A 115,343-nucleotide genomic window follows, 5' to 3' on the forward strand; every position below is an offset into this window, starting at 1 on the left:
ACCGAACCCGGAAGCTAAGCCTTTCAGCGCCGATGGTACTGCAGGGGGGACCCTGTGGGAGAGTAGGACGCCGCCGAACAAATTTTGAAAGTGGCTCGATCCCCAAGCATCGCTTGGGGATCGAGCCACTTTTTTTGTTTTTTCCTCAGGATCGGACGCCGGCCGCTCGCGCCAGTTCCAGGTCGAGTGCCTCCCGGCGGATCCGCTGGTCCACATAGAGCAGTGTGGTGACCCCGGCCGTGATCGGAAGGGTCAGCGTCATGCTGAGGGTCCCGCCGATCCCGATGACGACGAGGAAGGGCCAGCCGACGGCGCTGGACTCGCCGGCGAGCCATTCCATGGCGCTGTCCCCGCCGAGCGTCATACCGACGGCGCTGGCCGGGATCTCGATGACCGCGTTGACGACGAAGACGAACGCGAGCGCCAGCAGTTGGATGCCGAAGACCCGCCACCAGGCGCCCCGTACCAGCTTGGTGGAACGCCGTAACGCGCTCCGCACGCTCTGCTTCTCCAGCACCAGAGCGGGAGCGGCGAGGCTGAACCGTACCCAGAGCCAGATCGCGGCGCAGGAGCCCGGCAGGGCGCCCAGCAGGGCCAGGGTCGCCCCCGGCCGGGAGGCTCCGACGGCCACGACCAGCAGGCCCGGCGCCACCCATGCGGCGAAGGCCCCGACGACGAGCAGGGGCACCAGGACGACCAGCCCGCAGAGCCGGGGCAGCCGCCCCCGGGCGGCGCGCCAGGTCTCCCGGGTGGACGTGGGCCGCCCCAGCACCGCCGCGCTGACCACGGGGGCCAGTAGCACGGCGCCAGCGAGGGTGCCGAGCATGCCGATGACCATGGTGGCCCCCGTGGTGCCCAGGGAGCCGCCGAGCGCGTCCAGGGTCTCCGCGGCCGTCGGCTCCGGGTCGTTCTCCAGGGCTTCCAGACCGGAGGTGTCCTGCAGCCACAGCCCGGTGACGGTGGTGATCAGAAACTGGCTGACGAGGGCGACGGCGAGCGAGACGGTGAGCGCGGTCCGCCAGTGCAGACGCAGCGTCGCCAGCGCACCGTCGATGATCTCGCCGACGCGGAGCGGCCGCAGCGGCACGGTGCCCGGCTTGGCCGCGGGCGGCGGCTGCGCCCATCCGGCGCCCCAACCCCCGGACCCGGCGGGGCCGGCGGAGCCGTTCCGGCCCGATGGACCGGACGGGTGATCCGGAGTCCCCCAGGGCGCGGGCCACTGTCCCCGGGGCGGCTGTCGCTCCGCCCATCTGGCGCCCGGCGCCGATCCGGGACCGGCCCCCGCGGACGGCCGGTCCGGGGGCCGGGAGCCATCGGGAGGTTCGGCGGCCTCCGCGCCCTCCGGGGCGTCGCCCTCGCCGGAAGGGCCCTGTTCCGGCTGGTCGGCCGGGGAGGAACCGGGTGGTTCCCGACCCGGGGAGTCGTTCATCGTCACTCCTTCCCGATGCCCCGTCGCTGAAGGTGACGGTGGCCGGTCGGCAGCATCGTGTCACGGTGTGCCGGTCCTCGCGCCGTGATCGCCGCCGAGGGCGGCCTTCAATAATGGGCACCCTTCCGGGCAGACTGGGCGGATGGCTGTTGAGCACGCAGTCTCTCCGGGCGGCGAAACCCCGCCCATCGCCCGTGCGCTGCGCTGGGAGGAACCACCCGAGGGGCCCGTCCTGGTGCTCCTCGACCAGACGCGGCTCCCCGCCCAAGAGGTCGAGCTGGTCTGCACGGACGTACCGGCGCTGGTTGCCGCGATACGTACGCTCGCGGTGCGCGGCGCGCCGCTGTTGGGGGTCGCCGGCGCGTACGGCGTGGCCCTGGCGGCGGCGCGCGGCTTCGACGTGGAGGAGGCCGCCGATCGGCTGGTCTTCGCCCGCCCCCCGGCCGTCAGCCTGGCGCGCGGGGTGCGCCGTGCCCTGACGGCCTATCGGAAGGCGGTGGAGCGCGGTGATGACGCCGCGCAGGCCGCCGCCGCGTCGCTCGCCGCGGCCCGCGCGGTGCACCGGGAGGACGTGCGGGCCGGCACGATGCTGGCCGCGCGGGGGCTGGTCCTGCTGCGGGAACTGCTGCCGGGCGGCGGCTACCGCATCCTCACCCATGCCCACACCGGCGCGCTGGCCTCGGTGGGCGAGGGCACCGCGTTCGCCGTCATCGCGGCGGCGCACCGCGCGGGGCGGCTGCGGCGGCTGTGGGTGGACGAGAGCCGGCCGTCCTTCCAGGGGGCGCGGCTGACCGCGCACGAGGCGGCCCGCGCGGGGATGGCGTGCACGCTGTTGCCGGACAGCGCGGCGGGCTCGCTGTTCGCTGCGGGCAAGGTCGACGCCGTACTGATCGGTGCCGACCGGATAGCGGCGGACGGGTCGGCGGCGGCCACCGTGGGCGGCTATCCGCTCGCCGTGCTGGCCCGCTACCACGATGTGCCGTTCATCGTCGTGGCCCCGGCCGGCACGGTGGATTCCCGCGCCGTCGACGCGGCGGCCATGGAGATAGAGCACCGGCCCGGACACGAGGTCACGGATCTGACCATTCCGTACGGACCGACCGCCGGCGTCGAGGCGGGAACCGGTGTGCCGGTGGCCCCCTTAGGCACCCAGGCATATAATCCGGCCTTCGATGTCACGCCACCCGGGTTGCTGACCGCTATCGTCACGGAACACGGGGTGATTTCCCCGGTTTCCGCCGCCGGAATTCGTGATCTGTGCGCCAGTTCACGATCGGGCGAGGGGAAGTCGCCGGGCTGACGTCATGATGTGTGACCACGACCCGCGCCGCCCTTGCGACACCTGGGCGGGAGGGGCGTGACCGGCCTGCCGGAAATCAAGATCCAAATACCGTTACGGGTGCCTACGGGCATAAACACTCGTTGCCCCGTAGCGGTGAGCTGGGTCACCCTCGTCTATTGACCGGATGCGAAAATGGGATGATGTCGATATGAAGGGACGCGTCCTCGTCGTCGACGACGACACCGCACTGGCAGAGATGCTCGGCATCGTGCTGCGCGGAGAAGGCTTTGAACCGTCGTTCGTGTCGGACGGCGACAAGGCTCTCGCCGCCTTCCGCGATGCCAAACCCGACCTGGTGCTGCTCGACCTCATGCTCCCCGGACGGGACGGCATCGAGGTATGTCGGCTCATCCGGGCCGAGTCCGGGGTTCCGATCGTCATGCTGACCGCCAAGAGCGACACGGTCGACGTGGTCGTGGGCCTGGAATCCGGCGCCGACGACTACATCGTCAAGCCGTTCAAGCCCAAGGAACTGGTCGCCCGTATCCGGGCGCGGCTGCGTCGCTCCGAGGAGCCGGCGCCCGAGCAGCTCACCATCGGCGACCTCGTCATCGACGTGGCCGGCCACTCCGTCAAGCGCGACGGCCAGTCGATAGCGCTGACCCCGCTGGAGTTCGACCTGCTGGTCGCGCTGGCCCGTAAGCCCTGGCAGGTCTTCACCCGCGAGGTGCTCCTCGAGCAGGTGTGGGGCTACCGGCACGCCGCCGACACCCGCCTGGTCAACGTGCACGTGCAGCGGCTGCGCTCCAAGGTCGAGAGGGACCCGGAGCGGCCGGAGATCGTCGTGACCGTGCGCGGCGTCGGCTACAAGGCCGGGCCGAGCTGAGCATGTCGACCGGCGCTGCCCCGCAGCCCCGCGGGCCGGAGGGCGGCGCCCAGGACACCACCCGGGCCGGCCGCCCCGTCGACCCCGCGGGCGACATCCCGCTGTTCCGGCGGCTGTGGAGCGGCGGCCACCTGCTGCCCGACGGCGCCCGCAACGGGCCGGCGCACCCCCTGATCAGGCTCTTCGGCCGGTGGGTGCGCCGCCCCCTGCTGCCCGCGCTGCGCCTGTGGCGACGCAACATCCAGCTCCGCGTCGTGGCCACCACGCTGCTGATGTCCCTCGGCGTGGTGCTGCTTCTCGGCCTGGTCGTCATCGGCCAGGTCCGCAACGGCCTGCTCGACGCCAAGCGACACGCCGCGCAGGGCCAGGCCGCCGGCGGCTTCGACGTCGCCGAGCAGCTGGCCGACGCCCGCGGCGACACCCGCGGCGAACAGGACGGCACCCCCGGCAACCGCGGCGCCCAGGACCCCGGCACCTGGCTGACGGCCCTCGTCAACCAGCTCGCCAGCGGCGGCAAGGGCTCCTACTTCGTGGTGGCGCTCAGCTCCGAGGCCGCCACCGCCGTCGAGGAGCCGCCGGTCACCAGTCGCGGCCCGCGCGCCTCCGGGGACATCAACCCCACCCAGAGCGTCCCCGCCGAGCTGCGCCACAAGGTCGACCAGGGCGACGCCGTCTACGAGCAGTACACCAGGATCCGCCACCAGGGATCCGGCTCCGAGGAGCCCGGCCTGGTCATCGGCAAGCAGCTCATGGGCATCGACGACAAGCCCTACCAGCTGTACTACGTCTTCCCCTTCACCCAGGAGGAGAAGTCGCTGAGCCTGGTCAAGGGCACCCTGGCCACCGCCGGCGTGTTCGTCGTGGTCCTCCTCGGCGCCATCGCCTGGGTCGTGGTGCGCCAGGTCGTCACCCCCGTACGGATGGCCGCCGGCATCTCCGAGCGGCTGGCCGCCGGCCGCCTCCAGGAGCGGATGAAGGTCACCGGCGAGGACGACATCGCCCGCCTCGGCGAGGCGTTCAACAAGATGGCGCAGAACCTCCAGGTCAAGATCCAGCAGCTGGAAGACCTCTCCCGGATGCAGCGCCGCTTCGTCTCCGACGTCTCCCACGAGCTGCGCACCCCGCTCACCACCGTGCGCATGGCCGCCGACGTCATCCACGACGCCCGCGAGGACTTCGACCCGGTCACCGCCCGCTCCGCCGAACTGCTCATCGGCCAGCTCGACCGCTTCGAGTCGCTCCTCGCCGACCTCCTGGAGATCAGCCGCTTCGACGCCGGCGCGGCCGCCCTGGAGGCCGACGCGATCGACCTGCGCGACGTGGTCCACCGCGTCGTCGACGGCGCCGAGCCGCTCGCCGAGCGCAAGGGCACCAGGATCATCGTCCGCGGCGACGAACGCCCCGTGATCGCCGAGGCCGACGCCCGACGCGTGGAGCGGGTGCTGCGCAACCTCGTGGTCAACGCCGTCGAACACGGCGAGGGCCGGGACGTGGTGGTGCGGCTCGCCGGCTCCCAAAGCGCCGTCGCCGTCGCCGTCCGCGACTACGGCATCGGACTCAAGCCCGGCGAGGCCACCCGCGTCTTCAACCGCTTCTGGCGGGCCGACCCGGCCCGCGCCCGCACCACCGGCGGCACCGGCCTCGGCCTCTCCATCGCGGAGGAGGACGCCCGGCTGCACGGCGGCTGGCTCCAGGCATGGGGCGAGCCCGGCGGCGGCTCCCAGTTCCGGCTGACGCTGCCGCGCGCCGCCGGCGACGCGCTGCGCACCTCGCCGATCCCGCTGGAGCCCGAGGACTCACGTCGCAACCGCGGCCTGGGCGGAGGCAAGGGCACCGGCGGCGCCGCCGGCCGTGCCGGCGCACACGTGCCCGCCCAGCTGCGCGCCGCCCCCCGGCGGCCGGCGCTGCCCGCGCCCGCGGGCCCGCCGCCGGTCGTGGACCCCGCCGCCCTGCCGGGCGACGGCAACCGCGTGGTGCCGCGCGACAGCGCCGCCACGCGCCCCGACCCCACCACCGCCACGCGACCGTCAGCCCCGACCACGCCCACGGTGCCGGCCCCGGCGAGGCCGACGACCGCCCCCGCGGCGGCGCCGGCGACCGTCTCCCCGCGCCGGGAACCGGCCGAGGCGGCGGGATCCGTACGACCCGGGCCCACCCCCGCACCGCCGCCCTCCGCCGCCGTACCGCAGGACCCCGCCGGGGAGCCGGCCTCCGTCCGGCCGGGGCCCGCGGCAGCGGCGCGGGACGCCGCCGCGACACCGACGTCCACACAGCCGACCCAGAGCGAACCGGAGGGCCGACCCCGTGGGCGCTGACCGCCGCCACCGCCCCAGCGAACCCGACGAACCCGGCGACCCCCGAAGAGCGCACGCCCCGAGCGCCCGACGCCGCACCCCGCTCGCGGCGTCGGCGCTCCTCGTCTGCGGCGCGGTCGTGCTGACGGGCTGTGCCTCCATGCCCGACAGCGGAGACGTCAGCAAGGTCGACTCCTCGCCGCGCGCAGAGATCGACTCGCAGGTGCGGGTCTACGGGGTGCCGCCGGGCAACGGCGAACAGCCCCCGGAGCTGGTCTCCGGCTTCCTGGAGGCCATCACCAGCGACGAACCCGACTTCGACACCGCCAAGCAGTACCTCGCCGACGAGGCCCAGGGCGCCTGGGACCCGTTCGCCTCGATCACCGTGCTCGCGCAGGCCCCCAAGGTCTCGGTCGACCCCACCGCCGGCAAGGACGGAAACGGCATCACCATCCTGCTGACCGGCACTCAGCTCGCCACGGTCGACGACCGACACGCGTACGAGCCGCGGGAGCGGAAGTACGAGGAGCGCATCCACCTCGCCAAGACCGGCGGCGAATGGCGGATCGACAGCCTGCCGCCGGGACTGGTCATGGGCCAGCCCGACTTCCAGCGCATCTACCGCTCCGTCAACAAGTACTACTTCGCCGAACTGGGCCCGGACGCCGGCGCGTCACCCGTCGTCGGCGAGGACGTCCTCGTCGCGGACCCCGTCTACCTGCGCAAGCGCGTCGACTCCGTCACCGCGACGGTCAACGCCCTGCTGGACGGCCCGACCAACTGGCTCGACCCGGTCGTCAGCACCGCCTTCCCCACCGGCACCACCCTCGCGGCGGGCGAGAAGAAGCTCACCCTCGACGACTCGCACACGTTGAGCGTCCGGCTCAACGACCGCGCGGCGCGCATCGACGAGGTGCGCTGCCACCGGATGGCGGCTCAGGTCTTCTTCACCGTCCAGGACCAGACCTCCACCGAGCTGAGCAGCGTACGACTGGAGCGCGCCAACGGCTCCGAACTGTGCAGCCTCTCCAGCGAATCCTCGCGCGGCTACGCACCCGACCGACTCAACGGCCGCATGGACCGCAAGTACCGGCAGTACTTCGTCGACGACAAGCACCGGGTGGTGAGCCTCTCCGACGAGGAGGACGTCGCCAGCCCGGTCGCCGGAGCGTTCGGCCTGGAAGGCGCCCAACTGGGCTCCGTCGCGATCGCCCGCGACGAGCGGTTCGCCGCCGGCGTCTCCCGCGACGGCCGCCTCCTCTACACGAGCGTGCTGGAACCCGGCGCCCAGCGCGGCGTGGCCCGGCTCACCAGCCGCGCCGCCGACCCCGACAACGGGCTCACCACGCCCAGTTGGGACGCGCTCGGCGGGCTCTGGGTCGCCGACCGCGACCCCCGCCACCCCCGACTGCTGCGCCTTCAGAACGGCACCGGAACGCCCGAGGAGGTCCGCGTCCCCGGTCTCGGCGGCGGCCGGATCACCTCGCTGCGCATCTCCTCGGACGGCATGCGGCTCGCCCTGCTCGTCGAGCGCGACGGCCATACGACGCTGCAGCTCGGCCGCGTCGAGCGCCGCGGCACCGCCAAGGCCCCGGAGCTCTCCGTCGAGGGGCTGCGCTCCATCGGGCTCAAGCTGGAGGACGTCGACGCCGCCGCCTGGGCCGGCGACAGCCGTTTGGTGGTCGCCGGCCATGAGAGCCGCGGTGTGCAGAAGTTGCTGATGTACGTGGAGACCGACGGTTCTCCCGCCGACATCCGCACCATTCCCGCCCCCGGCGGTATACAGACCCTCGCCGCCACCGAGGGCCAGAACCGTCCCCTCCTCGCCGGCGCCAAGGAGGACGGCATCGTCCGACTCACCACCAACGGCGACTGGGAGAGCGTGGCCAAGGCGGGAGTGGGGCCGGTCTATCCGGGCTGACTGTCGGGCGTCTGATGGGCGCCTGCCGGGCATCTGGCACCTGATGTGCATCTGTTGGGCAACTGACGGGCGTCACCGCCGGGGGCGGGCGGGCACGGGAAGCTGTCCCGCCACGATCGCGGCGAGTGCGAGCCCGAAACCCACGAGCTGGAGGGGCCCGAGCGTCTGGCCGAGCACGACGGCGCCGAGAACCGCGGCGACCAGGGGAGAGAGCAGCACGAGGACCGCGACCGAGGTGACGGGCAGCCTGGTGAGTCCGCGGAACCACAGGACGAAGGCGAGCAGACCGCCGAACAGGCCCAACCAGAGGTAGCCGAGGACGGCGGGAAGGTCGACCGTGGGAGGCGCCCCCTCGACCAGGACGGTGAGAGGCAACAGGAACAGCCCCCCTGCCGTGAGTTGCCACCCGGCGAAAGCGGTGGCACCGGCCTCGGCCGGACGTCCCCAGCGTTTGGTGAGCGTCAGCCCGAGCGCCATGGACGCCGCGCTGCCGAGGCCCGCCGCGACCCCGACGCCGTCGAGTGCCGCCTTCGGCCCGATCACCACCAGGCCGACGCCGACCACGCCGACCAGCCCCCAGGCGAGGCGCCAGACCGACAGGCGCTCACGGAGGACCGCCACGGCCAGGACGGCGACGACGAGCGGTTGGGCCGCCGCCAGGGTGGCGGCGACGCCTCCCGGCAGGCGTTCGGCCGCGATGGCCAGGAGCGGGAAGAGCAGCCCGATGTTCAGCACGCCGAGCACCGCGGCCTTCCCCCACCACGTTCCGCGCGGCATCGTCCGGGAGATCGCCAGCGCGACCAGACCGGCGGGCAACGCCCGGAGGAGCGCCGCGAACAGGGGGTGCCCCGGCGGGAGCAGCTCGGTGGTGACGACATAGAACGTGCCCCACACCAGGGGAGCGAGCGCCGTCACGGCGGCACGGGGCAGGCCCCGTGGGGGAACCCCACCGGCGGTTCCACCGGCAGCCCTCAGCGCTGTTGGACTTGTCATGCCCGCAGTCTCAGACGGGTGCGATCAATGAGTCCAACACATGTTTTGTCACTCGATTGATCTCGATTCTCGATGGATCGACGATGGGTCCATGGAGCTTCAGCAGATGCGCTACGTCGTCGCCGTCGCCGAGACCAACAGCTTCACCCGGGCGGCCGAACGATGTCTCGTCGTCCAGTCGGCCCTCAGCCACCAAATCGCGCGCCTGGAAAAGGAACTGGGCGCCCGGCTCTTCGAGCGCACGAGCCGCCGGGTGCGGCTGACGCCGGCCGGCGCGGCGTTCCTCCCGGCGGCCCGTCAGTGTCTGGACGCCGCCGAGCGGGCGGCCGCCGAGGTCGCCGCGGCTGTCGGGGAGGTGCGCGGACGGCTCGCCGTGGGCCTGATCCCCAGCGTCGCCGCGGTGGACATCCCCGGCGCCCTCCGTGACTTCCACCGGCAGTACCCCGACGTGCGCATCAGCCTGCGCGTGGGCGCGAGCGAGGAGCTCGTCGAACAGGTCAGGGAAGGGGCCATCGACGTGGCCTTCCTCGGGCTGCCGACCACAGCGCGGCCCCAGGGTGTCAACGCCCGTGAACTCGCCCGGGATCGGCTCGTCGCCGTGGTCGCGCCAGACCACCCCCTCGCCGAGGAACCGGCTGTCGACCTGCGCAGGCTCTCCTCCGAGGTGTTCGTGGACCTGCCGGCCAAGACAGCCGGACGAGTCCAGTCCGACCTGGCCTTCTCGGCCGCCGGTATCAGCCGTGACGTCGCCTTCGAGGTGACCAACGCCGACTATCTGGCTCGACTGGTCGGGCAGGGCCTCGGCGTCGCCATGCTTCCCTCCGCCTACGTGCGTCAGCTCACCGGCGTGACCACCGTCGAGGTCACCGACGCTCCGGCCCGCGTGGAATACGCCATCTGGAGCCGCGTCAGCCGCACGCCGGCGGCGACCGCCTTCCTCGCCGTTCTCGACATCCCCGCCACGCCCGACTCGGAAGAAGACCCGGTTATCCACGGCGGTGGCGGCCGCCGCCCCCGCCGGTCACAGTAGAGCCATGCGGGGGTGGTGGCCGGAGATCGTCGGCCTGGTGCTGCCGACCGGGTGCGCGGGCTGCGGCCGGCCACGTACCGGGTTGTGCGAACGGTGCCGCGCGCTGCTGTACGAGGCGCGGGCCCGGCGCGTCCGACCCCACCCCGTGCCTGCCGGCCTGCCCGCCGTCCATGCGGCGGTGCCGTACGAGGACGAGGCGCGGGCGGTCCTGCTCGCCCACAAGGAGCGCGGGGCCCGCTGGCTGGCCCGACCGCTGGGGGCTGCCCTGGCAGGGGCCGTGCGAGCCGCCCAGGAGGCATCGCGGGGGGTGGGAGGGGTGGGGGTGGGGGGAGGCCCCCGCAATGGCGTAGGGACCCTTCTCCTCGTCCCCGTCCCCTCGACCCCTCGCGCCGTGGCCGCCCGGGGGCACGATCCGGTGCGGCGGATCGCGCTGGCGGCGGCGGGGGCGCTGCGGCGGGAGGGGGTGGCCGCGCGGGTGCTGTCGGTGCTGCGGCAGCGGCGGCCGGTCACGGACCAGTCGGGGCTGGGGGCCGACGAGCGGCGGTGGAATCTGGCGGGGGCACTGGGGGTGCCGCCGGGCGCCGGGCGGCTGCTCACGGCCGGCCGGGTGGTGCTGGTGGACGACCTGATGACGACGGGGGCCTCGCTGGCCGAGGCGGCGCGCGCGGTCACGGCGGCCGTCGCGGCGGGAGACGCGGGGGGAGACGACGGGGCGGGGGCCGGGGCGGCCGGGACCGGGAAGACGAGGGTCGGCGCAGCCGTGTCGGCGGCCGGCGACGGGGGGACGAGGGCCGCCGACGCCGTGTCGGGGGCCGGGGCGGCGGCGGGGTCGGGCGGGGCCGAACGGGTGGTGCTGGGGGCCGCGGTGATCGCCGCACCAGCGGTTGCGTTCGAAATCAACCGGAACTGAAATGGAACGTAGATCGTTGCAGGTAGTGAAGGAGGCCCAGCAGCCGACCGGAGGTACGGGCCGGTAAGGGGTGCCGACTTCGGCTCAAGAGAGCTATGTTCGGTTGTGAGGAATGGCAGGCGCTATGCCTCTTATCTCCGCTTGGCGTGCTTTGTGATCTTTTTGCGAACCGCGAAAAGGTGGGGTTGGGATCTTGGTCATGGGGGAGGAGGAGGTGAAAGCCGCCAAGCTGGTGGCTCCGGAAATCTCCGGGGCCTAGTGCAGCAAGGGACGCGCTCCGCCGTTCCGACGTCGGAGCCACCCGGGAACGGAGTTCTGCGTGGACATCGTCGTCAAGGGCCGCAAGACAGAGGTGCCCGAGCGGTTCCGGAAGCACGTGGCCGAGAAGCTGAAGCTGGACAAGATCCAGAAGCTCGACGGCAAGGTGATCAGCCTGGACGTCGAGGTGTCCAAGGAACACAACCCCCGGCAGGCCGACCGCTCCGACCGAGTGGAGATCACCCTGCGCTCCCGTGGACCGGTGATCCGGGCGGAGGCTGCGGCCGCCGATCCGTACGTAGCGCTGGACCTGGCGGCGAGCAAGCTGGAGGCGCGCATGCGAAAGCAGCACGACAAGCGCCATACACGACGTGGAAACGGCCGGATTCCGGCGAGCGACGTGGCCGCCGCGGTTCCGGAAGCGGCCCGCATCAACGGCACCGGCGAGCTTGCCGCCGTCGCCGAGCAGGCCGTGCCGACCACCAGGATGGGCCCCCTTGAGGTCAAGGGCGAAGGCCCCCTGGTCGTGCGGGAGAAGACGCACGCGGCGTCCCCGATGCCGCTCGACCAGGCTCTGTACGAGATGGAGTTGGTCGGGCACGACTTCTATCTCTTCGTCGACTCCGACACCAAGCAGCCCAGCGTCGTCTACCGGCGCCACGCCTACGACTACGGCGTGATTCACCTGGAAACCGAGGCGTTCGTCGGTGAGGAGGCCGGCGGAGCGGGCGGTTCGCTCGGCGGCTGACCGAAGGTGACCGGTGCGGCCGGACCGGTGATCCGGTCCGGCCTCGCCGTCCGCCGGTCGCACCGGCCGTCGAGCCGATGCACGAGGGTGGTGCCCCGGGGTGCGTGCGCGCCCCCGGGGCACCACTGCGCGCCGACGGAAGCACCACCCCGCGGCCCGGGCATGAAATCATGGCTGACGGTGGCAACCCGCGTACGGACCGGAAGGGTTGACACCGCACGGCACGGTGCACAGCGCATCGTGCGGACCGCAGGGCCATGGCCTTCAGGGGGAGGAACGATGGCGGACAGCTTCGGGCCCGTGTCCCGTGACGACGGCGATCGCGGCGTCGGCACGGGAACGGACGGGGGCGCGTCGCGCAAGGAGCCGATCCGGGTGCTCGTGGTCGACGACCACGCGCTCTTCCGGCGTGGGCTGGAGATCGTCCTCGCCCAGGAGGAGGACATCCAGGTCGTCGGTGAGGCGGGAGACGGCGCGGAGGCGGTCGACAAGGCCGCCGATCTGCTGCCCGACATCGTGCTGATGGACGTCCGGATGCCCAAGCGCGGCGGCATCGAGGCATGCACCTCCATCAAGGAGGTGGCACCCAGCGCGAAGATCATCATGCTGACGATCAGCGATGAGGAGGCCGACCTCTACGACGCGATCAAGGCCGGGGCGACGGGCTATCTGCTCAAGGAGATCTCCACCGACGAGGTCTCCACCGCGATCCGCGCGGTCGCCGACGGACAGTCGCAGATCAGCCCCTCCATGGCGTCCAAGCTCCTCACCGAGTTCAAGTCCATGATCCAGCGCACCGACGAGCGGCGGCTGGTCCCGGCGCCCCGGCTCACCGACCGTGAGCTGGAGGTCCTCAAGCTGGTGGCCACCGGCATGAACAACCGGGACATCGCCAAGGAGCTCTTCATCTCCGAGAACACGGTGAAGAACCACGTCCGCAACATCCTGGAGAAGCTCCAGCTGCACTCCCGGATGGAGGCCGTGGTGTACGCGATGCGGGAGAAGATCCTCGAGATCCGCTGAGCCCGCGTCCGTCGTCGGGCGCCCGCCGGACGGAGCACCGCGGCGGCGCGGTCCCGGAGTGCCCCTGCCGGAGTGCCCCTGTCCGAGCGACTCGCCGAGCCCGGGGGTACGGCCGTCAGTTGAGCTCCGCCACGGCCGCGAGGAGGGCCGGCGCCAGTCGGGTCTGGTCGACGCGCTCGATCCGCACGGCGTCACAGCCCACCCATTCGGCCGCCTCCCGCAGCGCCCGAGCCATGGGGCGTACGGCTTTCGCGGTCTCCAACGACACCTGACGAGCCACCAGCGTCCTGCCCTCGCGGGCCGGGTCGACCCGGCCCAGCAGTCGCCCGCCGGACAGCAGCGGCATCGCGAAGTACCCGTAGACCCGCTTGGGCTTGGGCACATACGCCTCCAGCCGATGGCTGAAGCCGAAGATCCGCTCCGTGCGGGCCCGGTCCCATATGAGGGAGTCGAACGGCGACAGCAGCGTGGTGCGGTGCCTGCCGCCCGGCTTGGCCGACTCCGCCTCCAGCGCCTCCGGGTCCGCCCAGGCCGGTTTTCCCCACCCCTCGACCTCTACCGGGACCAGCCCGGTGGCCGGGAGCACCGCGTCCACCTGCTCGCCCTTGAGCCGGTGGTAGTCGGCCAGGTCCGCGCGAGTGGCCACACCGAGCGACTGCCCGGCCAGCCGCACCAGCCGCCGCAGGCACTCGGCGTCGTCGAGGTCGTCGTGCAGCAGCGCCTCCGGCACCGCGCGTTCGGCCAGGTCGTAGACGCGCTTCCAGCCGCGCCGCTCGACGCACACCACCTCGCCGTACATCAGGGCCCGTTCGACGGCGACCTTCGCCGCCGACCAGTCCCACCACGGGCCCCCGTTCTTCGCGCCGCCCAGCTCCGTCGCGGTCAGCGGCCCCTCCGCGTGGAGCTGCTTGATCACCGACTCGTACGCCCCGTCCGGCAGGTCGTGGCCCCACTGCGGGTGGTCGCGGTAGGCGCGGCGGCGGAAGGCGAAGTGCGGCCACTCCTCGATGGGCAGCACACACGCCGCGTGCGACCAGTACTCGAAGCTGTGTGCCCCGGTCCAGTAGGCCGACTCCACGGCCCCGCGGCCGACCGCGCCCAGTCGCGCGTACGGCACCAGCTCGTGCGAGCGTGCCAGTACGGAGATCGTGTCGAGCTGGACCGCGCCGAGGTGCCGCAGCAGCCCGCGCACCCCGGCCCTGCGGTCGGGGGCGCCCAGCATGCCCTGGGAGCGCAGCGCGATGCGACGTGCCTCATCGGCCGAGAGAGTGACGACAACGGAGGCGCCGGCGGCAGTACTCGTCATGGAGCACACCGTAGAGCCCACCACTGACAACACCCGGACGGTCGGTGATCGGGGCAGGTCAGCGGCAGTGGGCGGCGCGGAGTGGCGGCTGCTGGGAGGGTGGCGGGGCTGGAGTCTCGGCGGGTCGGCGGGTCGGTGCGTCGGCGGCCCGGCGGGGCGTGTGCGGCGGGTCGGCGTCTCGACGGGGCGACCGGGGCGGCGCGCCGGCGTGCGTCAGGGCGCCGGCAGGTACGGGGTCGCGGACGGCCGGCCCCAGTCGGATGGCAGCAGGGAGCCGATCCAGGAGTCCCGCCGGGTGCCCTGGTACGGGATGCGGGCGCGCAGTGTCCCCTCCATCTGGAATCCGAGCTTCCGTGCGACGGCCAGGGAGCCCTCGTTGCCGACCTCGGCGAGCCACTCCAGCCGCTCCACACCCAGCTCGGCGAAGGCCCAGTCCACCATGGTCCGAGCGGCCTCGACGGTGTAGCCGCGACCGCGGTGCTCCTTGGCGGTCCAGTAGCCCAGCTCCGCCCGTCGCTCCTCGGTGCCCGGCCCCGACAGCTGGAGCAGCCCCATCGCCCCGACCAGCGAGCCGGTGTCCTTGGTGACCACGGCCAGGTTGTAGCCGGAGTCCTCACGCCAGCCCTCCGGGCAGGTCTCTCCGATGAACTTCTCCGCGTGAGCGGGCGTGTACGGAGAGGGGACCGCCGTCCAGCGGGGGATCTCCGGGTCCTGGCAGGCCGCGGTGAGCGCGTCCGCGTCGGAGGGGGCGAAGGGGCGCAGTATCAGCCGTTCGGTGGTGAGGGTGACAGGCTCCATGGGTCGAGTCTGGTCGCTCGCCGCGCGGGAAGCGAGCGCTTTTCCGTGGGAGGCGGGCCGGCCCCGGCCGGGGGCCTGGGGGGCGACCGAGGGCGAGGCGGCCCCCGCGCGGCCGTCGGAGAGGAGGGTCGGGGCGCCTTGGCGGGGCACCTTATCCGTGCCTCACGCGTTGTCCTGGACGGGTGACACTCGACCTTCGTCCTGGCGGACCTCCCGGCGTGGCGGGGTCCTGTCTTACGATGGCCGTTGCGGCGGGGCCAGCGCCGCCTGATAATGCCGCGCCAGCGCACCCGACCGTGCCACGCCCGACCGGCAAGGAGCCAGCCTAAGTGTCCGTCCTCAACAAGCTCATGCGTGCAGGCGAAGGAAAGATCCTGCGCAAGCTGCACCGCATCGCGGACCAGGTCAATTCCATCGAAGAGGACTTCCTGAACCTCTCCGACGCCGAGCTGCGCGCCCTCACCGAGGAGTACAAGGAGCGGTACGCCGCGGGTGAGAGCCTCGACGACCTGATGCCCGAGGCCTTCGCGACCGTCCGCGAGGCCGCCAAGCGCGTGCTGGGCCAGCGCCACTACGACGTGCAGCTGATGGGTGGCGCGGCGCTGCACCTCGGTTACGTGGCCGAGATGCGCACCGGTGAGGGCAAGACCCTGGTCGGCACCCTGCCCGCTTATCTGAACGCGCTGTCCGGCAAGGGCGTCCACCTGATCACGGTCAACGACTACCTGGCCGAGCGTGACTCCGAGTGGATGGGCCGGGTGCACAAGTTCCTGGGTCTGTCGGTCGGCTGCATCCTCGCGAACATGACGCCGGCCCAGCGCCGCGAGATGTACGCGTGCGACATCACGTACGGCACCAACAACGAGTTCGGCTTCGACTACCTGCGCGACAACATGGCGTGGTCGAAGGACGAACTGGTGCAGCGTGGCCACAACTTCGCCGTCGTCGACGAGGTCGACTCCATCCTGGTCGACGAGGCGCGTACGCCGCTGATCATCTCCGGCCCGGCGGACCAGGCCACCAAGTGGTACGGCGACTTCGCCAAGCTGGTGGCGCGGCTGACCAAGGGCGAGGCCGCCAACCCGCAGAAGGGCATCGAGGAGACCGGCGACTACGAGGTCGACGAGAAGAAGCGGACCGTCGGCATCCACGAGGCCGGCGTGAGCAAGGTCGAGGACTGGCTGGGCATCGACAACCTCTACGAGTCGGTCAACACCCCGCTGGTGGGCTACCTGAACAACGCCATCAAGGCCAAGGAGCTCTTCAAGAAGGACAAGGACTACGTCGTCATCGACGGCGAGGTCATGATCGTCGACGAGCACACCGGTCGTATCCTCGCCGGCCGGCGCTACAACGAGGGCATGCACCAGGCGATCGAGGCCAAGGAGGGGGTGGACATCAAGGACGAGAACCAGACCCTCGCCACGATCACCCTCCAGAACTTCTTCCGGCTGTACAGCAAGCTCTCCGGCATGACCGGTACGGCCATGACCGAGGCCGCCGAGTTCCACCAGATCTACAAGCTGGGCGTGGTGCCGATCCCGACCCACCGCAGCGTGCAGCGAATCGACCAGTCCGACCTGATCTACCGGACCGAGGTGGCGAAGTTCGACGCGGTCGTCGAGGACATCGTCGAGAAGCACAAGAAGGGCCAGCCGGTCCTGGTCGGCACCACCTCCGTGGAGAAGTCGGAGTACCTCTCCCAGCAGCTCAACAAGCGCGGTGTGCCGCACGAGGTGCTCAACGCCAAGCAGCACGACCGTGAGGCGCAGATCGTCGCCCAGGCGGGCCGCAGGGGCGCCGTCACCGTCGCGACCAACATGGCCGGCCGTGGCACCGACATCAAGCTCGGCGGCAACCCCGACCACCTCGCCGAGGCGGAGCTGCGCCAGCGCGGCCTGGACCCGGTGGAGCACGCCGAGGAGTGGGCCGCGGCCCTGCCGGGCGCCCTGGAGAGCGCCGAGGCGGCGGTGAAGGCGGAGTTCGAGGAGGTCAAGGAGCTCGGCGGGCTCTACGTGCTGGGCACCGAGCGTCACGAGTCGCGGCGTATCGACAACCAGCTGCGCGGCCGTTCCGGCCGTCAGGGCGACCCCGGCGAGTCCCGCTTCTACCTCTCCCTCGGCGACGACCTGATGCGTCTGTTCAAGGCCCAGATGGTCGAGCGCGTGATGGCGATGGCCAACGTTCCCGACGACGTGCCGATCGAGAACAAGATGGTCACCCGCGCCATCGCCTCCGCCCAGTCGCAGGTCGAGCAGCAGAACTTCGAGACCCGTAAGAACGTCCTGAAGTACGACGAGGTCCTCAACCGGCAGCGCGAGGTCATCTACGGCGAGCGCCGCCGCGTCCTGGAGGGCGAGGACCTGCACGAGCAGGTGCGCCACTTCATGGACGACACCATCGACGCCTACATCCAGGCGGAGACCGTCGAGGGCTTCGCGGAGGAGTGGGACCTGGACCGTCTGTGGGGCGCCTTCAAGCAGCTCTACCCGGTGCAGGTCACCATCGAGGAGCTGGAGGAGGCCGCCGGCGACCGCGCGGGGCTCACCGCCGAGTTCATCGCCGAGTCCGTCAAGGACGACATCCACGAGCAGTACGACGCCCGGGAGAAGCAGCTCGGCTCCGAGATCATGCGTGAGCTGGAGCGCCGCGTGGTGCTGTCGGTCCTGGACCGCAAGTGGCGCGAGCACCTCTACGAGATGGACTACCTCCAGGAGGGCATCGGCCTGCGCGCCATGGCCCAGAAGGACCCGCTGGTCGAGTACCAGCGTGAGGGCTTCGACATGTTCACGGCGATGATGGACGGCATCAAGGAGGAGTCCGTCGGCTACCTGTTCAACCTGGAGGTCCAGGTCGAGCAGCAGGTCGAGGAGGTCCCGGTGCAGGACGCCGCCGAGAAGGCCGCCGCCGCCCAGGGCGTGGAGGACGTGGTTCCGGCCGGTGCCGGGGCGCGCCCCGAGATCCGCGCCAAGGGCCTGGAGGCCCCGCAGCGCCCCGACCGGCTGCACTTCTCCGCCCCGACGGTCGACGGCGAGGGCGGTGTCGTGGAGGGCGACTTCACCACCGACCAGGCCACCGCGCCGGCGCAGCGTTCGGAGTCGGACGGGCTGACCCGCGCGGAGCGCCGTAAGGCCAGCAAGGGTGGCCGCCGCCGCAAGAAGTAGCGGGCCGCCACCCGCGTCGACCGCCACCCGCGTCGACCGCCGCGCGGGGCGGCGCGCGACAGCCGGGCGTACGGGCCGGGCTCGGGCACCTCACGGGGTGCCCGGGCCCGGCCCGTCGCTCGTGGCGGGGTGGTCATCCGCGTGGTTCGGTGCCGCCGGCCGAGGGGCCGAGGTCGACGGCGGCACAGCGCCAGCGGGCGTCGGCGCCGAGCTCCAGCCGGAAGGCGAGCGCCACCAGCCGCCGGTTCCCGTAGGCGATCAGCGCGTACGCCTCGATGACGCCCTCGCGCGGCCGGTACTCCCCGCACCGTTGGACGAAGGGCGCCTCGCGGAGCGTCCCGGGTGGGCGCAGCGGGGCCCGCGGCGCCAGCTCGACGAGCTGGTCGTAGGCGTCCGGTAGGGCGTGCCCCAGCAGCGTGTGCACGGGGCGTTGCCCGCTGAGGGTGAGCAGCAGCTGGTGTGCGAACCAGTAGCGCGGCAGTCGCTCGCGCTGCCGCCGGCGCACGGCGACGGCGGCGGAGCGCGCCACGGAGCTTCGGGAGGCGGGGGTGCGCGTCCGCGACGCGGGGGCGGGTGCCGAGACGGGCGCCGACGCGGCTGCGGTCGCTGTGGTGGGTGGGGCACTCGGTGGTCGTGGTGCCGATCGGGCGGACGCGGGGCGCCGCGAGTCGCGCCGACCGGGGGGCCCGCCACCGGGAGTGGGGCGTGCCGGCCCCTGGGTGGGCCCACGACGCGCCGCGGCCGCTCCCCGGGGCATACGCACCGGCCCGGCGCCGCGGCCCGCGGCCTCGGCCGCCTGCGCCCGATGCGCGAGGGGGCCGTCGTCCGCCGCCGGGTCGCGGGGCGTGGCGGGGTTCCGGTCCGCCGGCCGCCCTCGCGGCGGGGTCTGTTCGCCGCGCGCCGCCGGACGGGGCGCGGCGTGGCCGGCGTCCGGCTCTGGGGTGTGCCCGGCACGGCTGCCGTCCGCCGCCGAAATCCGGTGTGTGGCCCGCTCCAAGGCGTCCCGCTCCCCGGCGTCCGGGTCCTCGTCCGCCACCCCGCCCCAGCGAGCCGCCGGGTTCCGGGGCGCGGGCGGCGGCGTCGTCTCGTCGGCGTCGCGACTCGCGTTGGTCGTGGGGATTCCGGTCATGGTCATCGCTCCCGCACCTTCGGCCGGACGCCCCGGGCGATACCGGCTAGTAACTTCGGTCGGGGGATCTTCTACCGACGCGTTCGCGAGTGGGACAAGGACGACGGCCCCCTTCCGGAGGCGGCGCGGGAGCTTCACCTATCAGGCGGTCCCACCGCCCCGATCGGGTGGCCGAGGCCGGTCTCGGCCTGTCCGGAAGCGGCTCCGAGCGCGGGGGCGCACTACCCCGAAGGGGGACGTGCGCCCGTATGCTGGCTGCGATCGTTAACTCCCCACAGCCTTGAGGAAAGCGGCAGCCATGCGCGTCTACGTCCCCCTGACCCTCCCCGGTCTCGCCGAGGCGTACAAGACGGGCGAGCTGGGCCCCGCCCCGTTGGACGCCTTCGCCGTGACGCCCGCGCTGCGCGAGTGGTACGTGTCCGACGACATCGAGGAGTTGGAGTACGCGGCGCTGAGTCGGGCGGCCCAGGCGTCGCTGCGGCTGCTGGCCGCCGACCCAGCCGCCGCCCGGCGCCGGGTCGTGGTGGCGGTGGACGTGGCCGACGGCGCCGCGGTGGCCAACCCCGAGCGCGGGCTGGACCACGCCGCGCTCGGCGAGGTGCGCATCACCTCCGCCGTGCGGCTGGCCAAGGCGGCCGCCGTGCACGTCGACGCCGGCGACGCCGAGGAGGACATCGCCGCGGCCGCGGCGGCGCTGGGCGCGGCCGACCAGGGCGACGACGACGCACGGTTCACCGTGGACGGCGCCGAGGACCACGAGCTGCTCTGGTACGCCACCCAGGAGATCCCCAACCTGATCGGGTGAGCGGGTTATCCCCAAGCGGGCGGTTTTCCACAGGTGACGGTCGTCACGACGCGGCCGCGACCGGTGGTCGGTACGGTCGAGGGCATGGGGATGAAGCACGTGGCACACATCGTGTGGGACTGGAACGGGACCCTCCTGCACGACATCGACACAGTGATCGCGGCGACCAACGCGTCGTTCGCCGAGATAGGGCTGGAGCCCATCACGCTGGAGCGCTACCGGGACCTGTACTGCGTACCGGTTCCGCTGTTCTACGAGCGGCTGATGGGGCGGCTGCCCACCGACGCCGAGTGGCGGGTCATGGACGACGCGTTCCACCGGCACTACTGGGCGCTGGCGGCCTCCGCCGGTCTGGCGACGGGCGCCAGGGAGCTGCTCGCCGACTGCCAGGCCGCCGGGCACACCCAGTCGCTGTGCTCGCTGGCGCCGCATGACCGGCTGGTGCCGCTGCTGCGGACATACGGGATCGAGGAACACTTCATCAGGGTGGACGGGCGGATCGGCGACAGCACCACCGGCAAGGCGGAGCAGATGGTGCGCCACCTGGCGGCGCTGCAAGGCGTGCCACCGGAGCGCGTGGTGGTCATCGGGGACGCCCTGGACGACGCGGTCGCGGCCGCTCACGCGGGGGCGCACGCCGTGCTGTACACCGGCGGCTCGCACAGCCGGACCAGCCTCGCGAGCGCCGGGGTGCCGGTGGTGGACACGCTGGCGGAGGCCACACAGGTCGCGGCGGAGCTGGTGTCGGGCCGGTCCGTGAACGGCTCGGCGGCCGGCTGAGCCACGCGGCCTCGCACGCCGGCTGAGACCTCGGACGATGCACCACCGGCTGACCGGGCTGACCGGGCTGACCGGGCTGACGGGTGGCTGGGGGCCTGGTGTCGCCGGGTGGCTGGGTGTGACCGGGTGACCGGTGACGGGGCGACCGGTGGCCGGTGACGGGGGCGGGTGCTCGGACGGGTGGGCCACCCTCGGGTGGGCCGCCCCCCCCAGCCGGGCCGCCCCCTCAGCCGGGCCGCCCCCCGGCCGGGTCAGCCGGCGGCTGTCGTGTCCGAGGCGTCGACCGGGGCCTTCTCCCGCAACAGCTGGACGAAGGCGCGCATCCAGGCGGCGTTGTCGGACCAGGCCCGGGCGGAGACGAGCGTGCCGTCGACGACGACCTCGGCGTCCTGGTAGTTGGCCCCGGCGGACTGCATGTCCAGCTCCAGGGCCCGGTAGGCGGTGACGCGGCGGCCGGCCAGGCCGCCGACGGCGGCGGTGAGGAGGGGGCCGTGGCAGGTCTGGGCGACCGGCTTGTCGGCGTCGAAGAACGCCTTGAGGATCTTGCGGAGCTCGGGGTCGTTGCGCAGATACTCGGGGGCGCGGCCGCCGGGGATGACGAGGGCGGCGTACTGCCCGGGGTCGACCTCCGAGAAGCCGAGGTCGGCGAGCCAGGTGTAGCCGGGCTTCTCGGTGTAGGTGTCGTAGTCGTCGACGAAGTCGTGGACCACGAAGCTGAGCTTCTTGCGGCTCGGGGCGGCGATGTGCACCTCGTACCCCTCCTCGATCAGCCGCTGGTAGGGGTAGAGCACCTCCAGGGATTCGGCCGCGTCGCCGGTCACGATCAGGATCTTCGGAGCCATGCCGCCCACCTCTGACTCGTCGCATGCGTCCACTGACTCGTCGCGTACGTCCACGCTAGTCACGGTCCCCGCGTCGCGCCCGCCGTGCACGCGTACCGCCCGCTGCCAAGGGGGCCGATTCGGCCGGTCACGCCGGGTGGCCGGCGCCCTACGGGCTGAGAAGGAGCGTGCCACCCGCGGGGCGTGTGGGTGCGAAAGAGGTCAAAAGGGGCGTAAGTCGATGCATGGGAGGCAGGAGAGGGGTGGTGGGGAGGGTGTGAAGGCGGCAAAGAGTTCGGGGGCCACGCGTCGCTGTCCACATCGTCAAACTTCCCGCCCAGGTTTTGTACACAAACGGCCCATGACGGCGTCAGGGGGGAGAGCGATAGCCTTACTGCGTGATCAGCGCGATATCCACCAGGGGCGACGGCGCCCCGGAGGTGCGCCCGGAGAACCACAGGCTCCGGGGCGCGGCTGGTCGATCTTGCCAGGGACCTTGGCCGGTTTTGGCCGAGCACACCCCTGGCTTCCCCCATTCCGGCATACCGTCGAGTGAGACCGGATATCCCGCGTCGCGACGTTATGTCACCGCCATCGATGTCACGCAACGGCGCGCGACAGGAGCCAGAGGACATGCAGACCAAGCTGGACGAAGCCAAGGCCGAGCTGCTCGCACGGGCCGCCCGGGTAGCTGAGGACGGCCCTGCCGGGGGGCAACAACCGGTACAGGGCCCCGGCCCGGAGTCCCTTTCCGCGTATCTCCAGCGCTACTACCTGCATACGGCCCCCGAGGACCTGGCCGACCGCGACCCCGTGGACGTCCTCGGTGCCGCGCTCTCGCACTACCGGCTGGGCGAGAACCGGCCGCAGGGCACCGCGAACGTGCGCGTCCACACCCCCTCCGTCGAGGAGAACGGCTGGACCTGCACCCACTCCGTCGTCGAGGTCGTCACCGACGACATGCCCTTCCTCGTCGACTCGGTGACCAACGAGCTCTCCCGGCAGGGCCGTGGCATCCATGTCGTGATCCACCCTCAGGTGATCGTCCGCCGTGACCTGACCGGCAAGCTGATCGAGATCCTCGACAGCAACGGCGACGCCCGACTCGCCGCCCAGGGCAAGACCCCCGAGCGCCCGCACGACGCGCTCGTCGAGTCCTGGATCCATGTCGAGATCGACCGCGAGACCGACCGCGGCGACCTCAAGCAGATCACCGCCGATCTGCTGCGCGTCCTCTCCGACGTCCGCGAGGCCGTCGAGGACTGGGAGAAGATGCGCGACGCCGCGCTGCGCATCGCCGAGGAGCTGCCGGGCGAGCCGACCGCGACCGACCTGCGCGACCAGGAGGTGAACGAGGCCCGCGAGCTGCTGCGCTGGCTGGCCGACGACCACTTCACCTTCCTCGGCTACCGCGAGTACGAGCTGACCCAGGCGCCCACCGAGTCCGGCGGCGAGGAGGACGTGCTCACCGCCGTCCCCGGCACCGGCCTGGGCATCCTGCGTTCCGACCCGCACCACCGCGACGGCGACGGCTCCGGCGTCGGCCACGCCCCCGGCTCGCCGTCCTTCAGCCGGCTGCCCGCCGACGCCCGCGCCAAGGCCCGCGAGCACAAGCTGCTGGTGCTGACCAAGGCGAACAGCCGCGCCACCGTGCACCGCCCGTCCTACCTTGACTACATCGGGGTGAAGAAGTTCGACGCCGCGGGCAACGTGATCGGCGAGCGGCGCTTCCTGGGCCTGTTCTCCTCCGCCGCGTACACCGAGTCGGTGCGCCGGGTGCCGGTCATCCGGCGCAAGGTCGAGGAGGTCCTGGAGGGCGCCGGCTTCGCGCCCAACAGCCACGACGGCCGCGACCTGCTCCAGATCCTGGAGACCTACCCGCGCGACGAGCTGTTCCAGACCCCGACCGACCAGCTGCGCTCCATCGTCACCTCCGTCCTCTACCTGCAGGAGCGCCGCCGGCTGCGGCTGTTCCTGCGCGAGGACGAGTACGGGCGCTTCTACTCCGCGCTGGTCTACCTGCCGCGGGACCGCTTCACCACCGACGTCCGGCTGCGGCTGACCGACATCCTGATCGAGGAGCTCAACGGTCGCCCCAAGGTCGACTTCACCGCGCTGCACACCGAGTCGGTCCTCTCCCGGCTGCACTTCGTCGTCCGCGTCAAGCCCGGCGCCACCCTGCCCGACCTGACCGACGCCGACATGGAGCGCATCGAGCACCGCCTGGTCGAGGCCGCCCGCTCCTGGGCCGACGGCTTCGCCGAGGCGCTGGGCGCCGAGGTCGGCGAGGAGCGCGCCGCCGAGCTGCTGCGCCGCTACGGCTCCGCCTTCCCCGAGGGCTACAAGGCCGACCACTCGCCGCGTGCCGCCGTCGCCGACCTCCAGCACCTGGAGCGGCTCACCGCGACCGGCGGCGAGCGCGAATTCGCGCTGAGCCTGTACGAGCCGGTGGGCGCCGCCGTCGGCGAGCGCCGCTTCAAGATCTACCGCTACGGCGCCCAGGTGTCCCTCTCCGCGGTGCTGCCGGTGCTCAACCGCCTCGGCGTCGAGGTCATCGACGAGCGCCCCCACGAGCTGCGCTGCTCGGACCGCACCTCCGCCTGGATCTACGACTTCGGTCTGCGGCTGCCGGTCTCCAAGGGCGGCGACAGCCTCGCCGACGACGCCCGCGAGCGGTTCCAGAACGCGTTCGCGGCGGTGTGGACCGGCCAGGCCGAGAACGACAACTTCAACCAGCTCGTGCTGGGCGCCGGGCTCGACTGGCGCCAGGCCATGGTGCTCCGCGCCTACGCCAAGTACCTGCGCCAGGCCGGCTCGACCTTCAGCCAGGCGTACATGGAGGACACCCTCCGCAACAACGTGCACACCACCCGGCTGCTGGTCTCCCTCTTCGAGGCCCGCATGTCGCCGGAGCGGCAGCGCGCCGGCGTCGAGCTGACCGACGCCCTGCTGGAGGAGCTGGAGGCGGCGCTCGACCAGGTCGCCTCGCTGGACGAGGACCGCATCCTGCGCTCCTTCCTCACGGTCATCAAGGCCACCCTGCGCACCAACCACTTCCAGACCGACAGCGACGGCAAGCCGCACTCCTACCTGTCGATGAAGCTGGACCCGCAGGCCATCCCGGACCTTCCCGCGCCCCGCCCGGCGTACGAGATCTGGGTCTACTCCCCGCGGGTGGAGGGCGTGCACCTGCGCTTCGGCAAGGTCGCGCGCGGCGGTCTGCGCTGGTCCGACCGGCGTGAGGACTTCCGCACCGAGATCCTGGGCCTGGTCAAGGCGCAGATGGTGAAGAACACCGTCATCGTGCCGGTCGGCGCCAAGGGCGGCTTCGTCGGCAAGCGGCTGCCGGACCCGTCGGTGGACCGCGACGCCTGGCTGGCCGAGGGCATCGCCTGCTACCAGACCTTCATCTCCGGCCTGCTCGACATCACCGACAACATGGTCGGCGGCCAGGTCGAGCCGCCCCGTGACGTGGTGCGCCACGACGGGGACGACACCTACCTCGTCGTCGCCGCCGACAAGGGCACCGCCACCTTCTCCGACATCGCCAACGAGGTGGCCCAGTCCTACGGCTTCTGGCTCGGCGACGCCTTCGCCTCCGGCGGCTCGGCGGGCTACGACCACAAGGGCATGGGCATCACCGCCCGCGGCGCCTGGGAGTCGGTCAAGCGGCACTTCCGCGAGCTGGGTCACGACACCCAGAGCCAGGACTTCACCGTGGTCGGCGTCGGCGACATGTCCGGCGACGTCTTCGGCAACGGCATGCTGCTCAGCGAGCACATCCGCCTGGTCGCCGCCTTCGACCACCGCCACATCTTCATCGACCCCGTGCCCGACGCCGCGGTCTCCTACGCCGAGCGGCGCCGCCTCTTCGAGCTGCCCCGCTCCTCGTGGGCCGACTACGACACCAGCCTGCTCTCGGCGGGCGGCGGCGTCTTCCCGCGCACCGCCAAGTCCATCGCCCTCACCCCGCAGATCCGCGCGGCCCTCGGCATCGAGGGCAAGGTCGGCAAGATGACCCCCGCCGAGCTGATGAAGGCGATCCTCCAGGCCCCGGTCGACCTGCTGTGGAACGGCGGCATCGGCACCTACGTCAAGGCGCACACCGAGAGCCACGCCGACGTCGGCGACAAGGCCAACGACGCCATCCGCGTCGACGGCCAGGACCTGCGGGTCAAGGTCGTCGGCGAGGGCGGCAACCTCGGCCTCACCCAGCTCGGCCGCATCGAGTTCGCCTCCGGCGGCGGCCGGATCAACACCGACGCCATCGACAACAGCGCCGGCGTGGACACCTCCGACCACGAGGTGAACATCAAGATCCTGCTGAACAAGGTGGTCGAGGACGGCGACCTCACCCTCAAGCAGCGCAACAAGCTGCTCGCCGAGATGACCGACGAGGTCGGCGCGCTGGTGCTGCGCAACAACTACGCCCAGAACGTCGCCCTCACCAACGCGGTCACCCAGGCCCCGAGCCTGCTCCACGCCCACCAGCGCACCATGCGACGCCTGGTCCGCGACGGCGCCCTCGACCGCGCGCTGGAGTTCCTCCCCAGCGACCGGGTGATCCGCGAGCGGCTCGCCTCCGGGCGCGGCCTGACCCAGCCCGAGCTGGCCGTCCTGCTCGCCTACACCAAGATCACCGTCGCCGAGGAGCTCATCGGCACCGGGCTGCCGGACGACCCGTACCTCCAGCGCCTGCTGAACGCCTACTTCCCGAAGGCGCTCAACGAGCGGTTCCCGGAGCACATCGACAACCACGCGCTGCGTCGCGAGATCATCACCACGGTGCTGGTCAACGACACCATCAACACCGGTGGCTCGACGTTCCTGCACCGTATGCGCGAGGAGACCGGCGCCTCCATCGAGGAGATCGTCCGCGCCCAGACCGCGGCCCGCGCGATCTTCGTCCTCGGTGAGGTCTGGGACGAGGTCGAGGCCCTGGACACCGTCGTCCCCGCCGACGTCCAGACCCGGATCCGGCTCCACTCCCGCCGCCTCGTCGAGCGCGGCACCCGCTGGCTGCTCAACAACCGCCCGCAGCCGCTGGAGCTCACCGAGACCATCGAGTTCTTCCGCGACGGCGTGGCGGCGGTCTGGTCCCAGCTCGCCAAGCTGCTGCGCGGCGCGGACCTGGAGTGGTACCAGCGGATCAACGAGGAGCTGACCGGCGCCGGGGTCCCCGAGGAGCTGGCCATGCGCGTCGCCGGCTTCTCCTCGGCCTTCCCCGCGCTCGACGTCGTCGCCATCGCCGACCGCATCGGCAAGGACCCGCTCGCCGTCGCCGAGGTCTACTACGACCTCGCCGACCGGCTGCGGATCACCGACCTCATGGACCGCATCATCGAGCTCCCCCGAGCCGACCGCTGGCAGTCCATGGCCCGCGCCTCCATCCGCGAGGACCTCTACGCCGCGCACGCCGCCCTCACCGCCGACATCCTGGCGGTCGGCAACGGCGCCTCCACCCCGGAGCAGCGGTTCACGTCCTGGGAGGAGAAGAACGCGGCCATCCTCCAGCGCGCCCGCACCACGCTGGAGGAGATCCAGGGCTCGGAGACCTTCGACCTGGCCAACCTGTCGGTGGCGATGCGGACGATGCGGACGCTGCTGCGGTCGCATGCGTGAGCGCCGACGCTGAGCCGCGACGCCGACGCTGAGCCAGCGTGAAGGGGCGGTGCGGGTTCCGGATACCGGGACCCGCACCGCCCCTTCGTCGTGTCGGGGGACCCGACCCGCCGCCCCGGGGGAGGCGGGTGTGCGCCCGCCACCCTGAGGGAAGCGGGCCGCCGGTGTAGCCCGGAAAACGGCGGACGGGCGCGGTGGCCGCGTGTTACGTTGGCGAGGTTCGTGTGGACCGGATCGAGGACGAAAGGGAGGTGGGGTTGATGACCGCGCCCGAGGCCACTGCCGCGCGCAGCGCCCGGACCGCCCCCGCGTCCCGGGCGACGGCCTGACCCGTCACACCCCGCCTCGCCGAGAGCCCGCCTTTCGCGGAGCCACCCGCGAGGTGTCCGATCACTCGAACCTCACCATGAAACGGATCCTCATCCCGTCATGCGTACCCACCACACCTGGGTCACCCGCGCCGAGACCCGCGCGGACATCCCCGCCATCCGCGAGATCACCCTCGCCGCGTTCGACACCCCGCTGGAGGCGGACTTGGTCGACGCGTTGCGCGCCGACCCCGCCTGGATCGACGGCCTGTCGCTCGTCGCGACCGACGCGGACGGCACGCTCGTCGCCCACGCCCTGCTGACCCGCTGCCACATCGGCGAGGCCCCGGCCCTGTGCCTGGGCCCCGTCTCCGTGCGGCCGGAGCACCAGCGGACGGGTGCCGGCTCCGCCGTCATCCGCGCCGCGCTCGCCGCGGCGAGGGAGCGCGACGAGCACCACGTCACCGTCCTCGGACACCCGGAGTACTACCCGCGCTTCGGGTTCACCCGCGCCTCGACCCACGGCATCGGCCTGACCATCGAGGTGCCGGACGAGGCCATGATGGCGCTCACCCTGGACGCGGCCCACCCGCTGCCGAGCGGCACCGTCCGCTACGCGGCTCCGTTCGGGATCTAGCGGCCTCGCCCGCCGCCGGGCGAGGGGGCGCCTCGCCTCCTCGCCCGGCGGCGGCAACCCTCCCGTACCCTCGTCCCTTCAGTGATCTTGAGCGGGGGAGTGGGCCGTGCACAGTGCCGTCGTCACGTCCGGGGGAGACCGGATCCGGTGGGTGGAACTGCCGGGGGAGGGGCCCGCGCGGGTCTATGTGCACGGGCTGGGGGCCACCTCGCCCGCGTACTTCGCCGCCGTGGCGGTCCATCCATCGCTGGCGGGGTGACGGTCGCTGCTGGTGGACCTGATGGGACACGGCCACAGCGACCGGCCGACGGACTTCGACTACACCCTGGAGTCCCACGCCGACGCCCTCGCCGCGGCATTGACCGCGGCCGGCGTCTTCGGCGCGGAGATCGTCGCGCACAGCATGGGCGGTTCGGTCGCCATCGTGCTCGCCGCCCGCCACCCCGAGTTGGTCTCCCGGCTGGTCCTGGTCGACGCCAACCTCGACCCGATCCCGCGCCGGCCCGAGTCCTCCGGCAGCAGCGGCATCGCCTGGTACCCGGAAGAGGAGTTCCTGGCGGGCGGCTGGGCGGAGGTACGGGACCGGGTCGGCGCCCACTGGTGGTCGACCATGCGACTGGCCGGTCGGGAGGCGCTGCACCGCAGCGCCGTGCACCTCGCGCGAGGCACCACCCCCACCATGCGCGAACTCCTGCTGGAGCTGGACATCCCACGCGCCTATCTGCTGCCGGAGGCCGACGGCCCGCTGCCCGGCGCCGAGGCGCTCGCCGCGGCGGGGGTGGCCGTCGTGGCCGTCCCCGACTGTGGGCACAACATCATGCTGGACAACCCGGAGGGCTTCGTCCGCGCCACCGCGGCCGCGCTGGTCGGGACCGACGCGGGGGAGTCGTAGGCGCCACGGCCCGGGGCCCGGCCCCGGCCCCGAGCCCGGGGCCTGACACCAGCCGCATCGGCTCGCGTCGACCCGCATCGGCCTCCAGATGCCCGCGTGCCGCCTAACGCTGGACGGGGCTCGCCGCCGCGTCGGGCCGCGCCGCGTCGGGCCGCGCCGCGTCGGGCCGCGCCGTGTCGGGCCGCGCCGTGTCGGGCCGCGCCGTGTCGGGCCGGTCTCCACGTACCTCCGGCAGCAGCAGGACGGCCAGGTTCGCGACGGCCACCAGGACCGCCGCCGCCAGCAACGGCGCGGTGGTGCCGACCGCCGCGGCGACGGGCGCGGCCACGGCCAGGCCCAGGGGGCGGGCGGCGAAGGAGATCAGCATGTCGAAGGAGCCGACCCGGCCGAGCGCCTCCCGGGGGATGCGCTGCTGGAGGGTGGTCTCCCACAGCGGGCTCAGGACGCCGAGCCCGAACATGGCGGCGCAGTAGGCGACCGTGACGGCTGCCGTCGGCAGCCGCAGCGCGAAGGCCGCCAGGGGCAGCGCGTAGACGGCGGCCCCCAGGGCGATGGCGACCAGCGGGCGCCGGATGGGCAGTCGGGACGCGGCCCAGACGCCGGCCAGCATGCCCGCCGTGCCGACCTGCGTGATGATCACCCAGGCGGTCTCGCCGCCCAGATGGCGCACGGCGATCAGCGGGCCGAGCGTCAGCAGGAACCCCGCGGCCAGGTGCCACACCCCGTGACCGAGGGCGTTGAGGACGAACCAGCGGTGTCGCCGGGACTCCGCCCAGCCCTCCCGGAGGTCCGCCAGGAAGTCGCCGCGTGCGGTCGGGCGGGCGGTCGGCTCGGGGTGCAGCCGGCCGAGCGTGGTGGCGGACACCACGAACAGCGCGCCGGTCAGGAGCGAGGACCAGCCGGCTCCCACCAGCAGCATCAGCCCTCCGGCGGTGGCGGGCGCGGCGACCTGGGCGAGCCCCTGGGCCACGCCGAGCCGCGCGTTCACCCGCAGCCGCTCCGGCGCGGGCACCACGGCGGCGACCAGCGTTCGGACGGCCGGCGTCCCGAAGGCCACGGCCGCGCCGGTGATCGCGGACAGCACCGCCAGATCCGCGATGCGGACCTGCCCGGCGAGGAGTTCGGCGCCGATCGCCAGTTGGGTGACGGCGCGTATCAGGTCCGCGGCGAGCGTCACCCGCTGCGGTGGGAAGCGATCGGCCACCACGCCGGCGACCGGCAGCAGGAGCAGCAGGGGGAGCAGTTCGCAGGAGAGGACGAGCCCCAGGTCGGCGGCGGAGCCGGTGCCGACGATCGCGAGGGTCAACGTGGTCGGGATGAGCGCGGTGCCCAGCGCCGCGAAGGTGCGTCCGATCAGCAGGCGAAGCGTCGGTGGCATCATGGCGGCGAATGTATTTCGCTGCCGGATCGTTCGTCAACGAAATACTTGCTGGCGTAGCATACTGGGTGGATGGAGGACTCCGTCGATCGGCATATCGCCCGCTGGCGCGACAAGGCGCCCTTCGATGAGCGGGTCGAGGCGATCGTGACCCGCGTTCAGCTGCTGAGTAAGCACGTGGCCCAGGCCAAGGGCCGGGCCCTCGCCGAAATCGGTCTGCAGGAGTTCGAGTTCGAGACCCTGCACCGGCTCGCGTCGCGCGGCGAGCCCTGGCGCGCCACCCCCTCGGAGCTGGCCGCCGAGCTGATGGTCTCGCCCGCGGGAATGACGGGCCGGCTCGACTCGCTGGAGAACGCCGGCCTGGTCCGCAGGCTCCGCGGCCTCACGCGCGACCGCCGCCGGGTCGATGTCGAGCTCACCGAGCTCGGCCACTCCCGCTGGTTCGCGGCGATGCGGCTGCGCGGCGCGGCCGAGGACGCCATGGTGGAGGCCCTGGGTCCGGACGATCAGGACGTGTTGAGCGACCTGCTCAAGCGCATGCTGGCGCGGGTGGAGGCCGGCGGCGCCGAACCGTCGGATGACCGCGCGCGAGAGCCGCACGGCCCGGCCCTCGCCGGTGCCACGAGGCATGACATCGGCCGCATGCGGTGAAACCGGCGGCGCTCCGACCGGGCCCCGTGGTAGGCAACCGGTATGGATGATCTTGTGACGGAGCGACTGGTGCTGCATCCGCTGAGCGTGGCCGAGGCCGAGGCGCTGGTGGCCGGGGAGCCGGACGGAACGGTCCGCTGGGCGCCCGGGTATCCGACGGAGGGGGACGTGGGCGCGGTCGGGAGGTTCCTGGCCGTGGAGGCGGACGGCGACGGGCCGCCGCACGCGGGCGTCTACGAGATACGCACCCGCGAGGACGGCGTCGCCGTCGGCGGCATGGGCTTCCACGGGCCCGTGGCCGAGGACGGCAGCGTCACCGTCGGCTACGGCCTGGTGCCCGCGGCCCAGGGGAAGGGGTACGCCACCGAGGCGCTCCGGGCGGTGCTGTCGGCGGCGCGCGAGCGCGGCATCGCGAAGGTGAAGGGCGACGCCGACCACGCCAACATCGCCTCCCAGCGCGTCATGACCGGCGCCGGCATGGAACTGGTCGGCGCCGACGAGAAGGTGAAGTACTACGAGACCACCTGGCCGCTGGCCGGATGACGCCGAGCCGACGGCGCGGGACCGACGCCGCCGGGCGGATGGCCCTGGCTCGACGATGCCGCCGGGTCGACGGCGCTGGGCGGATGCCGCCGGCCCGACGCCGCCGGGCCGACGGCGCTAGGCGGATGACGCCGGCCACGATGACGCCGGGCCGACGGTGCCGGGCAGAGCGCCGGGGCGACGCCGCCGGGCCGAGGATCCCGGCCCGACGACGACGCCGGGCCGATAGCGCTGGGCCGTCGACGACGCCAGGTCGACGTGCCGGGCGGAGGACGCCGGGCGGATAGCGCGGGCCGAGCTGCCGGGCCGATGGCCCTGGCCCGTCGACGACCTCTGGGCCGATTGCGCTGGGCCGTCAACGACGCGGGCCGACGGTGCCGGGCGGATAGCGCGGGCCGATGCCGCCGAGCCGATGACCCTGGCCCGACGGCGCCGCCCGGCCGACGACGCCGGGCGGGTGGCGCCAGACCCACAACGCCAGGCCGATGACCCTGGCGGCGTCGACGCCGGGTCGACGACACCGGGCCGGTAGCGCTGGGCCGTCGACGCCGGGCCCATGGCGCCGGGTGGGTGAAACCCGGCCGGGCCCGGCCTGCCGCGGCGGCCCGGGGCCGGCCGCTCGGTCGAAGATCGGATCATGCGGTTTTCGGCCCGCGTCGCCGTCGGGGTCCTGGCACCCATGGGCGCCATGCTCGCCCTCGGCCTCTGGGGGCTCGACCGGGGCGCGATGTGGCGCGACGAGTCGGCGACCTATCTGGTGGCGCGGCGCACCCTGCCGGAGATCTGGCGGCTGCTCGGCACCGTCGACGCCGTCCATGGGCTCTACTACCTGCTGATGCACGGGGTGCTCGCCGCGAGCCGCGGCCTCGCCGCCCCCGTCGGCGACACCGAGACGCTGCTGCGGGCGCCCTCCCTGCTCGCCGCCGTCGGCACCGCCGGGCTGGTCGCCGCCCTCGGTCACCGGCTGACCGGGCGGGCCCGGGTGGGGCTGTGGGCGGGGCTGCTGTACGCGGCGACACCGATCGTCAGCCACTACGCGCAGGAGGGGCGGCCGTACGCCCTGGTCGCCACCGGCGCCGCCGCGGCCACCCTGCTGCTGGTGCGGGCCGCCGAGCGGCACACCGCCGGCGGCTGGGCCGGGTACGGGGCCGTCGCCGCGGTCACCGTGCTGCTCAACGCCTGCGCCGCGCTGCTGCTCGCCGCACACGCCGCCACCCTTGCCCTCGCCCGTGCGCCGCGCCGCACCTGGCGGGGTTGGGCGGCGGCGGCCGGCGGGGTGGTCGCGGTGCTGGCGCCGCTGCTGCTGGTCTCAGCCGGCCAGGCGGACCAGGTGGCGTGGATCGCCGAGCCGCGCTATCCGCAGGTCAAGGCCCTGCTGTACGGGTTCGCCGGCCCCAGCGGGCTGGTCCTCGCGGTCAACCTGGCCCTGATGGGCGTGGCGCTGGCCCGCCCGCTGCCGCCGGCCACCCCGCTGCCGCTGCCGGCGGTGGCGCTGCCGCTCGCCCTCGTCCCTCCGCTGCTGCTCTTCGCCGCCTCCCAGCAGGAGGCGCTCTTTCACCCGCGGTACGTGTTCTTCGCGCTGGCCGGGGTGCCGCTGTTGGCGGCGGCCGGTGCGGAGTGGGTCGCCTCCCGCATGGCCTGGCGGCGGCCGGTGGCCCTGGTGGGGGCGGCGGCGATCGGCCTGGCCTTCCTCTGGCAGTTCCCCCTCCACCAGCGCGAACGGGCCCTGTCCAGCCGGGCCGACAACCTCGCCGCGGCGGCCGCGGAGCTCGGTCGGGTCACCCGCCCCGGCGACGCGGTCCTCTACGCCCCCGCGTACGAGCGCCGTCTCGCGCTCGCCTACCCCCGGCCGGTCGCCCACCTCCGCGATGTGGCGCTCCAGGCCCCCGGCCCGCCCTCCGGCACCCTCTACGGGCGCGAGGTCGGCCCTCGCGAACTCGCCCGGCGGCTGGCCCCGCTCGACCGGGTGTGGCTGGTCTCCGAGCCCGGCCCACCCCACGGCCCCAAGCCCACCGCCCTGACGGCGCGGGGCTTCCGACCCGGCCCGTCGCTGTGTCTGGCGGACGGCAAGCTGACCCTGTACGTCCGTCAGGAGCGCCCCTGACATCCGTCATGTGGTGCCCGGCGCCCCAGGCACCCCGGCACCCCCCCCGGCGCCTGTCGGGCCGTCAGGCCCGGCGGCGGCGGATCAGGTACGCCACCGCGACGACCCCGAGGAGCGGGCCCCAGAGGAGCAGCGGGGCGTAGCAGAGGGTCATCACGGTGCGGCCCGCGCCGTGTGGGGAGTCCGGCGCGTCCATGTTCTCGTTCCAGCCGCCGGCGAGGGCCGTGAGGGACAGGGCGGTGAGGGCCGCCGCACCGGTGATCGCCGGGATGAAGGCCACCAGCGGGGGGATGCGGCGGCCGCCGAGGGCGGGGACCCAGTGGGGGACCACCTCGCCCCAGCGGTGGACCAGGCCGAGGGTCAGCAGGCCGAGGGTCTCGGCGAAGAGCGAGAGGCCGATCAGGTAGAGGGACATGCCCCAGCCGATCTCGCTCTGGTGGAGGCCCGAGCCGGGGGCGAAGCCGAGCGGGACGCCGAACGCGCCGGCGATCCGCCACAGTCCCGATGCCAGCGGGGTCAGCGCGGCGATGTGGGCCGTGCGTCGGACCCACGGCGCGGGCTCGGTGCGAGCGGTGCCGGGCAGCGGGACGGAGGCGGTCGCCACGGTGGACTCCCTGGTGTGGTGGGCGAGTTCGACGTGTCGATCCTCGCCGTGGAGACCCTCGCGTCGCGTCCGGCCGTGGTCGTCATTCCGGCGGCCGGTGCTCGGCCCGTCGTCTGACGGCCGATGAGACGTGAGAGGGAGTCCGTACACCCGCCCGTCAGCCCGCGGACGCACGCCGGTGTCAGACCCTCGCCGCACCCCCTGCCACAGCCCTGTTGTTCAGACCCCCGTCTCCCCCAGCAGTACCCGCCGGACCACCCGCTCCGCGGCCCGGCCGTCGTCGTAGCGGCAGAAGCGTTCCCGGAAGGCCGCCCGCAGCGCGGTGGCGGACGCGTCGTTCCAGCGGCCCTCGCGGAAGACGGCGATGAGTTCGTCCTCGGTGCGGGCGACGGCGCCGGGGGTGTCGCCGGGGCGGCCGGAGAGCAGGTCGAAGTAGACGCCGCGGGTGGCGCGGTAGAGCTCCCAGTCGTCGGCGTAGACGACGATCGGCCGGTCGAGGTCGGCGTAGTCGAACATGATGGAGGAGTAGTCGGTCAGCAGCGCGTCGGCGGCCAGGCACAGGTCCTCCACCCGGGGGTGCGCGGAGACGTCGATGACCCGGCCGGCCTCGGCCAGCCCCGCCAGGTCCGCCTGCGCCCCGTAGGAGTAGTGGGCCCGCACCAGCAGCACCGTGTCCGGGCCCAGCGCCCGGCTCACCCGCGCCAGGTCCAGGCGGGGGGTGAAGGAGTGCTGGTAGTCGCGGAGGGTGGGGGTGTAGAGGATCGCGGTGCGCTCGGCGGGGATGCCCAGTTCGGCGCGGAGGGCCGCGATCTGGGCGCGGCCGGCGCGGAAGTAGACGTCGTTGCGCGGATAGCCGTATTCGAGGATCTCGTACGAGGCCGGGTAGACCCGCTCCCAGACCTCGCTGGAGTGCTGGTTGGAGGAGAGCACGTAGTCCCAGCGGTCCACCCGGCGCAGCAGACCGCGGAAGCTCATGCCGCGGGCCGCCGCCGGATAGCGCTGCTGGTCCAGGCCCATGCACTTCAGCGGGGTGCCGTGCAGCGTCTGCAGATGGATCTGTCCGGGCCGCTTGACCAGGTCGTCGGCGAAGTTGACGTTGTTGACGAGGTACCTGGCGCGGGCGATGGCCTGGTAGTACGCGCGGGTGCCGGGCACGACGTAGTCGACGTCCCGCGGGACCGTCTCGAGCTGCGACCGACGGACCACCCACACCCCGTGGATGTGCGGCGCCAGCTCCCGCGCCTTGTAGTAGACGGCGGCCGGATTGCACAGCACCCCGCGGTTCCAGTAGGCGGAGTAGACGGCCAGCCGGTCGTCCAGCGGCAGCCGCCGGTGGGCCCGGTACAGGGCCCGCTTGGCCCGCTTGGCCAGCGGGTGGCGGACCTTCCGGCGCAGCCAGCGAGTCCCGGCGGAGGGCCGCGCCTCGCGGGCCAGGTAGCGCGCGAAGGAGCCGCGCGCCAGCGCCTCGAAGCGCTCGGCGTCCTCGGGCGGCGGGGTGAAGCCCGGCGGCACGTGCAGGAGGTACCAGCCCGACGCCCGCTGGAAGAAGCGCAGCCGGTCGCGGGGGGCCACCCGGGAGGGGTTGTCCAGGCAGAACAGGAAGTGGGAGACGGCCCGTTCGAAGAGCGCCGGGCGCAGCGGTTCCAGCCGCGGACGGTCGTCGAGGAAGTCGAAGAGGCGCGCGTACTGCTCGAAGATGACGAAGTGCTTCTCGCCGGGGCTGCGGGTGCTGGCCCCGGTGCGCCGCTGCCGGTACTCCAGCCCCACCAGGGGCACACAGGCGAGCCGCTCGGCCGTCAGCATGGTCTTGTACGACAGCAGGGCGTCCTCGTAGATGCCCTCGCTGAAGGCGAACCGGTGTCCGGTGTAGAAGTCCCGACGGTAGACGCGGTTGGAGGACATCGCGAACAGCCGCAGGAACTCGGGGCGTTCCAGGATGGAGAAGACGTCCGTGCCGGCGGACTCCAGCAGCGGCCCGAAGAGGCTGGGCTCCCGCCGCTCCCACCAGTAGGTGCGCACATGGTCGAAGTAGAGGATGTCCGGGTCGGCGGTGAGGGCGAGCCGGTCGGCCAGGCCGCGCAGGGTGCCGGGGGCGAGGGTGTCGTCGCCGTCGAGGAAGAGCAGGTAGTCGCCGGTGGCCCGGGCCACGCCGGCGTTCCTGGCCCGGCCCGGGCCCTGGTTGACCTCCAGGTGCGTCGGGACCACCCGCTCGTCCCGCGCCGCGTACTCGTCGATGATGGCGCCGCAGTGGTCCGGCGACCGGTCGTCGACCGCCACCACCTCGATGTCGCGGAAGGACTGCGTGAGGACCGAGTCGAGGCACGCGCGCAGAAAGCCCTGCACCCGGTAGGCGGCGACGATGATGCTGAAGCGGGGCATGGCGCCCTCCTCCCTCCTCCCGTAATGGACCCGGTCACCGGGGTCTCGGCCGGTGAAGGACCGGGATCACCGGGTTGTCGGCGCTCAACGGCGCGAGACCACGTCGAGGGTGACGGCGGGCGGGCCGTGGGGCCGGGCGGCCGGGGCCGGGGTGCGGTCCGCGAGCGGCACCACCGGTGGCCCGTCGTCCGTCTCGCCGAGGAAGACCCGCCGCACCACGCGCTCGGCGGCCCGCCCGTCGTCCCAGGGGCAGAAACGTTCCCGGAAGGCGGTGCGCCGCGCGGCCGCGGTGGACTCGCGCCAGCGGCCCTCGCGGAACACCGCGATCAGCTCGTCCTCGGTGCGGCAGACCGGCCCCGGCGCGTCCTCGCCGGTGAGGTCGAGGTAGACGCCGCGGGTGGCGCGGTAGGCGTCCCAGTCGTCGGCGTAGACGACGATCGGGCGGTCCAGATTGGCGTAGTCGACCATGAGGGAGGAGTAGTCGGTGATCAGCGCGTCGGCGGCCAGGCACAGCTCCTCCACGCTGCCGTGCGCCGAGACGTCGACGACCCCCGCCGCCCCGGCCGCTCCCCCCTCCGCGCCCGGTCCCCGACCGCCGTCGGCGAAGTAGTGCGCGCGGACCAGCAGGGTGAACTGCGGGCCCAGCGCGTGCGCGACCCGGCCCACGTCCAGCCGGGGCGCGTGATCGCGCGCGTAGTCGCGGTGGGTGGGCGCGTACAGCACGGCGGTGGCGTGCGGCGCGATGCCGAGCGCCGCGCGGACGCGCCGGATGTCCTCGGCGGTGGCGTGCTGGTAGACGTCGTTGCGCGGATAGCCGTAGTCGAGCGTGGTGTAGCCGGAGGGGTAGACGCGCTCCCAGGTGAGGGTGGAGTGCCGGTTGGCGGAGAGGCTGTAGTCCCAGCGGTCCACCCGCTTCAGCAGCCGCTCGAAGTCCAAGGAGCGCGCGGCCGCCGGATGCTCCTGGAGGTCCAGGCCCATGTGCTTGAGCGGGGTGCCGTGGTGGGTCTGGAGGTGGATCTGGCCGGGCCGCTTGCGCAGCCGGTCGGTGAAGTTGACGTTGTTGACCAGGAAGCGGGCGCGGGCCAGCGCGGTCCAGTACGCGGCCGAGCCGGGCTGGATCCGCCGCACGCCCGGCGGCAGGGTGTGCGCGTACGCCTCGCCGGTGATCCACGCGGTACGCAGGTGCGGCGCCAGCCGCCGCACCTCGGCCTCGATGGCCGCCGGGTTGCAGGCGTAGCCGCGGTGCCAGTACGCGGCGAAGACGGCCAGCCGCGGATCGAGGCGCCGCTGGCGCTGGAGGAGGTAGTGCGCGCGCAGCACCCCGGTCCGCAGCGCCCGGTAGCAGCCGCCGGCCAGTCGCCGGCCGCCGCGCCACAGCCGCCGCGCCGCGCTCAGCAACCCGTACGCCCGGCAGGCGCCGAGCCGCAGCAGCGTGGAGCGCAGCCGGATGCGGCGCCGGGCGGCCCGGCCGAGCGCGCCGTGGGTGTGGTGGCGGCGGTGGTGGGCGCGGGTGCGGCGGGCGAAGTCGGCGCGGGTGCCCGGCGGCAGCCGGCCCGGCGCGGCGTAGATCGCGGCGAGGTGCTCCAACATCCGTTGGAACAGCACCGGGCGCCAGTGGGCCAGTTCGGGGCGGCTGTCGACGAACGCGAAGACGCGGTCGTACTGGTCGAAGACGTCGAAGTGGGCGTGGCTGGTGGTGCGCAGGATGGAGCCGCGCCGGCGCTGCCGGTAGTGCACGCAGACCCGGTCCAGGGTGGCGACCGAGCGGGCGCACAGCAGCACCGGGTAGGTCCAGGGGGTGTCCTCGTAGATGCCGGGCGGGAAGGTGAAGCCCTCGCGCTGGATGAAGTCCCGGCGGTACGCCTTGTTCCACGCCACCATCAGCAGCCGCAGCAGTTCGGGGCGGTCGGCGAGCCGGAAGACCTCGGGCACGTCGGTGCCGGCCGGGCCGCGTTGGGCGAGCAGCCCGGCGCGCACGTTGCGCACCGTCACGCCGGTCCAGTACACCCGCGCGTAGTCGAAGAGCAGCACCTCCGGGGCGGCGGTGGCGCGCAGCCGCTCGTCGATCGCGCGCAGCGCGCCGGGCGCCAGGGTGTCGTCGCCGTCGAGGAAGAGCAGGTAGTCGCCGGTGGCCTGGCGCAGCCCGGCGTTGCGGGCCGGGCCCAGGCCCGTGTTCTCGGGGAGGTGGACGGGGCGCACCCGCGGGTCCTGGGCGGCCAGCTCGTCGATGATGGCGCCGCAGGCGTCCGGGGAGGCGTCGTCGACCGCGATCAGCTCCAGGTCGGTGTGGTCCTGCGTCAGCACGGAGCGCAGGCAGTCGTGGAGGTACGCCTGGACCTTGTACGCGGGGACGATGACGCTGAACCGGGGCACGGCGGATCCCAGGGGTCGGGGACGCGGGCGAGAAAGGTTGTCCCACTATCACGTAAACAGGGGGGAGTGATCCGTTTTTGCGGCGCTGGGCGGGGAGAGCCGCCCCGTTTGGCCCACAAGCCCGCCGCCTCGCCCCCGCCGTGTCCCCGTCGCGCCCCCTGCCATGTCCCCGCCGTGCCCCCGTCGCGCCCCGGCACCGCCCCGCCCCGCCGCTCCGTACGCCCCCGTACCCCCGGCGCCACGGCCGCGGCTACTTCACCGCGCCCGCCATCACGCCCGACACGAACTGCCGCTGGAAGGCGAAGAAGACGGCCAGCGGCACCACCATCGAGATGAAGGCGCCGGGGCCGAGCACGTCGATGTTGTTGCCGAACTGCCGGACCTGCTGCTGGAGCGCGACCGTGATCGGCGGGTTGCCGCTGTCCGCGAAGATCAGCGCGACCAGCATGTCGTTCCACACCCACAGGAACTGGAAGATGCCCAGCGAGGCGATGGCCGGGCCGCCCAGCGGCAGCACCACCCGGAAGAACAGCCGCAGCTCGCCCGCCCCGTCCAGCCGCGCCGCCTCCAGCAGCTCGCGCGGGATCTCGGCGAAGAAGTTGCGCAGCAGGAAGATCGCGAAGGGCAGGCCGAAGGCGGTGTGGAAGAGCACCACGCCGGTGGTGGTCTCGAAGATGCCGATCTCGCCGAAGAGCTTGGCCACCGGGATCAGCGCCACCTGCACGGGGACCACCAGCAGGCCGACGACCAGCAGGAACCACCAGTCGCGGCCGGGGAAGTCCATCCAGGCGAAGGCGTAGCCGGCGAGCGCGCCGATCAGCACCACCAGCACCGTGGCCGGGACGGTGATCGCGGCCGTGGTCCACAGCGAGTCGGTGATCCGCTCGTTGTTCAGCAGGTCCTCGTAGGCGCCGAAGGTGAGCTGGCCCGGGTCGCCGAAGACCTTCCACCAGCCGGAGACGTCCACGTCGGCCGGGTCGCGCAGCGAGGAGAGCAGCAGCCCGACGGTGGGCAGCAGCCAGAAGAGCCCCACCAGGATCAGAAAGATCCGGGTCGCCCCGCCGCCGGCCCGGGCCGCGATCCGCGCGGGCAGCGACTGTTTGCCTCGTACGACCGTGTCCGCACTGGTCATCGGCGGCGCTCCCTACGAATCCGGCGAATATTGAAGAACATCACGGGCACCACGAGCACCAGCAGGAACACCGCGATCGCGCTGCCGACGCCCTGGTTGACGTCCGTCCCGAAGGACGACTTGTAGAGCTGGAGCGCGAGCACGTTGGCGTCGTCCTGGGAGGTGCCCGGCGCGATGATGTAGACGAGGTCGAAGATCTTCAAGACGTTGATCATGAGGGTGACGGTGACGACGGCGAGCACCGGAGCCAGCAGCGGCACCGTCACCCGGCGGAAGACCTGCCACTCGTTGGCGCCGTCCACCCGCGCGGCCTCCAGCAGCTCGCGCGGCACGCCGGCGAGCCCGGCCGCGATCAGCACCATCGCGAAGCCCGCCCACATCCAGACGTAGGAGCCGATGATGGCCGGGGTGACCAGGCTCGGTCCCAGCCAGTCCACGCCGTTGTAGGGCTCCTTGAAGTTCGATCCTGGCAGCCGCAGCAGGGCGCCCTCCGCCTCGGCGGGCAGGGTGTAGGTGCCGTCGGCGCGGGTGGTGGCGGTGGCGACGACCTTCCCGTCCCGCACCGCCTCGACCTTGAGATCCGCCAGCCCCTTCTCGCCCCGCTCCAGCACGTTGTGCCGGCCGCCGCCGCGGGTGAAGTCGAACCAGACGGTGCCGGTGACCTTCCCGGGCTCGGCCTTGGCCGCCTTGGCGTCCGCCGCCCCGCGGATGTCGTCGCGCTTGGCCGCGACCAGCGGCACGGCGGTGGGCGCGCCGACCCGCAGCGGCTCGGGAGCGGTGAACGAGCCGCCCCCGGAGTCGGTCAGCCCGGCGTCGGGGCGCGGATGGGCGCCGGGGAACGGCGGCGAGTCGGCGAAGGTGTCGTGCACGGTCACCCACATGGCGTTGGCCACGCCCCGGTCCGGGTCCTGCTCGTACACCAGCCGGAAGATGATGCCCGCCGCCAGCATGGAGATCGCCATCGGCATGAAGACGACCAGCTTGAAGGCGGTGCCCCAGCGCACCCGCTCGGTGAGCACCGCGAAGATCAGCCCGAGCGCGGTGGCCACCGAGGGGGCGACGACCACCCAGATGATGTTGTTCTTGACCGCCGTGAGGATGGCGTCGTCGGTGAAGACCGTCTCGTAGTTGTCCAGGCCGACGAAGCCGTCACCCGGGGCGTCGAAGAAGCTGCGCCACAGGGAGTAGCCGATCGGATAGACGACGAGGGCGCCGAGCAGCGCCAGCGCGGGCAGCAGGAACAGCGCCACCACCCACGGCCGGGTGCCCATGAGGGTCCGGCGCCTGGCGGTGCGCTTCGTGGCGGACGGGGTGGGGCCGGAGGCGGCCGCGCCGCCCGCTGTCGCGGTCGACATGATGGAGGTCTCCCGGTCGCTCGGGTCGGGTCGGTCGCGTCGTCAGTTCTGGTACGCCTTGGCGGCGTCGTACTCCAGCCGACGCTGGATGCCGGCCACGTCCTTCGGGTTCTTCAGGAAGTCCTGGAGCGCCTTCCACTCGCCCTGGGCCGGCTTGCCGCCGAAGGCCGCCGGGGCCTGGTCGGACATGTCGAAGCGGAAGTCGTCGCCGGCCTTGATGAGCGAGCCGGCGATCGCGCGGAGCGGCGCGTTGGGATACGCGTCCAGGTCGAGGTTCTTGTTCGCCGAGACGAAGCCCCCGGCCTCGGCCCAGATGTGGGCGGCGTCCGGCGAGGCGAGGAAGGTCAGCAGCGCCTGCGACGCCTTGGTGTCCTTCAGCGCCACCGCCACATCCCCGCCGGTGACCACGGGCGCCTTGCCGCCGTCCACCGCCGGGAACGGGAAGACCTTCGCCTGGCTGCCCAGGTCCGCGCCGGCGTCGGCGATGTTGGCGGCCACGAAGTCGCCCTCGAAGACCATGCCGGCCTCCGGCTCGGCGGCGTTGGCGAAGGTCCGGGTGACCGACTCGGGGAACTCCGTCTGGAGCGCACCCTCGCCGCCGCCCGCGACCAGGCCCCGCGTGCCCCACAGCTCGGCGAGGGTGGTGAGCGCCCGGGTCACCGTGGGGTCGGTCCACTTGATCTCGTGCCGGGCCAGCTGGTCGTACTTCTCCGGCCCCGCCTGGGAGAGGTAGACGTTCTCGAACCAGTCGGTGAGCGTCCAGCCGTCCGCGCCGCCGACCGAGACGGCGTCCACCCCGGAGTCCGAGACCAGCTGGGCGGTGTCCAGGAACTCCTGCCAGGTCTTGGGCGGCTTGGCGCCCGCGTACGCGAAGGCGGCGGTGTTGTACCAGACCAGCGACTTGTTGCTGACCTTGAAGTAGACCCCGTACTGCTTGCCCCGGTGGGCGCCCAGCTCCCGCCAGCCCGGGGAGAAGTTCCTGGCGAGCTGCTCCTGGGTCGCGGCGTCGACCGGCTTGGCCCAGCCCTTCTCGGCGAACTCTCGTAACACGCCGACCTGCTGGAGCATCGCGACGTCCGGCGGGTCGCCACCGGCGATCTTCGAGCCGACGAAAGCCGACATGTCGTCGCCGCTGGGCACGAACGAGACCGAGGCCCCGGTGCGTTTCTCGAACTCCTTGAGGACCTTGCTGAAGTTCTCCTGCTCCGTTCCCGTCCACACGGCGGTCACCTGGAGCTTCTGCCCCTTCAGCTGGGGCAGCCGCACGGTGGTCGGCGCCGGGCTGCCCCCGGCGTCCGCCGTGTCCTCGCCGCCGCAGCCGGTGGCGGCCAGCGCGAGGGCGCCGGCGGCCAGGAGGCCCAGCGCGGCCGTGCGGTGCGGGCGCCTCCGGCGTAGCGGCGAGCCCGGCCGTGTTCGAAGCGGTGTGCGCATCCCCGTCGTCCCTCCACTGTCGGCCGTGCGCGCGTACGACCGCGTCCCGTGCGGACAGTCCTACGCCCCACCTGGGACGCCCGCAATACCGCGATCAAAGTCAACTCACCTATCGTGACCGGCCCGTGATGAAGAGTGAGCCTTTTCGGTGAAGGTGTCGAAGGGTTGATGCGAAAGAGGCTGGAGGGGTGCTGAGGGTGCGTGAGGCAGGGGGTGGCGGCGGGTCCGCTGTTACGTGAGTGGCGGCACGGGAGGCGCCTCGGCGGACTGCGCGGCGCGCTGGAGAGCGCTGGCCAGCAGGGCCAGATCGGTGGGTCCGTTGCCCAGCTCGCGCAGCGGCCGGCGGGTCGGCGGGTCGCCCATCCGCTCCCAGTCCAGCGGCACCACCGTCGGCCGCTGGGTGGCGGTGCGCGGGATGCGCCCGGTCACCCGGCCCGCCTGGAACGGGGTCGCCACGTCGTCGTCCGGGCGGCTCAGCCGGCCCCGGCCGGGGGTGGGCGCGGGGGCGCCCTCCCCGCCGGCGGGCGCCGCCGCCTCGGCCGTCCCGTCGACGGCCTCCGCACCGGCCGGCGACTCCAGCCCGATCCACAGCCCGGCGCGCTCGACCGCCGCCGTATCGGCGGTGCGGTCCGGGCGGCCGGACGCGGCTATGAGGTGCACCCCGAGCCGCGCCCCGTCCCGCGCCACGGCCTCCAGCGCCCGGACGACCGAGCCGGCGGCCGGGCGGCCGGGGCTGCCGAGCGCGGGCGCCACCAGCGCGTCGTAGTCGTCGACGAGGACGACCAGCCGGGCCAGCCCGGCGACCGGCGTGGGCATGCGCAGCTGGAGCGTCCGCACGGAGCCGGTGGAGGTGAGATCGGCGGCGCCCCGGCCGTGGCCCCCGCCGGAGGCGTCGCGGGCGGCGGCCTGCGCGGGCACCCGGTCGGGCGCGCCCGCGGGGGCCGGGGCCGGGGCCGGTGCCGGAGCCGGGGCGGGTGCCGGGGCGGGTGCCGGGGCGGCGGCCGCGGCCCGATCGGTGTCGGCGGGCTGCCGCTGCGCGACCACCCGTTCGCCGCCGGCCTGCCGCTCGTTCCAGGCGACGAAGTCCAGCGGGCCCAGCAACTCGGCCCGACGCTTCAACTCCGTGCCGAGAGCCTGCGCGAACTCCCGCATCCGCACCGGGTCGGAGGCGGCCAGATAGGTGGAGACATGCGGCAGGTCCAGGCACATCCGCAGCCCCTCGCCGCGCTCCGCCCCGCCGCCGTCGACCAGCACCAGGCCCAGCCGGTCCGGCCGCTCCGCCGCCGCCAGCGAGGCCGCCAGCGAACGCAGCAGCTCGGTCTTCCCGGTGCCCGCCGCGCCGTTGACCAGCAGATGCGGTCCGTCGGCGGCCAGGTCCACGGAGAGCGGGCCGTCCGGCCCCGCGCCCACCACGGCCACCGCGCGCCCACCCACCGGCACCTCGTCCGCGGCGGCGGCCCAGCGGGCCAACAGCGAGGCGGGGGTCGCCCGCGCCAGCCCCAGCTCGTCCAGCAGCCGCGCCGAGCTCGGCAGCGCGGCCGCCGCCTGCTCCTCGGACCGCCCCGCGCCCCCGTCGCCCCGGCCGCCGGCGCCGGCCGGCCGCAAGGGCGCCAGCGCCCGCGCGAACCGCTCGGCCCAGGCCGCCGAGACGGCGTCCACGGTCGCCTCCTCGCCGACGTCGAGAAAGGGCGCGCCGGTGGTGCCTGTGAACAGTGAGCCCGGGCCGCCTCCGAAGGTCGAGCCGGTGGCGTTTCCGAAGGTCGAGCCGGTGGCGCCTGCGAACGGTGAGCCGGTGGCGCCTCCGAGCGTCGAACCGGCGCCGTCCCCGTACGTCGAGCCACCGGCGTGCGGCGGGGCCGCCCGCCGCGCGTCCGGCCCGGACCGGTCGTGCCCGTACCCGGCGGCCGGGCCCGTCGCGCCGGACCGGTCGTGCCCGTACCCCGCGGCCGGATCCGTCGCGCCGGATCGGTCGAACGCGGCCTGTCGGCCGGGGACGTCGTGCGCGCCGGCCCCGCCGGGCTGGTCGTACGCGCCGCGCGGGACCGGGGCGCCGCCGGCCACACCGGGCTGCTCGGAGGGACCGGCGGCGCCGGTCCGATGCCGCGTGCCGGGCGTGCCGTGGGCGCCGGGCGTGCCGTGGGCGCCGTGGGCGCCGACCGTGCTGTGGGCTCCTACGGGGCCGGGCCGGTGGCCCGTCCCGGGCGTGCCCTGTGGCTCGTGACCGCCCGTCCGACCAGGCTGTCCGGAGGCGTCGGGGCGTTCGGGGGAGCCGGCCGCACCCGGGCGGCCCTGCGCACCGGTCGGCTCGGGCCGACCGGGCCCGCCGGCCGTGCCCGTGGCGCCGAACCGGTCGTGCGCACCGGTCCGGTCGTCCGGGCCGTGGGCGCCGGCCGCGCCGGGACGCTCGTACGCGCCAGGCTGCCCGGGTGCGCCGGGCTGAGGGTGCGCGCCGACGGTGCCGGGGCGCTCGTACGCGCTCGGTCGGCCCTGGGGGCCGGCCGCGCCGTGCCGGTAGCCCGAGCCGGGCGCGCCCTGCGGCTCGTCGGCGCCGCTGCGGCCGGACTGTCCCGGGCCGTCGGGCTCGTAGGGGGCGGCTACGCCCGGTCGGCCCTGCGCGGCGGCGGTGCCGCGGTGGTCGTACACGCCGGCTGGGCCGGTGGTGGACCGGTCGTGTGGACCGGTCCGGTGGTGATGGTCCGGGCCGTGGGCGCCGGCCGCGCCGGGGCGCTCGTACGCGCCGGGCTGACCCTGCGCGTCGGCCGCCCGCTTCGGGGTGGGGAGGTCGTGCGGGCCGCGCGGGTCGTGGTCGCCGGCCGGGACGGGCCGGCCGGTGGCTTCGGCCGCGCCGTGGCGTTCGTACGCGCCGGGCTGCTCGGGTGCGTCGGCCGCCTCCTTCGGGCCGGGCCGGCCGTAGGCGCCGTGTCGGCCCGTGGCGTCAGCCGGGCCTGGCTGGTCGTGGGCGACGGCCGCGCCGGGTCCGCCGGCCGCCCCGGGCGTGCCCGACCGCGGGTGCAGCGCCCCGGTGCCGTGCGCGGTGGTGCCGCCCGGACCGCCGGTGCCGCCCGGACCGCCGGGGGCCGGGTGCGGGACGGCGCGCTCGGGCCGGCGGGGGCGTACGACGCGGACGGAGGTCGCCACATCGCCCGTGATCAGGGCGACGAGATCGCAGGCGGCGAAGACGGGGGAGGCCGCGCACGCGTCCGCGTAGCCGGCCGCCTGGGCCGCGGCGGCGGAACCCGCGGCGGAGGAGGCGGGCGCGGCGAGGGGCGCCAGCGTCTCGGCGAGGCAGATCAGGTGCACCCCGGCGGCGGGGCCGCCCGCCGCCAGCCGGGCGAGGTCCTCGCGCAGTTCGGGGGAGTCGGGGTCGCCGTCGACGATCACCACCGTGTACGGGCCGGAGTACTCGGCCGCCGCGGTCGCCACCGCCGCGGCCGTGGCCGTCACCCAGCCCGGCCCCAGCCGGCTGTCGTCCAGCCGCCGGGCGAGTTCGGCGGTGCGCGCGGCGGCCTGCTCCCGGTCGTAGGCCAGCAGCAGTCTGCAGTCCTGGCCCTGTGCCGGGCGCAGTTGGGGCAGCCAGCCCAGCCAGGACCACTCCGCCAGCCGCTCCTCGCCGGGGCGGGTGCGGTCGGTGCTGATCAGGACGAGGTGCAGGGCGCCGGGGGCGTGCAGCGCCGCCAACTGCGCGATGACGGACCGGGCCAGGCCGGCCAGCCGGGCGCGCGGCCCGGCCAGGCCCAACGCCCCGGACCGCCGCAGGTCGACGGTGACGGGCACGCCGGGCAGGGTGCAGCCGCCGGCCGCCGGCCGGTCGGCGGTGCCCAGGCGCACGGTCAGCGCGTCCGGATGGTCCGGCCCCCGCTCCCACAGCCGGGGTCCGGGGCCGAGCGCGGTCATGAGGATGTCGGAAGCGTCCGGCCAGCGCCGGTGGAGGGCCGCCGCCTCGGCCGCCGCCCGCGCCCGCGCGGCCTCCCGCTCCGCTTCCGTCGTCTCGTCCCGCGGTCCGGAGGCGGGGTGGTCCGCGCTCGTCCGTCCGCCGGTGAGCCGTCGCGCCCAGGCGCCTATGCCACGGCGACGGGGGGCCGGGAGCGACGCGCCCCGGTCGTGGTCGACGCGCTCCCACCGGCCCGCCGACTCGTCCCCGTAGGCCGACGTCCCCCGCTCCGCGGCCTCCTGATCGGCGATCAGCCCGCTGCCCCAGTGGTCGGCGTGGCCGCTCCCGTCCGGGGTCGGCAGCCCGCGCGGGGGTGTGCGGTGGGCGTCCACCGGATACGGGCCGCCGTGCGGCACGTACGGGATCACGCCCTGGTCGCCGGGCGCCCCGGGCGGGGCGGCCAGGACGGCGGCCGGGCCGGCCGCCGCCGGCGCGTCCCCGCGCGGGCTCACCCGCAGCCGTCCCTCACCGTCCGGCACGGGCGCGGAGGGGGCGGCGGAAGCGTCAGGGGCGTCGGCGGAGGGAAGCCGCAGCCGCAGGGCCGACTCGCCGATGCGCAGCAGGGCGTCGGGGGCCAGCGGGACGGGCCCGGGGCCGACCGGGCGGCCGTCGAGCGAGGTGCCGTTGGTGGAGTTCAGATCGGCGACGGTGACGCGGCCGTCGTCGGTGACGCTCACCGCGCAGTGCAGCCGCGAGACGTCGGGGTCGTCCAGCGGCACGTCCGCGTCGGCGGAGCGGCCGACGCGGACCTGGCCGCCGTGCAGCAGATGGACGCCGCCCGCGTCCGGCCCGGCCACGACGTGCAGCCGCAGCGCGGAGTCGGCGGACGGCTCGTCCGGGGCGTGGTGCGGCGTGTCGGCCGGGGCGTTGACGGAGAGGACGGCGCCGTCCACCAGCGGCGGTTCGCCGAGCACCCGGCGCTGCGCGTCCAACCGCTCCGCCCCCGCGTAGAGGACGGGCGTCCCGCTGCCGACATCGGCGCCGGCCGCCGCGACCGCCGTCGCCAGGCCGCTGGCCACCGAGGCCAGCGGGGTGCCGGCCGGGGCGGTCACCAGCACGTCGACGGCGCAGGTGGGGGTGGGGGCGGGGGCGGTCTGGCCCGGGCGCGGCCCGAGGACGGTCAGCCGGATCCGCATAGCCGTCAACGGTCCCTTCTGCCCGCGAACCCGGCAGGGGCGGCGATGTCCCCCCGCCGACCCCGGGCGCGTCGGCATGTCAGCACGTGCGTGTCCACAGCCCGCGCACGTCACAACCACACGGCACGAGCGCGGTCCCGTGTGCGCTTCCCCGCGTCCGTGCTGGGTGCATCCTCGCACCTGCCACGGACACTTCGCCCGGCGACCGTCGCTACATGATCTTGATTGGTCGCCCCACTGGTCAAAACTGGCCACTTGAAGCGCGGGTGGTGGCGCCTCCTGGCATCTGATGACTCTCGGCTGTCCAAGGTGGCGCAACCGTTGGCAACCATCTGTTCGGATCGCGCGTCTTCCCTCGGAGTCGCGCCGGCTCCCCGGGCAGAACCGCAGAACAGCTGCCCGCGCCGGTGGGGACGGGCGACCCACGGGCCAGCCGCGGGCCGCCCATGATCCCGTACGGCGGCACTAGAGTGGGGCGGACGGTCCGAGACCGCGCAACACCGAACTTGACCACGATCAGGGAGCGCATGACGTGCGGCCGGTAGGCAGCAAGTACCTCCTGGAGGAGCCGCTCGGACGCGGCGCCACGGGCACCGTCTGGCGAGGCCACCAACGCGAGGTGGCGGGCGCCGAGGCCGCCGTGCCCGGACAGCCCGGTGAGACCGTCGCGATCAAGGTCCTCAAGGAGGAGCTCGCGAACGACCCCGAGATCGTGATGCGCTTCCTGCGCGAGCGGTCCGTGCTGCTCCGGCTCACCCACCCCAACATCGTCCGCACCCGCGACCTGGTGGTCGAGGGTGATCTGCTCGCCCTCGTCATGGACCTGGTCGACGGCCCCGACCTGCACCGGTACCTGCGCGAGAACGGGCCCTTCACCCCGGTCGCGGCCGCGCTGCTGACCGCGCAGATCGCCGACGCGCTGGCCGCCAGCCACGCCGACGGCGTGGTGCACCGCGACCTGAAGCCCGCCAACGTCCTGCTGGCCGGCACCGGCGCCGGCGAGCAGATGCACCCGATGCTCACCGACTTCGGCATCGCGCGGCTGGCCGACTCCCCGGGGCTCACCCGCACCCACGAGTTCGTCGGCACCCCGGCGTACATCGCGCCGGAGTCCGCGGAAGGCCGCCCGCAGACCTCCGCCGTCGACATCTACGGCGCCGGCATCCTGCTCTACGAGCTGATCACCGGCCGCCCGCCGTTCGCCGGCAACACCGCGCTGGAGGTGCTGCACCGGCACCTGAGCGAGGAGCCGCGGCGCCCCACCACCGCGCCCGAGCCGCTGTGGACGGTCATCGAGCGCTGCCTGCGCAAGCGCCCCGAGGAGCGGCCCAGCGCGGAGAACCTGGCCCGCGCGCTGCGCGTGGTCGCCGAGGGTGTCGGCGTGCACGCCACCCCCGCGCAGGCCGAGGCCGCCCTGGGCGTCGCCGCGCTGCTCGCCCCCGACCCCTCGCCCGCCCCGGTGCCGGACGGCGAGCCGGCGGGGGCCGCCGACGCCACCCAGGTGCTGCCCACCAACGCGCCCGGCGGCTTCGACCCGGGCGCGGCCACCAGCGTGCTGCCCCAGACCGGCGGACCGAACAGCCCCGGTGGGCCGGGTGGCCCGGGCGGCGACGCCGACCCCACCCGCGTCATGTCCGCCGGCTCCGGCCCGGCCGGCGCCGGGGACCCGACCCGGGCGATGCCGCCCGTGCCGCCGGGGCCCGACCAGGGCCCGGGCGACGACCCGCACCCCTGGCAGAACCAGATGCGCGCGGCGCGCGACCGCAACGACCAGACCCAGGTGCAGTACCTCGACCCGAGCGAGGACCCGCTGCGCCGCCGCCCGCAGCGCCGCCCGGCGCCGCAGCAGCCCCAGCCGCACCAGCCGCAGCCCCAGCAGTACGGGCGGCAGCCCGGGCCGGGCCAGCAGCCGCCGCGCCGCCAGCAGCCCCCGCAGCAGCCGCAGCAGTCGTACGCGCCGCCGCAGCCGCCCGAGTACCGGCACCCGCCGCAGGCCCCGCAGCACCGGCAGCCGCAGCCGCCGCCGTACGCCCAGCAGCGTCCGGCCCCGGCTCCGGCTCCGTACGCCCCGCCGCAGCAGCCGCAGCCGTACGCGCCGCCGCAGCAGCCCCAGCCGCCGCAGCCCGCGCCGCGCCGGGAGCCGCGCCGCAGTGCCAACCCGATGCGGATCCCGGGCCTGGGCTGCCTCAAGGGCTGTCTGTTCGTGATCGTGATCTTCATCGTGGGCGCCTGGCTGGTCTGGGAGCTCACGCCGCTGCAGGACTGGATCGCCGACGGCAAGAGCTTCTGGGACGCGACCACGGATCTGATCTCGAAGGTCTCGGACTGGGTCTCCGAACTCAGCGGCTCCGGCAAGTAGCCCTGCTGACGGACTGTGAGAACGCCCCCGGGGGTCGCCTTGAGCGATCCCCGGGGGCGTTTTGTCGGCTGTGCTGAGGACGCGTTCGCGGCTGGTTCGGGGCTCTGCCCCGGGCATGCTCCCCAGCGTGGCTCGGCGCGTCTCGAGCGCCGTGGCCTAGGGGATTTGTCGACAACCGAAGGGTGTTTTCCGCCGCAGAAGTGACACTTGGCACCGACTGGGGCCCCTGACGGGGTCACAGCCGCGTAGTTTTGTCGCCAACGTGCCCCTGTCGGAGGAGTCGGAGCAGTCTTGTCACGGAAGATCGGCAGCCGGTACACCGCCAACCAGGTCCTGGGTCGGGGCAGCGCCGGCACGGTGTGGCTGGGCGAGGGTCCCGAGGGCCCGGTCGCCATCAAGTTGCTGCGCGAGGACCTCGCCTCCGACCAGGAACTGGTCGGTCGGTTCGTGCAGGAGCGCGCCGCGCTCCTGAGCCTGGACCATCCACGTGTCGTCGGCGTGCGGGACCTGGTCGTCGACGGCAACGACCTCGCGCTCGTCATGGACCTGGTGCGCGGCACGGACCTGCGCACCCGGCTGGACCGCGAGCGTCGGCTCGCCCCCGAGGCGGCCGTCGCGATCGTCGCCGACGTCGCCGACGGCCTGGCCGCGGCGCACGCCGCCGGGATCGTCCACCGCGACGTGAAGCCGGAGAACGTCCTGCTGGACATGCAGGGTCCGCTCGGCCCGGGCGGCTCCCACCCGGCCCTGCTCACCGACTTCGGCATCGCGCGCCTCGTCGACGCGCCGCGCCACGCCCGCGTCCAGCAGGCCGCCGCCGGGTCCGGCGGCGGCCAGGGCCGATCCGCCGCGCACCGCGACGGCGCCGGCCATCACCACCGGGTCATCGGCACCCCCGACTACCTCGCTCCGGAGATCGTCGAGGGGCTCCCGCCGCGCGCCAGCGTGGACGTGTACGCGCTGGCCACCGTGTTGTACGAGCTGCTGGCCGGCTTCACGCCGTTCGGCGGCGGGCACCCCGGGGCGGTGCTGCGGCGGCATGTCACCGAGACCGTCGCGCCGCTGCCCGGCATCTCGGACGAGCTGTGGCAGCTGCTCGTCCAGTGCCTCGCCAAGGCACCCGCCTCCCGGTTGCGCGCCTCCGAGCTCGCGACCCGGCTGCGCGAGCTGCTGCCCAGCCTGGCCGGCTATCCGCCGCTGGACATAGACGAGCCGGAGGATGAGGCACCCGCGGCGGAGGGCGGCCACGACCCGTACGAGGGCGCGCCCGTGCCCCGCCAGGCCACCGACCCGGACGGCGGGCCGGCGCGGCGGCGAGGGGCGGTGCCGCTGGTCCCGGGAGCGGTCTCCGACTCCAATCGCGACACGCACACCAGCATGCGGGTGCCGGGGCCCGAGGAGCTGGCCGGCGGCGCGCACGGGACCGCCCGCGCGCCCCGGGTCGCCGGTCACCCGCGCGCCGGCTCGGCCCGCAACCGCGCCGTCTCCGAGGCGGTGCGCCGCCGCCGTATCCGGCTCGGCGTCGCCGCGACCGCCGTGGCCGCCGTCGCGGGCATCGGCACCTGGCTGGTCCTCGGCGACGACGGGGGCGATGCCGAGACCCCGCAGAAGCGCACCACCGAGCACTCGGCCCCGGAGGAACCGGGCGGCGCGGCCCGGCCGTGACCTGGGGCCTGGGGCCTGGGGAGTGGGGGTGGGGGCTGGTCGGTGGTGGGTCGGTTCCGGTCCGGGGTGCCTCCGGGGCGGCATGATTTACGGGCGACGACTCCGAACCGTGATGGTGCTCCCTCTTTGCCCACACATCACGCGTCAGTGCCCCGGAGGCACCCCTCCCCGTCCCCTCCCGCCGTCGCGCCCCCACCTCGCCGCGGCAGCCCCCCCGCTGGAGTCCGGCAGCCCCCCGCTGAAGCCCGGCGGTGCCCTGCGCGGCTAGCCGAGACGGCGACGCCGGTGGGGGCGGTCGGAGAGAAACGTCGCAGGCCACGGCGGGCATGGCGGGGTCGAGCCCGGTCGTGGGCAGGGACGGGGCGGGCGGGACGGCCGCAGGGGCGGGACAGGTACTCGGCCGCAGCCGTTACGCTGGTGGCGTGGCAGTCGTCGATGTATCCGAAGAGCTGAAGTCCCTCTCCTCCACCATGGGGTCGATCGAGGCGGTCCTCAATCTGGACAAGATGAGGGCCGACATCGCCGTGCTCGAGGAGCAGGCGGCGGCCCCGTCCCTGTGGGACGACCCGGAGAACGCGCAGAAGATCACCAGCAAGCTCTCCTACCTCCAGGGGCATCTGCGCCGGACCGAGGAGCTGCGCGCCCGGATCGACGACCTCGAGGTGCTCTTCGAGCTCGCCGACGCCGAGGACGACGCGGACGCCCGCGCCGAGGCCGCCGCCGAGCTGGAGGCGGTGCGCAAGGCCGTGGACGAGATGGAGGTGCGCACCCTCCTCTCGGGCGAGTACGACGCGCGTGAGGCGCTGGTGAACATCCGCGCCGAGGCCGGTGGCGTCGACGCCGCCGACTTCGCCGAGCAGCTCCAGCGGATGTATCTGCGCTGGGCCGAGCGTCACGGCTACAAGACCGAGGTCTACGAGACCTCGTACGCGGAGGAGGCCGGCATCAAGTCGACCACCTTCGCCGTGCAGTCCCCGTACGCCTACGGCACGCTCTCCGTGGAGCAGGGCACCCACCGCCTGGTGCGCATCTCGCCGTTCGACAACCAGGGCCGCCGCCAGACGTCCTTCGCCGGCGTCGAGGTGCTGCCCGTGGTCGAGCAGACCGACCACGTCGACATCGACGAGTCCGACCTGCGCGTCGACGTCTACCGCTCCTCGGGCCCCGGCGGCCAGGGCGTCAACACGACGGACTCCGCGGTCCGTCTGACGCACATCCCCACCGGCATCGTCGTCTCCTGTCAGAACGAGCGCTCGCAGATCCAGAACAAGGCCACGGCCATGAACGTGCTGCAGGCCAAGCTCCTGGAGCGCCAGCGCCAGGAGGAGCGGGCCAAGATGGACGCCCTGAAGGGCGACGGCGGCAGCTCCTGGGGCAACCAGATGCGTTCCTACGTGCTGCACCCCTACCAGATGGTGAAGGACCTGCGCACCGAGCACGAGGTCGGCAACCCGCAGGCCGTGCTCGACGGCGAGATCGACGGCTTCCTGGAGGCCGGCATCCGTTGGCGCAAGCAGCAGGAGAAGTAGCCGTCGCGACGGGGCTGCTGACGGTCGCTCAATTCGAGTTTCGTTACAGTCCCGTACCCGACTAAGTGGTGAAACGCCTGCATAGCGGACATATCGTACGCAATGCCCTTGACGGTCCTGGGGAAACTGGGAAAGCTGGCGCCGGCATGCGTATGTCTGGGGCGCATGTGAACCGGGGGCTCACGGACCGCCTCATCAGGCCGGGTCCGTAACTCAGCACCCCGCGGCGTCCGCGCCCCGTGCATAGCTGCTCCGTATACGTGTACAGCTACTGGGGGTAGCAGGCAATGACGAAGAAGACGCGGCTGCGCGTCGCACGGATCGCGGCCGGGGCGGTGATCGCGGCCGGTGCGTCGCTGACCGCCGCCGGTGCCGCCTCCGCCGCCGGCATGGACGTCAACGTCGCCGGCGTCGAGGTGAAGGGGAGCGCCGACGACAAGAGCGTGGAGATCGGGGCCAAGACCGCGAAGGTCGACCCCACCGACGACCCGACGGTGATCCCGACCGGTGAGCCCACGGGTGAGCCCGAGCCCACCGATGAGCCGACGACTCCGGTTCCGACCGAGCCGACGACCATCCCGACCGCGCCGACGACCATCCCGACCGCGCCGACGGGTCAGCCCACCGGGCAGCCGACCGGCCAGCCGACTGGTCAGCCGACCGGTCAGCCCACGGGTCAGCCGACCGGCCAGCCGACCGGACAGCCGACTGGTCAGCCGACCGGTCAGCCCACGGGTCAGCCGACCGGCCAGCCCACCGGCCAGCCGACCGGCCAGCCGACGGGTCAGCCGACCGGCCAGCCCACCGGTGACGCGACCACCAACCCCGGCGGTGGCGGTGGCAACGGCGACGACGACGCCAACACCTGCACCGTGGACCTCGACGGCGCGGACTGCACGGACAACACCAGCACCGACACCGTGGCCAGCAGGCCGGTGCAGCAGGGCAAGGCCAAGGAGGAGCTCGCCGAGACCGGTGCCTCCGGAACCATGTTCCTGCTGGTCGGCTCGGCGACGATGATCGCGGGCGGCGTCGGCTTCCGGCTTATGCCGCGGCTGATGAACCGCACCGGCGCGGCCGCCTGAGCCACGCTGGACGGCTAGCCGGCGGCAGACCGGCAAGCGGAGGGGCCCCGAGCGCATGGGCGCTCAGGGCCCCTTCGGGTTGCGCATGGCGTGAAACGGGTGACGTCGGTGTCCGGTCGGAGTGAACGATGCGTAGAGGCGCGCTCGCGCTACGCGACCTGGTGCGCCAGCAGCGCCACGGTGATCAGCGCCAGCATCAGCGCTATCAGCGTCGCCGGCGTCAGACCGGCGAACGGCCCCTCGTGCTGCATTCGCTCCCTGCTGGCCCGGCAGACCGGGCAGCGCCCCTCACTGACGGGGCTCGCGCAGTTGGCGCAGACGAGCCTGTCATACGTCATGCGCTCTCCTCACTCCCGCGCGGCGGAGCCGCTGGTTCGACAGGGTCAACGCCCACGGTCTGGTGTTGGTTCCCCCATCCACTGTGCCAGCTCCCGCCCGGTTCGGCGCGCCCCGCAGGATTCCGTGCCCGCTCCGTACTGGGTCTGTACCGTGTCTGTGGCATTCCCGGGGGCCTACAGGACGGTCGCCAGCCGCATTGTCCCCGGTTTGTCCCCCGATGTGCCGTGAATAAACGCACCAAGGCGGAGCGACGACTGCGCGCTCGCTCGCGGTTCGCGTATGGTCACGCACACCGGCGGGCGCCGCCGCGGCGGCGCTCGTCTACTCCCTGTCCAGGTCGACCGTGGTGCGTTAAGTGATCCGATTCGACAACGTCTCCAAGTCCTACCCCAAGCAGAACCGCCCCGCTCTGAGAGACGTCTCGCTTGAGATCGAAAAAGGCGAGTTCGTCTTCCTGGTGGGATCTTCGGGTTCGGGTAAGTCCACCTTCCTGCGGCTGATCCTCCGCGAGGAGCGCGCCAGCCATGGGGCGGTCCATGTGCTGGGCAAGGACCTCGCGCGACTGTCCAACTGGAAGGTCCCCCAGATGCGCCGCCAGTTGGGCACCGTCTTCCAGGACTTCCGGCTGCTCCCCAACAAGACCGTCGGCGAGAACGTCGCCTTCGCGCTGGAGGTGATCGGCAAGCCGCGCGCCGCGATCCGAAAGACCGTGCCCGAGGTGCTCGAACTCGTCGGCCTCGGCGGCAAGCAGGACCGGATGCCGGGTGAGCTGTCCGGTGGTGAGCAGCAGCGTGTCGCCATCGCGCGGGCGTTCGTCAACCGGCCGATGCTGCTCATCGCCGACGAACCGACCGGCAACCTCGACCCGCACACCTCGGTCGGCATCATGAAGCTCCTGGACCGGATCAACCGGACCGGGACCACGGTCGTCATGGCCACCCACGACCAGCAGATCGTGGACCAGATGCGCAAGCGCGTGATCGAACTTGAGAAGGGCCGACTCGTACGCGACCAGTCCCGCGGCGTCTACGGCTACCAGCACTGAAAGGACGCCATGCGCGCCCAGTTCGTCCTGTCGGAGATCGGCGTCGGTCTCCGTCGCAATCTCACGATGACCTTCGCGGTGATCGTCTCCGTCGCCCTCTCGCTCGCCCTCTTCGGCGGGTCGCTGCTCATGCGCGAGCAGGTCAGCACCATGAAGGGCTACTGGTACGACAAGGTCAACGTCTCGATCTTCCTCTGCAACAAGAACGACAAGGAGACCACGCCCAACTGCGCGAAGGGCGCGGTCACCGACGAGCAGAAGAAGGAGATCCGCTCGGAGCTGGAGCGGATGAAGATCGTCGAGTCCGTCCAGTTCGAGACGAGTGAAGAGGCGTACAAGCACTACAAGGAGCAGTTCGGCGACTCCCCGCTGGCCAGTTCGCTGACCCCGGACCAGATGCAGGAGTCGTTCCGGATCAAGCTGAAGGACCCCGAGCGCTACCGGGTGATCTCCAGCGCCTTCGCCTCCCGCGCGGGAGTCCAGGAGGTCACCGACCAACGGCAGACCGTGGACAACCTGTTCAACCTCCTCAACGGCATGAACTTCGCCGCGCTCGGCGTGATGGGGCTGATGCTCATCGTCGCCCTGATGCTGATCGTCAACACCGTGCGGGTGTCGGCGTTCAGCCGTCGACGGGAGACCGGGATCATGCGGCTGGTCGGCGCCTCCAGCTTCTACATCCAGATGCCGTTCATCATGGAGGCCGCCATCGCGGGCCTCATGGGCGCCGTCTTCGCCTGCGTCCTGCTCGTCTGCGGACAGCAGTTCCTGGTCGAGGGCTGGCTGGCCGGGCGGATAGAGGTCATCAACTTCATCGGCTGGGACGCGGTACTGGCGAAGCTTCCGCTGGTGCTCGCCGTGGGTCTGCTGATGCCCGCGCTCGCGGCCTTCTTCGCCCTGCGCAAGTACCTCAAGGTGTGACATTCGCCCAGGGCGCCCTGGGTCAACCTCCCTTGTGGCGCCCGTCGGTGGCCTAGACTCACCGGCATGTCGGGCCCGTGGTTGTTCGTCCGGCCCCGCCGCATTCGCCGCGGGGCCGCCCTGACATTGGTCTTCGCGGGCGTCCTGGCGACCGGGGCGGCGACCGGCACCTTAGCCGGCCCCCCGCAGAACGGCCGGAAGCCGTCCGCGGGTCCGGCGGCCGAGCGGCCCGCCGCGCACGCCGGCCGGTCCGCGGGCACCGGCCGGCCCGGCTCCGGGCTCAGCCCCCGGGGCGGCTCCGCCCCGCTGGACGCGTACGAGGTGGCGGCCGCCGCCGCGGCGGCCGAGCAGCACGGCAAGTCCGGCCCCGCCGCCGCGCGGGAGTACGTCAGCCGCAGCGGCGACCGCTGGGGCTCGGTCTACACCGCCCGCGAGTACCAGGGGCTCCTTCAGCACCTGGACGGGCGCTACGTGGGCGTGGGGCTGGCCGCGCGGCGCGGCGCCGACGGCCGGATCGAGGTCGATCGGGTCCAGCCCGGTTCCCCGGCGGCCCGGGCCGGCCTGCGCGCCGGCGACCGGATCCGCACTGTCGACGGCACCCGGGCCACCGGCCGCCCGGTCACCGAGGTGGTCGCCCGGCTGCGCGGCGACAGCGACCGTGCCGCCGGCCGGTCGGACCAGGGAGCCGGCACCCCGGTGGTGCTCGGTCTGGAGCGCGGCGAGCGGCGCTGGTCACAGACGCTGCGCCGGGCGAGGCTGAGCACCGAGTCGGTGACCGTCGACCGCCTCACCGGCCGGCGCCCCGGCACCACCCGGGTGCGCGTGGAGTCCTTCACCAAGGGCGCCGGCGCGGAGGTGCGCCGCGCGGTGCGCGCCACCCCGCGCGGCGATGGCATCCTGCTCGACCTGCGCGGCAACTCCGGCGGCCTGGTCACCGAGGCCGTCGCCGCCGCCTCCGCCTTCCTCGACGGCGGCCTGGTCGCCACCTACGACGTCCGGGGCGCCCAGCACGCGCTCAACGCCGAGCCCGGCGGCGACACCCGCACCCCGGTGGTGGTGCTGGTCGACGGCGGCACCATGAGCGCCGCCGAGCTGCTCGCCGGGGCGCTCCAGGACCGCCGCCGCGCGGTCGTCGTCGGCAGCCGGACCTTCGGCAAGGGCTCGGTCCAGATGCCCAGCGAACTGCCCGACGGCTCGGTCGCGGAGCTGACCGTCGGCCACTACAAGACGCCCTCCGGGCGCAGCGTGGACGGCACCGGCATCACCCCGGACCTGGAGGTCGGGGGCGGGGGCGCGGGCGGGGCCGGGTCCGCCGGGGCGGACGAGGCGGAGCGGCGGGCGCGCACGGTATTGAGTGGCCTCGGTACCCGGTCCTAGTGCGAGAATGACCGTGCTATGGCTAAAGAGACGGGTCGCAAACTGATCGCGCAGAACAAGAAGGCGCGGCACGACTACCACATCCTCGACACCTACGAGTGCGGGCTGGTGCTGACCGGCACCGAGGTGAAGTCGCTGCGCCAGGGCCGCGCCTCGCTGGTCGACGGCTTCGCGCAGCTCGACGGCGGAGAGGCGTGGCTGCACAACGTGCACATCCCCGAGTACAGCCAGGGGACCTGGACCAACCACAGCGCCCGGCGGAAGCGGAAGATGCTGCTCCATCGGGCCGAGATCGACAAGCTGTTGGCCAAGACCCAGGAGACCGGCCACACGCTGGTCCCGCTGGCGCTGTACTTCAAGGACGGCCGGGCCAAGGTCGAGATCGCGCTGGCCAAGGGTAAGAAGGAGTACGACAAGCGGCAGACGCTGCGCGAGAAGCAGGACCGCCGCGAGGCGGACCGGGCGATCTCCGCGGCGCGACGCCGGCAGCGGGCGTAACGGAGCGTGACCGGGCACGGGTCGGGATCCCGCCGACCCGGCGGAATAATGTGGCCGCCTCGTGCGCTGATCCCGTACGATGGCAAGTGCACCAGGGGGTAGGACCCGGGTGCGCACCTTGAAAAATCAACATGGGGATGATCGGTTTCGACAGCGGCTGTCGAAGCAGGGGAAGCGAGCCGAGGAAGCGGCAATGATCTCGTAAACCATATGTCGCAACCAATAATCGCCAACACCAAGCGCGATTCCTTCGCCCTCGCTGCCTAAGTAGCGACTTGCGAAGTGTCAGCCCGGGGCTGTTCCCGACCCGGATCCTGGCATCAGCTAGGGAACTAAACCTCTAGACCCGGTCACGGGGTGTAGAGGGAAACCCAACAGTGACTGAGCCCGTCGGAGACTTGTCCGCGTGATCTCCGGGGCCGAGAAAATCGCAGCGGACTGCGCTCGGAGAAGCCCTGGTTCCGCACCGTTGGACGCGGGTTCGATTCCCGCCATCTCCACGGACGGATGGGTGGACACTGCTCGGAGAAAGCGCGAGCGGCGTCTGTCCGTCGTAACTCTGGGGGCATGCCCCCAGAGCCCGTCATCCCATGTGAGGCGAAGGCCCCGCACGTCCTGTTCGCAGGACGGCGGGGCCTTCGTCGTGTGCGCGCTTTCGTGCGGGCGTGCTTTCGTGGTGCGCGCTTTCGCGTGTGCGCGCTTTGGTGCGTGCGCCTTCATACGTGCGCCGTCGTGCGCCGCCGGCGCCGCGGCCTTCTGTCGGCGTGAGTCGCGCGCCGTCGTGCGCCGCGGCCGCCTGTTGGCGGGAGGCCCCGTGCGGGATCCTCACGGCCATGACGAGTTCCGTGACGCGACGAGTGGCACGACCCGTGAGTGGCCCTGGGAGACGAGCGACGCGAGTGGCGCGCGTGGCGCGGCCTGTGCGGGCCTGGATCTGGCCGGTGGTGCTGGGCCTGGCCGCCACGCTCACCTGGAGCGCCCCGGCGACCGCGGGGGCGGACGCGGGTGCGCCCCGGCCCGCCGGCCTGAAGGAAACCCCTGCCGGTCTGAACGGGGCCCACGCCGGCCTCAAGGAGGTCCCTGCCGGTTTGCAGGAGGCCCCCGCCGGCCTCAAGGAGGCCATCGACGAGATCCTCACCGACCCGCGGCTGGCGGGCGGGGCCGCGAGCGTGGTGGTGGCCGATGCCGCGGGAGGCGAGGTGCTGCACGAGCACCGGCCCGCGGACCGGCTGCTGCCGGCCTCCAACACCAAGCTGATCACCTCGGCCGCGGCCATGGAGCTGCTGGGGCCCGGCTACCGCTTCCGCACCGACGTCCTCACCGAGGGCCGGCAGACCGGCCAGGTCCTCGACGGCGACCTCTATCTGCGCGGCGGCGGCGATCCGACGATGCTCGCCAAGGATTACGACGCGCTGGCGAAGAAGATCGCCGACACGGGCGTCCGGCAGATCACCGGGCGGCTGGTCGCCGACGACACCCGGTTCGACGCCGAACGCCTCGGCCGGTCCTGGGCGGCCGACGACGAGTCCGCGTACTACGCGGCGCAGATCTCACCGCTGAGCGTCGCGCCCGACACCGACTACGACGCCGGCAGCCTCATCGTCGAGACCCGCCCGGGCGCGGCGGCGGGCGACCGGCCGACGGTGACCCCGGTGCCCGGCGCCGGCTACGTACGGGTCGACAACCGCGCCACCACGGCCCCCCGTGGCGCCCCGACCACGCTCTCCGTCCAGCGGCGACACGGCGGCAACACCCTCACGGTGACCGGGGCCGTCCCGGTCGGCGCCGCGCCCGTACGGCAGTGGATCAGCGTGTGGGAGCCCACCGGCCACGCCGCCGCGGTCTTCGCCGACGCGCTCAAGCGGCATGGCGTGCACCTCGCCGGCCCCACCCGGCTGGGCGTGCCCACCCCGCCCGGGGCGAGGCCGCTGGCCGCGCACCGCTCCATGCCGCTGAAGAAGCTGCTGGTGCCCTTCATGAAGCTCTCCAACAACATCCACGCCGAGGTACTGACCAAGACCCTCGGCTACGAGGCGCCGGCGTCGCCGGGCCGCGGCACCTGGAGCGCGGGTCTCACCGCCATCCGCGGCTTCCTGGAGAAGGAGGGCGTGGACACCGCCACGCTGCGCCAGGTCGACGGCTCGGGCCTGTCGCGACTGAACGCCCTCCCCGCCCGCCAGTTGACCCGACTCCTGGTCTCCGTACGGGACGCCGACTGGTACCCGGACTGGCACGCCTCCCTGCCCGTCGCCTGCGCCCCCGACCGCATGGTCGGCGGCACCCTCCGCACCCGCATGTGCGACACCCCGGCGGCCCGCAACGCCCACGCCAAGACGGGCTCCCTGACCGGCGCCTCGGCGCTCTCCGGCTATGTGAAGGACGCCCGCGGCCGCGAACTGGCGTTCAGCATCGTCCTGGGCGGATATCTCGCCCCGTCGGTGAAGAGCGTCGAGGACGCGATCGTGGTGACCCTGGCGTCATCGGGGCGGGGACGGGTGGCGGCGGTGAGGCCCCAGGCAGGCGCGGGCGGCAAGGGGGCGGCGGATCTGGAGTGCTCATGGCGGAAAGCACCGTGCTGAGGGGGGAGAGGGCCGGGGTCACTTCCCGCGGTCGGTCACCATGCGCTGACCTGGAGGATGTAGACGCGTTCGTGCCGCGGGACCACCTGGCAGACGAACATGCCGCCGGGCACGAGGACGTTCTCCCCGCTAGGTGACGGCCCCTGGTAGGCGGTGCCGTCGAGATAGAGCGCCTCGGCCGCACGCACGATCTCGTCCGCCCGCTTCTCCACCTCCACGACCAGCGCGGGCGGGGCGCCGCCGACGACGCTCTCCTCCGTCGGCTCGTACTCCCAGGCCCAGCTCACGCGCTCGCGTCCCGGGCCTCGTCGAGCACGGCGCGGAGCTCGTCCATGGCGGCGCGCCAGGCGGGGTCGTCCTTGTCGAGGGTGTGAACGGCGTGCTCGGCGTTCCGGCGCCGCCCCGAGAGATCGGGGCGGCGCTCGACCTCAACCTCGGCCGCCCAGATGCTTAGCCACTGGTGGATCGGCCCGAGGGCGTTGTGCTCGGCGGCCAGGGAGAATGCCTCGTTCTTCTGCCGCTCCATCTCGGCGAGACGGTGTGGCGCGATGCGGGCGAGCGCGGTGCGTAGAGCCTCCGGCGTGCGCTCCGGCCTGGGGATGAGATCGCCGGTGGGCGGTTCGGCCGGGTGGGTGCTCATGGGGGATTCCTCCGGGCTGGTCGGCGTCCGTATGCACCGTACTCTCCCGTGGGGGCGGCGTCCGCCGAACGGGGACGTGGTCACCCCTGCAGCTTGCGGGTCCCCGCCACGGCCGCCGTCAGGGCGAGGGCGGCGGCGATGGCGGGGGTCGCGTAGCCGTTGGTCGGGCCGAAGTGCTCGACGCTCCAGCCGCCGGCGGCGGCGCCCGCGGAGATGCCGATGAGGAGGCCGGTGTAGGCGGTCGTGATGGACTCGGTGAGCCGGGCGGCGGGGGTGAGGCGCTGGACGAGGGTCATGCCGTTGATCATCGTGGGGGCGGTGGCCATGCCGGCGAGGACGAGGCATACGGCAAGGCTGCCGAGGCCGTCCGCCGCCAGCAGCGGAAGCATGGCCACCGCCATGGCCGCCACCCCCGCGATGAAGCGGGCCGTCGCCGAGCCCCGGACCGGCAGAGCGCCGAGGACGAGGCCCGCGAGGCAGGAGCCGCCGGCCTGGAGGGCGAGGATCACGCCGCTGGCGGAGCCGTCACCGTAGGACTCGACGGCGGCGACCGTGGCCACCTCCATGGAGCCGAAGACCGCGCCGGTCGCCAGGAAGGTCACGGCCACCGCGCGCAGGCCGGGGTGGCGGAGCGGCGAGCGGTCTTCGCCGTCCGTACGGGGCTCACGGGGGTGGGGCGCCGGCTCGGTGGCGCGCTGGGTAGCGAAGAGGAGAGTGCCGAGGACGAGCAGCGCGGTCGCCGTGAGCAGCCCCGCCTCGGGGAACGCCGCCGTGCACAGCACCATCGCCAACGCCGGCCCCAGCATGAAGCAGAGCTCGTCCACGACCTGCTCGAAGGAGTTGGCGGTGTGCCGGGCCGCCGCGTCGTCCGCGTAGATCGCCGCCCACCGCGCGCGGGTCATCGCCCCGAGACCGGGCATCCCCGAGGACCCGGCCGCGCACACGAACAGCGTCCACGCGGGGGCGTCGTAGTGCACGCACAGCAGCATCGCCGTCGCCCCGGCCGCGAAGACGGCCACGGCCGGCACCGCCACCTTCGCCTGCCCGTGCCGGTCGACCAGCCGTCCGAGGAGGGGCTGGGCCGCCGCGGTGACCGCGATGCCGGTCGCGGAGACGGCCCCCGCGAGGGCGTACGAGTCGCGAGTCAGGGCGATCATCAGCACCATGCTGACCGCGAGCATCGACCCCGGCAGCCGGCCGAGGAGCCCGGCGAGGGTGAAGGCGAGGGAGCCGGGGGCGGTGAAGAGCCGGCGGTAAGGGGTGAGGAGCGCGCCGCGGGCCTGGCGCGGGCGGCGGACGGTGGGGCGGGGACGGTGGGAAGGACGGGGGCGGGGGACGACGGGTCGGGAGGCCAGGAAGAGGATCACCCGTCTACGGTGGCGGCGGGGCCGATTGCCGGTCCAACACCTGATCGCTGGGCATTCACGCGCTCTGGTTGTAGATATATGCGGTGACCCGAGCCCGAGACATAGATCCCCGCCTGCTGCGCGCGTTCACCGCCGTCGCCGAGGAACTCCACTTCACCCGCGCGGCGGCCCGGCTCTTCGTCGCCCAGCAGGCGCTGAGCCGCGACATCCGCCGCCTGGAGCGCGAGTTGGGCGCGGACCTCTTCGTCCGCAGCACCCGCCAGGTCACCCTGACCGAGGACGGCCATCGCCTGCTCCCCCACGCCCGTCGCGTTCTGGCCTCCCACGACGAACTGGCCGCCGCCTTCGTCCGGGACGAACGCCCGCTGATCGTCGACGCGGGCGGCGCCAAGGTCGGCACCTCGTACCGACTCCTTCAGGAGACCCGCCGCCGCTACCCTGACCTGGAGTTCGTCGCCCGCTTCCACACCGGCCTCACCGGCGCCGCCCCCGACATCCTCTCCGGCCGCCTCGACGTCTCCTTCGGCCGCGTCGCGGGCCTGGCCCCGGAGATCCTGTCCCGCCTTGACCACTGCCCGATCCGCTACGAGCCCTTGGCGGTCCTCCTCCCGGAGGACCATCCCCTGGCGGTGAGGTCGGAGATCCCTTTGTCGTCCCTGGCCGGCGAGACCCTCTACGCGGCAGCGGGAAACCCGTCCACGGAGGAGTGGACCGACCTCGCACGACGTCTGTTCGAGGGCCGCGGCATCCGGATGGCCGAGCCCTTTCCGGAGATCGAGGGCGAGGAGGAGTTCGTCCGGGTGGTCCGCAAGCGGGGCTGGTCGGTGCTGGCGAGCGTGGAGTTCATCGAGATGGACGGGATGGTGCTGCGCCCCATCGTCGACCCGGTGCCGCTTTCCCCGATCTCGATGGTGTGGAGACGGGGGCTGCGGCACCGGGGGTTGGACGCGTTGCGGGGTACGGCGGGGGAGATCGGTGTGGGGGAGGGGTGGTTGAAGCGGCCTCCCGGGTCCTGGCTGCCGGAGCCGGATGCGAGGCTCGCGCGGGACGCCTAGGCGAGTTCGCGCGTCGCGCCGGTCGCAGGAAGCGGGGCACCGTCGGGTCGGTCAGCCGTCGATCGCCTCGTACGCCCATACGCGCCCGCGCACCACCGCTGCGGCGATACGCTGCGAAGGAGAGACCGCGGAGGAGCGGACCGTCCGGGCGACACCGAGGAGAGGCGCCGATGACCACTGCCGCCGCAGGCAAGCCGGACACCCCGCCCATGCCTGAGAGAACCCCGAAGGCCCTGCGTGAGGCCATCACCCAGCACGCCCCCCACCTTCTTCGCGACTTCGACGCCCACTGGAAGCGGGATATCGCGGACGCCTACGACATCGCGCCTGTCCCCGCGTTCATGGCCCGCTGGTGGGGCGAGTACGCCATCGCTCGTGACCCGCAACTGGAACAGAAGGTGCATCGTCTGGAAGACGAGGCGGCGGAATCCACCGACCTCGATCGAGCCAAGGCCCTCCTCGAAGAGGCCGGCCACATCCGCCGAGTCGCCCGCCAGGTGGAGCCCGGCCAGTGACGGACAGCTTCATGGGACCACCCTGGCAATCCGACTGGGTGGAGGCCGTAAGCACCTATCGCGACGCTCTCCCCGAAGAAGTACGGCAACAGATCAAGAACGGCATGGCCGAGTTGGTCACCGCCAGGAACCCGTACCTTCCGCAGGACGAGCTACCGGACGGCTACTACCTCGAACCCGCCCGATCCACCCTCCCGAGAGGGCCCCACATCCTCTACTTCGACCACGGTCGGGGCTGGCTGCGCTTCAACTTCATTCGTCGAGTCGAAGATCCGCAGATCATCGTGGAGGAGATCTTCTGGCAGTGATCAGACTGCCTCTGCGGATCGGTTCGGGTACGGGGCTGATCAGCCATTGTGTGATGGCGCGTGCCGGGGTCATTGCCACGCTCCCGGTTCGAAGCGGTAGGGGCGGGTGATGATCTCCCGGTAGGCGACGTGGCTCGTGTTCGCCTTCAGGTGCGTCACCGCCCACGCTGTACCGTCCTCACCGCTGGAGAACGGCCCGCTGAAGTCTCCGCACTCCGCGCACTGCATCGTGAACGAGTGCGGCTCCGCGTCCGGCCGCCGATCCGGCTGGATGGTGTAGTCCCGGAACCGGTAGACAGAGCGCCGCACCGGCCCCCGCGCTCCCAGATGCGCACGGATCTGCGCGGCCAGGTCATCCCCGCGCCGCCCCAACTCCGCCAGCGTCGGGTCATCCTTGCCGCCGCGCCCCAGATGGGGCGCTGAAGGTGTCTGCTCGCTCACCGGGCCACCTCCACTCCGTGCAGGACACGGGTGCCCAGACACCGCGCGGCGGGGGCCGCCCCGGCCGGGCAGGCACCCGCCCGCCGACGGCCGGAACCGGGCCTGAACACGCCCAGCAGCCACACGAGCAGCGCAGCGATAAGGTTTCGCATAGCCGAAGCTCCATTCTTCGGTGAGCCCCTGAGCGATCCCTTGACCGGATCTCTCGGGGGCGTTCTCGTTTGCGCAGCACCTAGCTTACGCACAGTGCGCACACTGTGCACAGTGTGCTCCCCAAAGTGCAGCGCGCGCAGCGTGCACAGAGCATGGAGAGGTGATCTACGAATGGCAGCGGGTAGCAGACGACCTTGAACGCCGCATCCGTGCTGGGGAGATCCCGCCGGGCGGGCGGCTTGAGAACGAGCGGGAGTTGGCGGACGTCTACAGCGTCAGCGCGGGAACGGTGCGCCGCGGCGTCCGAGAACTGCGCGAGCGCGGTTTGGTCGTGACCTTGCCCGCGAAGGGGTCCTACGTCGTTGATCCACTGCCGCCCGCTAGCGGCCCCGAGGGTGGCGAGTCCGCCGACTGACGTGCGGGGGCTGTCGCGTGTCCTAGGTCAGAAGCTAGCGTGACCTAGGGCAGGGTTGCTGAGAGTTCGTGACGCTTTCCCCCCGCACGGGTTAGCCGTGGCCTAGGACACAGGCACAGGGAGGCGTCATGCCCGACAGCAATCACCCCTACATGCAGGTCGCCGAACGCATCCGGCGCCGCATCCTCGACGGGGCCCTCAAGGAGGGCGAGAAGCTGCCACCCGTGCGAGAACTGGCGCGGCAGGAAGGCGTATCGGTCGCCACCCTCGGTCGCTCGCTGGATCAGCTCCAGGTGGAGGGCTACATCACCACCTCGCGCCGGGGCACCTTCGTGGCCAACGCACCTGAAGTCGCTCCCTCCGGCTACGACCGGATCACACGCGTCTTGCGTACCGGGTCGGTTCTGTCGGAGGGCGAGACGATGATCGTCACGAACGCGGAGCTGATCAAGCCGTCCCAGTACGTCGCCGAGATCTTCTACTTGGAGGACGGCGACCAAGTGGTTCGGCGCCAGTGGCACACCGGTAGGGGACAGCAGCGCACCGGCCTCTTCGTGACCTGGTACCCGGCGCACTTCGCCGCTGCCGTCCCCGAGCTGCTCTCGACATCCACGCGTGCCGCCGCCGGCCTGCTGTTGAAGATCCAGCAGGCCACCGGGCGCCGCATCCAGGCGGGCCGCGACGATGTCCACGGTCGCGACGCCGACGCGCGCGAAGCAAGCTTCCTCGGCCTCCGCACCGGCTCGCCCATCCTCGCGGGTGCCCACCGGCTTTGAGGCCGCGCCGGACGCGTCCTGACGTCGAAGACGACGCACGGCCCCCATCGCAACCGATGGAGGGCCGTCGTCGTGCCGGGCAGATCCCCTCCGGCCCCGACCACTGCCGGATCCGTTGCGGCACCGAGGGTTGGATGCGTTGCGGGGTACGGCGGGGGAGGTGGGTGCGGGGAGGAGTGGTTGAGGCGGCCTCCCCGGTCCTGGCTGCCGGAGCCGGACGCGGCGCTTGCCGCGTCTTCACGGCCGTGAGTCAGGGCTCCTGCGGGTAGCGATCGGCAATGCCGAGGAACGCGAACAGTGCCTTTCGTTGCCTCTCCACGGTGGTAACGCTGTGCAGGTCGGCTGGAGCGAAGAGGTCCACGATGTCGTCGGGGTTGATCGTGCCCGCCTCCGCGTCGAAGGTATAGGCGAAGCTGCCGTCGTCCATCTGGGCCTGCATTCCCGACATGGTGATGTCGGGGCGAGCGCCCTGGCGACACAGCAGGAGGCCCTCGGATTCGAGGTCTAGGCGCAGCAGCCGCAGGCAGGCACCGAGGTGGTCCCCCTGTAGGTGACGTCTGGTCGGCGTTGGCGGGTGGCTGTGAGGTCGTAGGGCCGCGTCGTGGTGAACCGCAGCGCCACTGTCTCGGTACGGGTGCCGCCGCCGCTTGCGGCCGTTAGTGTCAGGGACCTCTTGATCATCGCTTGCCAGTGTCCCATCCCGTCTGACAACTGGGTGAACAAAATCGATGTTCCGATGAGCGGGATGCTCTGGGGAGAGTGAGGAGTCTCCGTGGGGCGACATCCAGAGGCATCCAAACCACGCTTCCCCTTGGGTCAGCACGGAAGAACCGCCAGGGGCGCGGAACGCTCTACTTCCTCTGAGGCTTCATCCCGGTCTCCAGGTGTCCAGCCGCAGAGGGAAGCTTCACCTCGCCCTGAAGCTCCCTCACCCCGCCGCGGACGAGCTTCGCGGTCCCAGAGACGCCCGGTCTTAGTTAGTCCCAACCCGAAAGATCAGCGACCTGCCGAACGGCGTCTTCGTATTGGTTGCGCGCCAAGAGACAGGAACGCCGCAATTCATTCATTCGCTCTGGGGTGATCCGTACCCCAGTGCCGTCAGCGAACGCACTCATATATGCGACTTGCTCCTGTTGTTCAAGCTGCTGCAGTGGGCCAGTGGGTGACTCTTGCCCCGCTGGAATAAGCCGGGCCTGTTCGCCGCTGAGGGTGAAGTCGAAGCTGGATAGGATTGTTTCCAGCGTACGCCCCGACATTGCCGCTCTCGCCGGATCGGGATTGAGGTAGACGGCCAGCGCATTCACGATGAGGAGAGCGCTTTGAGTTACATAGAAACCCGGACTGTCTGCCTCATCTTCAGTATCGTCCTCGGTGGCTTCCTCGAATTCCTCGACCACGCTGGAAGCGTCGGCGTCGAGCGAGCTCTCGACGACCGCGCGCCAGACCAAATCTAGCATCTCGTTGAGGTGCTGGACCTCGTCATCTCGAGCCAGCGTGGAGTAGATCGCGCTGCCGCGTTCCGCGCAAGTTGCACAGAATGCCACAAGCTCATTGCTTGCGGCCGTGCCGAGAGAGTTGTAAACGTTCTCGTTGTATGTCATGGAATTATCTCACTCTCGTTCGGCCCAGAAGAGTGTATAGGGAGAATTCTGTTGCGCGTGTCCGCGAACGCCCACCCCGCCTATCTCTGTACCTCTGGTGTCGATCAGTGGTAGACATCGATCCCTGCAAAAATTACGTGATGCAGCCCCATAGACGGCGTGTTCGTTGGGCCCGAGGGAATTCAAGATCCCTTCCTCTGCGTGCCCAGGAGCCTGCACGAACTTCTCCTGAGGATGCAGTTTTCCGGCCCAGCCGGGTGGCGCCGCGCCACTGCCATTGATGCCAATGTGGACACTGTACGCCTTTGTTTCGGAGTTGAAGACTCCAATCACTGCAGTTGTGCCCTTCTTGTCTGCCATGAAGTAATCGTCTCTCATGGACTGCAACTCCTCAGCTCTGTCCAACGCTAGCCGGGCATCAGCCTCCGAACCGGGTGGGCATGGGCTTAGCCCCAGGACATCGGTCCAAGTGTGGGGATTTGTGACGTAGGAGGTGGGGCTGGGTGCTGGGCCGAGGCCCAACGGGTCTGCTGACAGGTAGCGGGCTGTGTCCGGGGCGTAGTAGCGCTGGACGTTGTAGTGGAGCCCGGTTTCTGGGTCGAAGTACTGGCCCGGGAAGCGGAGTGGGGTGTAGGCCGTGCTGTCCGTTGTCCACGTTGTCGTGCCCCAGAGAGTGCTGCGGGTGCGCCACGCGATGACGCCCGCCTCGTCCACCAGCTCGGTCGGGGTGCCGACCAGATCCGTGACGATGGCGAAGAAGCGGGCGTTGATCTCGCGCTGGGTCGTGGCGTCGGTGATGCGTTCGGTTTGGGCGATCGGACGCAGGCCCGCGTGGTCCCAGGTCAAGGTGATCGGGTTCGGCAAACCAGGCGCCGTGGTGATTTCTTCTACCAGGGTGGGGCCGTCCCAGGTGAAGTTGACCTGCTCGGCCACCGTTGCGCCGTCTGAGTCCAGGCGCTGCTTGGCCACGCGGCGGCCGAAGGGGTCGTACAGGTAGCGCCAGATCGTGCCATCCGGCGTGGTGACCTGGCGTAGACGGTCCTCGGGGTCCCACTCGTAGCGCCAGGTGTCCGGTTTCTTGGAGAGACGGGACTTTTGGCGCAGCACCAGGCGGCCCGCGGCGTCGTGTTCGTAGCGGATCTTGCCCGCGCGGGTGATGCGGGTGCCCTCGTATGTGCGGGTGCCCGTGGCTTCCTGGGCGGGGTGCTCCGAAGGCCAGGCTGCCTGGGTTTGGTTGCCGGCCTCGTCGTAGGCGTAGGTCTCCTGCCAGCCGTGCGCGTGGACCGTCGTGACCCGGCCCGCCGCGTCCAGGGTGAACGTCTGCGGGCCGCGCAGGTGGTCGTCCACGGCGGTGAGGTGGCCGTCCGGGCGGTAGGTGTAGGTCCGGGACTGGATCCGGCCGCCGTCGCGCCCCGTTAGCGACTGCGCCGTCAGACGGCCCAGGTCGTCCCAGGTGCTGGTCAGGCTGAGCGCCTCGCCTATTCGGCGTTCCGTTTCGCGGCCCGCCGCGTCGTGTGCGAAGTCCAGGGTGTGGCCCGAGGCCACCAGCCCGGTGCGGTTACCCGCCGCGTCATACGAGTACTCGCTCACCGCGCCCGTCGGGGTCGTCCGGCGGGTGCGGCGGCCCAGTGCGTCGTATGTGTGGGTCAGGACCCGGCCCGCCACCATCTCCGACTTGACCCGGCCCATGCGGTCCCGCTGGTAGACCACCTCCGTGTCCGGGCCGGTCGCCGAGAGCAGGCGGCCCGCCGGGTCGTACAGGAAGGTCGTCTCCCGCCCCGCGGCGTCCTTCCGGACCGTGCGGCCCAGCGCGTCGCGCTCGTACGAGACCGACTCGCCCAGCGGGTTCGTCCGCGACACCAGCCGACCCGCCGCGTCGTACGCGTACGACACCCGCCGGTCGTCGAAGTCCGTCTCCGCCACCAGGCGGCCCGCCGGGTCGTACTCGTAGCCCCAGGTCAGGCCCTGCGGGTTCGCCACCTCCGTCAGGCGCAGCGACGCGTCGTGCGTGAACTCGTAGCGGACGCCGTCCGGGCCGGTCCTCGCCGTCAGCAGGTCGAAGTGGGTGTACTCGTACGTCGTCACCCCGCCGACCGCGTCGGTGTGCGACGTGCAGTTGCCCTCGCCGTCGTATGTCCAGGTCTCCGACGAGCCGTCGGGGTTTTCGCGGCTCGCGAGCTTGCCTTCCACCGTCCAGGACAGGCGCGTCACCGCGCCCAGCGGGTCCGTGATGCTCACCGGCCGGCCGAAGCCATCGCGCTCGTAGCGCGTCACCGCCCCCAGCGGGTCCGTGACCTCCAACGGCAGGCCCGCCGCGTCGCAGCGGACGCGCGTCGTCTCGCCCAGGGCGTTGGTCACCGCCGCAAGGTGGCCGCGGTCGTCGTACGCGTAGTGGGTGGTGTGGCCCGCCGGGTCGGTCATCGACGTGCGGCGGCCCGCCTCGTCGTAGGTCTGCTGCCAGACGGCGCCGTCCGGACCGGTCATGGTCAGGGGCAGGCCCAGGTCGTTGTACGTGGCCGTGGAACTCGCGCCGTCCGGGCGGGTGATCTGTGTCAGGCGGCCGGACTCGTCGTACGTGAACTCCGTCGTGTTGCCCAGCGCGTCCGCACGGGACAGCACGCGGTCGTGGCGGTCATACGTCGTCCGGGTCGTGTGTCCCAGAGGGTCGGTCTCCGCGACGACCTGGCAGCGTTCGTTGACCACGTAGCGGCTGACGGCGCCCTCCGGCGTGGTGACCGTCGTGACCCGGTGGCCGGTCGTTTCGTCCCGGCCGTCGTAGTCGAACCGGTTGGCGACGTGGCCCGCTTCGCCTCCCTGCTCGATACAGCGGTCTTGGTCGTCGTAGACGTAGTCGTAGCGGCTGTCGTTGGTGTCGGTCCAGGAGATGACACGGCGGCGGTCGTCGTAACCGAAGCGGAGCGGCAGCCCAGAGGAGTTGACGACCTCGGTGAGGTTGCCGTCGGTGTAGCCGTAGCGGACCAGTTCCTGGTGGGTGCCGTCGTCCGCCGCGCCCGCCAGGTACAGGGCGGTGACGCGGCCGTCGGCCGTGTCGAGCTTCAGGGTGTAGCCGGCGCTGTGGACGACGCCCGTCGGGGCGCCCTCGATGTCGTACTCGAAGGTGATCCAGTGACCGTCGCGGTCGGATATCTGCTCCAGCCGGGCCTCGCCGTCGCCGCCGTTCTCGACGCCCGCCGGGCCGGTGAAGTGGCGGACCCAGCCCGTCGCCGGGTCGGTGAGGGTGTAGTCGCCGTGCGCGTCCCGCTCCAACGGCCAGCGTGGGCCGGCCTCGGGGAGGGTGGGGACGCCGGGGGCCGGGTGCGGATACGCGAGGACCAGGCCGTCCTCGCTGAGGAAGACCACGCCCTCGGCGTCGATCTCCAGCCGCTGGTCCACCGTGCTCGACCAGGAAGGGCCGAACCACCGGCCGGCCGCGTAACCGGACTCCACCCGGCGGGTGAAGGACAAGGGCAGTAGGCCGGGGAGCGAGACATCCGTCTGCGCGAGGAGCATCTTCCCGGTCGCCATGTCGATCGGGTCGCCCTCGCATTTCCTGTCCTCGTCCTTCTTCGACCGCTCCAACGGCCCGTCGCTCGACGCCCTACGCCCCGGGCCCTTGTCCGGCGCATGTCGGGTCGCCTTGGCCGCGTTCACCCCCGTCTTCGCCGCCCCCAGCCCCTTGCCGCCCAGGATCTCGGGCAGGGCTCGGCCGAAGCCCTCGGCGGGGTCCTGGGCGAAGGCGTTGGCGACGTTCTTGATCGTGCCGACGGGGTCGTTGGCTGCCGTCACCAGGCCGGCGGCGGTGGTGTTGAGGTTGGTGTAGTACTCCGCCGGGTGCGTGAGGTTGTACGGGTCGAGCGGGTTCAGGCCGCGGACGGTGCTGACGATGCCGGCGGTGCCCTTGACGGCGCCGACGACGACGTGTTCGGCGTCCAGACTCGCGCGGGTGCCCGCGTCGCCGAGTTGTTCGTCGTAGGAGGGCTTGGGCGGGGCCAGGGCGTGGGCCTCCTGGATCGCCGTGCGGGCGGTCTCGGCGGCGGTGTTGCGCTGCGTGCGGGCGTGGTCCAGCTTGTCCTGGGCCGCCTCGGCCGCGGCGGGGCCCGGGTCGTGGAAGACGGGCTTCGGGCCGGGGTCCTCGCCCTTCTTGGCGGCGGCGTTGTACGCCTTCGCCTTGGCGTTGTACGCGGTGCGGGCGGCGGCGGACGCCTCCTTCGCCTTGTTGTACGCCGCCAGCGCCAGCTTGGCCTCGCCCTGGGCCCAGCCCACGGTCACGGCGTAGGCCTCCAGCGCCTTGGCCGCCTTCTCGCAGGCGTCGGCCGCCCTGAACCAGTCCTTCGGCTTGACCGACACCTCCTCCCGGAAGGCGTCCGCGGTCTTGCCGCGCCAGCGGTCGGAGTCCAGGCCCTTGAGGCCGTTGCCGACCTTGTCGAACGCCTTCTGGAAGTCCTTCAGGTGGCGCACCGTGGAGCGGATCTTCGACACGCTGCCGTAGACCAGCTTCTTGGGGTCGTCGGTCTGGCCCAGCTCCATCTCCGAGACGTCCGCGCCCAGGTAGTTGGCGACCGACTTGGACTTGTCGCGGACCCAGTCGGCCTGGTCGTGCAGGCCGATCTTGTCCAGCCCGTCGGCGCCCACCTCGCCGACGAGCTCGACGCCCTCGCCGACCAGCTCCACGCCGTCCTCGACGAAGTCCTCGACCGAGTCGGGGGTCACGTCCTTGACGAACCCGCCGATCTTCCCGCCGATGTCATCCAGACCCATCAGCGATCACCCCCCTCTGATGCGGACCGAGCAGCGGTGATCACGTCGGAGACGCCTTTCTTGTCACGGATCTGGTCCGCCGTGGCCGACCACGTCTGCTTGGTCTGCTCGTGCGCCTGTTTGAAGGACTCCGCGCTGTAGTCGGGGGCGTAGACGTCCTCGGAGAACAGCTCGCTCACGGACTTCTTCTGCACCTCCTCCTCGCTGAGGTGCGGGTTGCCGGCGACCGCGTTCGCCGCGACCTTGAAGCCGCCCTTGATGTACTGCTCTTCCTCGAAGTGCGCGCCGGCCGCGAGACCGACCTTCCGTGCCAGCACGTTGGCGTCCTGGACCAGCCCCCGTACGCCCCACTCCCACAGCTCGACGAAGTCCTCGAAGTCCTTCGCGAGCTCGTTGTGCCCCGTCTCCATCGAGGTGAGCGACAACTGGTCGAAGCCGGCGCCGATGAGCGAGCCGGTGTTGGTCCCGATCTCCCGCAGCTCGCTGATCGCCGCCCGCAGCCCCTTGGTGATCTGCTCCAGCGACTCCTTGTCGATCGCCAGGTCCGGCCCGCCTCCGCCGCTCATCGCGCGCCCTCCCCGAGGTCCCGGGCGAAGCCCGACCCGCTCGCCGCCTTGGCTGTCGCGTTCGCCGCCCGGTCCCCCCGGTCCGCCCGGTCCGCCCCGTTCGGCGCGTAGTCCACCGCCACCGCGTCCGGGACGATCCCGCGCGCCGGCGGCAGCAGCATCGAGCCGTCCTCGTCGGCGACGTTCACGGCCACCCCGGCCGGGACGCCCAGGCTCGGGATCACGATGTCCAGGAGCCGGGCGCCGAGGACGCTCAGGTACTCCCACTCCTCGTCGGGCGCCGCCCCCCGGGCGCGGGCGAAGCGGGACAGGGCCTCCTCGTCGGTGAAGGCGTAGATCCAGCGGATGCCGTCGCGCGCGGCCGACATCAGGCCCCCGTCGGCGAGCGGCACCAGCACCGCCGCGCGCCGGAACTCTCCTATCAGCGCGCCCGGTTCACCCTCCCCGGACCGCATTGCGGCTATCTCGTCCGACACGTCCGAGCCGGAGTCCATCCCCGCCCCCCTGTAACAAATCGAAATCTCGAACTCCGCATGACAGTACGACATGGAGTCATGGATTCATGACGCAGGGTGGCGGGTGGTTTGCGCCAGCTTTCCAGCCACATGCCGCACGCCGCACCCGCCGGGGGCCGCTCACCGCCGACCGCCCGCACGCGTGAGTGCAAGGTTTCGTCCGCGTCACCTGCCGCCACAACGCGGTAATCCGGCGCCCATAGGGTCGGTCACACACCACCCCCGCGCACAGCAAGCGAACGCGAGCGCAAGCCCTGTGGAGGCGTGATGCCCAGCCCGACGCCCACCCCGACCCCGACGCCCACCCCGACGTCCCTGACCGGCCGACCCCCCGCCCCCGGCGACGACGGCCCCGTCGCGCGTACTGCCCGGGGCCGCTGGATCCAGGAGTGGGATCCGGAGGACGAGACCTTCTGGCGTACGAAGGGCGAGCGGATCGCCACCCGCAACCTGGTGTTCTCCATACTCTCCGAGCACATCGGCTTCTCGATCTGGAGCCTGTGGTCGGTGATGGTGCTGTTCATGGGGCCGGAGTACGGGGTCGACCCTGCCGGGAAGTTCTTCCTGGTGGCGCTGCCCACCCTGGTCGGAGCCGTGCTCCGGGTGCCGTACACCTTCGCCGTGGCGCGCTTCGGCGGCCGGAACTGGACGGTGGTCAGCGCCGTGCTGCTGCTGGTCCCGGCGACGGCGGCCGCCGTGGTGATGGAGCCGGGCACCTCGTACGGGACCTTCCTGCTGGTCGGCGCGCTCACCGGCGTCGGCGGCGGCAACTTCGCCTCCTCCATGACCAACATCAACGCCTTCTACCCGCTGCGGAAGAAGGGCTGGGCCCTGGGCCTCAACGCGGGCGGCGGGAACATCGGCGTGCCCGTGATCCAACTCGTCGGGCTGCTCGTCATCGGGACCGCGGGCGCCGCCCACCCGCGCATCGTGCTCGCCGTCTACATCCCGCTCATCGTGGTCGCCGCCGTGCTCGCCGCGCTGTGCATGGACAACCTCGCGCCGGTGCGGAACGACGGCGGCGCCGTCCGGGAGGCGGCGCGCGACCCGCACACCTGGATCATGTCCTTCCTCTACGTCGGCACCTTCGGCTCGTTCATCGGCTACAGCTTCGCCTTCGGGCTGGTGCTGCAGAACCAGTTCGACCGCACCCCGCTCCAGGCCGCCTCGCTCACCTTCATCGGGCCGCTGCTGGGCTCGCTCATCCGGCCCGTCGGCGGCCGGCTCGCCGACGGGCTGGGCGGGGCGCGGGTCACGCTGTGGAACTTCGCCGCGATGGCCGCGGCGGCGCTGGTGGTCGTCTACGCCTCCGCCGAGCGCTCGCTCCCCGTCTTCCTCGTCGGCTTCATCGCCCTCTTCGTCTTCAGCGGGCTCGGCAACGGCTCCACCTACAAGATGATCCCCGCCATCTTCCGCGCCAAGGCGCTCGCCCGCGGGCTCACCGGGGAGGCCGCGGAGACCTACGGGCGGCGACTCTCGGGCGCGGCCATGGGGCTGATCGGCGCGGCCGGCGGCCTGGGCGGCCTCGCCATCAACCTCGCCTTCCGGCAGTCCTTCCTGACCGCGCACTCCGGCACCCCCGCCTTCGTCTCCTTCCTCGCCTTCTACGCCCTGTGCGCCGCGCTGACCTGGGCCGTATACCTGCGCCGGGCCCGCCAGGCGGAGGGAGCGGCGCAGCCCGTGGCCGATACCGCGCGGTCCCGGCCCGCCGTCTACGCGGACGTGTAAGTCTCCGTAACACCAGGGAAATCCGTCCGAACCGCGCCCGTCACGGGGTGCGAGGAGGATGCGGAGACCGCAGGCGTACGCCGCCGTCTCGGCGATGTACGTGAACGACAGCGGATCGGGGCGAGAAGCGATGCACGGAAAACCCCCCACGGGTCAGCACGCCCAGGGGCAACCCCCCACACGGGCCGGGCGGCACCTCCGGGATCGGGATCGGGACCAGCACCCCACGAGCCGGGCCCGGCACCGTCACGGACCGCCGGCGGACGAGGGAGCCGGTGCCGGTGCCGGTGCTGAGGCCAGTCCCGGTCCCGGTGTCAGTCCCGGTGCTGATGCCGGTGTCGGCGGTGCGGGGCCCGTGGACGGCGCGGCGCCCGTGGACGGCGTCGCCCCCGCCGCCGGCACGCCGGGCCCCGCCCCCGCCGCCACACCGGCCTCCGGCCCCGCCCGTGCCGTCGCCGAGAGCCCCGGCGACGCCGCCGTCGGGCCGCTCGCCGGGTTCACCGTCGGTGTCACCGCGGCCCGTCGGGCCGAGGAGTTGGCCGCCCTGCTCCGGCGGCGCGGGGCCGCCGTGCTGCACGCGCCCGCGCTGCGCATCGTGCCGCTGCCCGACGACACCGAACTGCTCGACTCCACCAAGCGGTTGATCGCCGACGCGCCCGACGTCGTCGTGGCCACCACCGCCATCGGCTTCCGCGGCTGGATCGAGGCCGCGGACGGCTGGGGGGTGGGCGAGGAGCTGCTGGAGCGGCTGCGCGGCGTCACGCTGCTCGCCCGCGGACCCAAGGTGCGCGGCGCGATCCGGGCCGCCGGACTCACCGAACACTGGTCGCCCGCCTCCGAGTCGATGGCCGAGCTGCTGGACCACCTGCTGGCGCAGGGCGTCGCCGGCCGCCGGATCGCGGTGCAGCTGCACGGCGAACCGCTGCCCGGCTTCGTCGAGTCGCTGCGGGCCGGCGGCGCCGAGGTCATCGGGGTGCCCGTCTACCGCTGGATGCCGCCGGCGGACCTCGCCCCGCTGGACCGGCTGCTGGACGCGGCGGTCGGCCGCTCGGTGGACGCCATCACCTTCACCAGCGCCCCCGCCGCCGCCGGCCTGCTGGACCGGGCCCGGGAGCGCGGGATGCTCGACGCGCTCCTCGACGCGCTCCGCCACGACGTGCTGCCGGCCTGCGTGGGGCCGGTGACCGCGCTGCCGCTCCAGGCGCTCGACGTGCCCACCCGACAGCCCGAGCGGTTCCGGCTCGGCCCGCTGGTGCAGCTCCTGACCGGTGAACTCCCCGGCCGGGCACACCCACTCCCGGTCGCCGGCCGGCGACTGGAGATCCGCGGCCACGCCGTCCTCGTCGACGGCGAACTCCGCGCGGTCCCCCCGGCCGGGATGGCCCTGCTGCGCGCCCTCGCCCGCCGCCCCGGCTGGGTCGTCGCCCGTGCCGACCTGCTGCGCGTCCTCCCGGGCTCCGGCAGCGACGAGCACGCCGTCGAGACCGCGATGGCGCGGCTCCGCGGTGCCCTCGGCTCCCCGAAGCTGATCCAGACCGTGGTCAAGCGCGGCTACCGGCTGGCGCTGGACCCGGTCGCGGAGACGAAGTACGGGGAGCCGGAGGGCGCGAGCGAGGGCTGAGGGCGGAGCGGGGGCGCGCGGCCCGGCCCGGGGGCGCAACCCCCGGACTTCTGCGGGCTTTTCGCGGAGAGTCGCTCCAGGCACTCTGGGGAGAGCGGCATCCCCCAGCGGAGGCGCCGGACTCCTCAACGGAGGCGCCGGACCGTGCCTCGCGTACCGAAGGAGTGACCAGAGCATGGCGGCGTCGGCCTCCTACGACCTGCGGTTCGACTCCGGGAGGGTCTGTCTGGACCTGGTGGCCACGGTCGGCGGGCGGCTCAGCGAGGAGCCGGTGGAGCGGCTCGACGGGCCGGAGCGGCTGCGCGCCTGGCTGGTGGGGGCGGAGCTGGTGCCGCTCGGGACCTGTCTGGAGGCGGTGGACGCCGCCTGGCTCACGCGCTTCCTGGCCGCGCGCGACCTGCTGCACCGGGTGGTCCGCGCGGAGTTGGACGTCGAGCCCGGTCGGGCCACCGCCGCCGACCTGGAGCGGCTGAACGCGCTGGCTTCGACCGCCCCGCCCGCCGTGCGGGCGGTACGGAACTCCGACGGCACCCTGGTCCGCGTCATCGCCGTCGCGCCCGACTGCGGGGCGCTGCTGGCGCAGATCGCGCGGGACGCCGTGGAGCTGCTCACCGACCCGGTGGCCCGCGGGCAGTTGCGGCAGTGCGAGGGAGAGACCTGCTCGCTGGTCTATCTGGACACCTCGCGCGGGCGCCGCCGCCGCTGGTGCTCCAGCGAGGTGTGCGGCAACCGGGAGCGGGTCGCCCGCCACCGCCGCCGCGCGGTCGCCGCCACCCGGCCGTGACCACCCCGGGCGCTGACGTACGCGTCCGCCCAGACTGACCGTCCGGCCCTGACGGCACCCGTCCGCCCGACCTGACCGCCCGCCGGTGAAGGCTCGCGTCCGGCCCGACCGCACCCGTCCGCCCGACCTGGCCGCCCGGCCGGGATTCCTCCTCGCGCGTCGTTGAGTCGATCCGCGTTCCCGTCCGTAGTCACGAGTACGGGGCCGGACGTAGGTCCCGGGCACGCGGCGACCCACGAAACCCGGGGGAGAACGAACCATGCGCGACCCGCACCGGGCCCGGTGGTGGCGATGACGACGACGCTGTCGATGACGACACACGCCGTGCCAGGTGTTCACACCGCAGTATCGACCCGGGGGGCTTGGGTGCGCGAGGATGCCGCCGTGACCGAGAGGACGACGCCGGAAGACGAGCTCATGCGGGCTCTCTACCAGGAGCACGCGGGGCCGCTTCTGGCCTTCGTCCTGCGGCTGGTGGCGGGCGACCGCCACCGGGCGGAGGACGTGGTGCAGGAGACCCTGCTGCGCGCCTGGCGCAACGCCGACCAGCTGAAGAACGCGACCGGATCGGTGCGGCCCTGGCTGGTGACGGTCGCCCGGCGCATCGTCATCGACGGTCACCGCAGCCGTCAGTCGCGCCCGCAGGAGGTCGACCCGACCCCGTTGGAGGCGATACCGGCCGCGGACGAGATCGATCGGGCGCTGCGTCTGATGACCATCTCCGACGCGCTGGGCGACCTGACCGACGCCCACCGGGAGGCGCTTGTCGAGACCTACTTCAAGGGCCGTACGGTGAACGAGGCGGCCGAGGTGCTGCGGGTGCCGGCCGGGACGGTCAGGTCCCGTGTGTTCTACGCGCTGCGCTCGATGAGGCTCTCGCTCGAGGAACGAGGAGTGACGGCATGACCCCGCCGGCACAGCACAGCGATGTCGGCGCCTACGCGCTGGGCATCCTCGACGACGCGGACGCCACCCGGTTCGAGGAACACCTGGTGGAGTGCGACCGCTGCGCCGCCGAGCTGGAGGAGCTGATGGGGCTGACTCCGGCGCTGGCCGAGTTCGCCCAGACCGCGCCCACCCCCGAGACGATCACCGCCACCCCCGGTCCCGAGCTGCTCGACCGGCTGCTGGCGGAGGTCGGCGCCACCCGCGCCAAGCGGCGGCGCGGCCGGCTGTACCTGGTCGCCGCGGCGGCCGCGCTGATCGTCGCGGCACCCCTGGTCACCGCCGTCGTGGTGCGCGAGGACTCCGGCGCGGGGGAGCCGCGTACCTTCGCCGCCGCCGCCCGCCAGGTCTACGAGGCCGGCGACCGGCTCCCCGGCACCGTCGACCCCGTCACCAAGGTGTCCGCCGAGGTCTCGCTGGAGTCCCAGGGCTGGCGCGGCACCTATGTCGCCCTCAAGCTCGGCAACGTCAAGGGACAGCGGGAGTGCCAGCTGATCGCGGTCGGCCGGAACGGCACCGAGGAGGTCGTGAGCACCTGGGCGGTCCCCAAGGGCGGCTACGGGGTGCCGGGCGACGGCTCGAAGTGGAACAAGGAGCCCCTCTACACCCTCGGTGGTGCCGCCATGAACCGGGACGAGATCGACCGCTTCGAGGTCCGCACCCTGAAGGGAGAGCGGCTGGCGACGGTGAAGGTCTGAGGCCGGGCGCCCCCGCCAGACCCCCCGCCCGGTTCGGGTGCGGATTTCCGTGTTCCGGCAGGTGCGCGGATGCCCCGGTTCGCGTACGGTTGACGGCTGCCCTACGCACATCAGAAGGGGGCCTGGTGGCCGCGCACAACGCCACGCACGCCGCACCGACGACGGCACCGCGAGAGGTGGACCCGACCGGCGACGGTGCCGACGGAGTCCGTGACCGGGAGATCCGGATCGAGCAGACGCATCTCGACCGGGTCTACCGGCGCCTTGAGGAGAAGATCCACGAGGCGGAGTTCCTGATGGACGACGCCGCCAAGCGTGCCCAGGTCGGCACGCCCGGCGCGCTCGCCGAGCGGGACGCCCAGGTGTTCCGCGCCGGGGTGCACCTCAACCGGCTCAACAGCGAGTTCGAGGACTTCCTCTTCGGCCGGATCGACCTGCTGCTGGGCAAGGACGGCGAGCGCGGGCCGGACGGCGCGTACACCTCCGTGGAGCCGGCCGAGGACGCCGTGCGCACCGACGACGCCGGCCGCCCGCACGCCGAGATCGCCGAGACGCTGCACATCGGGCGGCTCGGCGTGCTCGACGCCGACTACTCCCCGCTGGTGATCGACTGGCGCGCCCCCGCCGCCGCCCCCTTCTACCGCTCCACCCCGGTCGCGCCCGGCCGCGTCGTGCGCCGCCGTGTCATCCGCTCCAAGGGACGCCGGGTGCTCGGCGTCGAGGACGACCTGATGCGCCCGGAGCTGACCGCGACCCTCGACGGCGCCGAGCTGCCGGCGGTCGGCGACGGCGCGCTGATGGCGGCGCTGGGTCAGGCCCGGAGCCACACCATGCGCGACATCGTCGCCTCCATCCAGGCCGAGCAGGACATGGTGATCCGGGCCCCCGCCGCCTCCATCACCGAGGTCGAGGGCGGGCCGGGCACCGGCAAGACCGCGGTGGCGCTGCACCGCGCCGCCTACCTGCTCTACCAGGACCGGCGGCGGTACGCGGGCGGCATCCTGATCGTCAGCCCCACCCCGCTGCTGGTCGCCTACACCGAGGGCGTGCTGCCCTCGCTGGGCGAGGAGGGACAGGTCGCCATCCGCGCGGTCGGCTCCCTCGTGGACGGCGCGGAGGCCACCGCGTACGACGAGCCCGCCGTGGCCCGCGTCAAGGGCTCCTCGCGAATGGTCAGGCTGCTGCGCCGGGCGGCGCGCGGCGCGCTGGAGTCGGGGCCGGCCCCCGCGCGGGGCGGCGACCCCGGACGGCGGCGGCGCCCCGCGGGCCGTCCCGTGGAGGACGGCCAGCTGGCGCTGGACGGCCTCGACGGCACCGGGGGCCCGGCATCGCGCGGCTCCCAGGCGGCCGGCGGGACCCCCGACCGGCTGCGGGTGGTGGCCTTCGGGCGCCGCGTCGAGCTGGAGACGGCCGAGCTGCAGCGCATCCGGCAGGCGGCGCTGGGCGGCACCGCGCCGGTCAACCTGCTGCGCCCGCGGGCCCGGCGGCTGATCCTGGACGCCCTGTGGCAGCGGTCCGGCGGCACCCAGCGGTACACGGACCCCGAGCTGGCCGCCGAGGCGCGCTCCGCCTTCGACGAGGACATCTCCACCGAACCGGACTTCATCGGCTTCCTCGACGCCTGGTGGCCGGAGCTGACCCCGCGCGGCGTGCTGGCCGCGATGGCGGACGAGAAGCGGCTGGGGCGCTGGGCGCGTCGCATCCTCAACCCTCGCGAGGCGCGGCTGCTGGCCCGCTCCCTGAGGCGGCTGGGCGGCGACGGGCGGGGGCCGCTGTCGGTACACGACGTGGCGCTGCTGGACGAGCTGCACTCGGTGCTGGGCGCCCCGGCCCGCCCCCGCAAGCGGGAGGTCGACCCGCTGGACCAGCTCACCGGTCTCGACGAGCTGAGCACCTACGCCGACCGGATGGGCGGTGGCCGGTCCCGCGCGGAGCGGCTGGAGCGGCTTCGGGAGGAGGCGCGCACCGACTACACCCATGTCATCGTCGACGAGGCGCAGGACCTGACGCCCATGCAGTGGCGGATGGTGGGGCGGCGCGGCCGCCACGCCACCTGGACCGTCGTCGGCGACCCGGCGCAGAGCTCGTGGTCCGACCCGGACGAGGCGGCCGAGGCCCGCGCCGAGGCGCTGGGCAGCCGCCCGCGCCGTCGCTTCACGCTGACCGTGAACTACCGCAACCCGGCGGAGATCGCCGAGCTGGCGGCCAGGGTGCTCGCCCTGGCCATGCCCGGCATGCGTTCCCCGGAGGCGGTCCGCTCCACCGGCATAGAGCCCCGGTTCGCCGTTCTCGACGGACACCGGGCGGACCGGCGCGGGGTCGAGGCGAGTGCCTACGGCGCGGCCGGTGACGACGAGACGGAGGCGCTCGCCGCCTGTGTGCGCGAGGAGACACGGCGGCTGCTGGCGGAGGTGGACGGCACGGTCGGCGTGGTCGTCGCCATGGCCCGGCGGGAGCAGGCCCGCGAGTGGCTGGCCGGGCTCGGCGACCGCGCGGTGGCGCTGGGCAGCCTGGAGGCGAAGGGCCTGGAGTACGACGCGACGGTCGTGGTCTCGCCCGCCGAGATCGCGGACGAGTCCCCGGCGGGCCTGCGGGTCCTGTACGTGGCGCTGACCCGGGCCACCCGGCAGCTGACGGTGGTCTCGGGCGGCCGGGACGAGCCGGACGCGGCGGGGGTGCCGGACCTGCTGCGGGACTGAACCGCGCCGACGGCCGCGGCGCCGGGCCGGGGGTCTCGGGCCGCGGGTCTCGGGCAGGGGGTCTCGGGTCGGGGGGCGAGGAGAGCGCGGAGGGCCCGGAGGGGGCCGGAAGCGGTGTCGCGGGAGGCGCCCGGCCCGGGTGCCGCCTCCGGGGCCCGGCGCGCCCGCCAGGGGCGTCGTCGGGCTCGTCGCGCCCGGAGGGCCGTCGTCGGGTTCCGCCCTCCGGAGGGGCCTCGCCGGGGTTCCTCCGGGGCGCCGTCCGCGGAACGGCGGGGGAAACGTCCCGCGAATGCCCCGGATCGGCGCGTCGTCGGGAATGAACCGGATGGACCACTGATACGGGAATCGCATCCGGGGATCGTTTGTTAGCCTTGCTGTGGCACCGGCTCGATCCAAGCCCCCGGGCCCAACCTTCGTCGCTTCGAGCGACCACTTGCCGCGAGGCGAGCATGGCGGGTCGGTGCCACCTCAGCATTCAGCCGAACAGGTCCGCGTCAGTTCATGACGCGGACCTGTTCGGCTTGCGGGCCCTTGCGGCCCTGCACGATTTCGAACTCCACCTGCTGTGCGTCGGTGAGGCTGCGGTATCCGGTGCCGTTGATCGAGCTGTAGTGGACGAAGACGTCCGGTCCGCCGCCGTCCTGGGCGATGAACCCGTAGCCCTTCTCGGCGTTGAACCACTTGACGGTGCCCTGGGCCATGCCCGTGCTCCCTGCTGCTTTGCTGTTATCTCGAAAATGACCTCCGCGCGCGGTGCGGCAGCCGCGCTGCGCGGTCTCCGCACACCGCGTGTCACCCGCGTTTTCGCGCACGTGGTCGCCGCCAGATCCTAGGGACTTCGGCGCCGCGCGCCGCCCCGCCTCGCCCGGCCGTTCCCGCGAAGGAGTGGGGGCTTCCACCCGGCTGACCCCATCTCGTATTGCAGAACAATATTTCCGAAACTCGGGGTTGGTTACCTCGTACCGACAGGTAGGTGCGACCATCTGATGGCGTGGGCCCAGGGGCTCCCTGGTCCGCGGTTACACGTGAAACAAGGGAAAGCAGAGGAACACGGCCATGGCAACGGCGCCTAGCGTCTCGTACTCGATGACGGTCCGACTGGAGGTGCCGGCCGGTGGCAGCGCCGTGAGCCAGCTGACCACGGCCGTGGAGTCCTCCGGCCAAGGCCGCCCTCTTCAAGCGCTTCGCCGGCATCGACGCCTGGCCGATCTGCCTGGACACCCAGGACTCCGATGAAATCGTCGCCATCGTAAAGGCGATCGCCCCCGGCTTCGCCGGCATCAACCTGGAGGACATCTCCGCCCCGCGCTGCTTCGAGATCGAGGCCCGGCTGCGCGAGGCCCTGGACATCCCGGTCTTCCACGACGACCAGCACGGCACCGCCATCGTGGTGCTCGCCGCGCTCACCAACGCGCTGCGGGTGGTCGGCAAGGCCATCGAGGACGTGCGGGTGGTCATGTCCGGCGCCGGCGCCGCGGGCACCGCGATCCTCAAGCTGCTGATCGCCGCCGGCGTCAAGCACGCCGTGGTCGCCGACATCGAGGGCGTGGTCCACGCCGGCCGCGCCGACCTGGTCGACGCCGATCCCGAGTCGCCGCTGCGTTGGATCGCGGACAACACCAACCCCGAGGGTGTCACCGGCACGCTGAAGCAGGCGGTGCGCGAGGCCGACGTGTTCATCGGCGTCTCCGCCCCCAACGTGCTGGGCGGTGAGGACGTCGCCGCGATGGCCGAGAACGCGATCGTCTTCGCGCTGGCCAACCCCGACCCCGAGGTGGAGCCGGCCCTCGCCCGGCAGACCGCCGCGGTGGTGGCCACCGGCCGCTCCGACTTCCCCAACCAGATCAACAACGTGCTGGTCTTCCCGGGCGTCTTCCGCGGCCTGCTGGACGCCCAGTCGCGCACCGTGAACACCGAGATGATGCTCGCCGCCGCGCGGGCGCTCGCCGACGTGGTGCACGACGAGGAGCTCAACGCGAACTACATCATCCCGTCCGTCTTCAACGACAAGGTCGCGGGGGCCGTCGCGGGCGCCGTCCGGGACGCCGCCCGGGCCGTGACCGCGACGGTCGACGTGAACGGCGTCTGAGGCCGGGAGAACCGCTTGTCGCGCGACGCGCCGCCCTGCTGGGACGGCGCGTCGCGCGGTGTGCCACTTGGCCCCTCGCCATAGGGTGACGGGCAGAAAAAACGGCCGTCACGGCGCTCTTCGTGTGACCTTCGAGGGCGCCGGATTGGCTTTCCCGCCACAGGTGCGGGCAGGATGCGTTCCGGGCGCGAGGGTCTGAACCAGTGGACCCGGGTCCGGGGACTGTCCGAGGGCCCTGGCAGCATCGGCTTCGATCTCACGCCTCATTGGCAAGAAGAACACGGGAGTACAACATGAACCGCAGTGAGCTGGTGGCCGCCCTGGCCGACCGCGCCGAGGTGACGCGCAAGGACGCCGACGCCGTCCTGGCCGCCTTCGCCGAGACCGTCGGCGAGATCGTCGCCAAGGGCGACGAGAAGGTCACCATCCCCGGCTTCCTGACCTTCGAGCGCACCCACCGTGCCGCTCGCACCGCGCGTAACCCGCAGACCGGCGACCCGATCCAGATCCCGGCCGGCTACAGCGTGAAGGTCTCCGCGGGCTCCAAGCTCAAGGAAGCCGCCAAGGGCAAGTAAGGCCACCGCGCCCGTCGTGCGGGCGTGAGAAGAGGGCGGCCACCCGGGGAAGGGTGGCCGCCCTCGGCGTTCCATGGGGCCTGTGCGGCCGTCTACGGGCCTGTGCGGGCCCGCGGCGGGCCGCCGGGCCCCGTACGTCGTGTACGGCCTGTACGGGCCGTACAGCCCCGTACAGGCCGTACGGGGCTGACGGCGAACCAGGGCGGGGCCGGCCGGTGAGCCGGCGCCGCGTCAGGAACCGCTGGGGAGCTCGACCTTGGCGCCGAGGCTCTGGAGCTTCTCCATGAAGTTCTCGTAGCCGCGGTTGATCAGGTCGATGCCGTGCACCCGGGAGGTGCCCTGCGCCGCCAGCGCCGCGATCAGGTAGGAGAAGCCGCCGCGCAGGTCGGGGATGACCAGGTCGGCGCCCTGCAGCTTGGTCGGTCCGGAGACGACCGCCGAGTGCAGGAAGTTGCGCTGGCCGAAGCGGCAGGCCGAGCCGCCCAGGCAGTCGCGGTAGAGCTGGATGTGCGCGCCCATCTGGTTCAGCGCCGAGGTGAAGCCCAGCCGGGACTCGTAGACCGTCTCGTGCACGATCGACAGGCCGGACGCCTGGGTCAGGGCGACCACCAGCGGCTGCTGCCAGTCGGTCTGGAAGCCGGGGTGGACGTCGGTCTCCAGGGCGATGGCGTTGAGCGAGCCGCCCGGGTGCCAGAAGCGGATGCCCTCGTCGTCGACCTCGAAGGCGCCGCCGACCTTCCGGAAGGTGTTGAGGAAGGTCATCATCGAGCGCTGCTGGGCGCCGCGCACGTAGATGTTGCCCTCGGTGGCCAGCGCGGCCGACGCCCAGGAGGCCGCCTCCAGGCGGTCCGACAGGGCGCGGTGGTTGTAGCCGCCGAGCTTGTCGACACCGGTGATCCGGATGGTCCGGTCGGTGTCCATGGCGATGATCGCGCCCATCTTCTGCAGCACGCAGATGAGGTCCTCGATCTCCGGCTCGACCGCCGCGTTGGACAGCTCGGTCACGCCCTCGGCCAGCACGGCCGTCAGCAGGACCTGCTCGGTGGCGCCGACCGAGGGGTAGGGCAGGCGGATCTTGGTGCCGCGCAGCCGCTGCGGGGCCTCCAGGTACTGGCCGTCATCGCGCTTCTCGATCGTCGCGCCGAACTGCCGCAGCACCTCGAAGTGGAAGTCGATGGGCCGGCCGCCGATGTCGCAGCCGCCCAGGCCCGGGATGAAGGCGTGGCCGAGGCGGTGCAGCAGCGGGCCGCAGAAGAGGATCGGGATGCGCGAGGAGCCCGCGTGCGCGTCGATGTCCGCGACGTTGGCGCTCTCCACGCGGGTCGGGTCCAGGACCAGCTCGCCGGTCTCGTCGCCGGCGCGCACGGTCACGCCGTGCAGCTGGAGCAGGCCGCGCACCACGCGGACATCGCGGATGTCGGGCACATTGCGCAGCCGGCTCGGCTCACTGCCGAGCAGCGCGGCGACCATGGCCTTGGGCACGAGATTCTTCGCGCCGCGGACACGGATCTCGCCTTCCAGCGGGGTGCCGCCGTGGACGAGCAGTACATCATCGATGCCGGTCATCTGGTCTCGCGTTCCTGGGATGGGCAGGGGCAGAGCAAAAGAGTAAACGCCGCGCGAAGCGCCTCCGTCAGGCCGAGGGGGTCGTTTCGGCAACCGGAGCGCGGTATTCACACGCTCCGTGCGGGCGTGGGGACGGGCGGTTACGGAAGCGGGTGTTCCGGGTGACGTCCGTGCCACCGGCCGGGTCGCGTCCGCCGCCGCGAGGGCGGCGACCCACGCTCCGTGCGGCCCCGACGACCCAAGGTGATCCCCGGCGACGTGCGCCGCGCCTGCGTTCGTACGCCCCGGCCCGCGCTCGGACGGGACTCGTCTTCCACTCCCCCTCCGGGCCCGAAATGGGGGATCATGTGGCCATGACCGAGGTGTCCTCGCTCACAGGGCGACTGCTTGTCGCGACACCCGCGCTGGCCGACCCGAACTTCGACCGCGCGGTGGTGCTTCTCCTCGACCACGACGAGGAGGGCTCGCTGGGGGTTGTGCTCAACCGTCCGACGCCGGTGGGGGTCGGGGACATCCTGGAGTCCTGGGCGGCGCTGGCGGGGGAGCCGGGGGTGGTCTTCCAGGGCGGCCCGGTCTCCATGGACTCCGCGCTGGGCGTGGCCGTGGTGCCCGGCGAGGCGGACCGGGAGGAGCGGGCGGGCCTGCCCTCCTCGGTGGCCGGCGACGGGCCGCTGGGCTGGCGCCGGGTGCACGGCGCGATCGGCCTGGTCGACCTGGAGGCGCCCCCCGAGTTGCTGGCCGCGGCCCTCGGCTCGCTGCGGATCTTCGCGGGGTACGCCGGCTGGGGCCCGGGCCAGTTGGAGCAGGAACTGTCCGAAGGCGCCTGGTACGTGGTCGAGTCGGAGCCCGGCGACGTGTCCTCGCCCGACCCGCAGCGGCTGTGGCGCTCGGTGCTGCGGCGACAGCGCAGCGAACTGGCGATGGTGGCCACGTATCCGGACGATCCGTCGCTCAACTGACGCCCGCACCCGCCGATTCGACCCGACCGGCCGGACCCCGACCGGCGGGGCGTTTTTCGGCCGGACGAAGCGGACCCCCGGGGCTCGTCGAAGTTCCCCGCCGGGCAGTCGTGTTGGGGGCGGGCGTCGACCGGTCACGGCTCGGGCCGGGTGGTGCCGCTGACCGTGTCGACCACCAGCGGCCGCTTGGCCGGCTCGCCCCGGCCCAGCAGCCGCCCGCCGCCCGCCGCGCGGTCCACCACCACGGCCACCCGCTCCTCGCGCGGCAGCAGCCGCCCGCCGGCCGTGTCGCTCGCCGCGCGGGCCGTCGCGAGCGCCGGGGCCGGGGCGCGCTCGGCGCCGGCGACCGCCGCCGCCCACGCGCCGCCGCCCGGGGCGCCGCGCTGCCGGGCGCTGGCCTGGGCGGGGCGGCGCGCGCCGTGGGCATGGCCGGATATGCCCTTCCCGGGCGGCGGCCGGGGTGGCAGCGCTGGGGCCGGCGTGGCGCCTGGGGACAGCGCGCCCGCCGCCCGCCGCCCCGGCCGCCTCGGGTGCGGAGAGCCTCGGCCCGGCCGCTCCCCGCACCCGACGGGCGTGAGTACCCTTGGTCCGTATGAGCACTCTTGAGCCCGAGCGCGGGGCAGGTACGGGGACCCTCGTTGAGCCGACACCGCAGGTGTCGCACGGTGACGGCGACCACGAGCGCTTCGCCCATTACGTACAGAAGGACAAGATCATGGAGAGCGCGCTCTCCGGATCTCCGGTGGTCGCCCTGTGCGGCAAGGTCTGGGTGCCGGGTCGTGACCCGAAGAAGTACCCGGTCTGCCCGATGTGCAAGGAGATCTTCGACGGCATGGGCGCCGGCGACGACAAGGGCAAGGACGGCAAGGGCGGCGGCAAGAAGTAGCCAGCCGGCCGGCCGCGTCCGGCGGCCCGGCTGACCGCCCACGGCGCGCCCGGTCGACACCCCCGCGAGACGGGGGGCCGACCGGGCGCGCCGCGCTGTGCCCGCCCCGCGACGGCCGTCGCGCCTTGTGAACAACGCCTCGGGAGGCGAGCGCGCGGACCGCGGAAGCCCGCGCCCGACCGGCGCTCCACCCGGGGTCGAGCGCCGCGGGGCAGGGGAACAGCGGGTGGCGGCCGACGCCCCGGCCCGCCGATCGCCACGAGGGGTGCGCCATGCGGCTGTGGGGACTCGACCGCTCCGAGCGACGCCTCGTGGACCCCGGACTGCCCCAGGCGGCGCGGCTCCCCTACCCCGACGGCTGGTTCGCCCTGGCCACCAGTGCGGAGCTGAAGCCCGGCACGGTGCTGAACCGGCGGCTCACGGGTGAGGACGTGGTCCTCTACCGGACCGCGAGCGGGCGGCCGCGCGCCGTCCGGCCCTACTGCCCGCACCTGGGGGCACACCTCGGCCACGGCGCCACGGTCCGGGGCGAGAACATCCGCTGCCCTTTCCACCACTTCCGGTTCGGCCCGGACGGGGTGTGCGTCGCGACCGGCTACGGAACCCCGCCGCCCAAGGCCCGGCTGGCCACCCTGCCGTGCCGGGAGCTGGACGGCCTCGTCTTCGTCTGGCGCCACGCCCGACACGAGCCCCCGTCCTGGGAGATCGAGGCGCTGCCGCCCGAGGGCTTCCCGGAGCCGTACTGCGTGCTTCTCACCCGGCGGGACCACCCGCAGGACGTCATGGAGAACCTCGTGGACTACGGGCACTTCCTCCCGGTCCACGGCTACCGGCTGGAGGTCGTCAGCCCTCCCCGGTTCGAGGGCACGCGGCTGGAGACGGCCAACCGGATCCGTACCGGCCGGGCCGGTGCGGCCTGGAAGATCTCCGCGGCCTCGCCCGTGTCCCGGGTGGTCATGCAGGGGCTCGGTGTGGTCCGGGTCCAGGTCGACAGCCCCCAGTTCCGGTTCCGGGCGCGCGGCTGGTTCTGCGTCACGCCCACGGACCCCTGCCGGGTCGAGATCCGCATGGCGGTCGCCCTGCGCCCGGCCGGCACCGGTCACGGTCGCCTCGTCCGGACGCTGGTGGCGCTGGCGGCCCGCCCGTACACCTGGCTGGCCGCGCGCGACAACGCCGAGGACGTCCCCATCTGGGAGAACAAGACCCATCTGGCGCACCCGCGGCTCACCAAGGGGGACGGTCCCATCGGGAGGTTCCGCCGGTGGGCGGAGCAGTTCTACAGCGAGCCCCTCGGGAGCGGGGCGGAGCGGCTCGACGAAGGCCCGCCCGCGGGCCGCGGACGAGGCGGCTGAGCGGGCGGGCGGGTGGAGCGGGTGGGGCTACCGCCGGGTCGCGCGGGCGAAGGCCGTACGGGCCCACAGGTAGCCGGCCAGGGTGAGACCCGCGCACCAGGCGAGGGAGATCACCGCGCTGTTGCCGATCTCGGTGCCGACCAGCAGCCCGCGCAGGGTCTCGATCATCGGGGTGAAGGGCTGGTACTCGGCGAAGTACCGCAGCCCGGTGGGCATGGAGTCGGTGGGCACGATGGCGCTGCCGAGGAAGGGCAGGAACGTCAGCGGCATGGGCAGGTTGCTGGCGGTCTCGACGGACTTGGCCACCAGGCCCATGGCGACGCAGAGCCAGGTGAGGGCGAGGGCGAGCAGGGTGAGCAGCCCGGCGGCCGCCAGCCACTCCACGGGCGTGGCGTCGGGGCGGAAGCCGACGGCGAGCGCCACGCCGGCGACGAGCGCGAGGCCCACCAGCGTCTGGATCACGCTGCCGACGACATGGCCGGTCAGGAAGGAGGACCGGGAGATCGACATGGTGCGGAAGCGGTTGACGATGCCCTCGGTCTTGTCGGTGCAGACGCTGATGGCGGCGGACAGGGCGCCGTTGCTCGTGGCCATCAGGAGGATGCCGGGGGCGACGTAGTCGATGTACTCGTCGCCGCCGGTCGGCATGGTGCTGATGCCGTCGCCCAGGGCGTTGCCGAAGGCGTAGTTGAACAGCAGGAGCATCATGACGGGCATCGCGGCGACCATGAGCGTCAGGGACGGGTAGCGCAGGGCGTGCTTCAGGTTGCGCCGTAACATCGTCAGGGAGTCGCGGGTGGCGTACGAGGCGGTGCTCATCGGGCGTGCTCCTCGCGGGTGTCGGTCGGCTGGGCGGCGGCGGGGTCGGTGGGCCGGGGGCGTCCGGTGAGGGTGAGGAAGACGTCGTCGAGGTCCGGGGTGTGCACGGTCAACTCCTCGGCCCGGACCCCGGCGTTGTCGATGACGTCGAGTACGGCGCGGAGGGTGGGCACGCTGCCGTCGCTGGGGATCCGTAGGGTGAGCGCCTCGCTGTCGCGCGAGATGGCGACGGAGCCAAACAGGGCGGCGGCCGCGTCGAGCGCCGGGGCGTCGGCGAACCGCAGCCGGATGTGACCGCCGGGGATGAGCCGCTTGAGCTCCTCCGCGGTGCCCTCGGCGACCAGCTTCCCGTGGTCCAGGACGGCGATGCGGTCGGCGAGCTGGTCGGCCTCCTCCAGGTACTGCGTGGTGAGGAAGATGGTGACGCCCTCGTCCGCGACCAGGCCGCGGATGATCTCCCACATGGTGCGGCGGCTGCGCGGGTCGAGCCCGGTGGTGGGCTCGTCGAGGAAGATGATCCGCGGGTCGCCGACCAGGGTCATCGCCAGATCCAGCTTGCGCCGCATGCCGCCGGAGAGGGTGGCGGCGGGCTTGCCGGCGGCCTCGGTCAGCTCGAAGCGGTGCAGCAGCTCGGCGGCGCGGCGCCGTCCCTCGCGGCTGTCCAGGTGGTTCAGGTCCGCCATCAGCGTCAGGTTCTCCCGCGTCGTCAGCAGGTTGTCGACGGCGGAGAACTGGCCGGTGACGCCGATCGCGGCGCGTACGCCCTCCGGTTCGCGGGCCAGGTCGTGGCCGGCGACGCGCACCTCGCCGCCGTCGGCGGGGATGAGCGTGGAGAGGATCTCCACGGTGGTGGTCTTGCCGGCGCCGTTGGGGCCGAGCAGGGCGAAGACGGTGCCTTCGGGGATGTGCAGGTCCAGTCCGTCGAGGACGACCTTGTCACCGTAGGACTTGGACAGTCCGGTGGCGGAGATGGCGGCGGTGCGGGTGTTTTGGGCGGTGAGTGTTCCTGTGGTCATGCCTGCCTCTTCGATGGGTGAGCTGGCGGGTGACGGAGGGTATGGCTGAGGGGCGCGCTGGCGAGTGACGGCCAGGTTCCGGCCGATGGGCGCGCTGGCGGGTTCAGTGGGGCGCGGCCGACGGGCGCGCCGGTGGGGGTGTCGGAGGGCCGGCCGGTCAGGCGCGGCGGATCACGACGTCGCCGTAGCTGGTGCGGGCGTGCACCTCGACGGTCCGGGTGGAGGTGCCGGGCCCCTGGGCGGGGCCGAGGGAGTTGCGCACCTGGCCGAACTGGGTCTGCGCATCGAGCCAGGCGGCGGTGGACTCGGGGATGCCGACCTCCAGGTCGCCGACGGCGGTCCGCAGCGCGATCCGGCCGCTCGCCACCTCGTGGACGCGGATGGCGCCGTTGGCGGACCGGGCGTCGACCCCGGAGTGGGCGACGTTCACGGAGATGCGGCCGTTGGCGGACTTGGCCCGCAGCTCGCCGACGGCCTCGCCGACCTCGATGTCGCCGTTGGCGTTCTCCACCGTGGTGGCGCCGGCGACCTCGCCGATCTCGATCCGGCCCGCGCCGCTCACCTCCGCGTCCCCCGAGGCGCGGTCCAGTCGGATGTCGCCGTGGCTGGTCTTCAGCCGGACCTGCGCGGCGTCCTCGACGTGGAGGTCACCGAGCGAGGTCTTCAGCCGGCAGTCCCCCAGCAGCCCCGCGCAGGTGACGTTCCCCAGGGCGGTGACGCCGTCGATCTTCGAACCGGCCGGCAGCTCGACGCGGACGTCCAGCATGCCGGGCTTGCCGAAGAGTGAGCGCTTCTTCGGCCCCTTGACCGTCAGCCGGCCGTCCGCGTAGCCGACCTTGGTCTGCTCGGCGGCCTGGATGTCGGCGTCCCGGGTGGTGTCCTGCGGCTGCACCTCGACCACGGTCTCGGCGCGCTTGCCGGCGGTGATGCGGATCGATGCGACCTCGAACTCGAGGGTGGCGGTGATGGGCGCTGGGGTGTCGAAAGCAGGCATGGCTGTCCCGTCCTCTTGGCTCAGGTGTGCGTTTCCGCTGGTGGCAGCGGTGAAGTGGCTGGTGGCAGCGGTGAGGTGAAGGTGGTGGTGCGGGGCGGCGCGGGGTGGCTAGCTGACCCAGCCCGTGTAGCTGCTCTGGCCCCGGCGGCTGCGCTCGGCGGGGCGGGGGCGCTGCTCGGCGGGGGCCAGGGCGGTGGCGGCGGCCCGTACCAGCCAGGCGTTGACCGACAGGCTCTCCTGGCCGGCGGCCTCCTCGATCCGCGCCTTCAGGTTCGCCGGCAGCCGGAAGTTGATCCGCGCGGTGCCGCCGTCCTCGACGTCCACGGGCGCCGCCGCCCGCCCGCCGGCGGGCGGGCCCGGCGGCTGCTCGTCCGCCGCGGCCGGCTCCTGCCCCGGCGCCGGCGTCACGACGAACTCGGGGTCGAGCCCGCGCAGCCGTACGTCGACGGACCCCGGCGCCAGCTCGCGGGTGACCTCGCCCATGGCGGAGGACAGCGCGTTCAGCAGGGTGAGCCGGGTGGCCGACTCCAGAGGCGCGGTGAGCCGCTCGGCCAGCTCCCGGGCTTCCTCACCACCGGCGGCCGCGGCGACCGCGAGCTCGTGCCGGAGGTTTTCGACGTAGGGCGTGAGGTCCATAACGCCAGTATGGCGCCATCGTGGCGCCATTGCAAGCGGGAGTGGCGCCGGGTGGCGCCGCTTGGCGCCGACGGGTGGCGTGGAGCGGCCTGGCGCCGTGTGCCGTACGGGGTGTGCGGGCCTGGGGTGGCCCGAGATCCAGCACGCTTGTGCGCCAGGCGTGGCGCCCAGGTGGCACCTTGTGGCGCCGTGTGGCACCGCGTGGTGTTGCCTGGCGTCACGTGGCACCGTACGGCATCGCGTGGCGTCGTATGGCGCTCCCTCGCTCCCGGGGCGGCCCGGCCCCGGGAAAACCACTACCGGCCTCGGAAGCCCGGCCCTACGATCCCGCCCGTGCCCAGACCCCATGGCTTCACCTACACCCACCACGCCGACGGCACGGTGGACATCACCCACCACGGCCGCCCCGCCGCAACCCTCCGCGGCCCGCGCGCACAGAAGTTCCTCGCCGAGGTCGAATCCGGCGACGAGCAACTGGTGATGGCGCGCTGGACGGGCGCGTACAAGTTCGGCAACGAGCGGGTGGCGCGGAACCATCCGCGCAATCAAGGCCGGCGCTGACCGGCGGTACACGATGGCCGTCAGGGCTTGCGGGGGCGCCCGTCACCGAACTCCGCGGAGTTGCCGGCTGGCGTCGTGCCCAAGGGCGCAGAATTCAAGACATTCAATCCGAATGTCGGCTTATCGCGATGTTGCGGTGTTAGCTTGTGCGCGCTCATTACTGATCACTTCCAGGGGGTCACTTTGCGTATATGCACAAGACTTGCTGCACTTACGTCGACGGCAGTGGTTGCGGCCTTGCTTCCGCTGGCGGGGATCGCGCCGGCTCACGCGGATGCGCCCAAGAAGCAGTGCGACATTGTCTACGGCGCACAGAAGGTCTTCTGGGCGATGACGTGTAGCGAACCGGGAGAGTCGATGATCGGCGGCTTCGCTACCTGGCGGAATGTGCCCATCACCTTTGACCGGGTGGCCACACCTCACGAGACGGTACAGGCGTCCAATTACCTGAGGGTCACGCCGAACAACGAGAAGTCGCCGTTCGCGCCCAACATCGAGATCGGTCTGTACGCGGAGAAGACAGGTAAGACCACCTCCACCTACGGCCCGCGCTGGACCGAACTGGGCAAGCACGGTGGACGGACGAAGGCCATCACCGCCGGGGTGAACCCGAACAAGGCGGACCGGCGTAACCACACTTACCTGACCATCCGCAAGGACAAGGGTCACCAGTGGGACGTGCTGTACGACTTCAACCAGGTCGGCAGCACCACCGATCAGCTCAAAGTGGTCCTCGGCCTCAACCGGATCGATACCGGACTGGAAGTCATGGGCCCGCAGTACGTGAACGTGCCGGACATCGGCGATCGCATGCAGTTCCTGGACCTCAACCGAACCTGGCACAGGATCAAGACGAAGAACACCGCCAAGGTCATCTCGCTTCCCGGGTGCGGCAAACAGAAGAAGCCCCCGTACTGTTTCAAGACGCGGCTCACCGGCGGGCAGTCCTTCACTCAGTGGACGGTGGGCAAGCCGCGTAAGCAGCAGGCCGTTCCGGCCGCTCAGGAGACCGCACCACCGGCCCCGACGGTCAGTGGCTCCGTACCCCGCGTGTTCAACGGCGTGGACCAGAGGGCGCTGCAACAGTGCTTGGCGAAGGACCCCGACGCCTGCCTGAATACGGTTCCCGGCTTGTCTCGATGCGTGCGCACCGCGCGGGTGTGCAACGCCACCGCCCTGCATGCCGTTCCCTCCTCGGCGGACCCCGTCGCACCCGCCGGCGTCAGCGCATCCGCGGTCCGGGCCCGCGCCGCCGCCTCCTTCGCCGTGGCCCCGGAGGGCGTCAGCGTCACCAGCGCACGGACACCAGCCGAATTCCCCGTCGCGTCCGTCGGCCCCCGCGTGTGGACGGTGAAGTCGTCGCACACCACTCCCGGCCTGGAGAAGCGCGGCCTTCGCTTCACCGGCTTCCGTGCCACGTACTCCGCGCAGACCGGCCAGCTTCTGGAGGCGTGCTGGGGTCAGATGTGCCGCTCATAGGCGGCCGTGGCTCATGTTGCACATCCCACCGACACGCCCACTTCCCATCGCCAAGGAGCACACCTTGTCCCAGCGCCTCCAGCTGACCCGACAGTGGAAGCGCGGTGCGGTCACCGCCTGCGCCCTTACCCTGCTCGCCGCAACCGGAGCCGCAGCGGCCCCTGACGGAGGTCCTGCCGCACCCAAGCAGAAGAGGTACGAATGGGTGGACGCCTCTACGGTTCCCGCTGAAGAACTGAGCGATCTGCCCAAGCCGGTCCCGTTTAGCCAGTATCAGCGCAGCCGCGGCAAGAACACCGCATCGAGGCCCTCTCCGAACCCCAAGTCGGCTGATGAAGCCTTACGCAAGGAGTGCGCCAAGCACGAGAAGGAAGCCAAGACCGTCAAGGGGTGGGTCAAAAGCCGCTGGCAGAGCTGCCAGAAACGCCCCTACGACCTGGTGCTTCGGTCCCTGGACGGCACCAGGGACATAGGTCGTCTCAAGTTCGACGTCTGGATACTCGGCCGCGCCCACGACGGCAGCAGACGGGCGGACTACACCGCCAGCGTCGAGGACATCATCGTGCAGGCTGTCCACGGCGAGGACGCGAAGAAGTGGCGCATCGGGCAGTCCTTCGACCTCGGTATCGACCTCAACGACAGCGACCCGGACCCCAAGGTCACCGAGCCTGGGGTGATCAGGCGGGATGAGCTGCTCGGAGTGTGGGACAAGACCCCCTCGTGGCAGCTGACGTATACCTCTCCCGACAAGGGACCGCAGTACGACAAGGGCAACCGCCAGCGTGTCGCGGCCATGCTGTTCATGGACCTCAATGCCGGCTCGCCGAACGCCTTGCCCTACTCTCTCGCCGGCTCCTACCGCTCCCTCGCGCGCTTCGACTACGCGGGTCCCGCAGTCGGCAAGCACATGGGAACCGTCTTCACCGAGGCGCGGGTGGCGCTCAGGTTGAGCATGAAGGACCCGGCCGTGAACGAGAGCGCTCTGCACATCTATGACGCTCAGAATCGCCCTGAGCGGACCTTCCCTTCTTGGCTGGGCAAGTCGGTTCCTGGAGCCAAGGAGCCGCTGCACCGGCTCATGGACAAGGGCAAGCGAGATCTGAATCGCAAGAAGGCCATCAGGGCCTGCACGGAGGTGTGGGGCAGCTACAGCGGCAGTGGCCTCGACTGCGACGAGTACCCCTTCGCCTCCACCAAGGAGGGCGCCAACGCGGGCAACAACAAGTTCTCCGTCCGCCTCTTGAGTAGCGACGACAATCAAACCGTCGGTACGAAACGTCTGAATGGCATGTACCAGGCAAACCGCGTGCTGGACGGCGATCCGTTCTATGTGACCATCGTCTCCTGAGTCTCATCGCCGGAGGAACCTCATGGCCCTCATCGCCGAGTACCGCACATCGGCCAAACCTGATTTCGGGGCAGTGGAGATCGCCGACGCCAACATCGGCGCCACGGACAACGACGCCCTTGACGCTGCGCGGACCCAGGTCGTCGCTGGCAGCAGCCACCACCTGTACCTGCACAGCCTGCAGCGGGACATCGACGTCGAGGTGGTCATCCGCATCTGGGACACCCCCCAGCCGTGCCCCACAGACGCGGAGGGAACGGTGCCGGTGACTCTGACATCGGAGACCGGCACGCTGGAAATAAACGAATTCACCTACGGCTCGGCAGGTGAGATGACGCTGCCGCGACCAGGTGATTATCGAGGGCATGCTTCCTGGAACGGACGCCAAGCCACGGCCGATCACTACGACTCGTGCCTTGATCGCAGCGTGGAAGAGGAGTGGGATGACGACCGGCTCTGGGAGACGCTGAAGCAGAGTCCGGTTCAGGAGCAGTACGTCATCGACCTGTGGTTCCGGGACTGATCACGGATGTCGCAGCGGTGCTCCGGCCGATGGTCGGAGCACCGCTCAGGCTTATCGGCCCCCTCCGGTGGACGACCACCTGTTCAGCCTCCGGAGGTTCTTGGTGAGGGCTTCGCGTTTGGCGGTCTGCGTCTGCTTCTCGGGGGGCTTCGGCTGGTCCACCATCAGTATCCCCACCGCTCCCGCCGCCGCTGCCGCGCCCGCTCCTCCATCCCGGGGAACGCCTGCTCGTTGAGCAGCCGGGTCAGTTGGGCGTTGATCACGGACGCGTCGTTGATGGAGAGCAGCACCTCCGTCGTGCCGATCTGTACGGCGCCCCGGAAGACCAGCGCCCCGATGGCGAACTGCTCGCCCTCGCGCCGTACCCCGTGCGTCAGCCGCAGCGAGCGGGGCAGCTCCTCGTAACGGTGGTCGCTCATCGCGCCACCGCCGCCCGGTGGCGGCCCCCGCCCGCCCGATGCCGGCCCTTGGCCGGGAACAGCAGTCGCAATAGCGGCTCGAAGACCGCGGCGGTAGCGTTCGCCATGTCGACCTGCCTCTTTCCAGGTTGGCCACGCCCCCGGACCGGTGCCACGGTCGCGGGGGTCTTCTCGTGGGTGGGAAATGACGCTATGTGCCCCAAGGGTTACCGAGCGGGGCTAGCCTCCGTAAGGGGGAGCGGTTTTCGGAATGCGAGAGCGAAAACGGAGCAACGATGCCTGCGCCGAAGGAGCTTGACCCGTCGAAGTCCCTGGAGGCCCTGTTCGGTCTGAAGCTCCGCAAGCTGCGCATGCGCGCGGGCTGGACGCAGCGGGAGTTGGGGGCGAAGGTCTGCACCGCGCACAGCCGGATCGCCCAGTTCGAACTGGGCAAGGAGACGCCTCCGGAGGAGGTGTGCGTGGCGCTGGACGCCGTCCTCGGGGCGGACGGTGACCTCATCGAGCTGTGGACGCACGTCAAGCGGACGCCGTTTCCTGACTGGGCGCAGCGGTTCATCGAGCTGGAGGCCAGGGCGTGTGCCATGCACAAGTACACCGCGCATACAGTCCCCGGCCTGTTGCAGACGGAGACCTACGCCCGCGAGGTGCTGCGCGTCGGGCTGCCGTGGCTGGCCCCGGACGCGATCGAGGAGAAGACCCAGGCGCGACTCGCTCGACAGAGCCTGCTCTCGGGCCCCGAACCGCCACTGCTGTGGGCCGTGTTGGACGAGGCGGTGATCCGGCGGCCGGTCGCCGGGGCCGCCGCCATGCGGGAGCAGTTGGCGTACGTCATCGAATGTACGCAGGCCCCGAACGTCGAGATCCAGGTGTTGCCCTACTCGGCCGGGGCACATTCGGCCATGGATGGAACGTTGACGCTGCTGTCCTTCGAAAGCATGCCCGATGTGGCCTACCTTGAAGGCGGACACCACGGCGAACTGGTGGAAGACAGGGCGGCAGTGGCGCGGCACTCGCACCGATACGATCTTGTGCAGGCCATGGCGCTTCCCCCGGCTGCGTCAACTGCCTTGATCCGCGAGGCGATGGAGGGCTTCAGCGCATGCGCACCCGAGGGTTCCACCTGAGAGGCGTCACGTGGCGTAAATCCACCTATAGCGGTGGGGGCGGTGGCGACTGCGTGGAAGTGGGCCACCGGCCTACCGGCTACGTCCCCGTCCGGGACAGTAAGAACCCCGACGGCCCCGTTCTCGTCTTCCCGGCCCCCGCCTGGGCCGTGTTCATCGACGCCGTCAAGCGCTGACGAACCGGGCGCCATGGACCTCGACCTCATCCCCGCCCCCCGTCACCTCGCCCACGACCCCGCCCGCGGTCCGTACCCCTTCCGGGAGGACGCCGTCCGGACCCGGGTCGATCCGGGTGTCGCCGCGCGCCTCGGCCCGGAGGGCTATCGGTTGACCACGGGCCCCGACGGAGTCGAGATCGTCGGAGGAGGCGAGGCGGGGGTGTTCTGGGGGCGGCAGACCCTACGGCAGCTCCTCGGGCCGGACGCGTTCCGGAAGGCGCGGATCCACCCCGACCGCCCCCTGACCGTCCCGCACGTCGTCGTCGAGGACGCGCCCCGGTTCGGCTGGCGCGGGTTCATGCTCGACGTGGCGCGGCACTTCATGCCCAAGGACGGGGTGCTGCGCTATCTCGACCTGCTGGCGGCGCACAAACTGAACGTGTTCCATTTCCATCTGACCGACGACCAGGGCTGGCGGATCGAGATCGAGCGGTATCCGCGGCTGGCCGAGGTGGGCGCGTGGCGGGCCCGGTCCCGGCTGGGGTCCGGGGCCTCGCCGCTGTGGGACGAGCGGCCGCACGGGGGCTACTACACGCGGGACGACCTGCGCGAGATCGTGGCGTACGCGGCCGAGCGCCATATCGCCGTGGTGCCGGAGATCGACGTCCCCGGGCACTCGCAGGCCGCGATCGCCGCGTATCCGGAGCTCGGCAACGCCGACGTCGTCGACACGGCCGCGCTGACCGTCTGGACCGACTGGGGCATCTCCCCGAACGTGCTCGCGCCGACCGAGGCGACCCTCCGCTTCTACGAAGGGGTGCTGGAGGAGGTGCTGGAGCTCTTCCCCTCCACCTTCGTCCACATCGGGGGCGACGAGTGCCCCAAGGAGCAGTGGCGGGCGTCGGCGGCCGCCCGGGCGCAGCGGGAGCGGCTCGGGCTGGCCGACGAGGACGCGCTTCAGGGGTGGTTCGTCCGGCACTTCGGCGCATGGCTGGCCGAGCGCGGGCGACGGCTGATCGGGTGGGACGAGATCCTGGAGGGCGGTGGGCTGTCGCCGGGGGCCGCCGTGGCCTCGTGGCGGGGGTACGCGGGAGGCATGGCAGCGGCGCGATCCGGCCATGATGTCGTCATGTGCCCGGAGCCACACGTGTACCTGGACCACCGGCAGGCGGAGGGGCCGGACGAGCCGGTGCCCATCGGGTACGTGCGCACGCTGGAGGACGTCTACCGCTTCGAGCCGGTGCCCTCGGAGCTGACCGCGGCGGAGGCGGCCCGGGTGCTCGGGGCGCAGGCCAACGCGTGGACCGAGGTGATGGAGACCCCGCAGCGGGTGGACTACCAGACCTTCCCCCGGCTCGCCGCGTTCGCCGAGGTGGTGTGGTCCGACCTGCCCGCCCCCGCCGCTCGGGATGTGGACGGCTTCCTGAGGCGCATGGGGGCGCACTACGCCCGGCTGGACGCCCTCGGGGTCGACTACCGGCCACCTGGCGGACCGCGGCCGTGGCAGCGCAGACCCGGACTGCCGGGACGCCCGCGTGACGGGGCACCCCCGATCGTGTGAGCCGGGGCGGAAGGCGCTTACCCGCCCGGTCGCCCCCTGGGACGGTGGTCCCTCATCCGAAGCCGTAAGTCGTACAAGGGTCCCTGAAACGTGGCATTCCGTGCGCACCGGTCTGGTTGGGTCAAACCGGGCCAACGCCCTGGTCAGGGACGGATCGCCGCTTCCTGGACCCTCGCGACGACCGACTCGGAAGATGTGCCAAAGTTGCGTCGTCCGGGCTGTCAGCACGTACCGTACGGCGGAAACAGCCGGGACACCCGGGGAAGGGGCAGCGGTTGACCACGCACGCACCGCAGGCGGCGCACACGGTGAACACGGTGACGTTGCCGGGCTCGCTCGACGAGGCCGTGGCAGCGCTCGCCGCCATGCCCGCCGCCGTGCCCGTGGCGGGTGGCACCGATCTCATGGCGGCCGTCAACTCCGGTCTGCTGCGGCCCGCCGGACTGGTCGGCCTGGGCCGGATCAGCGAGATCCGCAGCTGGCAGTACCAGGACGGGCACGCCCTGCTCGGCGCCGGCCTCACCCATGCGCGCATGGGCCGCCCCGACTTCGCCGCGCTCATCCCGGCGCTGGCCGCCGCCGCGCGCGCCGCGGGACCGCCGCAGATCCGCAACGCGGGCACCCTCGGCGGCAACATCGTCACCGCCGCGCCGACCGGCGACTCGCTCCCCGTGCTGGCCGCGCTCGGCGCCGTGCTGGTCGTCTTCGGCACCGCGGACGGCGGCGGCACCGCGCACCGCGAGATCCCGATCGGGGACCTGCTCGCCGGCGTCCAGATGCTGCGTCCGGGCGAACTCATCGGCTTCGTACGCGTCCCGCTGCTGCACGCCCCGCAGACCTTCCTGAAGGCCACCGGCCGCACCGGCCCCGGCCGCGCCACCGCCTCGGTCGCCGTCGTCCTCGACCCGGCCCGGCGCCATGTGCGCTGCGCCGTCGGCGCGGTGGCGCCGATGCCGCTGCGGCCGCTGGACGCCGAGGCGTGGGTGGCCTCGCTCATCGACTGGGACGGCGACCGCGGGCTCGACCCCGAGGTGTGCCGGGCCTTCGGCGACTACGTCGCCGCGGCCTGTATCCCCGACCCGGCACCGCCGCAGGACGGCACGGAGCCGATGACCCTGCCGCCAGCAGCGCTCCACCTGAGGCGTACGGTGGCAGCCTTGGCCCGCCGAGCACTGGGGAGGGCACTCGCGTGAGTGACGAACAGCAGCCACAGCAGCCCGAGCCCACGGGCGGGTGGCAGCCGATTCCGCGCGGTCCCGAGTACGACGCCGAAGGCACCGCCTTCGTGCAGCTGCCGCCCGGCCTCATGGACGGCTCCGCCCTGCCCGGCGGCTGGGACCCGCTCGCCGCGCCCGGCACGGGGTACACGCCCCCGCCGGTGACGTCGGCGCCCGCGCACGGCGCACCGACCCCGCACGGCGCGCAGCCCGCGCACGGCGGCCAGTGGGGGCATACGCCCGCTCCCGCGGCCGCCACCGCCGCCGACCCCGGCGCGACCGGGCACTGGACGCTGCCCGTGGACCAGATGGGCGCCGACGTGCCCTGGCCCGCCCCGGGTGCGGCCGACACGCCCGGCGGCGCCCCGGCGGGCGCGAGCTCCGGCGACACCGCTGAGTACGCCTTCGGAGGGGGGCACGCCCCCGGCGCGACCGGGCAGTGGCCCACGCCCCCCGACGGCGGGTCCCCGCAGACCGGCCAGTGGTCGATCCCGGTCGCCGGCGACGAGGGCGTGGACGAGACCGGTGACTACCCCGTCGGCGACGCCGCGGCCGCCGCGCGCTGGCCCGCCGCCACGCGAGGCGACACCCCCGGCCACCCGCACACCCCCGGCCACCCGCACGGCCACGGCCCCGAGCACGGACACGGTCCCGAGCACGGCCACGGCCCCGCGGTCGGCACCGGCGACACCGGTCCCGGCCACACCGGCCAGTGGTCCTTCCAGGGCGTCGCCGAGGGCGCGGCCGGTGGCCACCCCGACACCGGCCACGCCGAGTCCGCCGGGTTCGCGCTCGGCGACCAGCTGACGCGCGGGCGCGCGCGGAGGTCCGCCGCGGCGCGCGCTGAGGCGCGGCAGACGGGACAGATGGGGCAGACGGGGCAGGACCCGAGCGACACCATGCAGTTCCCGATGCCCTTCCGGGAGCAGCCGGCTGACGCCTCGGCGGGCGGTTCCCCGCAGACCGGCCAGTGGTCGATCCCGGTCGCCGGCGACGAGGGCGTGGACGAGTCCGGGGAGTACTCGGTCACCGAGCACCCCGGCCCCGCCCCGGCCCCCCAGGGCTTCGCGCCGGACGACCCGTACGGGGAGCGGCACGCCGGCCTGGCCGGCTATCCGGGCAGCCCCGGGGAGCCCGCCGACCCACGCCCGCACCCCGGCGCCGAACCCGAGCCCGCCGGACACACCGCCACGGTGCCGCGGCAGCAGCCCCACGAGCCCTTCCCGGTCGTCGAGGCTCCGCAGTCCGTCGAGGCCGCGCATCCCGTCGAGGCCCCGCGGAGCTTCGAGGCCCCGGCGGCCGCCGCGGAGGCACCGGCCACGGTGCGTGAGGCGCCCCCGGCGCCCGCCGCCGTGGACGCGCCCGCCGCCCCCGCGACGGAGCCGGTCGAGCCGGTCGAGCCCGTGGTGGTGCCCGCGCCCGCCGAGCCGCCCGCGGCCGAGCAGGCGCCCGCGGCACCGCCGTCGGACACCGCGCACGCCCCGGAGGAGGCCGGACCCGCCGACTCCGCCGACCTCGCCGGCGACGATCAGGCAGCCGCAGCCGCAGCCGCAGCCGACGTAGCCGCGGCCGACGTAGCCGCCCCCGCGGAGCCCGTCGCCCCCGAGCCCGCCGCCGCGGGCGACGACGCGGCGGCACCCGCGACCGCCGAGGAGCCCGCGGCACTCGAGGAGCCCGCGGTCGAGGCCCCGGAAGCCCCCGCGGCGAAGCGGGTCGAGGCCGCGGAGACCGCCGAGGCCGTGCCCGAGCCGGCGCACGACGAGCACCCGTACGCCTCGTACGTGCTGCGCGTCAACGGCGCCGACCGGCCCGTGACCGGCGCCTGGATCGGCGAGTCGCTGCTCTACGTGCTGCGCGAGCGGCTGGGGCTCGCCGGGGCGAAGGACGGCTGCTCGCAGGGCGAGTGCGGGGCCTGTTCGGTGCAGGTCGACGGGCGGCTGGTGGCCTCCTGTCTGGTGCCCGCCGCGACCGCCGCGGGCAGCGAGGTGCGCACCGTGGAGGGGCTGTCGGCCGACGGCCGGCTGTCCGACGTGCAGGCCGCGCTCGCCGCCTCCGGCGCCGTGCAGTGCGGCTTCTGCGTGCCGGGCCTCGCGATGACGGTGCACGACCTGCTGGCGGGCAACCACGCCCCCACCGAGCTGGAGACCCGACAGGCGATCTGCGGCAACCTCTGCCGCTGCTCGGGCTACCGGGGCGTGCTCGACGCGGTCCGCGAGGTCATCGAGGGCCGGGAGGCGGCAGCCGAGGCGGAGGCGGCGGAGGCGGAGAGCGCCGCGGCGGACGCCGCCCGCATCCCGCACCAGGCCGGCCCGCCCGCCGGCACCCAGGGTGCCGGGCTGCCCCACCAGACCGACCCGCACCAGGTCGCGCCGCCCGGCGATCCGTACGGCGCCGGGCCCGGCGGCCCGTACGGCGGCGGCAGCAACGGCACCGGAGGGACCACGGCATGACCGGAATCGCAGACGGCATCGGCGCCGCGACCGCCACCGCCGCCGCCCTCGCGGCCTCCGCCGGCCCCCCACCCGCCCCGGCGCCGCAGCGGCACGGCATCGGCGTCTCGCTGGCCCCCGCCGACTCCGCCGCGAAGGTCTCCGGCACCTTCCCGTACGCGGCCGACCTGTGGGCCGAGGGGCTGCTGTGGGCCGCCGTGCTGCGCTCGCCGCACCCGCACGCCCGCATCCTGTCCATCGACACCACCCAGGCCACCGAGATGCCGGGGGTGCGGGCCGTGGTGACCCACGCGGACGTGCCCGGCGACGCCGCCCACGGCCGCCGCGTCGCCGACCGGCCGGTCTTCGCCCACGACCTGGTGCGCCACCACGGCGAGCCGATCGCCGCCGTCGCCGCCGACCACCCCGACACCGCCCGGCTGGCCGCCGCGGCGATCGCCGTCGAGTACGAGGTGCTGGAGCCGGTCACCGACCCCGAGCAGGCGTTCTCCGCCGAACCCCTGCACCCCGACGGCAATCTGATCCGGCACATCCCGCTGCGCTTCGGCGACCCCGCGGTCACCGGCGACGTCATCGTGGAGGGGCTCTACCGCATCGGCCGCCAGGACCCGGCGCCCATCGGCGCCGAGGCCGGCCTCGCGGTGCCGCGCCCGGACGGCGGCGTGGAGATCTACACCGCCTCCACCGACCCGCACGGCGACCGCGATCTGGCCGCCGCCTGCTTCGCGCTGCCGCCCGAGCTGGTCAAGGTGGTGGTGACCGGCGTGCCCGGCGCCATGGGGGAGCGCGAGGACCCCGGGATGCAGCTCGCGCTGGGGCTGCTGGCGCTGCGCACCGGGCGACCGGTCAAGCTCGCCGCGACCCGCGAGGAGTCCTTCCTCGGCCACCCGCACCGCCACCCCACCCTGCTGCGCTACCGCCACCACGCGGACTCCGAGGGCAAGCTGCTGAAGGTCGAGGCGCAGATCCTGCTGGACGCGGGCGCCTACGCCGACTCCTCCTCGGACGCCCTCGCCGCCGCGGTCTCCTTCGCCTGCGGCCCCTACGTCGTCCCGCACGCCTTCGTCGAGGGTTGGGCGGTGCGCACCAACAACCCGCCGTCGGGCCATGTGCGCGGCGAGGGCGCGATGCAGGTGTGCGCCGCGTACGAGGGCCAGATGGACAAGCTCGCGGCCAAGCTGGGGATGGACCCGGCCGAGCTGCGGCTGCGCAACGCCATGGCCACCGGCGACCTGCTGCCCACCGGCCAGGCCGTCACCTGCCCGGCCCCGGTCGCGGAGCTGCTGACCGCGGTGCGGGACGAGCCGCTGCCCCCGCTCCCCAAGGACGATCCGGACGTCCGGGAGGGGGAGTGGCTGCTGCCCGGGGGCCCGGACGGCGCGGGCGACCCGGACGCGGTACGGCGCGGCGTCGGCTACGCGCTGGGCATGGTGCACATGCTCGGCGCCGAGGGCACCGACGAGGTCTCCACCGCCACCGTCAAGGTGACCGGCTCGGTGGCGACCGTCATCTGTGCGGCCGTGGAGACCGGACAGGGCTTCACCACCCTGGCCCGACAGATCGTCCAGGAGGTGCTGGGCATCGAGGAGGTGCACGTCGCCTCCGTCGACACCGACCAGCCGCCGGCCGGGCCGGCCGCGCGCGGCCGCCACACCTGGGTGTCGGGCGGCGCCGTCGAGCGGGCCGCCAAGATGGTCCGCACCCAGCTGCTCCAGCCGCTGGCGCACCAGTTCGGCATGTCGACCGAGCTGCTCACCATCGCCGACGGCAAGATCACCTCGTATGACGGGGTGCTCAGCACCACCGTCGAGGAGGCGCTGGAGGGCAAGGAGCTGTGGGCGACGGCGCAGTGCCGACCGCACCCCACCGAGCCGCTGGACGAGTCGGGCCAGGGCGACGCCTTCGTCGGGCTCGCCTTCTGCGCGATCCGCGCGGTGGTGGACGTCGACATCGAGCTCGGCCTGGTCCGGGTGGTGGACGTCGCGCTGGCCCAGGACGTGGGTCGAGTGCTCAACCCGCGCCAGCTGGCGGCCCGGATCGAGGCCGGGGTGGCCCAGGGCATCGGCGCCGCCCTCACCGAGAACCTGCGCACCTCGCGCGGCATCGTCCGCCACCCGGACCTGACCAACTACGCCCTGCCGACCGCCGTCGACGTGCCCGACGTCCGCATCGTCGAGCTGATCGAGGAGCGGGACGTGGTCGCGCCCTTCGGCGCCAAGGCGGTCAGCGCGGTGCCGGTGGTGACCACGCCCGCGGCCATCGCGGCGGCCGTCCGTGCGGCGACCGGGCGGCCGGTCAACCGACTGCCCATCAGGCCGCAGTCGGCGGTCGTCAACGCCTGAGCCGGCCGGCGCCCGCGGAGGCGCCCGCGCCCGGACAGCCGAAGGGGGGCGCCCGGTCCCCGACCCGGAGCGCACCCCCTCGCCGCGTCCTTCGCCGCTCAGCCGGCCGGCGTGACCTCCAGCGACCCCGCCTGCGCCGCGCGCAAGGCCCGGGCCAGCAGCGGGGCGTAGCCGCGCAGATGCTCCTCGCGCAACATCTCGTAGTGCTGCGCGCGGACGTGATGTACCGTCAGCGCGCCGTCGGTGTACTCCTGCCACGCCTCCGGCACATGGGCCGGGTCGCGCCGGTAGCCGCGGACCCGCTCCTCGGCGGTGAACAGCAGCAGGTCGCCGCGGAACCGGTCCGGGGTGAACTTCCGCATCAGCTCCATGTCGTTGCGCAGGATGTCCAGCAGCGGGAAGCTGGTCCTGCCGGCCAGCAGCCGCGCGGGCAGCCCGGTCTTCCGGCTCAGCTCCGCCGCCAGCGCCTCGGCGTCCAGCTCGCCTCCGTCCGGCCGCAGCGCGGTGATGTCGCGACCCCCGATGTCGTCCAGCAGCACCCCCAGCCACTGCCGGGTGCTCAGCTCCGGCAGGTCGTCGAAGGTCCGCCAGTTGTCGGGGTAGGCGTCGAGGACGGCCAGCAGGCCGACCTCCGCGCCGTCCTCCTGGAGCCGGGTGGCCATGGCGTGCGCGACCAGCCCACCGAAGGACCAGCCCAGCAGGTGGTACGGGCCGTCCGGGCGCACCGCGCGCAGCTGGGCCACATAGTCCTCGGCCATCTCCGCCACGCTCGCCGGGGGCACCGCCTCCGGTGAGCTCAGCGCCCGCGCCTGGAGCGTGTAGACCGGCTGCTCCGGGCCCAGGTGACGGAGCAGCTTGGCGTACGCCCAGCCGAGCCCGCCGCCGGGGTGCACGCAGAACAGCGGGGGGCGGCCGCCCCGCGCGCGCAGCGGCAGCAGAGGGTCGAGCCCGTGGCCCCGATCGGACGCCGACCCGCCGGCCGCCTCGTGCAGCCGCCCCACCAACTCCGCCACCGTCGGCGCGTCGAGCAGCGCCCGGATCGACAGCTCCACGCCCAGCTCCGCGCCGATCCGGCTGACCAGCCGGGAGGCCAGCAGGGAGTGCCCGCCGAGGTGGAAGAAGTCGTCGTCGATGGTGACACCGGGGACGCCGAGGACCTCGCCGAAGAGCCCGCACAGCAGCTCCTCCCGGGGCGTGCGCGGCGCGCGGCCGGAGGCGGCCGCCTCGAAGGCGGGCGCGGGCAGGGCCCGACGGTCCAGCTTGCCGTTGACGCTCAGCGGCAGCGCGTCGAGCACCACCAGGGCGGCGGGCACCATGGGCGCGGGCAGCGTGCGGTCCAGCGCCTCCCGGGCGGCGGCCGGCTCCGGTGGGGCGCCCGGCCCGGGGACCAGATAGCCGACCAGCCGCCGGTCGCCCGGGGTGTCCTCACGGACCACGGCCGCCGCCTGCGCCACCCCCGGCAGCGCCCGCAGCGCCGCCTCCACCTCGCCCAGCTCGATGCGCACGCCCCGCAGCTTGACCTGGTCGTCGGTGCGGCCGAGGTACTCCACCGCGCCGTCCGGCAGCAGCCGGGCCAGATCGCCGGTGCGGTACATCCGGGCGCCGGGCTCGCCGAAGAGCGGCCCGTACGGGTCGGCGGTGAAGCGCTCGGCGGTGAGCGCCGGCCGGTGCAGATAGCCGCGGGCCAGCTGCGCGCCGGCCAGGTAGAGCTCGCCCGGGGTGCCGGGCGGGCACGGCCGGAGGGCGCAGTCCAGCACGTACACCCGGGTGTTCCACACCGGCCGGCCGATCGGCACCGGGCCGGCGGCCCCCGGCTCGCACGGGTGGTACGTGACGTCCACCGCGGCCTCGGTGGGCCCGTACAGGTTGTGCAGCGCCACCCCCGGCAGCAGCGCGTGGAACCGGTCCACCGTCTCGCGCGGCAGCGCCTCGCCGCTGCACACCACCCGGCGCAGCCCGGCGCCGCACCGCGCGGTCGCCGGCTCGTCCAGGAACGCCTGGAGCATCGACGGCACGAAGTGCAGCGTGGTGACGCGCTGTTGGCGGATCAGGCGCGCCAGGTACGCCGGGTCCTGGTGGCCGCCGGGCCGGGCCACCACCAGGGTGGCGCCGGTCAGCAGCGGCCAGAAGAACTCCCACACGGAGACGTCGAAGCCGGCCGGCGTCTTCTGCAGCACCCGGTCCTCGGGGCCCAGCCGGTAGGTCTCCTGCATCCACGACAGCCGGTTGACGATGGCCCGGTGGGACACGGACACGCCCTTGGGGCGGCCGGTGGAGCCCGAGGTGTAGATGACGTACGCGGGGTTCTCCGGAAGGGGCGCCGGGAGCGGCCCGCGGGCCGCGCCGGCGCGGGGACGGGGGAGCGCCGGCCGGGCGGTCCGCGGTTCGGGGGCGTCCAGCAGCAGCCGCGGCACGCCGCTCCCGGAGAGCGGCAGCGCGGCCGCGGCGTCCGCGCGGGTGAGGACCAGGGTGGGGGCCGCGTCCTCCAGGGTCAGTCGCAGCCGCTCGGCCGGGTGGTCCAGGTCGAGCGGGAGATAGGCGGCGCCCGACTTGAGGACGGCCAGCAGGGCGACGACGAGGTCGGCGGAGCGGGGCAGCGCGACGGCCACGGTGCGCTCGGGCCCGGCGCCGCGCGCCACCAGCCGGCGGGCGAGACGCTCGGCGGCGGTGTCCAACTCGGCGTAGTCGAGCCGGGCGGACCCGAAGACCAGCGCGGTCCGCCGCGGCGTGCGGCGGGCCCGCGCCGCCAGCAGCTCCGGCAGCGTGGTGCGCGGCACCTCGCGCGCGGTGTCGTTCCCCGCCCGCACCGCCCGGTGCCGCTCGGTCTCGTCGAGCAGCTCCACCGAGCCGATCGCGCGGTCGGTGTCGGCGGCGTCCGCGAAGGCGTGCAGCAGCCGCAGGAACCGTCGACGGTGGGCGGCGAGGTCGGCCGCGCCGTACAGATGGCCGTTGGCGTTCAGGTCGATCCGCATGCCCTGCCCGTCGGACCGGTCGTAGGCCATGATCGACAGGTCTTCGATCAGTCCGTTGGAGAGGTTGTGGGCGGTGACGTCGTGCCCGGCGAAGTCGAAGTCGTAGCCGAAGGACATGACGTTGACGTGCGGTCCGAGCAGCCCCCGGCCGCCGTCGGGCAGTTGGAGGTCGCGGGCCAGGTCGATCCGGCGGTAGCGCTGGTGCCGCAGGGCGGTGCGGACCTCGCGGGACACCCGTCGCACGAACTCCCGGACCCGCAACCGGGGAGCGACCGTCAGGCGCAGCGGAACGATGTTGGCCAGCATCCCGGGGGCCGCGCGCAGCGCGGGGTCGGTGCGGGCGGCGACCGGCAGGCTGAGCACGATGTCCGAGGTGCCGGTCATGCGGTGGAGATAACCGGCCGTGATGGCCATCATCATCGCCGACCAGTGGGTGCCGCAGGCCCGGGCGGCGGCGCGCAGCCGGGCCGCCTCCGCCTCGGACAGCAGCGTCGTCTCGCGCAGCGGCTGCGCGAAGACGGTGGCCCGCCGCCCGGCGAGGCGGGGCGGCTCCGGGTAGTCCGCGAAGCGCTCCGCCCAGTAGGCGCGGTCGGCGGCGAAGTCCGCCGACTCCCGGTACTCCGCGTCCCGTTCGAGCAGCACCGCCAACGGCGTGAACGTCGAGGGGCCGGCCGGCCGCCCCGCCGCCTTCGCCGAGTACAGTTCGGCCACCCGCCGGGCGACCAGGGCGCCGCCCGCCGCGTCCGTCACGATGTGGTGGTAGCTCTGGTACCAGGCGAACCGCTGGGGCCCGAGCTGGAACAGGGCGTACGAGAACAGCGGTTCACGCCCCAGGTCCATGGTCCGCGCCAGATCGGCGCGCATCCACCGCTCGGCCGCCGCCCGGGGATCGGGGGCGTCGGCCACGTCGAGCACCGGCAGCCGCCACGCGGTGGCCGGGTGCGGCTCCACCACCTGCCAGGGCACACCGCCCTCCGAGCCGAAGCGCACGTTGAACGGCTCGGCCTCGGCCACGGCCTGGCGCAGCGCCTCTTCGAATATCTCCGCGTCCACCGGGCCGTGGATCTCGAGGTACTCGCCGATCCGGAACGTGGTGCTCTCCGGATCCAGCTGTTCGCTGAGCCAGATCTCGCTCTGACCGGTCGACAACGGCAGTCGGGAGCCCGGGACGTGGTGCGGGTCGAACTGCAACACTTCCCCCCAGGGGGTATCGGCGGAACACCGGGGGAGCTCAGAGGAAAAGCTCGGTGTAATGGCAGAACGAACGACGCCCCCGAAAAGAATCGCCCTGTGGGCGAGCTATGAGGAGATGTCGATCCGCCAGTCGTGACAGCGCATGATGTGCCCGGGGGGATACTCGAGCTCGCACCCGCCGAGCAGGGTGAAACCCGCCTTGAGACAGACGGCGTTGGAGGCGGCGTTCCCCACCGAGGGGAAGGCGTGCAGGTGCCGGTGGCGCCGCTCGGCGCGGGCGGCGGATATCACCGCCGCCGCGGCCGCCGCCGCGATGCCGCGGCCCTGGTGCCCCGGCAGCACGCTCCAGCCCGTCTCGTACACCGTCTCCCCGCGCCAGCTCCGTTCCCAGAAGCCCAGGCAGCCCACCGCCGTCCCCTCCGGCCGGAGCGTGACCCGGTACATCCGGCCCGTCCCGGTCCCGGGCAGCGCCAGATAGCGCGCATGCCGCTCGACGAGCTTCTCCTCGCTCTCCGGGCCGCCCAGATGCACCATCGCCGCGGGCGCGTTCAGCGCCCGCAGCAGGTCCAGGTCCCCCTCCGCCCAGGGCTCGATCCGCACCCGCGACGTGTCCGTGTGGTCAGCCATGCGGCCCACGGTACGAGGGAGGTCTGACAGCGGACGCGTTCGCGCCGGCCGCGGCCGCCCCGTCGAGGAGGGCGGCCGCGGCCGGCGTTCGCGCGAGGCCGTGACCGGAATCGAACCGGCGTCACCAGCTTTGCAGGCTGGCCCCTCAACCACTCGGGCACACGGCCGGGGTGTGGCGTCGCGGTCTCGACGATAGGAGCGGGGCCGAGGGCGGTTCAACGGTTCGGGCCGCCCCGACACAGGACCGCAACAGCTCGTTCATGCGCCGTCACGGCCGGGTGAGGAAGTCCTCCACGACGGGCCGGAACAGCTCCGGTGCGTCGACCCAGGGGTAGTGGCCGACCTGGTGCAGCGTGCGGACGCGGGCGTGCGGGAAGGAGGCGGCGACGAGTTCGCCGGCGCGCGTCCCGGTGACGGCGTCGCGGTCGCCGGTGACGACCAGGACCGGACAGGTCACCTCGCGCAGTCCGACGAGCAGGGCGCGGCGGGTGGGCTCGTCGACGCCCTGCCAGAAGCCGGCGCGGGGCACCGGGCCCAACTGGGCGCCCTCGGCGGCGGCGTGGGCGCGCTGGGGCTCCTCCCAGCGGCCGTAGGCCATGGGGGCCGCGCGGAACAGCAGGGCGCGGATCTCGCCCGTGTCATGGGCCTCGGTCAGCTGCTGGGCGGCGATGTAGGCGTCGGGCCACCACGGCTCGTCGGCACGGGACTCGAAGATCTCTCGGGCGTCGCCGGGGAGTTCGCCCTGGAGCCGGGAGCCGGGGCAGACCAGCACCAGATGGGTGAGTCGACCCGGGTGGGCGGCGGCGTACGCCTGGGCGACGGCGGCCCCCGCGTCGTGGGCGAGCAGGGCGAAGCGCTCCAGGCCCAGGGCGTCGCGGAGCGATTCGAGGTCCTCGGCCAGCCGGGGGAAGGCGTAGGCGGCGGGGCGGGAGGCGGGCGGGGAGGCGCCGGTGCCCCGGCTGTCGGGGATGACCAGGTCGCGGGCGGTGTCCATGCCGCCGAGGTCGCCCAGGTAGGCGGCGTCCCGGCCGGGGCCGCCGGCCAGGCACACCAGCGGCGGTCGGGCGCGCCGCGGCGTGCCGTCGCCGCGCGCGGGCAGAAGGGTGTAGGACAGCTCGGCGCCGTCGTAGGAGGTGTAGGTGTAGTGCGGCATTGGTTCAGCTTGCCTGTTCTTCGCCCGATCTATTCCTGATCGATGGCCGATGGGGTCCGGTGGGCGGATTCCTGGGGCGGCTGAGGCTCCTGTTCTCAAAGCGGCACATGGAGGACGGGTTCCCTACCCCAACTTCTGCTTATCATTCAGGGGTGTTCGATTCCCGGCACATCAAGACCTTCCACGAAGTGGTGCGGGCCGGCTCCTACTCGGCGGCCGCCCGCTCCCTCGGCTATACGCAGCCGGCGATCACCCAGCAGATGAAGGCGTTGGAACGCGCGGTGGGCACCCCGCTGTTCACCCGCGTCGGGCGGCGGATGCGGCTGACCGAGGCGGGGGAGGCGCTGGCCCGGCACGCGGGCACCATCCTGGACTCGCTCTCCGCCGCCCAGCAGCAGATGAAGGCCATCACCCGACTGCGCGCCGGCCGGGTGCGGGTCTGCGCCTTCCCCAGCGCGAGCGCCACCCTCATCCCCGAGGCGCTGGCCCGGATCACCGCCGGCCACCCCGGGGTGCAGGTGGAGCTGCAGGAGTACGAGCCGCCGGAGTCGCTGGGGCGGTTGGTGCGCGGCGAGTGTGACATCACCCTGGCCTTCACCTACCCCGGCCTGCATGAGCAGGTCCCGGAGGAGGTGGCGGAGATCCGGCTGCTGGAGGACGAGCTCACGGTGCTGATGCCCACCGGCCATCCGCTCGCCCGGCGCCGCGCGGTCAAGCTCGCCGACCTGGCCGAGGAGCGCTGGATCGCCGGCTGTCTGCGCTGCCGCGCCAACTTCCTGCACGAGTGCGCCGAGCAGGGCTTCGCCCCGGACATCGCCTTCACCACGGACGACAACCTGGTGGTGCAGAGCCTGGTCGCGGAGGGCCTGGGGGTGGCGATGATGCCGGGGCTCGTGCTGTCCTTCCTGTGCCACCGCAAGGTCACCGGACGGGTCCTGGAGCCGGCCTCGCGCCGCCAGGTCTCCGCGTACGTCCTCCGCGAGCATCTGCGCATCCCCGCCACCGCGCTGGTGCTGGAGGAGCTCCAGGCGGTGGCGGCGCGCAGGGTCGGCTGCTGATCCTCCGGGCGCCCACCGGATCACCGGGGGTCGATCCATAAGCTGTCGTTGGGTTCTGGCTAAGAAACCGTCGTTGGACCTGATGGATCAGTCGGCAGCACGCTGCCCGTATGACCGCTCCGACCGACTTCCGGCCCGCCGTGACGACACCTCGACTCGACTCGCTCGTCCGCGAGGTGCGCGCCACCGTCGACCGCGGGCTGCCGCCCGACCTCACGGCCTACCTGGTCGGTGAGCGGCTCGCCCCGCACCTGGGCGCCCCCGACCTGCTCACCGCCGAGCAGCGCGAGGGCGACCCCGAGCGCTACCGCCAGCACGTGCTGCACGCCGAGCACGACGGGAGCTTCTCCATCGTCGCGCTGGTGTGGCTGCCGGGGCAGCGCACCTCCATCCACGACCACGTCTCCTGGTGCGTGACCGGCGTCCACGAGGGTCAGGAGAGCGAGCAGCGCTACCGCCTGGTCTCCGACGGCGCCAGCTCCCGGCTGATCGCCACCGAGCGGGTGGTCAACCCGCAGGGCGCGGTCTGCGGTTTCGCGCCGCCGGGCGATATCCACCGGGTGTGGAACGCCTGCGAGGGCACGGCGCTGTCCCTCCACATCTACGGCGCGGACATCTCCCGCCTGGGCTCCAGCGTGCGCCGCGTCTACCACCTCCCGACCGACGACCGGGACGCACGGTAATGGCGCTGCTCCGGGAGCGGCCCGGCGCGGCCGCACCCGCGGCGGCGGAGCGGCCCAGATCGCCGGGCAAGGTCCCGGGCCTGCTCTGCGCCGCGCTCGGCGTCGCCGCCGCCTGGGGGACGCACCGGCTGCTGCCGGGTGTGCCGATGCTCACCGCCGCCGTGGTGCTGGGCATCACCGCGGCCCATCTGCCGGGTGCGCGCGCGCTCGTCCGCGGCGCGGGGCGGCCCGGTCTCTCCTACGCCGGCAAGCGGCTGATGCGGCTCGGCGTGGTGCTGCTGGGGCTCAAGCTCAGCCTGGACGACGTGCTCGGGCTCGGCTGGGCGACGGTGGCCATGGTCTTCGGCGTGGTCGCGGCCACCTTCGGCGGCACCTGGTGGCTGGGCCGGCGGATGGGCCTGCCCGGCGACCAGCCGCTGTTGATCGCCACCGGCTACTCGATCTGCGGGGCCTCCGCGATCGGCGCGGTCAGCGAGGTGTCCGAGAGCGAGGAGCGGGACATCGCCACCTCGGTGGCGCTGGTGACGCTGTGCGGCACCCTCGCCAT

Annotated in this window: 88 protein-coding genes, 1 tRNA gene, 1 rRNA gene, 1 other RNA gene and 2 pseudogenes (1 of these 93 running past the window's edge); 57 read left to right on the top strand and 36 right to left on the bottom strand. The window is 73.0% G+C overall.

The window, feature by feature from the left end:
* Positions 1-79: ribosomal RNA gene (gene rrf / locus CD790_RS28485) — 5S ribosomal RNA — on the top strand; the annotation flags it as partial.
* Positions 80-145: 66 nt separating this feature from the next.
* Here the strand turns inward: rrf and CD790_RS28490 are convergent.
* Entirely contained in the window at positions 146-1,429 is a 1,284-nt protein-coding gene (locus tag CD790_RS28490) for a glycerophosphoryl diester phosphodiesterase membrane domain-containing protein (RefSeq protein ID WP_144386250.1), read from the bottom strand.
* 142 nt (positions 1,430-1,571) lie between these two features.
* Between CD790_RS28490 and mtnA the strand changes: the two genes are divergently transcribed.
* The 4 genes from mtnA to CD790_RS28510 all read left to right on the top strand — a co-directional run bounded on the left by mtnA (position 1,572) and on the right by CD790_RS28510 (position 7,812).
* Positions 1,572-2,729, top strand: coding sequence for an S-methyl-5-thioribose-1-phosphate isomerase (gene mtnA / locus CD790_RS28495; RefSeq protein ID WP_144386251.1), 1,158 nt, complete (start codon positions 1,572-1,574; stop codon positions 2,727-2,729).
* A 190-nt stretch (positions 2,730-2,919) separates the two neighbouring features.
* Positions 2,920-3,597, top strand: coding sequence for a two-component system response regulator MtrA (gene mtrA / locus CD790_RS28500; RefSeq protein WP_144386252.1), 678 nt, complete (start codon positions 2,920-2,922; stop codon positions 3,595-3,597).
* Positions 3,598-3,599: 2 nt separating this feature from the next.
* Complete coding sequence (gene mtrB / locus CD790_RS28505) at positions 3,600-5,912, top strand: MtrAB system histidine kinase MtrB (protein WP_399218371.1); 2,313 nt, start codon at positions 3,600-3,602, stop codon at positions 5,910-5,912.
* A complete protein-coding gene (locus tag CD790_RS28510; protein ID WP_260867957.1) occupies positions 5,902-7,812 on the top strand; it encodes an LpqB family beta-propeller domain-containing protein in 1,911 nt (636 codons plus the stop codon). Before mtrB ends, CD790_RS28510 begins: the two co-directional genes overlap by 11 nt.
* Before the next feature lie 72 nt (positions 7,813-7,884).
* On the opposite strand, the gene CD790_RS28515 is transcribed toward CD790_RS28510, so the two are convergent.
* Positions 7,885-8,805, bottom strand: coding sequence for an EamA family transporter (locus CD790_RS28515; RefSeq protein ID WP_144386253.1), 921 nt, complete (start codon positions 8,803-8,805; stop codon positions 7,885-7,887).
* 91 nt (positions 8,806-8,896) lie between these two features.
* Here CD790_RS28515 and CD790_RS28520 point away from each other — a divergent pair, with 91 nt between their 5' ends.
* The 4 genes from CD790_RS28520 (at position 8,897) to CD790_RS28530 (ending at position 12,774) form a co-directional block, all read left to right on the top strand.
* Positions 8,897-9,835 carry a LysR family transcriptional regulator gene (locus CD790_RS28520; protein ID WP_144386254.1) on the top strand — a complete coding sequence of 313 codons (939 nt, stop codon included), beginning with the start codon at positions 8,897-8,899 and terminating at the stop codon, positions 9,833-9,835.
* Between the two features lie 4 nt (positions 9,836-9,839).
* The gene (locus CD790_RS34935; protein ID WP_186319284.1) at positions 9,840-10,745 is read left to right on the top strand and encodes a ComF family protein; all 906 of its coding nucleotides are present in this window, start codon (positions 9,840-9,842) and stop codon (positions 10,743-10,745) included.
* A gap of 319 nt (positions 10,746-11,064) precedes the next feature.
* Positions 11,065-11,751, top strand: coding sequence for a ribosome hibernation-promoting factor, HPF/YfiA family (gene hpf, locus CD790_RS28525; protein ID WP_144386255.1), 687 nt, complete (start codon positions 11,065-11,067; stop codon positions 11,749-11,751).
* Between the two features lie 279 nt (positions 11,752-12,030).
* On the top strand, positions 12,031-12,774 hold the full coding sequence (locus CD790_RS28530; RefSeq protein WP_144386256.1) for a response regulator transcription factor: 744 nt from the start codon (positions 12,031-12,033) through the stop codon (positions 12,772-12,774).
* A 115-nt stretch (positions 12,775-12,889) separates the two neighbouring features.
* Here the strand turns inward: CD790_RS28530 and CD790_RS28535 are convergent, their stop codons facing one another.
* Both CD790_RS28535 and CD790_RS28540 read right to left on the bottom strand, forming a co-directional pair.
* Positions 12,890-14,080 (bottom strand): winged helix-turn-helix domain-containing protein, encoded by a 1,191-nt coding sequence (locus CD790_RS28535; RefSeq protein ID WP_144386257.1) that lies wholly within the window; start codon positions 14,078-14,080, stop codon positions 12,890-12,892.
* Positions 14,081-14,293: 213 nt separating this feature from the next.
* Positions 14,294-14,878: a GNAT family N-acetyltransferase gene (locus CD790_RS28540; RefSeq protein ID WP_144386258.1), complete on the bottom strand. Its 585-nt coding sequence runs from the start codon at positions 14,876-14,878 to the stop codon at positions 14,294-14,296.
* A 329-nt stretch (positions 14,879-15,207) separates the two neighbouring features.
* Here CD790_RS28540 and secA point away from each other — a divergent pair, with 329 nt between their 5' ends.
* The gene (secA, locus tag CD790_RS28545) at positions 15,208-18,042 is read left to right on the top strand and encodes a preprotein translocase subunit SecA (protein WP_144386259.1); all 2,835 of its coding nucleotides are present in this window, start codon (positions 15,208-15,210) and stop codon (positions 18,040-18,042) included.
* Positions 18,043-18,175: 133 nt separating this feature from the next.
* Here the strand turns inward: secA and CD790_RS36285 are convergent, their stop codons facing one another.
* The gene (locus CD790_RS36285; protein ID WP_144386260.1) at positions 18,176-18,571 is read right to left on the bottom strand and encodes an Rv3235 family protein; all 396 of its coding nucleotides are present in this window, start codon (positions 18,569-18,571) and stop codon (positions 18,176-18,178) included.
* Positions 18,572-19,469: 898 nt separating this feature from the next.
* Between CD790_RS36285 and CD790_RS28555 the strand changes: the two genes are divergently transcribed.
* Entirely contained in the window at positions 19,470-19,976 is a 507-nt protein-coding gene (locus tag CD790_RS28555; protein WP_144386261.1) for a DUF6912 family protein, read from the top strand.
* Between the two features lie 84 nt (positions 19,977-20,060).
* A complete protein-coding gene (locus CD790_RS28560; protein WP_144386262.1) occupies positions 20,061-20,756 on the top strand; it encodes an HAD family hydrolase in 696 nt (231 codons plus the stop codon).
* A gap of 251 nt (positions 20,757-21,007) precedes the next feature.
* Here CD790_RS28560 and CD790_RS28565 read toward each other — a convergent pair whose 3' ends face one another.
* Complete coding sequence (locus CD790_RS28565; RefSeq protein ID WP_144386263.1) at positions 21,008-21,598, bottom strand: DJ-1/PfpI family protein; 591 nt, start codon at positions 21,596-21,598, stop codon at positions 21,008-21,010.
* Positions 21,599-22,210: 612 nt separating this feature from the next.
* On the opposite strand from CD790_RS28565, the gene CD790_RS28570 reads away from it, so the two are divergent.
* The 3 genes and pseudogenes from CD790_RS28570 to CD790_RS28580 all read left to right on the top strand — a co-directional run bounded on the left by CD790_RS28570 (position 22,211) and on the right by CD790_RS28580 (position 29,036).
* Complete coding sequence (locus CD790_RS28570) at positions 22,211-27,199, top strand: NAD-glutamate dehydrogenase (protein ID WP_144386264.1); 4,989 nt, start codon at positions 22,211-22,213, stop codon at positions 27,197-27,199.
* 429 nt (positions 27,200-27,628) lie between these two features.
* A complete protein-coding gene (locus CD790_RS28575) occupies positions 27,629-28,144 on the top strand; it encodes a GNAT family N-acetyltransferase (RefSeq protein ID WP_144386265.1) in 516 nt (171 codons plus the stop codon).
* Between the two features lie 106 nt (positions 28,145-28,250).
* A pseudogene (locus CD790_RS28580) lies at positions 28,251-29,036 on the top strand (alpha/beta fold hydrolase).
* 103 nt (positions 29,037-29,139) lie between these two features.
* On the opposite strand, the gene CD790_RS28585 reads toward CD790_RS28580, so the two are convergent.
* Positions 29,140-30,417, bottom strand: a complete 1,278-nt coding sequence (locus tag CD790_RS28585; protein WP_144386266.1) for an MFS transporter — start codon at positions 30,415-30,417, stop codon at positions 29,140-29,142.
* Between the two features lie 69 nt (positions 30,418-30,486).
* Between CD790_RS28585 and CD790_RS28590 the strand changes: the two genes are divergently transcribed.
* From CD790_RS28590 to CD790_RS28600, 3 genes are all read left to right on the top strand, one after another.
* On the top strand, positions 30,487-31,065 hold the full coding sequence (locus CD790_RS28590) for a MarR family winged helix-turn-helix transcriptional regulator (RefSeq protein ID WP_144386267.1): 579 nt from the start codon (positions 30,487-30,489) through the stop codon (positions 31,063-31,065).
* Positions 31,066-31,107: 42 nt separating this feature from the next.
* Entirely contained in the window at positions 31,108-31,608 is a 501-nt protein-coding gene (locus CD790_RS28595) for a GNAT family N-acetyltransferase (protein WP_144386268.1), read from the top strand.
* Positions 31,609-32,245: 637 nt separating this feature from the next.
* Positions 32,246-33,712 carry a glycosyltransferase family 39 protein gene (locus tag CD790_RS28600; RefSeq protein WP_144386269.1) on the top strand — a complete coding sequence of 489 codons (1,467 nt, stop codon included), beginning with the start codon at positions 32,246-32,248 and terminating at the stop codon, positions 33,710-33,712.
* Positions 33,713-33,776: 64 nt separating this feature from the next.
* On the opposite strand, the gene CD790_RS28605 is transcribed toward CD790_RS28600, so the two are convergent.
* The 7 genes from CD790_RS28605 to CD790_RS36290 all read right to left on the bottom strand — a co-directional run bounded on the left by CD790_RS28605 (position 33,777) and on the right by CD790_RS36290 (position 48,053).
* On the bottom strand, positions 33,777-34,316 hold the full coding sequence (locus CD790_RS28605) for a hypothetical protein (protein WP_260867958.1): 540 nt from the start codon (positions 34,314-34,316) through the stop codon (positions 33,777-33,779).
* A gap of 219 nt (positions 34,317-34,535) precedes the next feature.
* A complete protein-coding gene (locus CD790_RS28610) occupies positions 34,536-36,695 on the bottom strand; it encodes a bifunctional glycosyltransferase/CDP-glycerol:glycerophosphate glycerophosphotransferase (RefSeq protein WP_144386270.1) in 2,160 nt (719 codons plus the stop codon).
* Positions 36,696-36,779: 84 nt separating this feature from the next.
* Positions 36,780-39,068, bottom strand: coding sequence for a bifunctional glycosyltransferase family 2 protein/CDP-glycerol:glycerophosphate glycerophosphotransferase (locus CD790_RS28615; RefSeq protein ID WP_144386271.1), 2,289 nt, complete (start codon positions 39,066-39,068; stop codon positions 36,780-36,782).
* 250 nt (positions 39,069-39,318) lie between these two features.
* Positions 39,319-40,200, bottom strand: a complete 882-nt coding sequence (locus CD790_RS28620) for a carbohydrate ABC transporter permease (RefSeq protein ID WP_144386272.1) — start codon at positions 40,198-40,200, stop codon at positions 39,319-39,321.
* The gene (locus CD790_RS28625; RefSeq protein WP_144386273.1) at positions 40,197-41,555 is read right to left on the bottom strand and encodes a carbohydrate ABC transporter permease; all 1,359 of its coding nucleotides are present in this window, start codon (positions 41,553-41,555) and stop codon (positions 40,197-40,199) included. The genes CD790_RS28620 and CD790_RS28625 overlap by 4 nt, the downstream gene beginning before the upstream one ends.
* Positions 41,556-41,597: 42 nt before the next feature.
* A complete protein-coding gene (locus CD790_RS28630) occupies positions 41,598-42,986 on the bottom strand; it encodes an ABC transporter substrate-binding protein (RefSeq protein ID WP_144386274.1) in 1,389 nt (462 codons plus the stop codon).
* 231 nt (positions 42,987-43,217) lie between these two features.
* The gene (locus CD790_RS36290) at positions 43,218-48,053 is read right to left on the bottom strand and encodes an FHA domain-containing protein (RefSeq protein ID WP_260867959.1); all 4,836 of its coding nucleotides are present in this window, start codon (positions 48,051-48,053) and stop codon (positions 43,218-43,220) included.
* A 532-nt stretch (positions 48,054-48,585) separates the two neighbouring features.
* Here CD790_RS36290 and CD790_RS28645 point away from each other — a divergent pair.
* The 4 genes from CD790_RS28645 to CD790_RS28660 all read left to right on the top strand — a co-directional run bounded on the left by CD790_RS28645 (position 48,586) and on the right by CD790_RS28660 (position 54,691).
* On the top strand, positions 48,586-50,412 hold the full coding sequence (locus CD790_RS28645) for a serine/threonine-protein kinase (RefSeq protein WP_144386275.1): 1,827 nt from the start codon (positions 48,586-48,588) through the stop codon (positions 50,410-50,412).
* A gap of 291 nt (positions 50,413-50,703) precedes the next feature.
* Entirely contained in the window at positions 50,704-52,077 is a 1,374-nt protein-coding gene (locus tag CD790_RS28650; RefSeq protein WP_144386276.1) for a serine/threonine-protein kinase, read from the top strand.
* Positions 52,078-52,499: 422 nt separating this feature from the next.
* Positions 52,500-53,606: a peptide chain release factor 2 gene (prfB, locus tag CD790_RS28655; RefSeq protein ID WP_144386277.1), complete on the top strand. Its 1,107-nt coding sequence runs from the start codon at positions 52,500-52,502 to the stop codon at positions 53,604-53,606.
* A gap of 287 nt (positions 53,607-53,893) precedes the next feature.
* Positions 53,894-54,691 carry a PT domain-containing protein gene (locus CD790_RS28660; RefSeq protein ID WP_144386278.1) on the top strand — a complete coding sequence of 266 codons (798 nt, stop codon included), beginning with the start codon at positions 53,894-53,896 and terminating at the stop codon, positions 54,689-54,691.
* A gap of 149 nt (positions 54,692-54,840) precedes the next feature.
* Here the strand turns inward: CD790_RS28660 and CD790_RS28665 are convergent, their stop codons facing one another.
* Complete coding sequence (locus CD790_RS28665; protein WP_144386279.1) at positions 54,841-55,029, bottom strand: hypothetical protein; 189 nt, start codon at positions 55,027-55,029, stop codon at positions 54,841-54,843.
* A 356-nt stretch (positions 55,030-55,385) separates the two neighbouring features.
* On the opposite strand from CD790_RS28665, the gene ftsE reads away from it, so the two are divergent.
* From ftsE to dacB, 6 genes are all read left to right on the top strand, one after another.
* The gene (gene ftsE, locus CD790_RS28670) at positions 55,386-56,075 is read left to right on the top strand and encodes a cell division ATP-binding protein FtsE (protein WP_144386280.1); all 690 of its coding nucleotides are present in this window, start codon (positions 55,386-55,388) and stop codon (positions 56,073-56,075) included.
* A gap of 9 nt (positions 56,076-56,084) precedes the next feature.
* The gene (gene ftsX, locus CD790_RS28675) at positions 56,085-56,996 is read left to right on the top strand and encodes a permease-like cell division protein FtsX (protein WP_144386281.1); all 912 of its coding nucleotides are present in this window, start codon (positions 56,085-56,087) and stop codon (positions 56,994-56,996) included.
* Between the two features lie 66 nt (positions 56,997-57,062).
* Positions 57,063-58,373 carry a S41 family peptidase gene (locus CD790_RS28680; RefSeq protein WP_144386282.1) on the top strand — a complete coding sequence of 437 codons (1,311 nt, stop codon included), beginning with the start codon at positions 57,063-57,065 and terminating at the stop codon, positions 58,371-58,373.
* 18 nt (positions 58,374-58,391) lie between these two features.
* Positions 58,392-58,871: an SsrA-binding protein SmpB gene (gene smpB, locus CD790_RS28685; RefSeq protein WP_144386283.1), complete on the top strand. Its 480-nt coding sequence runs from the start codon at positions 58,392-58,394 to the stop codon at positions 58,869-58,871.
* A 133-nt stretch (positions 58,872-59,004) separates the two neighbouring features.
* Positions 59,005-59,374: a transfer-messenger RNA gene (gene ssrA / locus CD790_RS28690) on the top strand.
* Between the two features lie 405 nt (positions 59,375-59,779).
* The gene (gene dacB / locus CD790_RS28695; RefSeq protein WP_399218383.1) at positions 59,780-61,450 is read left to right on the top strand and encodes a D-alanyl-D-alanine carboxypeptidase/D-alanyl-D-alanine-endopeptidase; all 1,671 of its coding nucleotides are present in this window, start codon (positions 59,780-59,782) and stop codon (positions 61,448-61,450) included.
* Positions 61,451-61,485: 35 nt separating this feature from the next.
* Here the strand turns inward: dacB and CD790_RS28700 are convergent, their stop codons facing one another.
* From CD790_RS28700 to CD790_RS28710, 3 genes are all read right to left on the bottom strand, one after another.
* Positions 61,486-61,737 carry a hypothetical protein gene (locus tag CD790_RS28700; protein WP_144386285.1) on the bottom strand — a complete coding sequence of 84 codons (252 nt, stop codon included), beginning with the start codon at positions 61,735-61,737 and terminating at the stop codon, positions 61,486-61,488.
* Positions 61,734-62,090: a hypothetical protein gene (locus tag CD790_RS28705; protein WP_144386286.1), complete on the bottom strand. Its 357-nt coding sequence runs from the start codon at positions 62,088-62,090 to the stop codon at positions 61,734-61,736. Before CD790_RS28705 ends, CD790_RS28700 begins: the two co-directional genes overlap by 4 nt.
* Positions 62,091-62,170: 80 nt before the next feature.
* Positions 62,171-63,457, bottom strand: coding sequence for an MFS transporter (locus CD790_RS28710; protein WP_144386287.1), 1,287 nt, complete (start codon positions 63,455-63,457; stop codon positions 62,171-62,173).
* Between the two features lie 83 nt (positions 63,458-63,540).
* Here CD790_RS28710 and CD790_RS28715 point away from each other — a divergent pair, with 83 nt between their 5' ends.
* From CD790_RS28715 to CD790_RS28725, 3 genes are all read left to right on the top strand, one after another.
* Positions 63,541-64,512, top strand: a complete 972-nt coding sequence (locus CD790_RS28715) for a LysR family transcriptional regulator (protein ID WP_144386288.1) — start codon at positions 63,541-63,543, stop codon at positions 64,510-64,512.
* Positions 64,513-64,682: 170 nt separating this feature from the next.
* On the top strand, positions 64,683-65,027 hold the full coding sequence (locus CD790_RS28720) for a hypothetical protein (protein WP_186319285.1): 345 nt from the start codon (positions 64,683-64,685) through the stop codon (positions 65,025-65,027).
* Positions 65,024-65,335: a hypothetical protein gene (locus tag CD790_RS28725; RefSeq protein ID WP_144386289.1), complete on the top strand. Its 312-nt coding sequence runs from the start codon at positions 65,024-65,026 to the stop codon at positions 65,333-65,335. Before CD790_RS28720 ends, CD790_RS28725 begins: the two co-directional genes overlap by 4 nt.
* A 69-nt stretch (positions 65,336-65,404) precedes the next feature.
* Here the strand turns inward: CD790_RS28725 and CD790_RS36295 are convergent, their stop codons facing one another.
* Both CD790_RS36295 and CD790_RS34940 read right to left on the bottom strand, forming a co-directional pair.
* On the bottom strand, positions 65,405-65,776 hold the full coding sequence (locus tag CD790_RS36295; protein WP_260867960.1) for a hypothetical protein: 372 nt from the start codon (positions 65,774-65,776) through the stop codon (positions 65,405-65,407).
* Positions 65,773-65,928: a hypothetical protein gene (locus tag CD790_RS34940; RefSeq protein ID WP_186319286.1), complete on the bottom strand. Its 156-nt coding sequence runs from the start codon at positions 65,926-65,928 to the stop codon at positions 65,773-65,775. Before CD790_RS34940 ends, CD790_RS36295 begins: the two co-directional genes overlap by 4 nt.
* A gap of 161 nt (positions 65,929-66,089) precedes the next feature.
* Here CD790_RS34940 and CD790_RS28735 point away from each other — a divergent pair, with 161 nt between their 5' ends.
* The gene (locus tag CD790_RS28735) at positions 66,090-66,344 is read left to right on the top strand and encodes a winged helix-turn-helix domain-containing protein (protein ID WP_144386290.1); all 255 of its coding nucleotides are present in this window, start codon (positions 66,090-66,092) and stop codon (positions 66,342-66,344) included.
* A gap of 128 nt (positions 66,345-66,472) precedes the next feature.
* Complete coding sequence (locus tag CD790_RS28740; protein ID WP_144386291.1) at positions 66,473-67,120, top strand: GntR family transcriptional regulator; 648 nt, start codon at positions 66,473-66,475, stop codon at positions 67,118-67,120.
* A gap of 250 nt (positions 67,121-67,370) precedes the next feature.
* Here the strand turns inward: CD790_RS28740 and CD790_RS28745 are convergent, their stop codons facing one another.
* The 5 genes from CD790_RS28745 to CD790_RS28765 form a co-directional block, all read right to left on the bottom strand.
* Positions 67,371-67,559, bottom strand: coding sequence for a hypothetical protein (locus CD790_RS28745; protein ID WP_144386292.1), 189 nt, complete (start codon positions 67,557-67,559; stop codon positions 67,371-67,373).
* 538 nt (positions 67,560-68,097) lie between these two features.
* Positions 68,098-68,721, bottom strand: a complete 624-nt coding sequence (locus CD790_RS28750) for a DUF416 family protein (RefSeq protein ID WP_144386293.1) — start codon at positions 68,719-68,721, stop codon at positions 68,098-68,100.
* A 9-nt stretch (positions 68,722-68,730) separates the two neighbouring features.
* Positions 68,731-73,479, bottom strand: coding sequence for a putative T7SS-secreted protein (locus CD790_RS28755; RefSeq protein WP_144386294.1), 4,749 nt, complete (start codon positions 73,477-73,479; stop codon positions 68,731-68,733).
* Positions 73,479-74,045 carry a hypothetical protein gene (locus CD790_RS28760; RefSeq protein ID WP_144386295.1) on the bottom strand — a complete coding sequence of 189 codons (567 nt, stop codon included), beginning with the start codon at positions 74,043-74,045 and terminating at the stop codon, positions 73,479-73,481. Before CD790_RS28760 ends, CD790_RS28755 begins: the two co-directional genes overlap by 1 nt.
* Entirely contained in the window at positions 74,042-74,539 is a 498-nt protein-coding gene (locus CD790_RS28765) for an SseB family protein (protein WP_144386296.1), read from the bottom strand. Before CD790_RS28765 ends, CD790_RS28760 begins: the two co-directional genes overlap by 4 nt.
* A 288-nt stretch (positions 74,540-74,827) precedes the next feature.
* On the opposite strand from CD790_RS28765, the gene CD790_RS28770 reads away from it, so the two are divergent.
* From CD790_RS28770 to CD790_RS28795, 6 genes are all read left to right on the top strand, one after another.
* Positions 74,828-76,288, top strand: a complete 1,461-nt coding sequence (locus CD790_RS28770; protein WP_144386297.1) for a NarK/NasA family nitrate transporter — start codon at positions 74,828-74,830, stop codon at positions 76,286-76,288.
* Between the two features lie 355 nt (positions 76,289-76,643).
* Entirely contained in the window at positions 76,644-77,909 is a 1,266-nt protein-coding gene (locus CD790_RS28775) for a uroporphyrinogen-III synthase (protein WP_260867961.1), read from the top strand.
* A gap of 175 nt (positions 77,910-78,084) precedes the next feature.
* Positions 78,085-78,693 carry an ABATE domain-containing protein gene (locus tag CD790_RS28780; RefSeq protein WP_144386298.1) on the top strand — a complete coding sequence of 203 codons (609 nt, stop codon included), beginning with the start codon at positions 78,085-78,087 and terminating at the stop codon, positions 78,691-78,693.
* A 417-nt stretch (positions 78,694-79,110) separates the two neighbouring features.
* On the top strand, positions 79,111-79,599 hold the full coding sequence (locus CD790_RS28785) for a sigma-70 family RNA polymerase sigma factor (RefSeq protein WP_399218426.1): 489 nt from the start codon (positions 79,111-79,113) through the stop codon (positions 79,597-79,599).
* Positions 79,596-80,336 (top strand): zf-HC2 domain-containing protein, encoded by a 741-nt coding sequence (locus CD790_RS28790; RefSeq protein ID WP_144386299.1) that lies wholly within the window; start codon positions 79,596-79,598, stop codon positions 80,334-80,336. Before CD790_RS28785 ends, CD790_RS28790 begins: the two co-directional genes overlap by 4 nt.
* A gap of 125 nt (positions 80,337-80,461) precedes the next feature.
* Positions 80,462-83,035, top strand: coding sequence for a HelD family protein (locus CD790_RS28795; RefSeq protein ID WP_399218389.1), 2,574 nt, complete (start codon positions 80,462-80,464; stop codon positions 83,033-83,035).
* Positions 83,036-83,529: 494 nt separating this feature from the next.
* Here CD790_RS28795 and CD790_RS28800 read toward each other — a convergent pair whose 3' ends face one another.
* Complete coding sequence (locus tag CD790_RS28800) at positions 83,530-83,736, bottom strand: cold-shock protein (protein ID WP_144386300.1); 207 nt, start codon at positions 83,734-83,736, stop codon at positions 83,530-83,532.
* Positions 83,737-84,197: 461 nt separating this feature from the next.
* Here CD790_RS28800 and CD790_RS28805 point away from each other — a divergent pair.
* Positions 84,198-85,124: pseudogene (locus CD790_RS28805) on the top strand (NADP-dependent malic enzyme); the annotation flags it as partial.
* Positions 85,125-85,417: 293 nt separating this feature from the next.
* Positions 85,418-85,699, top strand: a complete 282-nt coding sequence (locus CD790_RS28815; RefSeq protein WP_007382399.1) for an HU family DNA-binding protein — start codon at positions 85,418-85,420, stop codon at positions 85,697-85,699.
* Positions 85,700-85,930: 231 nt separating this feature from the next.
* On the opposite strand, the gene murA is transcribed toward CD790_RS28815, so the two are convergent.
* On the bottom strand, positions 85,931-87,265 hold the full coding sequence (gene murA / locus CD790_RS28820; protein WP_144386301.1) for a UDP-N-acetylglucosamine 1-carboxyvinyltransferase: 1,335 nt from the start codon (positions 87,263-87,265) through the stop codon (positions 85,931-85,933).
* Between the two features lie 353 nt (positions 87,266-87,618).
* On the opposite strand from murA, the gene CD790_RS28825 reads away from it, so the two are divergent.
* The 3 genes from CD790_RS28825 (at position 87,619) to CD790_RS28835 (ending at position 90,462) form a co-directional block, all read left to right on the top strand.
* Positions 87,619-88,224: a YqgE/AlgH family protein gene (locus tag CD790_RS28825; RefSeq protein ID WP_144386302.1), complete on the top strand. Its 606-nt coding sequence runs from the start codon at positions 87,619-87,621 to the stop codon at positions 88,222-88,224.
* A 592-nt stretch (positions 88,225-88,816) separates the two neighbouring features.
* On the top strand, positions 88,817-89,110 hold the full coding sequence (locus CD790_RS28830) for a DUF3039 domain-containing protein (protein ID WP_144386303.1): 294 nt from the start codon (positions 88,817-88,819) through the stop codon (positions 89,108-89,110).
* A gap of 272 nt (positions 89,111-89,382) precedes the next feature.
* Positions 89,383-90,462, top strand: coding sequence for an aromatic ring-hydroxylating dioxygenase subunit alpha (locus CD790_RS28835; RefSeq protein WP_144386304.1), 1,080 nt, complete (start codon positions 89,383-89,385; stop codon positions 90,460-90,462).
* A 27-nt stretch (positions 90,463-90,489) separates the two neighbouring features.
* On the opposite strand, the gene CD790_RS28840 is transcribed toward CD790_RS28835, so the two are convergent.
* The 4 genes from CD790_RS28840 to CD790_RS28855 form a co-directional block, all read right to left on the bottom strand.
* Positions 90,490-91,281 carry an ABC transporter permease gene (locus CD790_RS28840; RefSeq protein ID WP_144386305.1) on the bottom strand — a complete coding sequence of 264 codons (792 nt, stop codon included), beginning with the start codon at positions 91,279-91,281 and terminating at the stop codon, positions 90,490-90,492.
* Positions 91,278-92,297 (bottom strand): ATP-binding cassette domain-containing protein, encoded by a 1,020-nt coding sequence (locus CD790_RS28845; protein WP_144386306.1) that lies wholly within the window; start codon positions 92,295-92,297, stop codon positions 91,278-91,280. Before CD790_RS28845 ends, CD790_RS28840 begins: the two co-directional genes overlap by 4 nt.
* Before the next feature lie 157 nt (positions 92,298-92,454).
* Positions 92,455-93,291, bottom strand: coding sequence for a DUF4097 family beta strand repeat-containing protein (locus tag CD790_RS28850; RefSeq protein WP_144386307.1), 837 nt, complete (start codon positions 93,289-93,291; stop codon positions 92,455-92,457).
* Between the two features lie 108 nt (positions 93,292-93,399).
* Entirely contained in the window at positions 93,400-93,927 is a 528-nt protein-coding gene (locus CD790_RS28855) for a hypothetical protein (protein WP_144386308.1), read from the bottom strand.
* 333 nt (positions 93,928-94,260) lie between these two features.
* Here CD790_RS28855 and CD790_RS28860 point away from each other — a divergent pair, with 333 nt between their 5' ends.
* From CD790_RS28860 to CD790_RS28875, 4 genes are all read left to right on the top strand, one after another.
* A complete protein-coding gene (locus CD790_RS28860) occupies positions 94,261-94,488 on the top strand; it encodes a hypothetical protein (protein WP_186319287.1) in 228 nt (75 codons plus the stop codon).
* Between the two features lie 237 nt (positions 94,489-94,725).
* Complete coding sequence (locus CD790_RS28865) at positions 94,726-95,967, top strand: hypothetical protein (RefSeq protein WP_260867963.1); 1,242 nt, start codon at positions 94,726-94,728, stop codon at positions 95,965-95,967.
* A 64-nt stretch (positions 95,968-96,031) separates the two neighbouring features.
* Positions 96,032-97,315, top strand: a complete 1,284-nt coding sequence (locus CD790_RS28870; RefSeq protein WP_260867964.1) for a NucA/NucB deoxyribonuclease domain-containing protein — start codon at positions 96,032-96,034, stop codon at positions 97,313-97,315.
* A gap of 22 nt (positions 97,316-97,337) precedes the next feature.
* Complete coding sequence (locus CD790_RS28875) at positions 97,338-97,838, top strand: hypothetical protein (RefSeq protein WP_144386310.1); 501 nt, start codon at positions 97,338-97,340, stop codon at positions 97,836-97,838.
* Between the two features lie 164 nt (positions 97,839-98,002).
* On the opposite strand, the gene CD790_RS28880 is transcribed toward CD790_RS28875, so the two are convergent.
* Positions 98,003-98,257 carry a hypothetical protein gene (locus CD790_RS28880; RefSeq protein WP_144386311.1) on the bottom strand — a complete coding sequence of 85 codons (255 nt, stop codon included), beginning with the start codon at positions 98,255-98,257 and terminating at the stop codon, positions 98,003-98,005.
* A 275-nt stretch (positions 98,258-98,532) separates the two neighbouring features.
* Here CD790_RS28880 and CD790_RS28885 point away from each other — a divergent pair, with 275 nt between their 5' ends.
* From CD790_RS28885 to CD790_RS28910, 6 genes are all read left to right on the top strand, one after another.
* On the top strand, positions 98,533-99,381 hold the full coding sequence (locus CD790_RS28885; protein WP_144386312.1) for a helix-turn-helix transcriptional regulator: 849 nt from the start codon (positions 98,533-98,535) through the stop codon (positions 99,379-99,381).
* A gap of 53 nt (positions 99,382-99,434) precedes the next feature.
* Positions 99,435-99,557 carry a DUF397 domain-containing protein gene (locus CD790_RS36670; protein ID WP_313956545.1) on the top strand — a complete coding sequence of 41 codons (123 nt, stop codon included), beginning with the start codon at positions 99,435-99,437 and terminating at the stop codon, positions 99,555-99,557.
* Between the two features lie 13 nt (positions 99,558-99,570).
* A complete protein-coding gene (locus CD790_RS28895; protein WP_144386314.1) occupies positions 99,571-101,100 on the top strand; it encodes a beta-N-acetylhexosaminidase in 1,530 nt (509 codons plus the stop codon).
* 275 nt (positions 101,101-101,375) lie between these two features.
* Positions 101,376-102,293, top strand: coding sequence for a xanthine dehydrogenase family protein subunit M (locus CD790_RS28900; protein WP_144386315.1), 918 nt, complete (start codon positions 101,376-101,378; stop codon positions 102,291-102,293).
* Positions 102,290-104,767, top strand: a complete 2,478-nt coding sequence (locus CD790_RS28905) for a (2Fe-2S)-binding protein (protein WP_260867965.1) — start codon at positions 102,290-102,292, stop codon at positions 104,765-104,767. Before CD790_RS28900 ends, CD790_RS28905 begins: the two co-directional genes overlap by 4 nt.
* Positions 104,764-107,109, top strand: coding sequence for a molybdopterin cofactor-binding domain-containing protein (locus tag CD790_RS28910; RefSeq protein ID WP_144386316.1), 2,346 nt, complete (start codon positions 104,764-104,766; stop codon positions 107,107-107,109). Before CD790_RS28905 ends, CD790_RS28910 begins: the two co-directional genes overlap by 4 nt.
* 98 nt (positions 107,110-107,207) lie before the next feature.
* On the opposite strand, the gene CD790_RS28915 is transcribed toward CD790_RS28910, so the two are convergent.
* The 4 genes from CD790_RS28915 to CD790_RS28930 form a co-directional block, all read right to left on the bottom strand.
* Entirely contained in the window at positions 107,208-111,275 is a 4,068-nt protein-coding gene (locus CD790_RS28915) for a non-ribosomal peptide synthetase (RefSeq protein WP_144386317.1), read from the bottom strand.
* Between the two features lie 105 nt (positions 111,276-111,380).
* Positions 111,381-111,902, bottom strand: coding sequence for a GNAT family N-acetyltransferase (locus tag CD790_RS28920; RefSeq protein ID WP_144386318.1), 522 nt, complete (start codon positions 111,900-111,902; stop codon positions 111,381-111,383).
* 95 nt (positions 111,903-111,997) lie between these two features.
* A tRNA-Cys gene (locus tag CD790_RS28925) sits at positions 111,998-112,069 on the bottom strand.
* Between the two features lie 101 nt (positions 112,070-112,170).
* On the bottom strand, positions 112,171-113,055 hold the full coding sequence (locus CD790_RS28930) for an alpha/beta fold hydrolase (protein WP_144386319.1): 885 nt from the start codon (positions 113,053-113,055) through the stop codon (positions 112,171-112,173).
* A gap of 152 nt (positions 113,056-113,207) precedes the next feature.
* Between CD790_RS28930 and CD790_RS28935 the strand changes: the two genes are divergently transcribed.
* The 3 genes from CD790_RS28935 to CD790_RS28945 form a co-directional block, all read left to right on the top strand.
* Positions 113,208-114,113, top strand: a complete 906-nt coding sequence (locus tag CD790_RS28935) for a LysR family transcriptional regulator (RefSeq protein ID WP_144386320.1) — start codon at positions 113,208-113,210, stop codon at positions 114,111-114,113.
* 110 nt (positions 114,114-114,223) lie between these two features.
* On the top strand, positions 114,224-114,796 hold the full coding sequence (locus tag CD790_RS28940; protein WP_144386321.1) for a cysteine dioxygenase family protein: 573 nt from the start codon (positions 114,224-114,226) through the stop codon (positions 114,794-114,796).
* A protein-coding gene (locus CD790_RS28945; RefSeq protein WP_144386322.1) for a YeiH family protein crosses the window boundary here: on the top strand, positions 114,796-115,343 show its 5' portion. 514 nt of this gene lie beyond the right edge of the window; 548 of the gene's 1,062 nt are visible here — the first part of the coding sequence; the start codon lies at positions 114,796-114,798; the stop codon falls past the right edge of the window. The genes CD790_RS28940 and CD790_RS28945 overlap by 1 nt, the downstream gene beginning before the upstream one ends.

Origin of the sequence: Streptomyces sp. SAJ15, assembly GCF_007595705.1 — a bacterium.
Classification (GTDB): Bacteria; Actinomycetota; Actinomycetes; order Streptomycetales; family Streptomycetaceae; genus Streptomyces.

Coding starts and splice junctions, on each gene's coding strand:
- CD790_RS28490 (WP_144386250.1), bottom strand. CDS start 1,429: ATGAACGACTCCCCGGGTCGGGAACCACCCGGTTCCTCCCCGGCCGAC.
- mtnA (WP_144386251.1), top strand. CDS start 1,572: ATGGCTGTTGAGCACGCAGTCTCTCCGGGCGGCGAAACCCCGCCCATC.
- mtrA (WP_144386252.1), top strand. CDS start 2,920: ATGAAGGGACGCGTCCTCGTCGTCGACGACGACACCGCACTGGCAGAG.
- mtrB (WP_399218371.1), top strand. CDS start 3,600: ATGTCGACCGGCGCTGCCCCGCAGCCCCGCGGGCCGGAGGGCGGCGCC.
- CD790_RS28515 (WP_144386253.1), bottom strand. CDS start 8,805: ATGACAAGTCCAACAGCGCTGAGGGCTGCCGGTGGAACCGCCGGTGGG.
- CD790_RS28520 (WP_144386254.1), top strand. CDS start 8,897: ATGGAGCTTCAGCAGATGCGCTACGTCGTCGCCGTCGCCGAGACCAAC.
- CD790_RS34935 (WP_186319284.1), top strand. CDS start 9,840: ATGCGGGGGTGGTGGCCGGAGATCGTCGGCCTGGTGCTGCCGACCGGG.
- CD790_RS28530 (WP_144386256.1), top strand. CDS start 12,031: ATGGCGGACAGCTTCGGGCCCGTGTCCCGTGACGACGGCGATCGCGGC.
- CD790_RS28535 (WP_144386257.1), bottom strand. CDS start 14,080: ATGACGAGTACTGCCGCCGGCGCCTCCGTTGTCGTCACTCTCTCGGCC.
- CD790_RS28540 (WP_144386258.1), bottom strand. CDS start 14,878: ATGGAGCCTGTCACCCTCACCACCGAACGGCTGATACTGCGCCCCTTC.
- CD790_RS28555 (WP_144386261.1), top strand. CDS start 19,470: ATGCGCGTCTACGTCCCCCTGACCCTCCCCGGTCTCGCCGAGGCGTAC.
- CD790_RS28560 (WP_144386262.1), top strand. CDS start 20,061: ATGGGGATGAAGCACGTGGCACACATCGTGTGGGACTGGAACGGGACC.
- CD790_RS28565 (WP_144386263.1), bottom strand. CDS start 21,598: ATGGCTCCGAAGATCCTGATCGTGACCGGCGACGCGGCCGAATCCCTG.
- CD790_RS28570 (WP_144386264.1), top strand. CDS start 22,211: ATGCAGACCAAGCTGGACGAAGCCAAGGCCGAGCTGCTCGCACGGGCC.
- CD790_RS28575 (WP_144386265.1), top strand. CDS start 27,629: ATGCGTACCCACCACACCTGGGTCACCCGCGCCGAGACCCGCGCGGAC.
- CD790_RS28585 (WP_144386266.1), bottom strand. CDS start 30,417: ATGATGCCACCGACGCTTCGCCTGCTGATCGGACGCACCTTCGCGGCG.
- CD790_RS28590 (WP_144386267.1), top strand. CDS start 30,487: ATGGAGGACTCCGTCGATCGGCATATCGCCCGCTGGCGCGACAAGGCG.
- CD790_RS28595 (WP_144386268.1), top strand. CDS start 31,108: ATGGATGATCTTGTGACGGAGCGACTGGTGCTGCATCCGCTGAGCGTG.
- CD790_RS28600 (WP_144386269.1), top strand. CDS start 32,246: ATGCGGTTTTCGGCCCGCGTCGCCGTCGGGGTCCTGGCACCCATGGGC.
- CD790_RS28610 (WP_144386270.1), bottom strand. CDS start 36,695: ATGCCCCGCTTCAGCATCATCGTCGCCGCCTACCGGGTGCAGGGCTTT.
- CD790_RS28620 (WP_144386272.1), bottom strand. CDS start 40,200: ATGACCAGTGCGGACACGGTCGTACGAGGCAAACAGTCGCTGCCCGCG.
- CD790_RS28625 (WP_144386273.1), bottom strand. CDS start 41,555: ATGTCGACCGCGACAGCGGGCGGCGCGGCCGCCTCCGGCCCCACCCCG.
- CD790_RS28630 (WP_144386274.1), bottom strand. CDS start 42,986: ATGCGCACACCGCTTCGAACACGGCCGGGCTCGCCGCTACGCCGGAGG.
- CD790_RS36290 (WP_260867959.1), bottom strand. CDS start 48,053: ATGCGGATCCGGCTGACCGTCCTCGGGCCGCGCCCGGGCCAGACCGCC.
- CD790_RS28660 (WP_144386278.1), top strand. CDS start 53,894: ATGACGAAGAAGACGCGGCTGCGCGTCGCACGGATCGCGGCCGGGGCG.
- CD790_RS28665 (WP_144386279.1), bottom strand. CDS start 55,029: ATGACGTATGACAGGCTCGTCTGCGCCAACTGCGCGAGCCCCGTCAGT.
- ftsX (WP_144386281.1), top strand. CDS start 56,085: ATGCGCGCCCAGTTCGTCCTGTCGGAGATCGGCGTCGGTCTCCGTCGC.
- CD790_RS28680 (WP_144386282.1), top strand. CDS start 57,063: ATGTCGGGCCCGTGGTTGTTCGTCCGGCCCCGCCGCATTCGCCGCGGG.
- smpB (WP_144386283.1), top strand. CDS start 58,392: ATGGCTAAAGAGACGGGTCGCAAACTGATCGCGCAGAACAAGAAGGCG.
- CD790_RS28705 (WP_144386286.1), bottom strand. CDS start 62,090: ATGAGCACCCACCCGGCCGAACCGCCCACCGGCGATCTCATCCCCAGG.
- CD790_RS28720 (WP_186319285.1), top strand. CDS start 64,683: ATGACCACTGCCGCCGCAGGCAAGCCGGACACCCCGCCCATGCCTGAG.
- CD790_RS34940 (WP_186319286.1), bottom strand. CDS start 65,928: ATGCGAAACCTTATCGCTGCGCTGCTCGTGTGGCTGCTGGGCGTGTTC.
- CD790_RS28740 (WP_144386291.1), top strand. CDS start 66,473: ATGCCCGACAGCAATCACCCCTACATGCAGGTCGCCGAACGCATCCGG.
- CD790_RS28745 (WP_144386292.1), bottom strand. CDS start 67,559: ATGCAGGCCCAGATGGACGACGGCAGCTTCGCCTATACCTTCGACGCG.
- CD790_RS28750 (WP_144386293.1), bottom strand. CDS start 68,721: ATGACATACAACGAGAACGTTTACAACTCTCTCGGCACGGCCGCAAGC.
- CD790_RS28755 (WP_144386294.1), bottom strand. CDS start 73,479: ATGGGTCTGGATGACATCGGCGGGAAGATCGGCGGGTTCGTCAAGGAC.
- CD790_RS28760 (WP_144386295.1), bottom strand. CDS start 74,045: ATGAGCGGCGGAGGCGGGCCGGACCTGGCGATCGACAAGGAGTCGCTG.
- CD790_RS28765 (WP_144386296.1), bottom strand. CDS start 74,539: ATGGACTCCGGCTCGGACGTGTCGGACGAGATAGCCGCAATGCGGTCC.
- CD790_RS28770 (WP_144386297.1), top strand. CDS start 74,828: ATGCCCAGCCCGACGCCCACCCCGACCCCGACGCCCACCCCGACGTCC.
- CD790_RS28780 (WP_144386298.1), top strand. CDS start 78,085: ATGGCGGCGTCGGCCTCCTACGACCTGCGGTTCGACTCCGGGAGGGTC.
- CD790_RS28785 (WP_399218426.1), top strand. CDS start 79,111: ATGCGGGCTCTCTACCAGGAGCACGCGGGGCCGCTTCTGGCCTTCGTC.
- CD790_RS28790 (WP_144386299.1), top strand. CDS start 79,596: ATGACCCCGCCGGCACAGCACAGCGATGTCGGCGCCTACGCGCTGGGC.
- CD790_RS28800 (WP_144386300.1), bottom strand. CDS start 83,736: ATGGCCCAGGGCACCGTCAAGTGGTTCAACGCCGAGAAGGGCTACGGG.
- CD790_RS28815 (WP_007382399.1), top strand. CDS start 85,418: ATGAACCGCAGTGAGCTGGTGGCCGCCCTGGCCGACCGCGCCGAGGTG.
- murA (WP_144386301.1), bottom strand. CDS start 87,265: ATGACCGGCATCGATGATGTACTGCTCGTCCACGGCGGCACCCCGCTG.
- CD790_RS28825 (WP_144386302.1), top strand. CDS start 87,619: ATGACCGAGGTGTCCTCGCTCACAGGGCGACTGCTTGTCGCGACACCC.
- CD790_RS28830 (WP_144386303.1), top strand. CDS start 88,817: ATGAGCACTCTTGAGCCCGAGCGCGGGGCAGGTACGGGGACCCTCGTT.
- CD790_RS28835 (WP_144386304.1), top strand. CDS start 89,383: ATGCGGCTGTGGGGACTCGACCGCTCCGAGCGACGCCTCGTGGACCCC.
- CD790_RS28840 (WP_144386305.1), bottom strand. CDS start 91,281: ATGAGCACCGCCTCGTACGCCACCCGCGACTCCCTGACGATGTTACGG.
- CD790_RS28845 (WP_144386306.1), bottom strand. CDS start 92,297: ATGACCACAGGAACACTCACCGCCCAAAACACCCGCACCGCCGCCATC.
- CD790_RS28850 (WP_144386307.1), bottom strand. CDS start 93,291: ATGCCTGCTTTCGACACCCCAGCGCCCATCACCGCCACCCTCGAGTTC.
- CD790_RS28855 (WP_144386308.1), bottom strand. CDS start 93,927: ATGGACCTCACGCCCTACGTCGAAAACCTCCGGCACGAGCTCGCGGTC.
- CD790_RS28875 (WP_144386310.1), top strand. CDS start 97,338: ATGGCCCTCATCGCCGAGTACCGCACATCGGCCAAACCTGATTTCGGG.
- CD790_RS28880 (WP_144386311.1), bottom strand. CDS start 98,257: ATGAGCGACCACCGTTACGAGGAGCTGCCCCGCTCGCTGCGGCTGACG.
- CD790_RS28885 (WP_144386312.1), top strand. CDS start 98,533: ATGCCTGCGCCGAAGGAGCTTGACCCGTCGAAGTCCCTGGAGGCCCTG.
- CD790_RS28895 (WP_144386314.1), top strand. CDS start 99,571: ATGGACCTCGACCTCATCCCCGCCCCCCGTCACCTCGCCCACGACCCC.
- CD790_RS28910 (WP_144386316.1), top strand. CDS start 104,764: ATGACCGGAATCGCAGACGGCATCGGCGCCGCGACCGCCACCGCCGCC.
- CD790_RS28920 (WP_144386318.1), bottom strand. CDS start 111,902: ATGGCTGACCACACGGACACGTCGCGGGTGCGGATCGAGCCCTGGGCG.
- CD790_RS28930 (WP_144386319.1), bottom strand. CDS start 113,055: ATGCCGCACTACACCTACACCTCCTACGACGGCGCCGAGCTGTCCTAC.
- CD790_RS28940 (WP_144386321.1), top strand. CDS start 114,224: ATGACCGCTCCGACCGACTTCCGGCCCGCCGTGACGACACCTCGACTC.